The organism is Nocardioides jejuensis (assembly GCF_004337475.1).
In the GTDB taxonomy this organism is placed as follows: domain Bacteria; phylum Actinomycetota; class Actinomycetes; order Propionibacteriales; family Nocardioidaceae; genus Nocardioides; species Nocardioides jejuensis.
Genome location: NZ_SJZJ01000007.1, coordinates 1 through 112,908 on the forward strand (window position 1 = coordinate 1; position 112,908 = coordinate 112,908).

Below are 112,908 nucleotides of genomic sequence, written 5' to 3' on the forward strand. Positions count from 1 at the left end.
GGAGTCGTGGAGCCCGGAGTCGTGGAGCCCGGAGTCGTGGAGCCCGGAGTCGTGGAGCCCGGCTTGGGTGCCGTCGTCTGCTTCTGGCCGCCCAGCAGGTCACCAACGACCGGGAGCGTGGACAGCGGAAGGGAGCTGGATCCCGTCGCCGCCAGGCCCGGCTTGTCGCCAGCCGGTGCGGACGACGTGCCGCCGAGAACGCCGCCGAGGAGGTCGCCCACGACGGGGAGGCTCGAGGTAGGCGAGCTGGAGGTACCCGGCTTGGTGCCCGGGGTGGTGCTGCCCGGGGTGGTGCTGCCCGGGGTGGTGGAGCCCGGCGTCGACGTACCGCCGAGAACGCCGCCGAGAAGGTCGCCCACGACGGGGAGGCTCGAGGTAGGCGAGCTGGAGGTACCCGGCTTGGAGCCCGGAGTCGTGGAGCCCGGAGTCGTGGAGCCCGGAGTCGTGGAGCCCGGGGTGGTCGAGCCCGGGGTGGTCGAGCCGGGCGTGGTGCTGCCCGGCGTGGTGCTGCCCGGCGTGGTGCTGCCCGGAGTCGATGCCGTGCCGCCCAGGAGTCCACCGAGGACCGGAATGCCCGCGGTGGGCGAGGAGCCACCGAGGAGGCCGCCGACGACCGGGAGGCCCGAGGTCGGGGAGTCCGAACCGGGGGTGGTGGACCCCGGGGTGGTGGAGCCCGGCTGGGTGCCGGGCTGCGAGGGCTTCGACGACGTTCCGCCGAGGAGACCGGTGAGGCTGTCGAGCGGCGAACCGCTCCCACCGAGGAGGCCGCCGACGAGCGGGAGGCTCGAGGTCGGGGAGTCCGCACCGGGGGTGGTGCTGCCCGGGGTGGTCGGCGCGGGAGCAGAACCATCGCCAGGGTTGGACATCGTGCCGGGCAGGCCGCTGCCGGGCGCCACGTCCGACGTTCCTCCGAGGACGTCGGCGAGCAGCGGACCCACGGTGGGGATGCTCGAGGTCGGGAGGCTGTTGGCGACGTCAGCCGTCGGCAGCAGGCCGGCGGTCGGGAGACCGCTGGTCAGGGTGGTGCCGCCCGAGCCGGGCAGACCCGGGAGACCCAGTGACTGGAGCGTCTTGAGGTTGTCGGTGATCTTCAGGACGTTGAGCAGCTCTGTCGGGTCGCCACTCGAGAGCGGACCGAACGCCTGCTCGGCGAGCAGCTTGAACGCGTCGAAGTTGTTCGTCGCGTAGTTGAGGTACTCGTTGGTGTCGAGGAGCGTCTTGAAGCTCATCCGGTCGGTGATCTCGTCGACGGCCAGCGTGTTGTAGAGGTAGTCCGGCGACAGGATCTTCTGGGGGTTCGGGACATCGGGCATGATCCGCTTCGCGAACGCGATGACCTTCTCCGGCGTCGGGAGTCGGTCCAGGTTGACCGAGCCGGTCTTGATGTCGATCGGCAGACCCATGCCACCGCAGCCCGTCAGCATGGTCACGTAGTCCGTGCCGTGGCCGTCGACGTGCTTCGGGTTGAAGATCGGGATCCAGCCGAGCGGACCGCCGTAGATGTCGATGATCGGCATGTCGGAGTTACCGATCGCACCGCTCACGAGCGACAGCGGGAGGTTCTGGTACGCCGCGTCCGTGTGGTACGTCAGGAAGTGCTCGTTGGTGCCGAGGACCGGGATGCCGTCCTCGTTCTTCCACATGTGGTCGAGGAAGAAGTCGCACGCGTCGCCACCCTGCGGCGGGGCGCCCTCGGTGTGAGTCGGCCGCGGCACCGATGTCTGCACGGCCTCGCCGCCACCGAGAAGGCCGCCGGAGAAGATCTTCGGCGCGTTCGCGATGAAGGAACCGGCGACCGGAAGGTCGGAACCCGGGAGAGAGGTGCCGCCGAGGAGGCCCCCGGTGGCGCTGCCCGACGTGGACGTCGTGGACACCGTCGTCGTCGGCTTGGCGGACGTCGAGGTGGTCGACATCGTGGGAGTCGCGGAGGTCGACGTGGTCGACATCGTCGTCGAGGTGGACGCAGTGGCCGTCGGCGTGGGCGTCGGCATCGTGCCGCTGGCGGCGGCAGCGGTGGCGACACCGAGCGTTGCGGCGAGGACGACACCCGGCGTGATGAGGGCGCGGGCGGTCCGGCGGGCACGGGCGACCGAGAGGTCGTGGACGAACACGCTCGGGTCGTGGCTGGGCGTCAGAGAAGTGGCGAGACCGATGGGCTGCCAGGTGGAGCGAGGCTGCTGAGACATCTGGAGTTCTCCTGATTCAGGGAAGTTCGAAGGAATCGACTGCAGGGGTCGTTCGGGTACAGCTGTGTTCCTGCGAAGGCCGGCGTCACGGGTCCGGGATGGGTGGTCGACCATCCGCGTACGCCGCGGGGTACCGGCTGCCACGTCACTCAGAGGGCGTGGCTTCCTTGATCAATCAGGCGAGAAGGACGGGTCGGCGGACGGAGTGCCCGGCATCGGCCCGGTGGGCCCCTCGATCGGCTCGACGGCCTCGTCCTCGAACACCGGCTCGGACTCGTCGACGCGCACCAGCGTCTTGTCCAGGCTCGGGGCCGGGGCGGAGGAACCGCCGTTGCCGGTGGTGGAACCTGCGCCGGACATCGGGACCGCGAGGGAGGTCACGATGTCCGCGGCGGGCTGCGCCACGACGTGGGTGGGGGTGGCGTCCGGCGGAGGAACCGCGGGACCACCGAGGGTGGCGCCGCTCCCGAGGCGGTCGAGGTGACGCGCGGCCGGGACGTCGACCGTCGTACGCGTCGGGATCGTCGCGGAAGCGTCGGTAGCGGGCGCTCCGGGAGAGACCGGAGCCGCACCTGCCGACGGGCCGGCGCCGGGCGCGCTGATGACGATGGAGCCGATCGGGCCGGATACCGCGTGCAGCACCGGGGCGATGGCCTGCGTCGTGCGGCGGACCGCGGTGTCGACCGAGGCCGTCACGCTCGCGGTAGCCGCCACCACGTGATCGGTGGTCAGGTCGACCGCGCCGGCGGCCGTTTCGAGGAGACCGGCGACCGGCCGCGTCAGGGGCAGCCGCACGGTGAGGAGGGTGGCTGCGTCGGCGACGGTCTGAACGGTGGCATCGACCTGGTCGGTCACCGCAGTGATGGTCGGGGTGACGATGTCGCTGGTCGTCGGGATCCGCACGTCGAGGAGCGAGTCGCTGGACGCGGTGGCCTCGGCCGTGTCGCGTACGTCGTTCGCGATGGCGCTGACCGTGCCGAGCAGCTGCGCGGCCGGGAGGGTCGGCTGCGTCGCGTGCGTCGACGGTGCGGTGATCTTGGCCCCCACGAGCTTCGGCGTGGCTGCCGGCTTCGTTGCCGCCGGGGTTGCCGTCATGTGGGGGTGCGCGATCTTGTCCGCCTTCGCGCGGGGGTGGGTGACCTTGTCCACGGTCGAGAGCACCTGGCCGAGCAGCGGCACCGCGTGCGGACGCGCGTCGTGCCCACCAGCCCGGTGGTGCTCGGCGGCGGGTGCCGCCTGTGCGGTGCCGCCCAGGAGCAGGACAGCACCCCAGGCGAGACCGAGGAGAACGACGAGGCGCCAGCACGCGCGGGACATCGTCCCTGCGCGGCGCTGGGAGCGCACCTGACCGCGAAGCGCGGTCGCAGTGGCGTCGGCCATCGTCGAGTCTCCCGAGAGTTGGATACGCCGCTACGGCGTCGTGGGTCACGTCTTCCACCGCTTGCGCGGTGGTGCTGAACAAGTGCGTGCAGCGTGCGTCTGTGCCGGTGACCGCCGGTGCTCGGAATGCGACAGCTGTCGCCACCATTGGTCCTTGGAAAGTCAGGATCTCGGAATTCCTGAACTCCAATTGCCGCCAATCCTGCACCCGCGTTTGACCGGGTGTCCAGAGTCACGCAAGAAAATGTTTTGTTACTGCCGAGGAAAGGTCAGCGGACCAGTTCGGCGTCGAGAACCGGCAGCAGGCGATCCAGATCCGCCACCTGGCCAAGGCGTGCGAGCCAGTCCAACATCGTCGTCCGGTAGAGGACTCCGGACTCCACGAACGCCGGCTCGACGTACCCGGTCACCTCGAGGGCGATCACGCCGTGGAGCGATGCGCAGACGCGGGCGTGGAGCCAGTCGAAGGCTTCGGGCCAGTCGGCCGTGATGGCCAGCTCGGTGCCGACGGACGGGGGCACGGGAGGCAGCGCGAAGTCGTGCTGCTGCCACATCGCGTGCAGCAGCTGACCCAGGCACGTGTCGGAGAGCTCGCGGATGGGAGCGCCCTGGCTGCGCGGCCGGGCGAGCAGCATCCGGAACTCGTCGGGGCGGGCGAGCGCCGCGCGCCGGAGGGCCGTCCAGCCGGTGAGCCAGCGACCGGCGGCGTCCGGATCGATGAAGTCTGCCACGGAATTGCGCACGTCGGCTGCGAGAGCCTGGTCAATCGCGGCCGCGACGAGATCGCGCAATTCATCTAGATGCGCCACGTAGCGATAAAGACCGGCGGGGCTTGCGCCCATCTCTGCGGCAACCCCGCGAAGGGTGAGTGGCTGGCCTTCGGCGAGGAGCGTGCGCGCGGCCCTGACGATCTCGTCGTACGTCGCTGCGCGTCGCCGCGCCTGCCGCGTCGGATGTGCACCGCGGGTGCCCGTCGTCATCGCGATCCTCCTGCCCCGATGCAGTGGTTTCACGCTCAGGTGCGAACAGCGTTCGCACAATTCCCACGCCCTCGCGAGGGGAGATGCTCCCTCCGCGGGCGGTCCGGCATCCGAGTAGCCAGACCGCCCGCGTCGGTGCAACCCGGGCCAGGCCCGGGCGCGGTCAGACGTTATCCATCCGTGACCATCTGCTGCGAGGTGGAATTGTCCGTGTTCGGATTGGGGACCCGGTATGTCCGAAGAATTCTTCCGACTATTTCTGGCGGGTATTCGATTCAATGCCGAATGCGCGGGAATGTGAAAAGCGAAGGGGCTATTCGCCTTTTCCCACAGCAGTTGTCGGACCGCCCCGAACGCGGTTCCTTGGGGACGCCGCTTGGCCGCGTAGCGGCAGGGGTGCCGTGGTCGAGGTTCCCAGCGGCCGGATATCCGATCGGCGCGCGGCGAGGGCGTCGTTAGGCTTCGGTCATGACTGACGCGCCTGCTGCCACTGTTGACGCCCGGGGTCTCCTCGACGCGATCACGGGGCGCGAGGCGTGGGCGGCGATCCGGCTTCGCAACTCGGCGACGGTGACGCTCATCGGCGGCCCGCGGTCCGAGGTCGCCAGCATCCTCGACATCCCCCTCGAGACCGGTGCGCCGGCGGCGGGGCGCCGCTTCGACCGGCTCATCGCGATCCCGTTCCGCCAGGTCGCCGAGCGCGGCTTCGAGGCCCATGACGACGGCACGCCGCTGGTCGTGGTGACCATCGACAGCGAGAACGAGGTGCCGGTCGCCGACCTGCTGGCGGCGCTGCCCGACGTACCCGTGGAGTTCGAGGACCGGGGTGGCTTCGAGTCCACGGACGAGGACTACGCGAAGGTCGTCGAGACGATCATCCGCGACGAGATCGGCCAGGGCGAGGGCGCCAACCTCGTCGTTGGCCGCCACTTCCGTGCGCAGGTCGCGAACATGTCGACCGACGTCGCGCTCACCGTCTTCCGCCGCCTGCTCGAGCGCGAGCGCGGCGCCTACTGGACCTATGTCTTCTTCACCGGCGACCGGTTCCTCGTCGGCGCCTCGCCTGAGCGCCATGTCTCGGTCAACGGCGGCGACGTCCGGATGAACCCGATCTCCGGCACGTTCCGCATCCCGCGCGACGAGTCCGTCGACCGCAAGGCCGCCCTCCTCGAGTTCCTCAAGGACGAGAAGGAGATCTACGAGCTCTTCATGGTCGTGGACGAAGAGCTCAAGATGATGTGCGACATCTGCAACGAGGGTGGCCAGGTGCTCGGCCCGTTCCTCAAGCCGATGACCCACCTCGTCCACACCGAGTACCTGCTGGCCGGCCGCTCGACCCGCGACGTCCGCGAGATCCTCCGCGACACGATGTACGCCGCGACGGTCACCGGTTCCCCGGTCGAGAACGCCTGCCGCCTCATCAAGAAGTACGAGGCCGAGGGGCGCGAGTACTACGCGTCGGCGCTTGCGCTGATCGGCCGCGACGCCGCGGGCGAGGCCACGGTGGACAGCCCGATCATCATCCGCACCGCCGACGTCCGGGTCGACGGCCGGCTCAAGGTCACCGCGGGAGCCACCCTCGTGCGCGACTCCGACCCGGCGTACGAGGTCGCGGAGACGCACGCGAAGGCGGGCGGCATCCTGTCGGCGTTCGGTCTGGTGCCGGCGGCTCCTGCTGCGCCGGAGGGCTCGATCGCCTCGCTCGCGCAGGACGAGGACGTGCTCCTCGCGCTCGGCTCGCGCAACCAGCGGCTCTCGAAGTTCTGGCTCACCGACCAGGGCGGGTCCGCGCCGGACGTCGCCCTGCGCGGCAAGAAGGTCGCGATCCTCGACGGCGAGGACGACTTCGTCAACATGATCCGCCACGTCTTCGCGGTCATGGGGATGAGCTCGGACGTCGTCCAGCACGAGGACTACGCGGCCGGCTGCTTCGACGCCTACGACCTGGTGGTCATCGGCCCCGGCCCCGGCGACCCGCGCGACGGCGACCACCCGAAGATCGCGGCGTTCCGTGCGGCGACCGACGAGCTGATCGCCGCCGGCAAGCCGTTCCTGTCGATCTGCCTGGGCCACCAGACGCTCTGCGAGCGCCTCGGCATCGATCTGGCCTACAAGGACATCGTCTTCCAGGGCACGCAGTCGCCGGTGCCGTTCAACGGCCGCACCGAGCGGGTCGGCTTCTACAACACGTTCGTCGGACGGGTGGGGCTCGACGGCTCCGGGCTGCCTGACGGGGTGACCGCGGAGTTCGACCCGGAGACCGGCGACATCCATGTGGTCCGGGGTGCGACCTTCCGGGGCATCCAGTTCCATGCCGAGTCGATCCTCACGGAGCACGGTTTCGACCTGATCCACGAGCTCGTCGCCGACCTGCTGCTGGGCTGAGCGATGACTGCGCAGCGCGTCGTCCCTCGGGTGGTGCTGCTGGATCACCACGACTCCTACACGTGGAACCTCGCGCACCTGATCGCCTCGGTGACCGGTGAGCTGCCGGACGTCGTCGCGCACGACGCCGTGTCCGTGGCCGACCTCGACGACTACTCGCACCTGGTGCTGTCGCCCGGGCCCGGGTCGCCGCACAACCGGGCCTTCTTCTCGCTCGGCCGCGACCTGATCCTCGAGGACGACCGGCCGATCCTCGGCGTCTGCCTCGGGATGCAGGGTCTGGTCACGTCGTACGGCGGGCACGTGGGGCGGACGACGCCCGCCCATGGCGAGGTGGCTTCGGTGGTGCACGACGGTGCGCCCCTCTTCGCCGGTGTGCCAACACCGTTCGCGGCGGTCCGCTACCACTCGCTGGAGGCGCTCGAGATGCCCGACGAGCTCGAGGTCACCGCTGCCTGCCATGCGCATGACGGCTCCTCGATCGTCATGGCCGTCGCGCACCGGACGAAGCCGCAGGTCGGGGTGCAGTTCCACCCGGAGTCGATCCTGTCCGAGCACGGAGCGAACATCGTTCGCAACTTCCTGGAGCTGTCGTGACCAGCGCCGATGCGTACTTCCGCGAGGTCGCGGCCGCTCACGACCGGGTCTTCTGGCTCGACGGCGGCGGAGGCCGAGCCTGGTCCTCCCGCCGGTCGATGATCGGCTGGCTCGACGCCGACGACGTCTCGCTGACCTTCGATGCGGCGCACCGTGCGGTGACGCGGCACGTCGGCGACTCCTCGGAGGTCGTCGGCGAAGACATCTTCGAGGTCCTCGAGCGCGAGATCGCTGAGGGCCCCGACGACGCCCAGTGGGTCGGTTACTTCGGCTACGCCTGTCGTACCGACCTGCCCGCTCGTCCCGCCACCGGGGTCCCCGATGCGGTGTGGATGAGGACGACGAACCTCCGCACCTTCGACCACGAGGTCGACGCCGCCGCAGGCGGCGCAGGGAAGGAGGCGGAGCCGTGGTGGGACTGGCAGGCCGGAGCGAGGGACGAGCGTAGGCAGGGTAGGCCCGCCTCCTTCCCGGAGCCGGCTGTGGCGCCCCACGAGTACGTGGAGGCGTTTGCTGACGTGCAGGAGGCGCTGCACGCGGGCCTGACGTACGAGCTGAACCTGACCTATCGGGAGACCGTCGAGTCGGACGTCGACCCGGTGGCGGCGTACCTCCGGCTGCGCGCGCTCAACCCGGCGCCGTACGCGGGATATCTCCAGCACCGCGGCACGCACCTGCTGTCCAGTAGCCCGGAGCGCTATGCGTTGATCGACCGGCACCGGGTGCTCGAGACCAAGCCGATCAAGGGCACGACGCCGCGCGGTGCGACGGCGGAAGAGGATGAGCGGCTGCGTGAGCACCTCGCGACGGACCCGAAGTTCCGCGCGGAGAACCTGATGATCACCGACCTGCTGCGCAACGACGTCGGCATGGTCTGCGAAGCGGGTTCGGTCGAGGTGCCGGCGTTGATGGAGGTCGAGTCGTACCCCTCGGTCCACCAGCTCGTCTCGACGGTGCGCGGGCGCTTGCGCGAGGACGTGACCACGGTCGGGGCACTGCGTGAGCTCTTCCCGGCAGGCTCGATGACCGGTGCGCCGAAGCTGCAGACGATGCGCCTGACCGATGACATCGAGGAGACGCCGCGCGGCGTGTACGCCGGAGCGTTCGGCTGGATCGCGGCGGACGGCCGTGCCGACCTCGGCGTGGTGATCCGCAGCCTGGTCGCCACGCCGACGCACGACGCCTGGCGCTACGAGCTCGGCACCGGAGGCGGCATCACCGTGCAGTCCGACTGTGGCGAGGAGTACGCCGAGACGCGCTGGAAGGCCGAGCGACTGCTCCGCGTCCTCGACGTCCCGGTGGGGTAACGCGGTGTCCTCGTAGCCTCTGCGGTGCTGAAACCCCGCAGACGCTACGAGGACACCGCGTTACAGCGGGGCGGCCGGGTCAGTCCGGCGAGACCTTGCCCGGCACCCGCAGCGTGAGCATGGCGCCGCCGCCGGGTGCGCGGCCGGCCTCGACCCGACCGGAGTGCCGCACCGCGATCTGGTGCACGATCGACAGGCCCAGCCCTGAGCCGGGCATGCCGCGCGACTCGGGCGAGCGCCAGAAGCGGTCGAAGACGTGGGGCAGGTCCTCGTCGGAGATGCCGGGACCTTCGTCGACGACGCGCAGGACGCCGGCCGACAGCGTCACGGTGACGGTGCCGCCGGAGGGCGACCACTTCGCGGCGTTGTCGAGCAGGTTGAGGACGGCGCGTTCGAGCGCGGCCGCTTCGCCCGTGACCCACCACTGGTCGGTGTCGACCTCGAAGTGCACCTCGGGCGCACGTCGACGGACGCGGACGAGGGCGCGGGCGACGACCTCGGCGATGTCGACCGGCTCGACGACATGGGTGAGCGACTCCTCGCGGCCGAGCTCGACCAGGTCGCCGATGAGCGTCGTCAGCTCCTCGATCTGCGCCTGGACGTCGGCGAGCAGCTCTTTGCGCGCGTCCGGCGGAATCTCGAGTCCGCCGGAGGTGGCCTGCTCGAGCAGGTCGAGGTTGGTGCGCAGCGAGGTGAGCGGCGTACGCAGCTCGTGGCCGGCGTCGGCGACCAGCTGCCGCTGCCGGTCGCGCGAGGCGGCGAGCGCCGTCAGCATCTGGTTGAACGCCGTCGCGAGGCGCGCGATCTCGTCGTTGCTGCCGGGCGCCTCGATCGGGCGCAGGTCCTCGGTGCGCGCGATGTCTTCCGCGGCGCGGGTGAGTCGGCGTACGGGGCGGAGGCCGGAGCGGGCGACCGCCCATCCGGCGAGGCCGGCGCCGACGACGCCGGCGCCACCGAGCAGCAACATGACCAGACCGAGCCGCTTCAGCACGCGCTCCTGCGGGGCGAGCGACTGCACGATCACGATCGCGCGCCCGTTGTCGCCCTCCATCGGCCAGGTCACGGCGCGGTAGCGGGCGCCGTCCTGGGTGATCGTGCGGATCGCCTGGTCGCTGCGGCCGGCCGCGACGTCGATCTCCGGCGTGCCGAAGTTGGGGGAGCCCGCGCGGTCGGCAGACCAGACGAGGCCGTCCGAGGTGACCTCGAAGAGGCGGAAGTCGGAGGCGCCCAGCAGCCAGTTCGGCACGTTGTACGAGGTCCCGCCGACCTCGGATTCGCGGACGGTCGCCGCGACGGCCTTCGCGCGGTCGACGAGGGAGGCGTCCAGTGACGCCTGCGTCTGCAGACGGACCGTCATGAACGCGCCGAAGGCGACCAGCGCGATCGCGACGGCGACCGCCATCGTGGTCAGCATGGTGACGCGGCTGGCCAGGCTCCGGCGGTAGCGAGCCTTCACGGCCCCTCGCGCAGCACGTAGCCGACACCACGCACGGTGTGGATCAGCCGCTGCTCGCCCTCGGCCTCGGTCTTGCGACGCAGGTAGCCGACGTAGACCTCGAGCGAGTTGGCGGTCGTCGGGAAGTCATAGCCCCAGACCTCCTCGAGGATGAACGCCCGCTCCAGCACGCGACGCGGGCGGCGGAGGAACATCTCGAGCAGGGCGAACTCCGTGCGGGTCAGCTCCATCCGCCGGTCACCGCGGCGCACCTCGCGCGAGGCGAGCTCCATCGTCAGGTCCGCGAAGCCGAGGACCTCGTCGGTGTCCGTCTCGGCCGGCGCCACGCGGCGCAGAAGCGCGCGCAGCCGCGCGAGCAGCTCCTGCAGGGCGAACGGCTTGGTCAGGTAGTCGTCGGCGCCGGCGTCGAGGCCGTCGACACGATCACCGATCGCGTCGCGCGCCGTCAGCACCAGGATCGGCACGTCCTGACCGGCCGACCGCAGCGCCCGCGTCGCCTCGATGCCGTCGAGCCGCGGCATCATCACGTCCATGACGACGACGTCGGGCTTCACGGCGCCGATGCCGGCCAGCGCCTCGGCGCCGTCCGCCGCCATCGAGACCTTGTAGCCGTTGAACTCGAGGGACCGACGCAGCGACTCACGCACGGCACGGTCGTCGTCGACGACGAGCACGTGGGGCTTGGGAGCGGTCTGGCTGGACGGGGTGGGCACGCGCCAACAATGCCACCGGTGGCTTAACCGGCGCTGAGAAGTGCTGCGTGCCGGTCAGAGGAAGGTGTGGGCGATCCGTGCCGCGCGGTCGCCGTAGCCGCCGCCGAACATCGCCGCGTGCACGAGCAGCGGGAAGAGCTGGTGGATCCCGACGCGCTCCTCCCAGCCGTCCGCGAGCGGATACACCTCGTCGTACGCCGCGAGGACGCGCGGCAGCTGGGGGAGCCCGAAGAGCGCGAGCATCGCGAGGTCGCTCTCGCGGTGACCGCCGTGGGCGGCCGGGTCGACGAGCCAGGCGCGGCCGTCGAGCCCCCAGACGACGTTGCCGTTCCAGAGGTCGCCGTGGAGCAGCGCGGGCGGTTCCTCCGGCACGAGGTCGCCGAGTCGTCCCGCGACCGCGGCAACGACGGCCGCGTCGTCGGGATCGATGGCGCCGCGCTCCAGGGCACGGCGCAGGTAGGGCTGGACGCGGTGGCGGGCGTAGAACTCAGCCCACGAGTCAGCCGCCTGGTTGGGCAGCGGGAGCCGGCCGATCCAGCCGTCGGCCTCATCGCCGTACGCCGGACGGGGCTGCTGGTGCACGGCCGCGAGGTCGCGCCCGAGTCGCTCGGCGGCGTCGACGGTCGGGCGGCCGTGCTCGATCCAGGGCAGGACGAGACAGGCGTCGTCGACGGCGAGCGGCCGCGGGACCGGAGCTCCGGCATCGGCGAGCTGGGCCAGGCCGCGGGCCTCGCTGGCGAAGAAGCCCGCCGGCGGCGACGGCTGGGACTTGAGCAGGACGACGCGGCCGTCGGCGAGACGCAGGCGGGTGGCGGCGTTGATGTCGCCGCCGGCCACCGGTGCGGTCGAGACCACCGCCGTGCCGAGCAGCTGCTCGACGCGTCGTGCGATGGCCGACTGGCGCGTCATCGCTGGAGCGCCTCCACCAACCGGTCGGCGGTCCGCTCGATCATCTCGAGCACGTCGTCGAAGCCCTGCGGCCCGCCGTAGTACGGATCGGGGACGTCGCCCTCTCCCGCCGGATCGAAGGCCCGGAACATCAGCAGGCGCTCGGCCGGCACGCCGAGCGCAGCGAGCTCGCGGTGGTGCGAGGAGTCCATCGCCAGCACCAGGTCGTACGCCGCCGCGTGGGCGCCGCGGAACTGTTGCGCGCGGTGCCGGGTGGGGTCGTAACCGGCCGCAGTCAGCGTGGCCGCAGAGCGCTGGTCCATCGGTTCGCCGGTGTGCCAGCCGCCGGTGCCGAAGGAGTCGACGGTGACGTCAAGACCAGCGGCGGCGATCCGGTCGTTGAGCACGACGTCGGCGACGGGGGAGCGGCAGATGTTGCCGAGGCAGACCACCACGACCCGGTAGCCCGGGCCCGTCGCGGCGGGCAGCGCCGGCACGCTCACGAGCGGTCCTTGTCGTCGTCGACGATCGCCCGCGTGAACGAGCCGACGAGCGTGATGATCACGCTGCCGAAGAGCGCCGTCCAGAACCCCTCGACGTGGAAGCCGACGTCGAACTGCTCGGCCAGCCAGGAGGTGAGCAGCAGCATCAGGGCGTTGATGACGAGCAGGAAGAGCCCGATCGTCAGGATGATCACGGGGAACGAGAAGAACTTCACGACCGGCTCGACCAGCGTGGAGACCAAGCCGAGCAGCACCGCCGCGCCGAGCAGCGGCGGCAGCTGGTGCTGCCAGTCGGCACCCTCGACGCGGATGCCGTCGAAGAGCCAGGCCGCCACGGCGAGGCCGGCCATGGTGGAGGCGATCCAGATCAGGAGCTTCACGCCACCAGCGTAGGACCGGACGGAAAAGCCGCGCCCGCCCGGCGTACGACGAAACCCGGGAATCGACGCACCGAAAGCCGGGTCTGGACGCGCCGAAACCCGGGTCTCGACGTTCCAAGACCCGGGTTTCGATGGGTGATGCCTCACTCCTTCCGGCGGGAGAGGCCGAGCCGGAGACCGAGGGCCAGCAGCAGCCCGCTGATCGCGGCGATCGGTCCGAGGCCCGCAGGCGCGCCGGTCTGGGGCAGCTCGCCCTTGTGCGGGACCTTGCCCGGCTCGTGGTGGGTCTTCTCCGGCGGAGCCGTGACGGAGGCCCGGACGACCACTTCGTTGGAGACGAGGTGGTGCGGCTGGGTCTCGAGCGCCACCGCGGCGAGCGAGCTGAGGCGTCCTGCCGCGGCACCTCCGGCCGGCCGACCGAACGTCGGAGCGGTCTGCTCGATCGCCTCGTTCCAGTCGAGGAAGCCCTGGTTCCACAGTGTCGCGGTGTAGGTGTCGCCGGGCTGCAGGTTCAGGTCGGCCGGCTCCTCCGGGAACTGGACCTCCATGACCGCCGCGCCGCCCTCGGTGACGCCGTTGCCGGGCGTCAGGTCACCGACGTCGAAGGTCACGAGCTGCGTGACCGGGTCGACCGACACCGTGCAGGTCAGGCCGTCCTCGCACGTCGCGCTGTCGGGGACCAGTGTTCCCTTGACCGTCGAGGTGGTGTCCTCGGGGTTGTAGCCGGGGACGTAGTCGGTCACGCGGACGTCGTGGAAGTTCTTCGGTCCGGTCGCGCTGACCCGGACGACGTACCGCACGGTGTCGCCGAAGTCGACCACTCCGTCACTCGGCTCCCAGGCGCCGTTGTGGAACTCGAACTGCTGCTTCGCGACGATCGCCAGCTGGCCCTCGGCGAAGTCCGTCACCACGATCGGGGTCATGTCGCCACCGGCCACGAAGTTGGACTCGTCGACCTGGATGCCCATGACCGGGTGGTCCGGGAGGTCGTAGTTCGGCGGCGCCGAGGTCTCCACCAGGACGTAGCAGCCGTGCTGCAGGTCGTGGAAGAGGGCCTGGCCGAGCTCGCTGGTCGTCGCCGTGCCCAGGAGCTTGTCCTCGGACGGCACCGCCACCGGGTCACCGAACTGGCAGCCGCCCTCCGGGATCGCCCCGGCGTCGTACAGCTGGAACGTCGCGTCGGGGAGGACCTCATCGGACTCCAGGTCGCGCTTCTCGACGACCATCGTGGTCACCTGCGGGGTGTCCGTCGTCGTCTCGCACTCGCTGTTGTCGTCGATCCCGCCGGGCACGTCGCCCGGAGGCACGCACTCGCCACCTTCGTCAGGGACGGGCGTCGAGACGTTGTGCAGGCTGACGCCCCACGCCCCGGCGTTGATCTCGACGACGTACGACACCTCAGTGGTCGCACCGGGCTCGAGGCCGGTGATCGTCCAGGTGAACGTCGAGCCGTCGAAGTCGAGGGCCGCGTCCTTGCTCACCAGCGTCGCGTTCGCGAAGACCGAGGTCGCGTCGTCGGTGATGACCGTGTCGACCAAGGCGTGCTTCGTGTCGTTGTGGACGGTGAGCGTGTACTTCAGGTGCTCACCCGGCTCGGCCAGGTTGTCGCCGTCCCCGGGAGTGGCGAGCAGCTGCACGGCCTTGTCGAGCGTGTAGTGCGGCGTGAAGTGCTCGGTGTGACCGCAGTCCGCACCCATCGTCTCCTCGCAGGGCACCGGTCCCGGCGTCACGACGTTGTCGATCTCGGAGTTCCAGGCGTTCTCGCCGACCGTGACCGTGTAGGTCAGGTGCAGCGGGGTGTCGCCCAGCTCGTCGATGTGCCAGGTGATGACGCCGCCGCTGATGCTCGCGCCGTCGTCAGCCAGACCGCTGACCCAGCTGTCCTCGACCCCGGTGAGGGTGTCGGTGACGTTGAAGTCCTCGACCGGGACGCCGTTGCCCACCTTGGTCAGCGTGACGTCGTAGTCGATCTGCTCTCCGGGCGCGACCGTCGCTCCGCTTTCCGGGTCGGAGGTCTTGGAGACCATCCACTCGCTCGGGATCGCGTGGTTGACGATGGTGCAGGTGATGTCCTGAGCCAGGCCCACCGAGACCTCACCGGCGGTGACCGCAACGGCGTCGTCGGATCCGTCGACACAGCTCCAGCCGGCCTCGTCCTCCATGTACGTCGTCGGGCCGTCCTCGCTGAGGGCGTAGTCACCGACCTTGACGATCGAGGTGGCGGTGCCGGCACCGGTGACCGGTGCCTGCCCGGCGATGCCGTCCGGCGTCGCCGTCACGGTGAACGCCGAGGCCGGGGTCTCGTCGCCGGTGTTGCCCGGGTCGACGACCTTGACCAGCGTCAGCGTCGGCTGGATGGCCGTGTTGGTGATCTGGCAGTGGACCGTCTCGATCGCGGCGAGCTCGACGGTGCCGGACTCGCTCACGGGAACGGATCCGTCAGGACCGGTGCAGGACCAGGTGCCGGAGGTGTGGTTCGACGGGCCGTCCTCGTCGAGGGCGTACGTGCCCGCCTTCACCGCACCGTCCGCGTGGCCGTCGCCCTGGACCGTCGACTGGCCGTCGATGCCCTGCGGCGTACCGCTGAGGTGCCAGGCAGATGCGGCGGTGGTGTCACCGGTCGAGTTGTGGTCGACGATCTTGTCGAGGATCAGCCGTCCGGGGCTGTCGGAGTTGGTGAACGTACAGGTGACGTGCTCACCCGCAGGCACCTGGACCGACGTCGCGGGGTCGCCGCCACAGGTCAGGCTGTCGAGGTCATAGCCCGTCGGGCCACCGGTCTCCGAGAGGGCGAACGTCTCCTCCGGGTCGACGTAGATCGTCGTGCCCGCGGAGCCGGCCACGGCGTGGTCGCCGCTGTCGGGTCCGGTCGCGTGGAGGGTGAAGTCGCCGGCGACGGCGGTGCCGCCGTTCGGGTTCTCCACGACCTTCACGAGGGTCAGTTCGCCGGTCGCGTTGTGGACGGTGCAGGTGGCGGTGCGGCCCGCGGCGACGGAGACGTCGTCCCCGGCGAGCGAGGCGTACTGCGTGCAGTCCCACGGTCCGACCTGGACGTAGCGGCTGTCGGCGTCGTTCTCCGAGAGCGTGTACGCCGCGTCGGCCGTCACCGTGCCTGCCACCGGCGTGTTGCCGCTGGAGAAGGCGAGCGAGGAGCCGTCGACCCGCGTCGCGGAGAGGCTCCACGCGCTGGCGCTGGCGTCGCCGTTGTCGACGACCTTGACCAGGGTCAGGCCGGCGTCACAGGTGACCTCGTTGGTGACGGTGTAGTGGTTCGTGCCACCGAGGACGGTCGTCCCGAAGGGCAGGTCCTCGTTGGCGGAGGAGCCGTTGATCTCGACCACCGACGCGCCGGTCTCGCGGCACAGGCGGTTGCCGATCGTGACGTCCTCGTCGACCGACACCGGGGCTCCGCGGAGGAAGCCGCCGATCACGGTGTTCCAGTCCTGGTTGTCGCCGTTGACGGTCAGCTGCGCGCCGAGCTGCAGGTGCGCGGGCTGGGTGCCGTCGATCATCGGCTCGCCGCCGTTGACGACCCAGTACTTGTCGACCTCGACGGTCGCGGGGACCGCGACGTTCGTGATGGTGCAGGTGACGTGCTGGGCCAGCGCCAGGGTGACCGCGTCAGCGGTGACCGTGACCGGGTCCTGGTTCTGGTCGGTGCAGGACCAGCCGGCCTCGCTCGGGTCGTAGCCCACCGGGCCCGACTCGCTGAGGTCGTAGGTGCCGACCTTCACGGTGGCGTCGACCTGCGGGCCGGGGCCACTCACCGGGTCCTGACCGGCGATGCCGTCAGGCGTGGCGGTCAGCGTGAAGGCGCTCGGCTGGGTCAGGTCACCGGTGTCACCCGGGTCGACGATCTTGACGAGGGTCAGCTGCGGGGCGATCGCGGTGTTGGTGATCGTGCAGGTGACGTCGTCGTCCGGCGGGACGGTGACCTCGCCGGCGGTGACGGCTACGGCGCCTCCGGAGTCGGAGCAGCTCCAGGTGCCTGCGGTGTGCGTGGTCGGGCCGCTCTCGGAGAGGTCGTAGGCCCCGGCCTTCGTGGCGCCCGAGACGCCCGTCGTACCGCTGATGGTGGACTGTCCCGCGATGCCGTCCGGCGTCGCGGTCAGCGTCCAGGCCGTGGCGGGCGTGGTGTCACCGGTGCCGTTGTGGTCGACGACCTTGACCAGCGTGAGGCTGCCCGGGTTGTCGTGGTTGGTGAACGTGCAGGTGCGCGAGTCACCCGCAGGCACCTGCACGCTCGTGACCGGTCCGGCACCGCAGTCGATGCCGCTCAGGTCGTACCCGGACGGGCCACCGGTCTCCGACAGGTCGTACGACGCGCCGGCCGTGACGTTGAAGGAGTGGCCGGCCGTGGAGCCCGGGGTGGTCAGGTCGGCACCGCCGCCGGCGGGGGATGCGACGAGTGTGAAGTCGCCCGGTACGGCGGTGCCGCCGTTCGAGTTGTCCACGACCTTCTTGAGGATGAGCTCACCGGCGCAGGTGACCTCGTTGGTGATCGTGGCGTGGTTGGCCCCGCCCGCGAGCGCGACGCTGTCGGGCAGCGCGGCGTCGGTGGTGGTGCCGTTGACCTCAGTGACGTGACCGTGGGTCGTGCCGGCCCAGTCGCAGAGGTCGTTGCCGAAGGTGACGCTCTCGTTCAGCGACACGCTCGTGCCGTGCAGGTAGCCACCGAGGACGGTGTCCCAGGGCTTGTTGGTGCCGTCGACGGTGAGCTGGGCGCCGAGGCCGAGGTTCGCGGGCTCGCTGCCTTCCTGGACGGGCGTGCCGCCGTTGATCACCCAGTACTTGTCGACCTCGATGCTCGAGGTGCGGCTGTTGGTGAACGTGCAGGTCACGTGCTGGTCGTCGACGAGCGCCACGCTGGCCGAGGTGGCGGTCTTCTGGGCGGCCGCGTCACAGCTGATGTCGGTCAGGGTCCATCCGTCAGGAATGTTGAGCTCGCTGACGGTGGTGGTGCCGGGCGGCACGCGGTAGGTGATCGTGTTGGACAGCGTGGAGTCGGAGCCACCGTCGTCGTCGAGGTCGAACGTCGCGTCGAGGTTGTTCGGCGCCGTGATCCCGAAGTGGAAGTCCTGGGCCGCGTCGGGCTGGGCGTCCTTGACGATGGTGATCAGGCCAGCGTCGACGGCGGATGCCATCAGCTGGTTGTCGCGGCTACCGCCGTCACAGCCGAATGCTCCACCGGTGCTGACCAGCGAGAAGTGGTACGGCGCGCCGCTGATCGACCCGGCGCCGCTGTTGGGCCCGTAGTCGAGCTCCGAGGCCACGTGCCCGTCCCAGCGGAGCACCGCGGTGGGGTCGCTGGCATCGGTGATCGTGAAGGCGATCGTCACCGAGACGGTGTAGGTCGCGCCGGGGCTGTTGGTCGGCGCGGGGCCGTCGAAGTCAGCGGGGTCGGTCGAGCTCGACCACGAGACGCTGGCGCCGGCGCTGCCCTGGATGGCGAGGTGGTCGACGTAGTCGTAGGCGTACTTGCCGTTCTTGGTGCGGTCGAACGTGAAGCCGATCGTGTAGTTGCCCGGGACGAGGCCGCCCAGGTCGATCTTCTGCGGGACGAAGTCACCCTCGGCGTAGTCGCTCTTGGTGTCGTTGAGCGCGCCGTTGATCCAGGTGCCGCTCGCGTCTTCCTTGGTGTTCTGCGTGAAGTCCGTGACGCTGCAGTCAGGGGCCGGCAGCGGGTCGAGCTGCGGAGCAGCCTTCAACGTCGTCTTGGGGCCGCCGCTGCTGCCACCACCGTTGGTGTCGGGTGCCGTCGTGTCGGGTGCGGGATCGGTGGCCGGAGGTGTCGTGTCCGGTGCGGGCGACTCGGGCGCAGGTGCCTCCTGAGCCGCCGGGTCAGGGGCAGGCTCCTGGGCCGCCGACGTGTCCGCCGGCGGCTGGTCCGAGGCTGGATCCGGGGGCGGGTCCACCACCTCCGTCGACACGACCGACGTCGGCGTGGTGGCCGCGTCGTCGGCGTACGCCGGCGCGAGTGTCAGGAACGGCACTGTCAGGAACCCCATCGCCATGGCGAGGGTCGCCCGGAGCAGGCGTACGACGGGGCGCGCGGACGAGTGGTCCGCGCGCGGAGAGGTGGTGGTCACGATCTTCCCCCAAGAAGATGCAGGTCCACGGGCGCCCGAGCGGAGGTGTCCTGGGACGAAACTGCGGGCAACGAGGTGTCCTCGGTTGACGAGGACGGCAGCGGTGCCAGACGGGCCGATCCGAGAGGAGCCCCACGGCTCCCGGCGACGACGTGTCGGTGCTTCCGATCCTGTGTCGCCCACCCTCGGGATGCACTGGGGTCGACCCCCGGACCCTCCCGATGGTCGCGACCCCGGGGGACCCCAGTGCCCCACGGACGATGTTCGCCCTCGGGTCGTACCACCCATTCCGGATCAACCTGCGGAGTCGGACCCCGGCTGGGTACCGTTGCCCTGTGGCCTGGACCACAACCCCTGCTTCTGGCCACGACAGACCGCGGACGGCAATCCCGCCTGCGGCAGACCCGAGGGAGTCACCATGTCTGACCTGATCCAGCTGCTGACCACTGACGGAGTCCGGGTGGAGGACCCCGACGTCGCCTTCGCACCCGATGCAGCGCTGCTCGCCGAGCACGGCGACGAGGCCGGCGTGCTCCGCGCGATGTTGCGTGACATGACGCTCGTACGCCGCTTCGACAACGAGGCCACGGCACTCCAGCGCCACGGCGAGCTCGGCTTGTGGCCGCCCAGCCTCGGGCAGGAGGCGGCCCAGATCGGCGCCGGTCGGGCACTGGCCGCTCACGACTTCGTCTTCCCGTCCTATCGCGAGCACGGGGTGGCTTGGTGCCGTGGTGTGGAGCTGGTCGACCTGCTCGGCCTGTTCCGCGGCAGCGACCACGTCGGCTGGGACCCCGCCGAGAAGGGCTACGCCCCGGCGTCCATCGTCATCGGCGCCCACGCGCTGCACGCCGTCGGCTACGCGCTCGGCGTCCTCCACGACGGTGCCGTCGGCACGGGCGACGCCGCCCGCGACACGGCCGTCCTGGCCTGCTTCGGCGACGGTGCCACCTCGCAGGGCGACGTCAACGAGGCCATGGTCTTCGCGGCGTCGTACAACGTGCCGGTCGTCTTCTTCGTGCAGAACAACCACTGGGCGATCTCCGAGCCGCTCACCCGGCAGACCCGAATCCCCCTCGTGCAGCGTGCCTCCGGCTTCGGCTTCCCGGGCTACCGCGTCGACGGCAACGACGTCCTCGCGACGTACGCCGTCGTGCAGCGGGCTCTCGAGCACGCCCGATCCGGCCAGGGACCGGTGCTGGTCGAGGCCGTGACGTACCGGATGGGCGCACACACGACGACCGACGACCCGACCCGCTACCGCACCGACGACGAGCTCGAGGTCTGGCGGCGTCGTGACCCCATCGACCGGCTCGCAAAGCACCTGCGCGCGACGGGCGCCGCCGACGACGCGTGGTTTGCAGCGCTGGAGGCGGAGGTCGAGGCGTTCGGCACCGACGTCCGGACCCGTTGCCATGCCATGCCGGAGCCGTCGGCGCTGGCGTCGTTCGACGAGACCTACGTGGAGATCACGCCGACTCTCGCGGCCCAGCGGGCCGAGGTCGAGGCGCTGCTCGCGCTCGACGAGACCGCGGAGGTGGCGCGATGACCACGCTGACCCTGGCCAAGGCGCTCAACGCGGGGCTGCGCCGCGCGATGGAGGGCGACGACAAGGTGGTCCTCCTCGGCGAGGACATCGGTCGCCTTGGCGGTGTCTTCCGGATCACCGAGGGCCTGCAGAAGGACTTCGGCGAGCAGCGGGTGCTCGACACCCCGCTCGCGGAGTCGGGCATCGTCGGCACGGCGATCGGTCTGGCGCTGCGCGGCTACCGCCCCGTCGTGGAGATCCAGTTCGACGGCTTCGTGTATCCGGCGTACGACCAGATCGTCTGCCAGGTCGCCAAGATGCGCACCCGGTCGGGCGGTCAGTGGAAGCTGCCGATCGTCATCCGCATCCCGTACGGCGGTGGCATCGGCGCCGTCGAGCACCACAGCGAGTCGCCGGAGGCGCAGTTCGCACACACCCCGGGGCTCAAGGTGGTGACCTGCTCCAACCCGGTCGACGGCTACTGGATGCTCCAGCAGGCGATCGCCCACGACGACCCGGTGATCTTCCTCGAGCCCAAGCGGCTCTACCACTCGATGAAGGCCGAGCTGGATCCTGCTCTGGAGCCGGGTCCGCTCTTCGCCTCGCGCGTGGTCCGGTCGGGCACCGACGCGACGCTGATCGCCTACGGTCCGACCGTGCAGACGGCGCTCGCTGCTGCGGACCAGGCTGCCGAAGAGGGTCGTTCGCTCGAGGTCATCGACCTCCGCACGATCTCGCCGCTGGACCTGGCCCCCGTCGCCGCCTCCGTACGCCGCACCGGCCGCGCGATCGTCGTCCACGAGGCGCACGTGTCGTTCGGTGTGGGAGCCGAGGTCGCTGCCGCGATCACCGAGGAGTGCTTCCACTCGCTCGAGGCGCCGGTCCTGCGGGTCTGCGGCTACGACACCCCCTACCCGCTCTCGCGCGTCGAGCACGAGTGGCTGCCGACCGTCGACCGGGTGCTCGACGCCGTCGACCGGGCGGTGGCCTTCTGATGGCGGACTACCTGCTGCCCGACGTCGGCGAGGGCCTGACCGAGGCCGAGATCGTCGGCTGGCACGTCGCCGTGGGTGACACGGTCACGGTCAACCAGGTGCTGCTCGAGATCGAGACCGCCAAGTCGATCGTCGAGCTGCCGTCGCCGTACGCCGGCACGGTCGAGGAGCTGCTGGTCGAGGTCGGTCAGACCGTCACGGTGGGCACCCCGATCATCCGCATCGACGACCCGAACGCGCCCGCTGTCGAGGCGCCGCCGCGTCCGGAGGACGTCGCTGCCGAGGGACCGGAGACGCTCGTCGGCTACGGCCCGCGCGAGACGGTCTCCCGCCGTCGGCGCAGTGGCGCCGCCAGTGGATCGGTCCTCGCTCCCGGTCACCGCCCGCCGGTGGCGCCGCCCGCGCCGGCGGCCCGCCCCCTTGCCTCGCCGCCGGTGCGCCTGCGGGCGCGTGAGCTAGGCATCGACCTCAACCAGGTGCGACCCTCGCGCGCCGACGGGGTCATCTCGATGGCAGACCTCACCGCCGCCCCTGCCGCCACGGCGCCGGAGATGCCGCCGCTCAAGGACCGCGAGTACCGCGAGCCGGTCAAGGGCGTACGCCGGATGATGGCGCAGGCGATGGTCGAGTCGGCGTACTCCGCCCCGCATGTGACGCTCACCGTCGAGATCGACACGACCCACTCCGTCGACCTGGTCCGGAAGCTCCGTCAGGACCCGCGCTACGCCGGCATCCACTTCACCAGCCTCCTGCTGATGGCGCGCGCCTGCATCCTCGCGCTGCGCGACCACCCCGAGCTCAACGCGCGCTGGGATGGCGAGGCGATCACGTTCCGCCGCTACGTCAACCTGGGCATCGCGGCGGCGACGCCACGAGGTCTGATCGTCCCGAACCTCAAGGACGCTGCCGACCTCTCCGGCCCGGAGCTGGCGCGGGCGATCCAGCAGCTCACCGAGACCGCGCGCGACGGACGGGCCCAGCCGGCGGACCAGGCCGGTGGCACCTTCACCATCACCAACATCGGCGTCCTGAAGGTCGACTCGGGCACGCCGATCATCAACCCCGGAGAGTCCGCGATCCTGGCCGTCGGAGCGATCCGGCGGAAGCCCTGGGTGATCACGACGAAGGACGGCTCCGAGGCGATCGCAATCCGCGACGTCGTGACGTTCTCGCTCTCGGTGGACCACCGTTTCATCGACGGCGCGATCGCGTCGAAGTTCCTCGCGCAGATCGCGGCGTACTCCGAGGACCCGTCGGGGCTGGGCCTCTGAGGCTGCGAGCGGCGCAGCGTCAGAAGGCGTAGCGGGCGGCCCGGGCGGACGCCGAACCGGCGCCCTGCGCGTGCACGCGGGCCAGCTCCTCAGCCAGTACGCCGCCGAGCCGCGCGAGGAACGCGTCGCGCTCGTCTGCAGCATCAGGGAGCTCGGCAACGACGCGGTCGACGACGCCGCGCTCGGCGAGCCCGATGGCGAGCACCTGCTGCGCCGTCGCCATCTCGGCGGCGTGGTCGGTGTCACGATGGACGATCGCGGAGGCGCCCTCGGGAGGTAGCGGCGAGAGCCAGGCGTGCTGGGCGGCGACGATCCGGTCCGCCGGCAGGAACGCCAGCGCCGCGCCGCCGTTGCCTTCGCCGAGCATCAGGCTCAGCGTCGGCGCACCGCAGGTGACCAGGTCGCCGAGGCAGCGGGCGATCTCGCCCGCCATGGCGCCCTCCTCGGCGGCAGCCGACAGCTCACCACCCCGGGTGTCAATGACGGTGAGGACGGGGATCCGCAGCTCGGCGGCGAGCGCGAAGCCGCGCCGGGCGACCCGCAGAGCAGCCGGTCCGAGCTTGTGGCCCTCAGCCTCCGCAGCCCGGTCCTGGCCGACGACGATGCAGGGCTGGCCGCCGATGCGCGCCAGGGCGAGCAGCAGCGCCGCCGCGACCTCGCCGGACTGCGTGCCGGACAGCTCGACGACGTCCGTCGCCTCAGTTGCCAGCAGGTCGCGGACGCCGGGCCGGTCGGCCCGTCGGGTCCGGGTGATCGCGTCCCAGGTCTCCACGTCGAGTCCCGGGTTTTCGCCGGTTGAGTCCCGGGTTTCGCCGGAAGCAGGTGTTGGCGTCAGCGCGCGCAGCACCGTTGCGAGTCGCTCGCGCAGGTCCGCGGGAGCGACGACGCCGTCGATGACACCCACCTCGGCAAGGTGCTCCGCGACCTGTACGCCGGGAGGGAACTCCTCGCCGTACAGCGCGGAGTAGACGCGCGGACCGAGGAAGCCCGCGAGCGCGCCCGGCTCGGCGTACGTGATCTGACCGAGGGAGCCCCAGGTCGCCATGACGCCGCCGGTGGTCGGGTTGCGGAGGTAGGCGACGTACGGCAGACCTGCCGCACGGTGCGCGGCGAGCGCGGCGCCGATCCGCACCATCTGCACGAACGCCGGCGTGCCCTCCTGCATGCGCGTGCCGCCCGAGCAGGTCAGGCCGACCAGCGGAAGGCCTTCGGCGGTGGCGCGCTCGATGCCCGCCACGAGGCGGTCGGAGGCAGCGCGTCCGACCGAGCCCGCGAGGAAGGAGAACTCGCCCGCGATGACGGCGACGGGCATGCCGTCGAGGGTGCCGCGGCCGGTCAGGATCGACTCGTCGAGACCGGACTTCTGCTGGGCGCGCTCCAGCTCCTCGACGTACGCCGGGTCGAGACCGCCGCGTTCGGGCGCGGCGTCCCAGCTGGTCCAGGAGCCGTCGTCAAGGAGGTCGCTGATGAGGCCAGGCGCGGTGAGTCGGTCGGTCACGCGGGTCAGACTAGTTGCGGGGCGTGGTCGTGCCGTCGAGCCAGCGGGCCGCGGACGCGGTCATGTCGACACCGGTCTCCGTGCGCACCCACCGGAGGACCTCCGCCCGGGTGACGCTGCGGCCGGCGAACGCCTTCGGCAGCCCGCGCAGCACCTTCGCGAACTCCTCGTCGCCGATCTGCGTCCGCAGGCCCTGCCACATCAACGCGCTGCCGTAGTCGACGCTGGCCGGGCCGAAGTTGCCCGGGGCGAAGTGGCTGGGAGGGCCGGAGTGGCGACGGTTCAGCCCGTCGGCCTCGCGCCAGCTGGAGGTGATGTAGTCCCACGGGGTGTCCGTCTTCGCGACGCGCCAGTCGCCGTCGGCGACCAGCCAGGGGATGCCCTCGGCGATCCACAGGTCGTGCCAGTCGGCAGGCGTCACCTCGTTGCCCCACCACTGGTGGGCGAGCTGGTCGACGAGCGCGGCGGGGGAGCGGCTGTCGGCCGTCGTCGGCACGGTCAGGGTCTCCTGCGTGTCCGAGCCGGCCTCGCCCGGGATGACGACGGCACCGACCGTCGCGAAGGGGTAGGGACCGAGCTGCTTCTCCAGCCAGTCGACGAGTGAGGGCAGCACGGTCAGCGCGCTGGCCGAGACGTCGTCGCCGTCGTGCACCCAGGTCGTGATCGGCGTGCCCGAGCCGGTCTTCGCGGTGGTCGAGGTGTAGGGGCCGATCGCGACGGTCATCGCGGACGGCGCTGCCGGCGCGCTGCCGTGCCACGACGTCGTCGTCTGGCCACCGGAGGTGGACCGCGAGGCGAGCGCGCCGTTGGAGATTCCGACCCAGCCCTTCGGGACGCGCAGCGTCACGTCGTGGAACGCCTTGTCCGACGGGGTGTCGTTGACTGCCATCCAGGTGAAGGCGCCGTAGGGCTGCTGGATCGAGGTCACCTCGCCGTTGCTCGCGGAACTCCACCCGAGGTACGCCAGCGACCCGCGGTCCGTCGGGGCGTCAGCCGCCGCCGGGCTCCCGGAGTACTCCAGTCGCAGGACGGAGTCCACGCCCTTGTCGACCCGTGCGGTGAGGATCAGCTTGTCGGCCTCGTGGTCGTCGGGGACCGATGCCCCGTCGATCTCCGCCCGGTTGACGTGCAACCCGCTGCCGAAGTCGAGGACGACCCGCTTGAGGTTGGCGGTGGGTCGGAACGTGATCGTCTCGACGCCCGTGAGCTGCCGCTTGTCGGGATCCCACGTCACATCGACCGCGTAGTAGCGCGCGTCGATGCCGGCGTTGCCGAACTGCGGGTAGACGGTGTCCGGCCGGGGAGTCGAGGCGGCTGCGGCGAGGTCGGTCGGCGGACCGATCTGCACCTTCTTCGCGTCGTCCGAGCAGGCCGCGAGACCACTGCCGACGACGGTGACGGCCACGAGCGCGGCAGCGGTGCGGCGTACGACGGAAGTCCCCATGCGCACATCATGCGCCCGCGCACCGACAGCGGGTGGCAGAAATGCGCGACGCCCCGGCTGCCAGGGGCAACCGGGGCGTCGGGCTGGATCTCGATCGGGGCGCTCGCGCGCTCAGTCGATCACCGGATGGATCAGAAGGCGTCCTCGGACAGCTCCATGATGTCGAGCGTGGTCGCCTTGGCGATCTCCAGCTCGGCGGCGATCTTCGGCAGGACCTGCGCGGTGAAGAACTTCGCCGCGGCGACCTTGCCCTCGTAGAACGCCTTGTCCTTCTCCGAGGCACCGTTGGCCAGAGCGGCCAGCGCGACCTCGGCCTGGCGGACCAGCAGCCAGGCGCAGACGACGTCACCGAGCGCCATCAGGACGCGCGAGGTGTTCAGGCCGACCTTGTAGATCGACTTGATCTCGTTCATCGCGTTCATCAGGTCGTTGACCGTCAGGGTGACGAGCTCGCCGGCGGTGGCCAGGCCCTCGCCGAGCAGCTCGCGCTCGACCTTGAGCTCGGTCGAGCCGTTGTCGACGGTCGCCTGGATCTCGGCCTGGAGGTGGCCGAGGGCCGTGCCCTGGTCCTTGACGATCTTGCGGAAGAAGAAGTCCATGCCCTGGATCGCCGTGGTGCCCTCGTAGAGGGTGTCGATCTTGGCGTCACGGATGTACTGCTCGATCGGGTACTCCTGCAGGAAGCCGGAGCCACCGAGGGTCTGGAGCGACTCGGTGCCGAGCAGCGTCCAGGCCTTCTCCGAGCCGTAGCCCTTGACGATCGGGAGGAGCAGGTCGTTGATCTTCGCGGCCAGCTCGGCGTTCTCGCCACCGATGAGGACCTGGTCCTTCCAGTACGCCGTGTAGACGTACAGGGCGCGCATGGCCTCGGCGTACGACTTCTGCGTCATCAGCGAACGACGGACGTCGGGGTGGTGCGTGATGGTGACCTTGGGGGCGTTCTTGTCCGCGGCCTGCGAGAGGTCCGGACCCTGCACGCGCTGCTTGGCGTACTCGAGCGCGTTGAGGTAACCGGTGGACAGGGTGCCGATGGCCTTGGTGCCGACGAGCATGCGGGCGTTCTCGATGACGTCGAACATCTGGCGGATGCCGTCGTGGACCTCGCCGAGGAGGTAGCCGACGGCCGGCTCGCCGCCGCCGATCTGCGGGTCGCCGAAGGTGACCTCACACGTGTTGGAGGCCTTGATGCCCATCTTGTGCTCGACGTTGGTGACGTAGGCGCCGTTGCGGGCACCGAGCTCACCGGTCTCGAGGTCGAAGTGGTACTTCGAGACGAGGAAGAGCGAGAGGCCCTTCGTGCCCGGGCCACCGACGCCCTCGATGCCCTTCGGGCGAGCGAGGACGAGGTGCATGATGTTTTCCTGCAGGTCCGACTCGGCGCTGGTGATGAAGCGCTTCACGCCGGAGATGTTCCAGGTGCCGTCACCGTTGTCGGTGGCGAAGGTCTTGCCCGCGCCGACGTCGGAGCCCGCGTCGGGCTCGGTGAGGACCATGGTGGCGCCCCACTGCTTCTCGACCATGAGCTCGGCGATGCGGATGTCGCGCTGCACGCCGTTGGCGTTGTGGAAGACGACGGAGGCGAAGAACGGGCCCGCGGAGTACATGTACAGCGGAGCGTTGGCGCCGAGGATCATCTCGGCGGCCGACCAGACGACGGTCGCGGGAGCCGGCTGGCAGCCGATCTCCTCGGGCAGGCCGATGGCCCAGAAGCCCGACTCCATGTAGGCGTCGTAGGCCTTCTTGAACGCCGCCGGGACGGGGGCCGTGTTGGTGGCCGGGTCGAAGACCGGCGGGGTGCGGTCGGCCTCGATCAGCGAGTCGGCGATGTCCTCGCGCGAGATCCGCTCGATCTCCTTGAGGGTCTCGGTGGCGGTCTCCTGGTCGAATCCGGAGAACGCGGCAGCGTCCATGTAGTCCTGGATCTTGAAGACCTCGAACAGGTTGAACTCGATGTCGCGGAGGTTGCTCTTGAAGTGGCTCACTGATTCACCTTTGGGGTGCGTGGAGAGTGGGAAGATCGGCGCATTACTCGCCAGTAACAAAATGATGCAACGCCGTGTCACGCCGTGCAAGATCCCGGGCTGCATGATCTGGGCCACGCTGCGTTCCCACAAAGTCAAGCGATTGCTGCGACAATGCCGGCATGCGAGTCTCCGCCAAGTCCGATTACGCCCTGCGCGCGCTCATCGAGATCGCCTCGCGTGACGACGCGCGCCCGGTCAGCGCCGAGGAGCTGGGCCGCCTGCAGGAGATCCCGCACGGCTTCCTCCAGGCGATCCTCGCCGACATGCGCCGCGCCGACATCGTGGTGTCGCAGCGCGGCCAGTCCGGCGGGTGGCGCCTGGCGCGCGAGGCGTCGACGGTCACGATCGCCGACGTCATCCGCGCGGTCGACGGTCCGCTCGTCTCCGTCTACGGCCTGCGCCCCGAGGCGGTCACGTACAACGAGAAGGCCGACGTGCTCCAGCACGTCTGGATCGCCGCGCGCTCATCGCTGCGCGACGTCTTCGAGAAGGTCACCATCGCCTCCCTCGCCGGCCGCGAGCTGCCGGACGAGGTCACCCGCCGCACTGCCGACGAAGACGCCTGGCAGCCGCACTGATCTCGAAACGAGGCGCGCTCGCGCGTCGTTTTGCAGAGGGTGACGTGCGCGCCACCCCTCAGGACGTGCGGATCTCCTCGAGCTGCTCCTTGAGCGCGGAGCGCTTCTTCTTCAGCTTCACGATCCGCTTCTCCAGGTCGGCCTCGCGCGTGACCCGCGCAAGCTCGACCACGCGGGCCAGCAGCGACTCGAGGGTCTCGCCCTCCTCGAGCGTCAGCACGTGCAGCCGGCTCGGCTTCACCTGCGTGGCCCAGCCATCGATCAGGTCGTCGAGGCCAGCAGCGCCGCGGTCCGCGGTGATGACGACGTGGGTGCGGAACCCGCTCATCGCGTCGAGCAGCAGCGACCGCTGGTCCTCGTCGGCTCCGGCGTACGCGTCGCTGCCGAAGAGAACGGCAGCCTTGCGCTTCTCGGCCCGGCGTACGACGCGGGCGAAGCTGCCCTCGACGTCCTTGCGCCTGAGGCCCTCGTCCTTGTGGGTGCGCCGGACCTCGACGCCCGAGCGGTAGAGGTCGGCCTGCGTCACGTCCGGCGTGGTGAGCGCGGCGTCCGCGAGCAGCGTGCCCTCACGGAGCAGGACGTCGTGGAGCTCGTCGGCGTCGGGGATCGTGGGGCCGACGAGCAGGAAGGCGTGGTTCTTGGCCATGGGGCCAGCGTCGCACCGATCGGGGGCCGTGGGGTGAACGCCACGAAAACGGACACCGTGTCTGCGTGTGACCTGTCCCGCCCCGCGCTGATGCGGACCCGCCCTGCGAAAGGGGGACCCCCGACCTAGCATCCGGCTGCTCGTGCCTCGCAGCCTCCCGCCAGGCCCGCCACGGTCGGGGGTTCCCCCTTTCTCCGGGCAGGCCCGCAGGTCGCCGGGCGGCGCAGGGGTCAGAGCGCAGCGAGCCAGTCGACCAGGGGGCGCACCTTGCGCCAGTCCTCGCGGACCACGTCGAGCAGCTCGGCGGTGTGGATGACCGGCTCGAAGCCGAGCTGGCGGCCGGCGAAGAGCTGCTTGTGCCGCAGCAGCTCGATCCGCGGGTGCTCCTTGTCGTAGCCGCGGGGCGCGGTCTTCAGCGTCTCGCCGCCGATCTCGAAACCCTCCGCCTCGAGACCCTTGACGATCGAGGCGAGCCGCGCGCCCTTCTTCTCGTCGGCGACGGCCTCGCGGAACGCCGCCATCCGCTCGCTGCTCGCCTCGTAGAAGCCGGCGCCGGTGCGGACGCCGCGCGCCGAGACCTCGACGTACCAGCCGGTGGCCGCGGCGCTGCCGACGAAGGCTCCCTGTGCGGTCTTGTATGGCGTCTTGTCCTTCGCGAACCGCACGTCGCGGTATGGCCGGAAGACCTTCGCCGTGCCGAACTCCTGCTCCAGGGCAGAGGTCAGCGCCTTCATCGGCCCCTCGACGGACTCCTTGTAGACCGCCTTGTGCGCTTCCCAGAACGACTTGGTGTTGTCGACCTCGAGGTCGTCGTAGAAGTCGAGGGCCGCGGTCGGGAAGCCGGTGAAGGTCATGGGCAGATCATGCACCGGCGGTCAGGGGTGGCGCGCGCCGACTCCGGCGAGGATTGCGCGATACCCCTCGGCGTACGTCGGGAACGCGGGCGCCCAGCCCGTCGCGCGCAGCCGTGCGTTGGAGCAGGCGCGGTCGGCACCGCGGGCACTGGGCTTCTCGGCCTGCTGTGGCGTCGGGGCATCCATGGCACCGGCGAGCCGGCGGACCACCTCGCCGTACGGCGCGGGGGAGTCGTCGACGCCGAGGAAGATTCCCTGCGCGTCGGTCGTGGTCAGGTGCACGATCGCCGCGGCCGCATCGTCCCGGTGGATCCGCGCCGTACGCCGGTCGGGCGTCGGGATCGTGGCCGTCCCGGTCCGGACCAGGTCCAGCAGGCGGGTGCGACTGGGGCCGTAGATGCCTCCGAGCCGGAGCACGGTCGCGGTCGTGCCCGACCCCGCGAGCCGGGAGAGGAAGAGCTGCTCGGCCTCGAGCATGACCCGGCCGTTGAAAGCCGTCGGCTCCGTCGGGGACGTCTCGTCGACGTCGCCGGAGAGCGACCCGTAGACCGCGGTCGAGGAGACGAAGAGCGCGTGGCCCGGAGTCACACCGTCGCGATCCAGCGCGTCGAGGACGCGCGCCGTGCCGTCGACGTACGCCGACCGGTAGGCGTCCTCGTCGTGGCCGTCGGCGGCCAGGGCGATCACCAGGATCGTGGTGTCGGCCGGCACGGTCGGCGCGGCGACGCGCAGGTCGGCGGCAACCCCGTTGATCACCGAGGGAAGCTTGTCCGGGGAGCGGCGCCAGCCGGTGACGTGGTGACCGGCGGCGGCGTACCGGAGACCGGCCTCGGTGCCGAGGTCTCCGCAGCCAGCGATCAGGACAGACATGGAGCGGATGACGAGACTCGAACTCGCGACATCGACCTTGGGAAGGTCGCGCTCTACCAACTGAGCTACATCCGCGTGCCCCGCGAGCGGGACGGTCGGGAGCCTACTTGATCGGCTCCAGCGTGGGGCGCTTCGGGTCGATGCCGTCGCCGGACGACTTGCCGGTCAGGCGACGGCCGACCCACGGCACGGCGTGCTCGCGCACCCACACCGCGTTGGTGCGCAGGGCGGCGCGGGTTGTCGACACGTCGGGTGCGGTGATCGGCAGCGGCTCCAGCCCGTGCGGTACGCCGAGGGCGTCGAGCACGGAGATGGCCATCAGCTGGTGGCCGGCCGCGTTGAGGTGGAGGCGGTCGACGTCCATGATCTCGGAGACCTTCCAGCCGCGCATCCGCCACATGTCGACGAGGGTCGCGTCGTGCCGTTCGGCGATCTCGCGGGCGAACTCGTTGAAGATCGCCACGCGCCCGCGGATCAGCTTGAAGACCGGGTTGAGCCCGGGGTCGGCGATGGTGAACAGCACGATCCGCGCGCCGGTCGCCGTGAGCCGGCCGATGGCCTCGTCGTACGTCGCGGCGAGCGCGTCGATGTCGACCTGCGGGCGCAGGACGTCGTTGCCGCCGCCGTGGATCGTGACCAGGTCGGGGTGGAGGGCGAGCGCGGGCTCGAGCTGGTCCTCGAGGATCTTCGGGAGCTTGCGTCCGCGGATGGCGAGGTTGGCGTAGCCGAAGTCGTCGGACTGGGTCGCCAGCATCTCGGCGACGCGGTCCGCCCAGCCACGGAGGCCGTTGGGTCGCGTCGGGTCGACGTCGCCGACGCCTTCGGTGAACGAATCTCCCAAAGCGACGTACCGGTGGAAGGTCATGGGTTCATGATGCCGCCATGGGTCAACGGGGTGTGGGGCGCGGGGTCGGTCTGGTCGCGGTCGCTGGTGGACTGCTCGCGACGCTGGTGTTCGGCACGGTCGCCGGTGCGCCGCCCGAACGTCCCCGCGGCCCGGTCCACGTCGCGCCGCCGGAGACGCGTTCGCAGGCGGCCCTCTTCTCGTGCCCGGAGGAGCATCCGGTCTTCACGCGGCATGTCCCGCCGATCATGGATCGCGGTGTGCAGGAGGAGGCTGCTGCGTGGATGCGTGGCGCCACGGGCCCCGGATGGCGGCTCGTCTTCGCAGAGCCGACCCGCCTCGGCCTCCTCGGCTTCATCGACGGCGACCTCGCGGCGGCGCGTGCGTCGCTCGTGCCCCGTGGCGTCACCCACGTCTACCGCCGCGACATGGGGCCCGAGTTCGGGGACGGCAAGGACCGCAAGGCACTGGTCGAGCAGGGGCTCGGCTGGGCACTCGAGAAGCCGATGCACGACGTGCGGCATGCACTTCGCGGGCTGCCGGACGACGGTGACTTCGCGTACTGGCCCGAGGCCGGAGCGATCTTCGTGCAGTGGAAGGCTCCGCTGCCGAAGCAGGTTGCTGCCCTCGCGGGCACCAAGGTCGACGGAGCGGAGGTGATGGTGGAGGAGACGCCCTACTCATCGCGTGAGCTGGCCAGGGCCCAGGACCGGATCTTCGACAAGAGGTACGAGAAGCAGGTCGACGCGAGCTTCACGTTTGCGGGCACCTGCGGCGACCTGTCGGGCGTGGTGCTCGGCGTCGACCCGAAGACGCTCGGAGACCGGGCGCCCGAGCTCCAGGAGAAGCTCAGTGCGATCGCCGGAGTGCCGATCCACGTGATCCCCGAGGAGCCCCTGCAAGCGCTCTGACACTGCCCGCTCACCGGGCACCCCGCCGCGCCCGGCGGCGTACGACTAATCTGCGGTCATGCTGCTGTCAGACCGTGACATCCTCGCCGAGATCGACGCCGAGCGGATCAAGATCGAGCCGTACGACCCCGCGATGGTGCAGCCGTCGAGCATCGACTTCCGGCTGGACAAGTTCTTCCGGGTCTTCGACAACCACAAGTACCCCGCGATCGACCCCGCCGCCGACCAGTCGGACCTGACCCGCATGGTCGAGGTGGAGGGCGACGAGCCGTTCATCCTGCACCCGGGTGAGTTCGTGCTCGGCTCGACGTTCGAGGTCGTCACGCTGCCCGATGACCTCGCCGCGCGCGTCGAGGGCAAGTCGTCGCTCGGTCGCCTCGGTCTGCTGACGCACGCGACCGCTGGCTTCGTCGACCCGGGCTTCTCCGGTCACGTGACCCTTGAGCTCGCCAACGTCGCGACGCTGCCGATCAAGCTCTACCCGGGCATGAAGATCGGCCAGCTCTGCTTCTTCAAGCTCTCGTCGGCGGCGCTGCACCCTTACGGCTCGGAGAAGTACGGCTCGCGCTACCAGGGCCAGCGCGGTCCGACCGCGTCGCGCTCCTTCGCGAACTTCCACCGCACCGAGATCTGATCCGGATGCAGCGGCGAGGCCACCTGGTCGTCGCCGTGGTGGCGAGCGTCGCGCTCGTCCTGCAGTTCTGGCTGGTCTGGCAGGGCCACGCGGTGCTCGATGACGTCGACCCGCCGGGTCGCGGGGAGCGGGTGCTCCGGTTCTTCGGCTACTTCACGATCCTGTCGAACCTCCTCGTCGCCGGTGCGTCGTGGAGCATCGCGGCATCGTCCGACCCGCTCACCTCGCGGCTCGGGCGAGTCCTGTACGTCGACGCCGTGGTCGGCATCACGGTGACCGGGATCGTGCACTGGGTGCTGCTCCGACCGCTGCTGTCGCTGGATGGTGCGGACTGGTGGGCGGACAAGCTCCTGCACGTGGCGGTGCCGGTCCTCGCCGTCGCGGCGTGGCTCGTCGTCGGGCCGCGGGGTCGGGTCCGGGCTGCGGATGTGGGATGGGCGGTGGTGCCGCCGGTGGTCTGGCTCGGCTACACCCTGGCCCGCGGAGCAGTGACCGGCTTCTACCCCTACCCGTTCCTCAACGCCGACAACCACGGCTATCCCACCGTGCTCGCGACCTGTGTCGGGGTCGCCGCGCTGTTCCTGGCGCTTGCCTTCGGTGCATCCCGGCTCGACCGGGTCCTGGCCCGCCGGGTCAGCGCGCCTCGGTCCTGAACGCCGCCGGCGTCTGGCCGGCGCGCAGGCGGAACCACGCCCCGAAGTTCGAGGCGTCGTCGAAGCCGATGGTCTCGCCCACCCGGGCCACGCTCAGCTCGCTGTGCGCGAGCAGGCGGCGCGCCTCCAGCAGCACCCGCTCGTCGATCAGTTCCTTCGGCGACCGACCGGTCGCGGCCTTCGTGGCACGGGCCAGGGTCCGCGGCGACCAGCCCAGCCGGGCGGCGTACCAGGCGACGTCGTGGTGGCGCATGTGCTCGGACTCGAGCAGCTCGCGGAACGCCAGCCAGGGCTCGGATCCGCTCGGTGCGCCGGGACGCGTGCTGGCCTGTGCAGTGAGTCGCAGCAGCATCGCCGACAGCAGGTGCGTGAGGGCAGGTCCGCGCAGCTCGCGCGGGACGGTGTCGTCGTCGGCGAGCTCGGCGATCTCCTCCACGAGCGCGGGTACGCCGGCGGCCGCGGCGTCCGAGGGCGCCCACCAGCACGGCGCAGCGGGCGAGCTCGCCTGGACCAGCTCCGCGGTGACCGGATCGAGCAGGTCGGCGGGATAGATCAGCACCCACCCGTCGTACGCCGTGACATTGCCCCAGCGCTGCACCTGACCGGGCCTGACCCAGAGCACGGAGCCCGGCTCCAGAGGGTGGTCGGCGAAGTCGAGCATGTGCGTGCCGCGGCCGGACGTCGGGAGCAGGAGGAAGTGGAACTCGGGTCGCTGGACGTCGACGAATCCGTCCGGGCCGCCGCGCTCGAGCATCGAGGCGACCGTGGTGGCCTCCACCTCGCCGGCCTTGCCCTCGGGCGGGTGATAGCCGACGGCGGCGATGGGGGTGTGTCGCATATTCACCATCGTAGGTCGCGCAGCGACCGTGAATCCACGGTCGAATCCAGCAAGACTGGTGTCACTTCAAGGAACTGATCCACCAGCGCAAAGGACATCGACATGACCACCATCGCAATCTTCGGCGGCACCGGCTACGCGGGCGGCCACATCGCCCGCGAGGCGGAGGCCCGCGGCCACGCTGTCACCATCGTCTCCCGCTCCGCCGAGACGCCCGGCGCCATCCAGGGCTCGCTCGGCGACGAGGCGTTCGTCAAGCAGCTCGCTGCCGACCACGACCAGATCGTCGTCGCCACGCAGCCGGACGGCATCCTCGAGGCGCTCCCGGTCCTCCTCGGCGCCTCCCGTGACGGTGGCGCCCGGCTGAGCTTCGTCGGTGGCGCCGGCTCGACCCTCGTCGCCGAGGGTGGTCCGCAGCTCGTCGAGACCCCTGACTTCCCGGAGGAGTACAAGGGCGTCGCCCTCCAGCACGGTGCCGTGCTCGACGCGCTGCGCGCTGACGACAGTGACGCGGACTGGTTCTACGTCTCGCCCGCCGCGGTCTTCGGCGCCTGGGCCGAGGGCACGGCGACCGGCTCGTACCGCACCTCCGACGACGTGCTCCTGGTCGACGCCGCCGGTGAGTCGAAGATCGGTGGAGCCGACTACGCGAAGGCGTACGTCGACGAGATCGAGAACCGCGCGCACGTCAACAAGCGCTTCCAGGTCGCCTACTGATCCTGCTTAGGTTTGCCTAACTAAGGTTTACCTTACATACTGGTCGTGCCACTCCGGTCGGGCACTCACGGACCGCCTGCGCCACCAGGCACGCCCGACCGCTCCGGCGGCCGTCACCGCTCTTCCTCGTGTCGGTGACGGCCGCCGGACCCATTTCCAGGAGGGACGACCATGAGCCAGCTCGCCACCCATGCGCTTCCGATGATCCTCACCGAGGTCGAGGTGACCTCCGTCGAGCGGCTCTCGGCGTCGTTCGTCCGGGTCGAGCTGGCCTCCCCGGCCCTGGCCGACTTCGGTGTGGACGGGTCGCCGCTCTTCGACCAGCGGATCAAGCTCGTCTTCCCGAACGCCGCCGGCGAGCTGACGTCGTTCGAGGGCGCGGACGAGACGTGGCTGAGCACCTGGCTCCAGCGCCCCGTCGAGGAGCGCGGCCCGATGCGGACGTACACGGTGCGGGCGCTGACCGGATCAGGTGCCGCGACCCGCCTCGTCGTCGACATCGTGATCCACGAACCCCCGTGCGGCCCGGGATCGACCTGGGCCCGCGCTGCCCGGGTGGGAGACCGGCTCGTGCTGGTCGGCCCGCGTCGAGGGGCGGCGTTCGGCGGGATCGAGTTCGCCCCGCACGCTGCGATGACCGAGATGGTGCTGGTCGGCGACGAGACCGCTGTCCCGGCCATCGCCGCGATCCTCGCTGACCTGCCCGCGACGGCGGTCGGACGGGTCTTCCTCGAGGTCCCCCTGGCCGAGGACATCCAGGAGCTGGAGGCGCCCGCGGGGATGGTCGTCACCTGGCTGCCGCGCAACGGCGCCGCGCACGGGACCCGGATCCTGGCCGCGGCGGCCGAGCGGCTCGCCGTACGAGCTGCGGCGGAGCCTGCTGCCCTGACGCTGGCTGCCGAGGACGAGATCGACCCGGATCTGTGGGAGACCCCGGCCTACTCGTCCTCGGGGGAGTCGTTGGCGGGCGGAGCGGCGGCAGTGTTGCCGGGTGTCTACGCCTGGATCGCCGGGGAGTCCGCGATGGTCACCAGCCTGCGTCGCTACCTCGTCAACGAGATCGGGCTCGACCGCTCCCAGGTCGCCTTCATGGGCTACTGGCGCCGCGGCGTCGCGATGCGCTCCTGAGCCCGGTCATGCAGGACGCCGCCGCACCCGATCTCGGGGCGGCGGCGTCCGTGCGTGGTGGGCCGGGTCAGGCCTCGGCAGCGGCCTTGAGCTTGGCCAGGCCCTTGTCGAAGTCCTTGGCGATCGCCTTGTCGAAGAAGAGCTTGCCGAGGATGGCGAAGAGCAGCGGGCGCTCGCCGGACATCGCCCAGTCGACGCGCGTGCCGTCGCCCTCGGCGGTCAGCGTGAAGACGGTCTTGTTGCTCGCCTTGAAGGGCTTGAGGAACTCGAGGTCGATGTCGATCCGCTCCGGCGTCGACGCGGTGATCTCCATGGAGCCCTGGCCGACCTTGTTGTTGCCCACCCAGGCGTAGTGCGACCCGACGCCCTTGTCGGAGCCGGAGTAGGTGCGCTTGAGCTCGGGGTCGAGCTCCTCCCACGGCGACCACGCGGTCCAGTTGTGGAAGTCGTCGAGGTGGGTGTGGACCGCAGCGGGGGCGGCGTCGATCGTGATGCTGCGCGAGTTCTCGAAGTGAGGCATGGCGGCAAGGCTAGTCGCGTCCGCCGACAGGGCCGCTCGTACGGGTGTGGCTGTTGGGCCGCGCGTCCGCCGAAGTCTTCGCCGCGGTGAAGACTTCGGCGCCCCGTGGGCTGTGTGGCCGCCGAGATCTTCACCCGGGTGAGCACTTTGACCCGAAATGCACGACGGCCGCCCGGTCAGACCGAGCGGCCGTCGTGTCTAGCTGTTGCTCAGAGGTCGAACAGCGACGACGCTCCGTGGATGTCGGCGTCGGTGCGCGGCGTGTGCGTCGCACCGCTCGACTTCGGGGCCTCCGCGGGCGCGGCGGGCGCGGCCGGGGCCGGCTCCTCCGCAGCGGGGGCCTCGGCCGCGGGCTCCTCGACAACCGGCTCCTCAGCCGGAGCCGCGGGAGCGTCGTCGGCCTCGAAGATCGTCTCCGCAGCCTCGGCCGGAGCGGCCTCGGCGACGGGGGTCTCCTCGATGACCGGCTCGGCAGCCGGAGCGGCCTCGACCGGAGCGGCCGGAGCAGCGGCGGCGGGAGCCGCGGCGGCAGCCGGAGCGCCACCCTCGGGCCACGGGATGTCGAAGAGCGACGAAGCGCCGTGGATGTCGACATCAGTACGCGGCGCGGTCGCGGCACCCGAAGCGGCCGGGGCCGCAGCAGGGGCAGCGGCCGGGGCAGCAACAGGAGCCTCGACGACGGCCTCGGCCGCCGGCTCCGCCGCGGTCTCGGCGACCTCGGCAGGGGCCTCCTCGACCGGAGCAGCTGCAGCTTCCTCGGTCGCGGCCGGGGCGGCAGCGGCCGGGGCAGCCGGAGCGGCAGCCGGGATGTCGAAGAGCGAACCGCCAGCGCTGAGGTCCGCGGCCGGGGCGGCCGGAGCCGCCTCCGCCTTCGGGGCCTCGGCAACCGGAGCAGCCTCAGCCGGCGCGGCCGGGGCAGCAGCCGGCGTCGGTGCTACGTCGAAGAGCGAACCGCCAGCACCGAGGTCAGCGGCCGGAGCGGCCTCCGCCTTCGGAGCCTCGGCGGCCGGCGTCGGCGCGACGTCGAACAGCGAGCCGCCCGCGGCCGGAGCGGCCGGGGCCGCCTCTGCCGGAGCAGGCGTGTCGAACAGCGAACCGCCGGCAGCCGGAGCAGCCTCGGCTGGAGCCGGGGTGTCGAAGAGCGATCCACCCGCCGGGGCCGCCTCTGCCGGAGCAGCGTCGAACAGCGACGATCCACCCGCGGCCGGAGCGGCGGGAGCAGCCGGAGCGTCACCGAAGAGCGAGCCACCAGCAGCCGGCGCGGCCGGAGCGGCGGGGGCGTCACCGAACAGCGACGAGCCGCCGGCAGCCGGAGCAGCCGGGGCAGCCTCGGCCGGAGCAGCAGCGGCAGCAGGAGCAGCAGCCTCAGCCGGGGCGGCCTTCGCAGCCGGAGCGTCGACCGGAGCCTCGCCCGGCTTGTACTTCGTGGCGACCTCGCCCTTGACCGAAGCGAGCAGCATCTGCGCGACGTCGAGGACCTCGACCTCGGTGCGGGCCGTCTCGTCGGCCTGCATCTTGGTCAGGCCGTCGGCCAGCATGACGCGGCAGAAGGGGCAGCCGACGGCGATCTGGTCGGCACCGGTGCCGACGGCCTCTTCCGTGCGGTTGAGGTTGATGCGCGAGCCGATGGTCTCTTCCATCCACATGCGGGCACCACCGGCGCCACAGCAGAAGGACTTCTCCTGGGACCGCTCCATCTCCTTGTACTCCGCACCCGGAAGGATCTGCAGCAGGTCACGCGGCGGCGAGTAGACCTGGTTGTGACGACCCAGGAAGCAGGGGTCGTGGTACGTGATGGAGCGCTGGTGCGCACCCTCGCCGGTCTTGACCGGGGTCAGCTTGCCCTCGCGCACGAGGCGGTTGAGCAGCTGCGTGTGGTGCACGACCTCGAGCTCGATGCCCAGGTCCTTGTACTCGTTCTTCAGGGTGTTGAAGCAGTGCGCACAGGTCGAGACGACCTTCTTGACCTTGAACTCCTTGAAGGTCTCGATGTTCTGCTGCGCGAGACCCTGGAAGACGAACTCGTTGCCGGCACGACGAGCGGAGTCACCGGTGCAGGTCTCGCCGTTGCCCAGGACGCCGAACGACACGTCGGCCATGTGGAGCAGCTCGGCGACGGCACGCGTCGTCTTCTTGGCACGGTCCTCGTAGGCGCCGGCGCAGCCGACCCAGAAGAGCCACTCGACCTCGTCGAGCGACTCGATGTCGTCACCGACGACCTTGACGTCGAAGTCGAGACCCTGCGCCCAGTCCATGCGGGCGTTCGGGTTCATGTTCCACGGGTTGCCCTTGTTCTCCAGACCCTTGAAGAGTCCGTTGAGCTCGGCCGGGAAGTTGGACTCGACGAGCACCTGGTAGCGGCGCATGTCGACGAAGTGGTCGACGTGCTCGATGTCGACCGGGCACTGCTGGACGCAGGCGCCACAGTTGGTGCAGGACCACAGGGCGTCCTCGGAGATGACGAAGTCGCCACCCTCGGGGTTGTAGAACCAGTCCTGCGCGTCCTCGAGGTGGCCACCGTCGAGGTCGACCGAACCGACGAGCGAGCGCTCGGCAGCACCCTCGACGCCGGCAGCGACGTCGTACGCGTGCTGGCGCAGGCCCATCATCATGAGCTTCGGGGAGAGCGGCTTCTCGGTGTGCCACGCGGGGCACTGCGACTGGCAGCGGCCACACTCGGTACACGTCGTGAAGTCGAGGATGCCCTTCCACGAGAAGTCGTTGATCGAGCCGACGCCGAGCACCGAGTCCTCGTCGAGGTCGTCGATGTCGTCGAGCGTGATCGCCTTGCCGTTGGAGGTCAGCGGCTTGAGGCCACCGAGCGCCGTACCGCCGGAGGACTCACGCTTGAAGAAGATGTTGAACCACGCGGTGAAGCGGTGCCAGGCGACACCCATCGTGAGGTTCGAGGAGATGACGATCAGCCAGAGCATGGCCGAGGTGACCTTGAACATCGCGATCGCGAAGACCCACGCCTCGGCGCCGTCGTGCGACGTCGGGAAGAGGTGCGAGAAGTACTGCGAGAGCGGGAAGTGGAAGCCCGTCGCGTGCTCGGCGTGCTCGCCGCCCATGGCCTTGGCCATGTTGTACTCCGCGCCGCGGATGAAGAGGATCGCGGCCGACTCGAGGAAGACCATCGCCTCGACGAAGTACGCCTGCCACATCGTGGAGCCATAGAAGCGCGTCTTGCGCGAGGGGGTGTTGCTCGGGCGGTGCGTCAGGCGGTACGCGATCAGCGGGAGGATCGCGAGGGCGCCGAGGAGACCGATGAACTCCGAGAACCACTCGAAGCCGAAGAAGGTGCCGATGATCGGCCAGGCGAACGTCGGCGAGAAGAGCTGCACGACGCCCTGCATGACGGCGGTCGACAGCACCAGGAACGCCATGTAGGCGAACCAATGCAGGCCGCCGACCCACCAGATCTGGAACATGCGCGTGTGGAGGAAGGTCTCCTTCAGCATGTTCAGGCCGCGGGCGATCGGACGGTCCGTGCGGTTCAGCGCGGGCTGACCCTGACGGATCACCTTCAGCATCGCGCGCACGGCGCGGGTGGTGAGTGCAACCGCGACGACGGTGAACGAGAGGCTCACCACGACCGCGATGGTCTGCATCAAAGACATGGAGGGACGGCTCCTTGCGAGTCGGTTCTACCCATGGGTAGGGCTGGCCGCATCCTAGCCCGCGCAGTGCCCCCGTCTCGCGTGAGTGCGGTCGCTTAGGATACCCTTACCCGCAGGTCAGCGCCCCGGCCGTACGCCGAGCCAGCCGGCCGCGAGGCACGCCGCCGAGGCAAGTGCGGCGAACCACGGGTAGATCGCGTCGAGCCCCCAGGTCGTCGCAGCCCAGCCCGCACCGATCGTCGGGAACGCCATCGCCGAGTACGCCAGCAGGTAGTACGCCGACATGGTCTCGCCGCGGCGGTCGGCCGGGACGACGTTCGAGAGGTGGCGCAGGGAGCCGCCGAAGCTCAACCCGAAGGCGGCGCCGAGGATCGCCGACATCGCGAAGACGGCGTACGGGTTGTGGCTGATCAGGGCCGGGATGGTCAGCAGCAGGGAGACCGCCATGCCCAGGTCGCCGATGAGCGCCGAGCGACGCGCCTCGAGATCGGTGGCGGCCAGCTGTACGAGTGCGGCGGCCAGAGCCGAGACCGCGACGACGGCACCGCCGAAGACGAGGTTGTGGACGCCGGTCTTCTGGGCGGCGAGCGTGGGGAAGAGCGAGAGCAGCACGCCCAGCACGGACCAGGCAGCCATTACGCCGAGCGCCGCGAACCAGAAGTCGCCGCGGATCTCCGCCGGCACCGACGGCCGGGCGATCCGGAGCGAGCCCTGCGTGCGGTCGCTGTGCGTCTCGCGGAGCCCGAGCAGGCCGACGCCCATCGTGACGACGAGCGCGCCGATCACGACGAACGGCAGTCGGAGCGGGTGGGGGGCGTACTGCGCGAGCACGGACGAGGCGAGGATCGCGACGGTGATGCCGATGTTGAACGCCGCACCGCTGAGCTGACCGGTGCGCCGGCCGTGGTCGGGGCGAAGGTCCATCAGGGCGGCCGCGCCGGCGACGACGATCGAGCCGACCGCTGCGCCGTGCAGCATGCGGGCGATCAGCAGCATCCAGACGTTGCTCGCGAACAGGAAGATCGCCAGGCCGACGACCAGCGTCGCGGTGGCGGCGAGGAGCACCGGCTTGCGTCCGACGGCGTCGGAGATCGTGCCGGAGACGAGGACGGCACCCAGTGCCGCGAATGCGTAGACCGCGAAGATCACCGTCGTCGTGAGCGGCGTCAGGTGCCACTCCGACTGGTAGATGCCGTAGAGCGGGGCGGGCATGCCCGAGACGCCGAGCGCGATGCCGGTCAGGGTGAGGACCAGGGAGTACGCCCAGCGCTGCCCGGTGTGGGCGTCTGCATGGGTGCCGGACAACGCGTCGATGCCGGGTGTGGCTGCTGCGCTCGTCACCGCGTACCTGCTTCCGGTAGGTTCGATGTACGTCGAACCCCTACGCTACGCCTGGTTCGATGACCGTCAAACCCTTATTCGAGGTGACCCGCATGACACCGGAGCACGGACAGCCCGTGGCGCAGGAGGCCGACGTCGCCGTTCCTGTTGCCGGCATCCAGCAGCTGCTCGCAGCGCTGCAGGACCCGGTGCGCCTCGAGATGGTGCGTCGCCTCGTCGGCGCCGGTGGCGAGGCGCAGTGCAAGAACCTCTATGACGGCATCGGCAAGTCGACCGCCGCCCACCACTTCAAGATCCTGCGCGAGGCCGGGATCACCGAGCGGCTCACCGTCGACGGCACCATCCACCAGCGACTCCGGTCCGACGACGTCGCGCAGGCGGCACCGGGACTGCTCGATGCAGTCATCGGTGCCGCCCAACGCCAGGCGGAGTGAGCCTCAGGCCGTGCGGCGTACGCCCGTGACGACGCCGGCGGCGCTGAAGTCGACGGCCATCCGGGCCTCGGTGCCGCCGGTGCCGGTGGCGCAGGTCGTGTAGGTCCGGCCGAGCCGCTCGTACGGCTGGCCGACCGCGTCGAGCACCTGACGCGTGGTCATGCCGGTCGTGACGGCCGTACGGAAGTCGGCGACGGTCTTGCGCAGGGGCGCGTTGCGGCAGGAGTCCGGTGCGACACCGACGGCGCGCTCCCACATCTCCAGGTACGCCTCTGCGCCGCGGCTCATGTCCTCCTTGAAGCCGACGCCCTGGGCGCCCGCGACGTGCGAGGCATCCTCGATCCAGTCGGGGTAGAGGCCGTACTGCGCGACGCCGTCGGTGTTGATGTCCCACACGCGCTGGCCGCTGACGCCCTTGTCGATCGTCACGCCGCCGAGGCCGGTGAAGGGGTAGGTGACCGGGTTGGTCGCGTTCGCGCCCCGCGGGGAGCCCTGGGCGCCGAAGCCGTTCATGTCCGCGCCGTAGCCGAAGCCGAAGTAGTAGCGCGGGTCGGCCCAGCCGAGGTGCTGCTTCCACTTGTCGACGAAGCCCGGTGAGTCGCCGGCGTACGGCGTGATGAAGCCACCGAGCTTGTAGATCCGCGGGTAGGCGTCCGGCGTGGACCAGGAGTGGCTGGACAGGATGCCCGGGTGGCGCCCGTCGGCGGCGGCCTGCTCGTAGAGGTCGAGGGCGGCGTTGCGGCCGTTGACGCTCATGTGGTCGGGGTCGAAGAGGATCCCGTTGTCGATCATCTCGTTGAGCAGGCGCTTGCCGAGGTCGGTCAGGCCGCGGGCGTTGCAGTGCGGCCCGGGCGGGTACGCCGGCAGCGGCTGCGTCCCGGCGAGCCCGTAGAGCTGGCCGATGGCACCGAAGATCGCGTCCTGCTGCGGCAGGGCGCCGTCGGGAGCGGTCAGCGGACCCTGCAGCTTGTCGTGCTGGTCGGGGGCGTTGGTCGAGGGGCACGTCTTCATCTGCAGGAACGAGCCGGTGTTGATGAAGTTGCCGAGGTTGGTGATCGTGCCGGTCGTGCCGTCGTCGCCTGCGACGCCGGTCAGGGCGTTGTCGAACTTGTTGGTGATCTCCATCTGCCGCACGCCCATCGCCTTGACCTCCGCGAGGCCGGCGTCGAGCTGCGCCTGCGTGCAGGTCGACTTGCCGAGGTGCACGTTGCAGCCGAACGGCACCGACGTCTCGATGCCCATGATCACCGCGAGCTTGCCGCTGTTGATCACCTCGCGCGCCTGGAACGGATCGGTGACGATGCGGTACCACCCGCGACCCGGACCGCCGTACTGCGCGTCGATGTAGTCCTGCAGCTTCCACATGTCCTTCGCCTGGCGGCGGATGGACTGCATGTCGTTGCAGCTGTTCTTCTTCAGCGGGTAGAGCTCGCACAGGACGTTGTTCTCGACGAGCAGGTTCGTGTAGACGCGCAGGCCGCCGCGCCACGAGCGCTCGAGCCACTTCCAGTAGACGCCCTGGTGGGTCAGCGAGTGCGGGTTCGGCCAGTCCTTGAAGGTCGGCCAGCCGACCGGGTCGTGGCCCGTGCCCGGCGTACGGCCGGCGAGGAAGTCGTCGAGCACGGCGCCCTTGCCGTTGGCGACCTGGTGGTCGGGGCAGTCCACGAGCGCGTACGGCGCGCCGTAACGCGACCACGGCGGGCTGCAGATGACCCGTCCGCCGAGGAACTCGTGGCTCATCCCGTGCGTGTGCGGGTCGACGTAGCCGCGGACCTCCTGGAAGGAGCTGGTGCCGGCGAACGGGTCGCCGGTGACATCCGTGTCGACCTCCGGGTACGGCGTGCAGCCCGTCGTCGTCGCCAGCGCGAACGCCGACGCGGTGCCGAGGTTGAGGCCGTTGGTCGCCGTGCGGTGCAGCGCCTTGCCGTTGGCCAGCGTGAACGTGAAGGCGCCCGTGCTCGTGCGCTGGACGGTCCAGTCCGTCCACGTCGAGGGCTTGGCGACCGGGTTGACGGCGTTGAGCAGGTTGCCGCCGAGGAACTTCTTGTCCGGCGTCCACAGCAGATAGCTGCCGAGGTCGGTGGCCTGGAAGAGGTACTTCTTGCCGTTGAGCGTGTAGCAGCCGCCGGCCATCGCGTAGCGGTCCTCCGGCACGGCCAGGCGCGGGCGGCCGAGCGTTGCCGTGGTCAGCGTCGGGTCGGGCATGGCGCGCTCGGACTCGACGTACGCCTCGGACGCGGCGCGCTGCGCATCGGTGGTCGGGTCGGTGGCCGTCGCTGCCTCGGGGGAGCGGCTGAGCGCGTTCTTCACGGCCAGGTCGTTCTCGTTGTGCTCGGCCGCGGCCTGGAGCGCGAGGAGGGTGCCCGTCGTCGCGTGCATCGACCCGATCGGGTTACCGGGAGCGGCGGCGTCGCTGCCACCGCCGATGCCGCCGAGGGCAGCGGCGACGACGGTCGTCAGCGCGACGGCGCTGGCGACTCCGAGGCGAACGAGGCGTGGGTCGCGGCCCATGGGCACTCCTTGGCGTTGCAAATTGTGACGACGGTCATATTCGTCAACGTGCAGGGCCAGCAGTGGTAACGCGGTGATTCACAAAGCTTGGGACCGCGATTGACGCAACGACCACGAGCGCCACGACCAGGATTCCGCCACCGGCTGCCGCTGCCGCGGCACCGGTGAGCGCGGCCGCACCGCCGTGGACGACGTCCGCGATGCGCGGGCCGCCGGCGACGACGACCACGAAGACTCCCTGCAGGCGCCCGCGCATCTCGTCTGTCGCGGCGGTCTGCAGCATCGAGGTCCGGAACGCCGCGGACACGATGTCGGCCGCTCCGCCGATGGCCAGGAAGAGCGCCGCCACCCAGATCACGACGTGCGGCGACCAGGAGGCGAAGAGGCAGGCCACGCCGAAGCCGGTCATCGCGAGGCCCCACACGATGATCGCGGCCACCACCGCGACACCCTGGCGCGTGACGCGCGAGACCCAGCCGCTGAGAATGCCGCCGACGACCGCGCCGGCCGGGATCGCGGCGAACAGGAGCGCGAACGCGAAGCCGCCGCCGTCGTGCGGCCCCTCGAAGGCCTGGTCGGCGAGCTGGGGGAAGAGCGCCCGCGGCATGCCGAAGACCATCGCGATCAGATCGACGACGAACGACATCAGCAGCACCGGCTGTGTCGCCAGGTAGCCGAACCCGTCGATGACGCTGCGCAGGCCGGGGCTTCCGCTGACCCCCGCCACCGGCATCCGGGGGAAGGTGCTCACCGCCCAGAGCGGAGCGAGGAGGAACACGGCGTCGATCGCGTAGAGCCAGGCGTAACCGGTGAGGGGGAGCAGCACGCCCGCAAGGAGCGGCCCGGCGACCGCACCCGCGGTGAAGACGGTCATGCCGAGCGCGTTCGCGGCGGGCAGGAGCTCGTCGGGAAGCAGGCGCGGCAGGACTGCGCCGAGGGTCGGTGACGACACCGCGAAGAACGCCTGCTGGACCGCGAAGACGACGAGCAGCGACCACGGCCCCGCCGTACCGGTGGCGGAGAGGGCCCAGAAGAGCGCGCTCGTCGCCATCAGGCCGAGCGTCGTGACCTGCAGGATCGTGCGGCGGTCGAGGTGGTCGGCGAGCGCGCCGCCCCAGAGGCCGAAGACGACGAGCGGCACGAGGCCGAAGAGACCGGTCAGGCCGACGTACGCGCTGGAGCCGGTGAGTGCGTAGATCTGCGCCGGCACGGCGACGACGGTGAGCTGCGCGCCCACCATGCTGATCAGGTTGGCCGTGAAGAGCCTGCGGTACGCCGGCACGCGCAGCGGCCGGACGTCGGCCAGGATCCCCTTCACGCCAGCGGCCTCTCGCCGCGGACCGGCACCAGCGGGATCGCCGCCAGCGGGAAGAGGGCCGACAGTGCGAACGTCGCCGGGTGCCCGAGGTGCGTGATGCTCGCTCCAGCGATCGGTGCGCACAGCGCAGCGGTGAGGTACTGCGCCGTGTTCTGTACGCCGAGGGCGCGGCCGCTCCAGTAGGGCCCCGCCCGCTCCGCGGTCGCCGTGAAGGCGAGGCCGTTGTCGGCGACGGTGATCGTGGTGGCGGCGGCCAGGAGCAGGATGCTCACCGCCCAGCCGAGCCATGCGGTCAGGCCGAGCAGGGCCATCGACACGACCGCCGCGATCGCGATCCAGCGCATGGGCTGCATCCGCCCGCCCACGACATCGGAGAGCTGGCCGCTGGCGATCCGGCCGAGGGCGCCGGCGAGCTGGGTGGCTGCCACGAGCAGGCCGGCCTGGGCCGGTGCCCAGCCGCGGTCGTCGAGGAGCCAGACGAGTGCGTAGGTCCACACCAGGAACTGCGGCACCACCAGCAGGATGCTGGCGACGTGGATCCGCTGCAGGTAGCTGCTGCCGCGGTAGGGGTTGGCGGTGTGCTCGATCGCGCGCTCGGGGCGTGGGGGATCGAGCACGATGACGAGGACAGCTGCCGCTGCGGCCAGCGCGGCGATCGGCGAGACCGCCAGCGCGGCCGCGACGCCTTCGTGCGCGGATATGACCGGGATCGATACGGCGGCGATGCCGACGCCCGCGGGCTGGGCCATCTGCCGGATGCCCATCGCGAGGCCACGGCGTTCGGGCGGGAACCAGCCCACCACCACGCGTCCGCCCGCGCTCGACGTGCTCGCGGCGAACGCGCCTGCGAGGAAGAGCGTCGCGCCCAGGGCTGCGGTGCCGTCGACCAGGGTGGCGGCCACTCCGGCGAGTGCCGTGCCCCCGAGGCCGGCCAGCAGGACCGCGCGCTCGCCGACGCGGTCGACGGCCGCGCCCCAGAGCAGGAGCGTGCAGAGAACGCCGATCAGCGGCAGTGCCGCGACCGTGCCCGCCTGCGTGAGGCTGAGCCCGCGGTCGTGCACCAGCACCGGGATCAGGAACGCCGCGCCGTTGATCGCGACGCTCGCCGCGGCCTGCGCTGCGGTGCTGACGGCCAGCATCGCCCACCGCCGGCGCTCGCTCACCGTCCGCGCAGCGGAGGCGGTGACGGTGGACATGGCAACCATTCTCCGACGGCCGTCCACCGGTTTGTACGCCGGGTGGCTCGCTGTGCCGGTCAGTCAGGCGCTACCGATCAGTACGGCCCCTGCCAGCCCCGAAAAAGGGCGCTACTGATCGGTATCGCGCTTACGCCGGCGGGCGGCCGCTGGCGACGACGCGTGCGCGGCTCGTCCAGCCGCCGTCGAACTCGAGCACCGCGACGGCCGACGTCGGCAGCTCCACGCTGTCGCCGGTCAGCTCCGCGACGAGCTCCTCGAGCGCAGGGTTGTGGCCGACGAGGGCGACGGTCGTGGCCGCCTCGGGGAGCGCGTGGACGACGGCGACGAGGTCGCGTCCCCATGCGGCGTACACGCGGTCGTCGGTGCGGACCTCGGGAACGCTGTCGAGGGAGTCGGCGAGGATCTGCCAGGTCTGCTGCGCCCGGAGGGCGGGGGAGACGACGGCGAGGTCGATGACCGGGTGGCGCTCCGCGATCCACGCGGCCGACTCGGGCATCTGACGGAGTCCGCGCTTGGCCAGCGGCCGCTCGAGGTCGGGCTCGTCGCCGGCCCAGTCCGACTTCCCGTGTCGTACGACGATCAGCGTGCGCATGGCAGAAGCGTGCCACGCCGGTGCTGCTGGATCGAAGGCGCGCCCCCGTGCTGTGACGCCAGGTACGGCAGGTCCCCGAGGGCGACGCGCGCCACGCGGCGAGTCTTGCTCGACACGCCGTTGCGGGTCGGGCCGGCTGCCCGATCTGCCGTAGTTGGCGCCGCTGCCTTGAGTGGCACGAGCGGCGAACGACGTCCTCAGGAGACCTGAGAGACCGGCTTCGCTGCCTGAGCGAAGATCTCGGCCGGCGTGTCGAGGGAGCCCACGAAGGTGGCTTCGGCGTCCCCTAGTGCGGGGAACCGCACCTTGCCCGCGACGACGTCTCCGAAGAGCGTTGCCTGGAGTGCAGGCACGACGAGGCTGCGGCCGTCGCTGATCGTCTGATGATCAAGCACCACCAGGACGTCATCGAGCCCGGCGATGCTGTCCTTGAACTTGTCGATGTCGGTTGCGCCCGTCAGCCACAGCGCAACCTGCACGGGTGTGTTCGACGTGCCCGTCTGCTTCTCCACGTCGATCGTGACGACGACGTAGCCCCACATCATCTCGGGTTCGCGGAGGCCCACCTTGCGGGTGGGTCCGTCACCTCCGCCCTTTTGGCGGAACCCGTCGCCGTCATCGACCTTGATGACGTGCCCGAGCACAATCGCGTCGCTGATCGGGATGTACTTCCGCGACAGCCCGAGAAGGTGCATGCGGTTCGGAAGGGCGTCGGCAAGCGACCTCGCGCCGGGCAGGCTGCCACCGGGGTCGACGCGACCGGCCATCTGATCGAACGCGTAGGTGCCGGCCTGCTCAGCCTCCGGCGAGCGGGCCGAGCCGCATGCCGCGGTTGCCAGGGAGATGGTTGCCGCCAGCAGCACTCCGCCAACGATGGAGCGGTTGATGAGCCCCGCCTGGACGGTTCGCTTCCCTGCCGGCTGATCTGACGTCATGGCCATCTGACGCCCCCGCTCTCTGTCCGGTTCCAGCGTGCCTGTCACGTCTCTGCGCGCCACCGCCCCGCCCGGAAATGCAGTGAGGGGCCGGACCCTTGCGGATCCGGCCCCTCGACCTGTCGGGCTGACAGGATTTGAACCTGCGGCCTCTTCGTCCCGAACGAAGCGCGCTACCAAACTGCGCCACAGCCCGATCGCGAACCACTTGGGCTCACGAGCAGTGGAGCATACCGGGTCCGGAGCCGTGCCCTGAAATCGGGTCTCGGGTCAGCGTGCGACGAGCGTCAGGAGGGTCGTCTCGGGGCGGCAGGCGACGCGGAACCGGACGTACGGATTGGTGCCCAGCCCGGCGGAGACGTGCAGCCAGGAGGAGCCCGGGTCACCGGGCAGGGAGTCGGCGGGGTGGCGGTGCAGGCCCTTGGCACGAGCGGGTTCGAGGTCGCAGTTGGTCGTGAGCGCGCCATGCCAGGGCAGGCAGACCTGCCCGCCGTGCGTGTGGCCGGCGATGATCGCGTCATAGCCCTGGTCCGCGAAGCGATCCAGCGCCCGGAGGTACGGCGCGTGGACGACGCCGAGTCGCAGGTCGGCGTCGAGGGGTGCAGCGCCTACGGAGTCGAGCTCGTCGCGGGTGATGTGCGGGTCGTCGAGCCCGGCGAACGCGATCTCCTCGCCGTTGACCCGCAGGCGTCCGCCGCGGTTGGAGAGGTCGAGCCAGCCCGCGTCGGTGAAGCCCTCCACGAGCTCGCCCCACGGCAGCTGCGCGCGGTCGATGTGGCGGACGCCGTCGTCGGGCAGGAGGTACTTGAGCGGGTTGCGCATGCCGGGGTCGAAGTAGTCGTTGGAGCCGAGCACGAAGACACCGGGACGCTCCATCAGCGGCGCGAAGGCGTCGAGGGCGAACGGCACCGCCCGCATGTGCGAGAGGTTGTCGCCGGTGTTGATCACGAGGTCGGGATCGAGCGCGGCCAGCGAGCGGACGAAGTCACGCTTCCTGGTCTGCCCCGGCGTCAGGTGCATGTCGCTGACGTGGAGGACCCGCAGTGGAGCGTGATCTGGCGGGAGGACCGGGACTGTCACGCGCCGCACGGTGTAGGCCCGCGCTTCGCACGCTGCGTACGTCGCCAGGGCGGCGCCGGCGACCGTGCCTGCGGCCAGGACGCCGCCGGCGAGCCGGAAACCGCTGGGGGACATACGTCGAAGGCTGCCACAATGGCCCGCATGAGTGCTCTGAAGGACCAGCTCCGCGCCGACCTGACCACCGCGATGAAGGCGCGTGACAAGGAGACGTCCGGCACGCTCCGCATGATCATGACGTCCATCGGCGCTGCCGAGGTCGCCGGCAAGGACCGGGTCGAGCTCTCCGACGAGCAGGTCCTCGCGGTGCTGACGACCGAGGCCAAGAAGCGGCGCGAGGCCGCAGCGGCGTTCAACGAGGGTGGCCGCACCGAGATGGCCGAGAAGGAGCGCGCCGAGCTCGCCGTCATCGTGACCTACCTGCCCGAGCAGCTCACCGCCGAGCAGATCTCCGACATCGTCGCGAAGGCGATCGAGCAGACCGGTGCTGCCGCCGAGGGGCCGCGCGCGATGGGCAAGGTCATGGGCATCGTCCAGCCGCAGGTCAAGGGCCGCGCCGACGGCGGTGCCGTCGCCGCTGAGGTGAAGAAGCAGCTCGGCTGACGCGACCAACGAGACGACGAAGGGGCGCGGACCGCATGGTCCGCGCCCCTTCGTGCGTCACTGGCCGGGCTTGGGCTTGCCGCCGCCGGTGGGCTTGGTGGTCGGCGTGCCGCCGGCCTTCTTGGGCGGGCGGGTGTGCGTCGGCTTCGGCTTCACGTACGGCGTGCCATCGCTGATGTAGATCGTGATCAGGTCGCCGCTGCCGGTCGTGTTGCCGCTACCCGGGCTCGTGTACGCCACGGTGCCCTGCGGATAGCTCGAGTCGACCTGGCCTCCGGCGATGGAGACGTTGAAGCCCGCATCCTCGAGGGTCTTCTGCGCCTGGTCGGGGCTCATGCCGTAGACCGACGGGATCGGGATGAGCAGTCCCTTGATATCCGTGCTGGACGGGACCTGGAAGGTGAGATCGGGCAGCCACTGCTCGATGACACTCATCGCCGCGGTCCAGATCGGTCCGGTGGTGCTCGCACCCGAGCCGTTGCCGATGTAACGACCGCCGATGCTGTGGCCGTTGAGGCTTTGCGGGTGGCCCGCGTCGTTGACGCCCGCGATCATCGACGACATCGCCAGGTTCGGGGTGTAGCCGGTGAACCAGGTGGCCATGGATTCGTTCGTCGTGCCGGTCTTGCCAGCGGTCGGCTGGCCCACGTAGAGGCCGTTGGCCGTGCCGCCGGGCTTGAGGACGCCTTCCAGCACGTTGTTGACGGCGTCGGCGACAGCACTCGGCAGGACCTGCGAGCACTCCTTGGGGTACGTCTTCACGATGTTGTTGTTGGAGTCGCGGAGTGACGTGACGGGACGGGACTTGCAGTGCACGCCACGCGCGGCGAACGTTGCGTACGCCTCCGCGACCTGGAGCGGTGACGCCAGCGGCGCACCGAGGACGAAGCTCGGCTGGCGGTCGCGCACGGGAACACTCAGGCCGAGCTCATTGGCGAGCTTCCAGGGCTCGCAGACGCCCGTCTTCATCTCGAGCTGGATGTAGAAGGTGTTCACCGATGCTGCCGTGCCCGAGTAGACGTTGTACCGGCCTGGGTGCTCTCCCGTTGCGTTGCCCCACGTGTGCGTGCCGGTGAAGTTGCCGCGGTTGGGGCAGTTCGCGAAGTCAGCCAGGTTGGTCGTCAGGTTCTGCGGTGCGTTGAACGCCGTCGTCAGCGGGATGCCCTGACGGATGGCCGCCGCGAGAACGAATGCCTTGAACGTCGATCCGGGCTGGAAGCCGAGCGATCCACCCAGGTCCTTGGGCACCGAGTAGTTGATCATCGACTCGCCGCGTCCGGAGTCGAGACCCATCGGGCGCGACTGCGCCATCGCCCGCACGTCGCCGCTGCCAGGCACGACCAGAGCCGTCGCGCCGACGGCGTTGTCCGTCGGGTAGACGTAGCGCTGGACCGCCTCGTCGGCGGCGTCCTGGAAACGCGGGTCGAGGGTGGTCTTGATGGTGAGGCCGCCCGACTGCAGGAGAGCCTTGCGCTCCTCCGTCGTCGCGCCGAGGGCCGGGTCCTTCAGCAGGTAGTTGACGACGTAGTCGCAGAAGAACGGTGCCCGGCTGAACATGCAGCCGTTGCGGTTGGCCGTGATGTCGAGCCCGAGCGACTTCTTCGCCTCCGCCTTCGCCGTGCCGAGCGGGATGGCGTGCAGCTGGGCCATCCGCTCGAGCACGATGTTGCGACGGTCGAACGCCTTGTTCGGGTTCTTCGTCGGGTCGTAGCCGACCGGGTTCTTCACGAGACCGGCGAGCATCGCCGCCTGGCCGAGCGTCAGGCGCTTGGCGTCGGTGGAGAAGTAGTGGCGGGCCGCTGCCTGGATGCCGTAGACGCCGTCGCCGAAGTAGGCGAGGTTCAGGTAGCGCTCGAGGATCCAGTCCTTGCTGTGCTCCTCCTCGAAGGCGATCGCGTAGCGCAGCTCCTTGATCTTGCGGGCGACGCTCTGCTCGACGGCCGCCTTCTGCTCGGCCTTCGTCTTCGCCTGGGAGAGCAGGGTCAGCTTCACCATCTGCTGCGTGATCGATGAGCCGCCCTGGACGGTGCCGCCGGCGGCTGAGTTGGTGACGAGGGCGCGCAGCGTGCCCTTCAGGTCGATCGCTCCGTGCTGATAGAAGCGGTAGTCCTCGATCGAGATGATCGCCTCACGCATCACCGGCGCGACCTGGGTCAGCGGCACGTTGACACGGTTCTCGTCGTACAGGGTGGCGATGGGGGTGCCGTCCTTGGCGACGATCCGCGACGCCTGGGCAAGCGGCTTGGTCTCCAGGGACTCGGGCAGGCTGCTCATCGAGTCGGAGATGTCGCGCGCGGCGAAGCCGAGCACGCCGGCAAAGGGGATCGCGAGACCGGCGACGACGATGCCGAGGACGACCGAGACGAGCGCCATGACCCCGAGGTGCGCGAGCACCTGGTTGGGCGGAATGCGGTCATCATCCAGGGGGTGCTCAGTGGTGCCGGGCATGGCGTCAGCGTACGGGAGGCCGCTGCGAGCGCCCGGTGGACTAGTCCGAACTGACTACTCCGGTCTAGCCGTCTCGTGTCTGGTTAGGCCAACTGTCCAGATCTACGTTGCTTGTGGGGAAAGGCGCAGGGGCTCATCAGGGGGACCCCGGCTTCTCGGAACGGGGTCAGGTCATGTGGGTTGAGGACTGGTCGATGCAGGCAGGGTGTCGTGACACCCAGCCGGACACGCTCTTCGTGAAGGGCGCCGAGCAGAACAAGGCCAAGCAGGTCTGCGCCAGCTGCCTCGTCCGTTCGGAGTGCCTGGCCGAGGCCCTCGAGAACCGCATCGAGTGGGGCGTCTGGGGTGGCATGACCGAGCGTGAGCGCCGTGCGCTGCTCCGCAACAACCCCGGTGCTTCCTGGGGCGAGGTGCTCCGCGCCGCCAAGGCCGCCGACATCCGCGTCACCGTCTGACGCAAGCCCTCACTGGTCAGCGAGCAGTTGACCCACGCGACGGAGGCCGTCCAGGTCGTGCACGTCGCTCGCGAGCGCCGGGACGACGGCGGTCGCCACGCCCGGGTGTGCCGACGCGAAGCGTGAACGCAGCACTCGCTCGCGCTCGACGATCCGGACCCGGTCCGCGTGGAGGCGGAGCAGCCCGGCGGTGAGCTCGGAGACGTCGCCCGGCTGACCCGCGCGGAGCTTTTCGGCGGCGGCCATCGCGGCGTCCGCAGAGAGGTCGCCGGTCGGCATCGGGCTGGCCCGGTTGACGACGAGGCCGGCGAGCGGCATCCGGTCGCCGGTCAGCCGCTCGACGAAGTACGCCGCCTCGCGCAGCGCGTCCGGCTCCGGCGCCGCCACGACGAGGAACGCCGTCCCGCGGTGCTGCAGCAGGGCGTAGGTCTGCTGTGCGCGCTGGCGGAAGCCGCCGAAGAGCGTGTCGAAGGCGGTGACGAACATCTTCAGGTCGGTGAGGACCTGCGCGCCGATGATCTTGGTCAACGCATTGACGACGAGGGAGAAGCCGGCGCCCATCACCCGCGCAGGACCCTTCGCCGGAGCGAGGAGGAGCCGGATGAAGCGACCGTCGAGGAAGCTCGAGAGGCGCTCCGGGGCGTCGAGGAAGTCCAGCGCGTTCCGGGACGGCGGCGTGTCGACGACGATCAGGTCCCAGGTGCCCTGCTCCTGCGAGTCGCGGTGCAGCTGGCCGAGCTTCTCCATCGCCATGTACTCCTGCGTGCCCGCGAAGGAGCTCGACAGCGCGATGTAGAAGGGGTTCTCCAGGATCGCCTTCGCCTTCTCGGGCCCGGCCTGGGCGAGCACCACCTCGTCGAAGGTGCTCTTCATGTCGAGCATCATCGCGTCGAGCGAGCCGCTGCCGTCCACGCCGGGAACCGGACGCGGGGTGTTGTCCAGCTGCTCGATGCCCATCGACTGCGCGAGCCGGCGGGCGGGGTCGATGGTCAGCACGACGACCTTGCGCCCGAGCTCCGCTGCGCGCAGCGCGAGCGCGGCGGACGTCGTCGTCTTGCCGACGCCGCCGGACCCGCAGCACACGAGGATGTGGGTGGTCGGGTCGGTGATCAGCGCATCGATGTCCAGCGCGGCGGCGGTCGCCGGCGTACCGGGGGCGGTGGCGAGGGGGCCCATGCGGGCGGTGTCACGTGTCATCGGGGTCCCCGATCGATTGTCTGCGGGGGAGCGCAGCGGCGGAGCAGAGAATCGGGTGGGGTGATCATGCGAGTCCCTGCTCACGGAGGCTTCCGGCGAGTTCGTAGAGCGCGCCGAGGTCGAGCCCGCCTGCGATCCTGCCCAGCTCGTAGACCTTCGTGCCCATCTCGTTGACGAGGGCCCGCTGACTGTCCTCGAGCGCGCGGCGTTCGGCGTGGTCGCGGGCCTCGGCAAGCAGACCGCTGACGAGGCCTGCGCCGGGCGTGACGCCTGCGGAGGCGAGCTCCGTGGCGATGGCGGCATGGTCGACGGTGTCGTCGGTGATCGCCGTGAGGTCCTCGGCGTCGAGGTCGCGCGGCCGGACCAGGTTGACGATGACGCCACCCACCGGCAGGTCGGCGGCGTGCAGCTCGGCGATGCCGTCCGCGGTCTCCTGAACCGGCATCTCCTCCAGGACGGTGACCAGGTGCACGGCCGTCTGGGGCGAGCGGAAGAGCGTCATGACGGTGTCTGCCTGGGCCTTCACCGGGCCGACCTTGGCCAGGCCGGCAAGCTCACCGTTGACGTTGAGGAACTGCGTGATCCGGCCCGTCGGGGGAGCATCGAGCACGATCGCGTCGTAACCCAGGCGATCCTTCGACGAGGTGCCCTTGCGGCGCTGGGTCTTGGCGGCCTCGAAGACCTTGCCGGTCAGCAGCACGTCGCGTACGCCGGGGGCGATCGTCGTCGCGAACTCGATGACGCCGAAGCGGTCGAGCGCCTTCCCGGCGCGACCGAGCTTGTAGTACATCGAGAGGTATTCCAGGAACGCCGACTCCGCATCGATGTGCAGCGCGTGCACCTCGCCCGGCTGGCCGCCGTCCGGGCTGGGGAGGCCTGCGGCGATCCGGCGCTCCTCGTAGGGGAGCGGCGGCACGTCGAAGAGCTGGGCGATGCCCTGGCGGCCCTCGACCTCGCAGAGCAGGACCCGCTTGCCGGTGCTGGCCAATGCCAGCGCAAGGGCAGCGGCGACGGTCGACTTGCCCGTGCCGCCCTTGCCGGTCACGACGTGCAGTCGCACCCTGGGCCAGTCGGTCTTGCTCACGCGCTCGAGGTTAGCGGTCCGGGCGGACGCCGTGTCCATGGTTCGGAGCAACGTGGTGGGCGTCATGATGTCTCCGTGGACGCGCACTACCTCGACAAGGCCAACCCCGACGTGTACGCCGCCCTCCGGGCCACCGCGGACACCATCGCCGTCGCGGCACGTGAGGCAGGGTTGCCGAAGCTGCTGACCGAGCTGGTCAGCGTGCGGGTGTCCCAGATCAACGGGTGTGCGTACTGCCTCCACCTGCACACGAAGAAGCTGATGGCCGCGGGTGAGTCGGTGCAGCGCCTCGGCGTACTGACGGCCTGGCGGGAGACCGAGCTCTTCGACGAGACCGAGCGTGCGGCGCTGGAGATGGCGGAGGCGATCACGACGCTGCCGGCCCCCGAGGAGCGGATTGCGATCGAGTACCGGGTGCGTGAGGTGCTGAGCGACGCCGAGTTCGCGGCAATCTCGTGGGTCGCGATCTCGATGAACGCGATGAACCGCCTCTCGATCACCAGTCGTCACCCGGTGCGTCCGCCCCGCGCCTGACGCCGTGTCGGTCAGCCCCGATAGTGTCGGCGTCATGACCAAGTGGGAATACCAGGTGGCGCCCGTCCTCAACCACGTCGCGGGCCAGATCCTCAACAACTTCGGCCAGGACGGCTGGGAGCTCGTGACCATCACGGACAACGGCTCCGGCAACCTCGTCGGCTACTTCAAGCGCCCGATCGAGGCCTGATGTCCTCCGTCGAGGAGCGTCTGGCGGAGCTCGGGCTGACCGTCCCGGACGTCGTGCCGCCCGTTGCGGCGTACGTCCCGGCGGTGCGCTCCGGCAACCAGGTCTTCACGGCTGGCCAGCTCCCGATGCGCGACGGTGCGCTGATCGCCACGGGCAAGGTCGGCGACACCGTCCCGCCCGAGGTCGCGGCCGAGTGCGCCCGCCAGTGCGCTCTCAACGCGATCGCCGCGGTCAAGTCGGTCGTCGGCCTCGAGAAGGTCGTGCGGGTGGTCAAGGTCGTCGTCTTCGTCGCCTCGACCCCGGACTTCACCGGCCAGCCGGTCGTCGCCAACGGTGCCTCCGAGCTGCTCGCCGCCGCCTTCGGCGACGCGGGCATCCACGCACGGTCGGCCGTCGGCGTACCCGTGCTGCCGCTGGATGCACCGGTCGAGGTCGAGATCCTCGTCGAGATCGCGGACTGACCAGGCCGATGGAGCGCGTCCGGCCGCTCGCCTCCGACCAGGAGGCGCTCGCCCGCGCCCTTGCTGACGGCGACGGCACCGCCGTCGAGCCGCGGCCAGCCGCGACGGTGGTCGTCGTGCGCGACGGCGACGGCACGGCCGGCGGCGTCGAGACGTGGCTGCTGCACCGGCACCAGGGCATGGAGTTCGCCGCCGGGATGTACGTCTTCCCCGGCGGTGGCGTCGACCCTCGCGATGCGGAGCTCGCTCCCGAGCTGTGGGCAGGCCCGTCAGCGGCGGACTGGGCCGAGCGCCTCGACTGTCCGCCCGAGCAGGCCCGCGAGCTGGTCTGCGCCGCGGTGCGCGAGACCTTCGAGGAGACCGGGGTCCTGCTGGCCGGCACCCCGGATGCCGTCGTCACCGACACGACCAGTGCGGACTGGGAAGCCGACCGCGCAGCGCTCGAGTCGCACGCCCTCTCCCTGGCCGAGCTGCTCACGCGGCGCGGCCTCGTGCTGCGCACCGACCTGCTCGCCGGCATGTCGTGCTGGGTCACGCCGCCGATGCGTCCGCGGCGCTACCGGACCTGGTTCTTCGTCGCCCGGCTCCCCGAGGGTCAGGTCGCGCGGGACGTCTCCACCGAGTCCGACCACGTCGGCTGGCACTCGATGCGTGCCGCTCTCGGCGAGGTGGTCGCGGGGCGGATGACGATGCTCCCGCCGACGTACGCCACCCTCGCCGAGCTGTACGACGCGACGACGCCCGAGTCCGCGGTGAAGCTGGCCCGCGAGGTGCCCTGGCAGGTGGTCGAGCCGTACTTCGACGCCGACGCCGGTGGTCTCGTCGTGCCGGAGCACCTCAACGAGCTCGCCGAGCGGGTGGTCGCCCGGCTCCAGGCGGACACATGAACGCCGGCTGGGGCGGCGGCTCCTTCGGCACGCTCGGTGAGTGCGTGCTGGCGCCCAACGCCAACATGATGACCCTCGACGGCACCAACACGTGGGTGCTGCGCTCGCCGGGATCCGAGCAGTCGGTGGTGATCGACCCGGGGCCGTTGGATGCGGGTCACCTCGGCGCCGTCGCCGCGGTCGCAGGTGATGTGCGGGCCGTCCTGCTCACCCACCACCACGCCGACCACTCCGAGGCGGCTCGGGCCTTCGCGGAGCGCGTCGGGTGCGGCGTACGCGCGCTCGATCCGGCGTACCGGCTGGGGTCCGAGGGTCTGGCAGACGGCGATGTCGTCTCGGTCGGTGACCTCGAGATCAGGGTGGTCGGCACGCCGGGACACACCGCGGACTCGTTGAGCTTCTGGCTGCCGGAGGACGGCGCGGTGCTGACCGGCGACACCGTGCTGGGCCGTGGCACCACCGTCGTCGCCCACCCCGACGGCCAGCTCGGCGCCTACCTGGACTCACTCGACCGCCTGCACGCCCTGGCTGCTTCGCGCGAGCTGACGACCATCTGGCCGGGCCATGGTCCGGTCATCGACGACGCCCTGGGGGCGCTCGACTTCTACATCGCGCACCGCCGCGACCGGCTCGGCCAGGTCGAGCAGGCGCTGCTGACGCTCTCCGGTGAGTCGACGCTGACTGCTGCGCTGCGGCACCTCGATCTCGACCCGGGCTCCGGCGCGATGCTCACGCCGCAGCGCGTCGTCGAGCACGTCTACCGCGACGTCGACCCCGTGCTGTGGGGTGCTGCGGAGCTGAGCGTTCGCGCCCAGCTGGCCTACCTCGCCCGCTGAACCCGCGGCGGGTAGGGTCGGCCACGGAGTGCCGGGAAGTCTGGTCGGCCCGCCCGGCGTCGGGCGGCGTCATCCCACCGACCCCGAGGAGCCGCCGATGCCCCGACTGCCCCGCGTGTCCCGCCTTCGTTACCTGCCCGATCTGAGCTCCCGCGAGGGCCGTTCGGTCAGCGACTTCCTGCGTCAGGAGACCGTCGGCGGCGCGCTCGCGCTGCTCGCGGCCGTCGTGGCGGTGATCTGGGCGAACACCGCCTGGTCCTCGTCGTACGCCGACCTCCGGCACCTGCAGGTCGGCCCGCTCGACGTCGAGCAGTGGGCTGCCGACGGCGCCCTGACCCTGTTCTTCTTCGTGGCCGGGCTCGAGCTGAAGCGCGAGTTCGTCGTCGGATCGCTGGCACGCATGTCGGACGCGATCGTCCCGGTCGTCGCGGCCGCCTGCGGTGTCGCGCTGCCCGCGCTGATCTACACGGCCGTCAACCTCGCGAGTCCCGAGGGCCACCCGGGTGGATGGGCGATCCCGAGCGCCACCGACATCGCCTTCGCGCTGGCCGTGCTCGCCGTCGTCGGCTCGGGCCTGCCGCCGCAGCTGCGAGCGTTCCTGCTGACGCTCGCGGTGGTCGACGACCTGATCGTCATCGCGATCATCGCGCTCTTCTACAGCTCGTCGTTGCACCTCGCACCGCTCGCGCTGGCGGCCGCAGGCCTCACTGCCTGGTGGCTGCTCCAGCGGCTCCGGGTCGACCTCTGGCCGCTCCAGGTCGCGATCGCCCTCGGCACCTGGTGGGCGGTCCACGAGAGTGGCATCCACGCCACCATTGCCGGTGTCGCGCTCGGCCTCCTCACCCGCGTACGCCGCGACGAGGGCGAGGAGCACAGTCCCGCCGAGCGGCTCGAGCACCGGCTGCACCCGCTGTCGGCGGGCGTCGCGGTGCCGTTCTTCGCCCTGCTGTCGGCCGGCGTGGTGATCTCCGGCGGTGCCGACCTGGCCCGCGACCCGGTCGTGATCGGCGTCGTCCTCGGCCTGGTCGTCGGCAAGCCGCTCGGTGTCTTCGGCGGGTCGTGGCTGCTCTGCCGCCTTACCCGTGCGGAGATCGACGACGACGTCCGCTGGCGGGACGTGCTCGGCATCGCGGTGCTCGCCGGGGTGGGGTTCACGGTGTCCCTGCTGGTCTCCGACCTGTCGTTCGAGGGGCCCGAGCGTGAGGCTGCCAAGACGGCCGTGCTCGTGGCGTCGACGGTCGCGGCGCTGCTCGCCGCCGTACTGCTCGGGCGGAGGAGCCGCGCCCACCGGGCAACGGGTGTGTAGAGTCGCGAACCGACCCGCCCGACCGCACAGGAGACCTTGATCCCGTGGCTGAGAACCTCCAGGACGAGCCGACGATCGGCAAGCTCGTCGTCGACGCCCAGCGCGACATCTCGAAGCTGATCTCTGCCGAGATCCAGCTCGCGAAGGCCGAGCTCGCCGTCAGCGTCAAGGCCGGCGGCTTCGGCGTCGTCTTCTTCGCTGTGGCTGCCTTCATGGGGCTGATGGCGCTGATCATCTTCTCGGTGACCGCGGCGTACCTCATCAACTGGGACGGCAACGGCCTCTCGCTGAAGTGGTCGTTCCTCATCGTCACCGGCTTCTACCTGCTGGTCGCCGGCATCCTCGCCTTCCTCGGCATCCGCAGCGTCAAGAAGGTCAGTGGCCCGAAGCGCGCGATCGCGCAGGCCAAGCAGAACAAGAAGGCCTTCAAGAAGGCCTGACCCCGTCGTACGCCGCGAGCGCCCAAACTGTCAGTCTGACAGTTTGGGCGCTCGTGACATTTCCGAAGTGTCAGCGGGCGCGAAAGTGTCAGCCTGACAGTTTGGCAAGCACCCGCCAGCCGGCCGCCCGATCAGCTCGCGCAGCCGCCGGTGCTGACGGGGGTGGTGGCCGCGATGCCGCGGTCACGCGCCTCGGCGACTGCGCCCGGCGTCAGGGCGTAGCCGGTGTCGCGGTCGGAGACCGACGCGGCGAAGATGACGCCGACGACGTTGCCGGCGGTGTCGACGAGCGGGCCGCCGGAGTTGCCGGGACGGATCAGGCCACGCAGCGAGTAGACCTCGCGCAGCACCGATCCGTGCCCGTAGATGTCGGGGGAGCGCAGGCGCTGCTCGGCACGGACGCGCGCGGACTGCACGTTGTACGGGCCGTCGAGCGGGTAGCCCAGGATCGCGACCTTGTCGTTGGGCTTCACGCCGGCCTCGAAGTGCAGCGGCTGGATGCCGAGGTCGGGCACCGCGAGCACGGCGACGTCGACCTGCGGGTTGTAGTAGACGACCTGCGCGTCGACGGTGCGGTCACCGACGAGCACCTTCGGGTCGCTCACGCCCGCGACGACGTGGGCGTTGGTCATCAGCCGGTCCTCGCGGATCACGAACGCCGACCCCTCGACGCCGCGGCCACAGGAGTTGTTGCCGTGGACCTTGAGGACGGAGGCGCCGGCACGCTGCACGTCGGGGTCGCGGACGACCTGCGGGGACGGCGGGTCGACCGCCACGATCCGCTCGGGCGCGAACGGCTCGAGGTAGCGCGGGAAGAAGGTCGTGCCCACGACGTCGTTGAACGCCTGCAGTCCCTGGAAAGCCTGGTCCGGGAGCGCGCGGTCGACAGCAGCCAGCACCTTCGAGTCGCGTACGACGGGGGTCACCGGGCCGAGGCTGGAGCCGGAGATCGCGACACCGAGCGCCCAGGCGACCAGCAGGACAGCCGCCATCGAGAGGGCGGCACCGCCGACGGCGTCGAGCGCTCGCACCGGCTGCCAGTGGATCTTCGCGCGCACGCGGGCCCCGGCGTACTGCAGGAGGGCCTGGCCGATCGTGGCGCAGAGGATGACGATGAAGAGCGCGCCGAGCGAGACCCACAGGCCGGGCGACACGTCACCGAGCAGGTGCGGCGCTACCCAGATGCCGAGGAAGCCGCCCGCGAGCAGGCCCACCGTCGCGAACGCGCCGGTGATGAACCCCTGCCAGTAGCCGGACAGCGCGTACGCCGCCAGCAGGATCAGCAGGAGCCAGTCGAGGAAGTTCATCGGGGGCCTTCGGGGAACTCGGAATTCGGCACCGGATAGGCCGGAATCGGCCTGTCTTCGTTACCGCGTCCGACGATCATCCACTCCTCGACCGGCTGTTCGCGTCCTTCATCCCATGGGCGTGTCCAGCCGACGTGGTCGAACAGGCGCGACACCAGGCCTGCCGTGAAGCCCCAGAGAACGCCGCCGTCAGGCAGCAGGAAGCCCGGGCCGCGGAAGCCCAGCGGGTGCACCATCGTCACGCGGATCGCCGGATCGAGGAGTACGTCGATCGGCACCCGCAGCACGGCGTGCACCTCGTCGGGGGAGACGATCCGCACCGGCGACTCCTCGCGCCACCAGCCGAGGACGGTCGTGACGGCGAAGTTGCTCGGCGGCAGCCAGATCTCGGGCAGGGCGCCGAAGACGTCGACGCCCGACGGGTCGAGTCCGCACTCCTCCTCGGCCTCCCGTAGGGCCGCGGCAACCGGGCCGTCGTCCTCCGGGTCGAGGCTGCCGCCCGGGAAGGAGATCTGCCCGGGGTGCGACCGCATGGTGTGGGAGCGCTCGGTGAAGAGCAGGTCGGGACCCTGCGGCCCCTCGCCGAAGAGCATGAGGACGGCGGCCTCGCGCGGCGACGGGCCACCGTCGGGCGGGCTGAACCGCGTCAGGTCGCTCGCCTTGACGGTGTCGAGCGAGTCGACGATGTCCTCGAGCCAGGCGGGGAGGCTGTTCACGGGCTGTCCTCCGAGGTGCCGGCGGGGTCGGTCGTCGGGCTCTGCGTCGTCGGGCTTGGGGACATCGGCTTGAGGGCAGCGGCGCCGAGGTGCTCGGCGGCGAGCTGCCGCAGCTCGTCGATGGACTCGATCTCCAGGGCGCGCACGCGTCCGGTCTCGTTGCCGTCCTCGTCGTGCCACACGCTGAGCACGCCGTCGGCGTCGAGGAACGCCAGCGTCGGCAGCAGGCTCACCGGGAGGCCGCCCTTCTGGCGCACGGCGGTCTCGGTGTCGGCGAGCAGCGGGAAGTGGACGCCGCTCTTGCGGGCCAGGTCGAGGGCGGCAGCCGGGTTGACGTCGTTGTAGTCGATGCCGACGACGGCGACGCGGCCGGCGTACTCCTGGGCGAAGCGCTCGAAGATCGGCAGCTCGCGTCGGCACGGCCCGCACCAGCTCGCCCAGAACGTGATGACCATCGGGCCGCGGAGCTTCGCGAGGTCGACGGACGGACCGCCGCCGAGGCACGGGAGCGTGATGGCGGGCAGGCCGTGGCGCTGGACCTCCCCGGAGGCAGTCGGCTCGGTGCAGGTCGGGATGTGTGCCTGGGCCTTCGCCGCGCGGAGGGCGGGGGTGTCGACGTCGACGTGGAGCGTCGGCGCCGTGAGGGACGACGGGCCGCACGCGGTCATGCCGAGCGTCGTGAGTCCGGCGAACGCTGCGGCAACCCTGAACTTCGACTCACGACGTGTCATGCGCGTCCCTCCGTGCGGACCAGCTTCGCCGCCTCGGCGGGATCCGTCGGCCCTTCGCCGTACGCCGGGCACCAGCGCGCCACGGGGCACGCACCGCAGGCGGGCTTCCGGGCGTGGCAGATCCGGCGGCCGTGCCAGATGACGTGGTGGGAGAGCATCGTCCAGTCACGCTTGGGGAAGAGGTCGCCGATCGCGAACTCGACCTTCACCGGATCGGTCTCGTCGGTCCAGCCGAAGCGGCGGACCAGGCGCCCGAAATGCGTGTCGACGGTGATGCCCGGGACGTCGAACGCGTTGCCGAGCACCACGTTGGCGGTCTTGCGGCCCACACCGGGCAGGGTCACGAGGTCGTCGAGGCGGCCGGGGACCTGGCCGTCGTACCTCTCGACGAGCGCGGCGCTCAGCTTGAGCAGCGACTCGGTCTTGGCGCGGAAGAATCCGAGCGGACCGATGATCTCCTCGAGCTTCTCGCGCTCGGCCGCGGCCATCGCGGCCGGCGTCGGGTAGGCGCCGAAGAGCACCGGCCGGACCTTGTTGACGCGCTTGTCCGTGGTCTGAGCCGAGAGCACCGTGACCACGAGCAGCTGGAACGGATCGTCGAAGTTGAGCTCGCACTTCGCGTCGGGATAGGTGTCACCGAGGGTGCGATCGATCTTGCGGGCCCTGCGCACGAGCGCCGTGTCGGGACGCGAGTCCGGTCGGGCAGGAGAAGCAGGGGGCACGCCGACAGCCTACGGGTGCTGCCCTCGCGCGCGTGGCCCTCCGGGAACCGGTGCTGACTGGTGTGGTTTGATCCACATGTGACCGACCGCACGGTATTGTGCCGGGCGAGACTCGCCTGAGCCCTTCGTGGGCTGACCCGATGGAGGAAATGTGGACAACGACGTGCTGCGTCAGGCTCCGCTGTTCAGCGCTCTCGACGACGAGGCCGCTTCCGCTCTGCGTGCGTCGATGGCGGAGTCCCGCCTTCGCCGTGGCGAGATCCTCTTCCACGAGGGCGACTCGGGCGACAAGCTCTACATCGTCCTCGACGGCAAGGTGAAGCTCGGCCGCACCTCCTCGGACGGTCGTGAGAACCTCCTCGCCATCCTCGGCCCCGGCCAGATGTTCGGTGAGCTGTCGCTCTTCGACCCGGGCCCGCGCTCGGCCACGGTCACGACCGTCACCGACGCGTCGTTCGCCTCGCTGTCGCACGAGGACCTGCTCAAGTGGCTCGAGGGCCGCCCGCTGGTCGCCTACTCGCTGCTCGCGCAGCTCGCGACCCGCCTGCGCAAGGCCAACGACGTCGTCGCCGACCTGGTCTTCTCCGACGTCCCGGGCCGTGTCGCCAAGGCGCTGCTCGACCTCGCCGACCGCTTCGGCCGCACCGCCGACGACGGCGTCCACGTCCACCACGACCTCACGCAGGAGGAGCTCGCCCAGCTGGTCGGCGCTTCCCGCGAGACGGTCAACAAGGCGCTCGCCGACTTCGCGTCGCGCGGCTGGCTGCGTCTCGAGCCGCGCTCGGTCGTCATCATGGACCTCGAGCGTCTGGGCCGTCGCGCCCGCTGATTCGTTCGTACGACGGCCCCCATCCGCTCCGGGTGGGGGCCGTCGGCATTTTCTTTCGCCGGCGGTGACCCCCGCGGGCGTGGTCTGCTGCGTCTAGAGGTGTGAAAGGGGGTCCGATGCAGTCCGGAGAAGCAGCCTTCAACGACTTCGTCGCCGCGCGGACGGCGGCGCTGTCGCGCACGGCGTACCTGCTGACGGGGGACCACCACCTCGCCGAGGACCTGCTGCAGACCGCGCTGCTCCAGGCTGCGCGCCACTGGGAGCGGATCCACACGGCGCCCGAGGCGTACGTGCGCCGCGTCCTCTACAACCAGAACGTCTCGTGGTGGCGGCGCCGCAAGCTCCGCGAGACCACCCTCGGGACGTACGACGCAGCCGCGCCGGCGTCCTCGCCGGACCTGCGGCTGACCCTGGAGGAGGCGCTGGGCCGGCTGACCGCCAAGCAGCGGACGGTGCTGGTGCTGCGCTACTTCGAGGACCTGACCGAGGTGCAGGCCGCCGCCGCGCTGGGGATCTCCGCCGGCACCGTGAAGTCGATGACCCGCCAGGCCCTCGCGCGGCTGCGCGTCCTGGCCCCTGAACTGTCCGAGCTGATCGGAGCGACGCCATGACCGATGCCTTGCGTGAGGAGCTCGCCCGGATCGGCGACGGTGCGGCCCCGGTTGCCGTGTCGTCGGACGTGTGGGCGCGAGGTCGCCGAGCCCGCCGCCGGGACCGGCTCGCCGCCGGTGGTGCCGCGCTGTCGGTGCTGGTGGTGCTCGCCGGAGCAGGTCTGACGTTGCGCGGGAGCGGCAGCGACGTACCGCCAGTAGCGACTGGCGTCGAGGCTGTGCCGTCGGTGATCCACCCGGTGCCGGAGCGGCTGGGGTTCGGAGGCATTGACGCGGACGCCACCTGGAAACCGTCGATCGGGGAGTCGGATCTCGCCATCGGCCGTGCGTCGGTCGCCTTCGCCAGTGGCGGGTACCAGCCGCTGCCGGCCGTCATCACTGCAGCAGACGGTGCCTACCATCTGCTCCAGCTGCCGGGATGGATCGGCACAAGCCTGGCCGCGAACATGACCCCCGGGATGCCGCTGGCGCTCTCGCCGGATGGCCGCTCGCTCGCGTGGGGTTGGTACGACGCGTCGACGCGCGGCTCGGCGCAGGTCACGGCTGGCGTGCGGATCGTCGACCTCGAGACCGGGCGCATCCGCACGATTCGCCTGGAAGGCGCACGAGGCGTGGAGGTCGCGTCGTTGCAGTGGTCGCCGGACAGTCGCTGGCTGGTCTGGCAGGGCGCGGAGTTGAAGCGTTGGGAGGTCAACAACACGAGCTGGGGTCGCAACGTCGCCGGCCGTATCGCGCCCGGAGCCACCGTGAGCACGAGCATCGCGGTCAGTCGAGGCGGTGGTGAGCAGCTCGCGATCGACGACGAGGGGACCGTGGCGTGGGTGGCTGATGGCAGCTACCGCTTCAACCGCCTCGACCTGGCGGGCACATCTACGGGCCATATCGACGTTCTCGGTAACCGTCCGGTGGCCGCTGGTCGGTTCGGACCGGGTGCGTCGTTTGCCTTCGCAACCAATGAGTCGTCGAGCGTCGCCACGTTCTTCTACGAGGAGCCGCGGCGGACGCCGGACGACGATGGAACGCTGGCTTACAAAGACAACGCCGCGATGGTTCCCGTCGCCCCGACCACCCGTGACTTGCCGGATGACCGCTTCCCGGCTGACATCGAACCCATGGGCTGGATCGATCCGGACCACGTCGTCGAGCTCGTGACGCCCGTGCACCCGATCAGCGAAGCAGGCTGGACCGAGGGCGACAGCGAACTGGTGGTGATGTCGCTCGGCGACGGCGAGCAGCCGGCGTACGACGCGGTGGCGCATGTCGCGCAGGGTGAGGAGCACGATGGCCGGATCCGGGGCGTCACTGTCGCCGTCGACCTGATGACGCTGGACCACCCGACGCGCGACTTCCCGGCGCCGGAGTGGCCGTGGAGCGATGAGCGGAAGCTGGCGGTCTTCGGCGGCGCCGGTGTCGCCGTGGTGGCGGCGCTGGTCTTCGTCGTCAGCTACCGGCGAGGTCGTCGGCAGACGCCGTAGCTGACGCAACGGGTGGACTTCTCGTCACCTGCTGACGAGAAGTCCACCCGTTGATGGTGAAGCGTGGGCGCTCAGCGCAGGTCGGCCGGGACCTCGACGCCGAGGTCGTCGGCGATCGCGCGCAACGCCGTACGGGTGGCGTCGGAGAAGTGCGGCTGTGCGCGGCGTACGGCATCCCACTCGCCGAGCTTCGCCGCCGTCTCGACGACTCCCTGCAGGCGGTGGTGCGGCAGCATCTCGAGGATCCGGGCGACGCGGGCGGGGTCCTCGATGACCTGGCCCGTGCGGACCAGCGCCTCATCGGAGAGGACGCCGAGCGTGCGCTGGATCTGCGCGTCGGGGAGTACGCCGACGAAGTCGGCCATCGCGATGTACTCGCCGCGCTCGCCGAGGATCTGGCCGGCGTCGACGAGGAGCTGCGGCGGCAGCTTCTCGAGGATCGGCGTCACACGACGCGGATCGAGCTTCGGGGCAAGATCGGCGAGGAAGGTCAGCGGTACCCGGCTGGCCAGCGAGACCGCGGCGTCGGTCTCCATGACGCCCGCGACGCGGGCCGCGAGCTGCGGCGGGAACGCCATCGTCGCGATCTTGGCGGCAACCCCGCCCGGGACGATCTTCGTGGTCTTCGCGAGGCCGAGCAGGACGTCGCGGTTGGCGTCGAACAGCCGGTCCGTCAGCTTGTCGCGCAGCTCCTTCAGCGCGTCGTGCGACTGCCCCTCGAGGAACTCCAGCGCGTCCTCCGCGCAGCCGAGCAGGGATGCCAGACGGGTGAGCTCCACCCGTACCTCGGAGCTGGTCACAGGCCCACGACCTTCCGGACGGTGCCGCGCAGCGGGCGCGGGACGATCTCGAGGGCCTTGAGCAGCGAGGCCTCGAGCTCGGCGCCCTGCGTTGCCCGGGCGGTCTTGATCAGGTCGGCGAGCTGCTGGGTCTCGTCCTCGGTCAGGGTCAGGCCGGCCGGCGGCTTGGCACCCAGCTGGTGGGCCAGCGATGCTGCTGCGCTCATGTCTCTCCTTGGTACGCGACGGCTCCAGGAGAACTTAACGAGACACTGCGTCCGAAGTAATGAGACGTGCGTCTCGCAGGCCGCCAAAACGCGGGTCTGAACGCGTCGAAACCCGGGTTTCGATGCGTCAAAACCCGGGTTTCGGCGTGTGGAGGTCAGTCCTCGGTGGAGGTCTTCTGGCCCTCGGCGATCAGCGCCATCACGCCGGCATCGGCGAGCGTCGTCGTGTCCCCGACCGTGCGGTTCTCGGCGACGTCCTTCAGCAGGCGGCGCATGATCTTGCCCGAGCGGGTCTTCGGCAGCTCGGGCACGAGCATGATCGAGCGGGGCTTGGCGATCGCGCCGATCTCCTTCGCCACGTGGTTGCGCAGCTCCTGGACGAGCTCCTCCCCGGTCGCTCCGGCAGAAGCACCTTCACGGAGGATCACGTACGCCACGACGGCCTGGCCGGTGGTCTCGTCGGCAGCGCCGACGACCGCGGCCTCGGCAACCCGCGGGTGCGAGACGAGGGCGGACTCGATCTCGGTCGTGGAGAGGCGGTGGCCGGAGACGTTCATGACGTCGTCGACGCGGCCGAGCAGCCAGATCGCGCCGTCGTCGTCCTTCTTCGCGCCGTCGCCGGCGAAGTACCAGCCCTGCTCCTTGTACTTGGACCAGTAGGTGTCGACGAAGCGCTCGTCGTCGCCGAGCAGCGTGCGGAGCATGGAGGGCCACGGCTTGGTCAGGACCAGGTAGCCGCCCGAGCCGTTGGGCACCGGCACGCCGTCCTCGGAGACCACGTCGGCCCCGACGCCCGGGAGGGCGGTCATGGCGGAGCCCGGCTTGCCGGCGGTGACACCCGGGAGCGGCGAGATCATCATCATGCCGGTCTCGGTCTGCCACCAGGTGTCGACGATGGGGCAGCGGTCGCCGCCGATGACCTCGCGGTACCACATGTACGCCTCGGGGTTGATCGGCTCACCGACCGAGCCGAGCAGCCGCAGCGAGGACAGGTCGTACTCGTCGGGGATCGAGCGGCCCCACTTCATGAAGGTCCGGATCGCGGTGGGCGCCGTGTAGAAGAGCGTCACCTTGTAGTCCTGGATGATCTCCCACCAGCGGCCCTTGTGCGGGGTGTCCGGGGTGCCTTCGTAGAGCACCTGCGTCACGCCGTTCGCGAGCGGGCCGTAGACGATGTAGGAGTGGCCGGTGATCCACCCGACGTCGGCGGTGCACCAGTAGACATCCGTCTCCGGCTTGAGGTCGAAGACCGCGTGGTGCGTGTACGCCGTGCCGACGAGGTAGCCGGCGGTGGTGTGCAGGATGCCCTTCGGCTTGCCCGTCGTGCCGGAGGAGTACATGACGAAGAGCGGGTGCTCGGCGTCGAACGCCTGGGCCCGGTGGTCGGTTGAGGACTCGTCGACGACCTCGTGCCACCAGACGTCGACGTCGGTGTTCCACGCGACGTCCTGCCCCGTGCGGCGTACGACGAGGACGTTCTCGACGATGGCCGTGGTGGCGTTGTCGATCTTCTCGAGCGCTGCGTCGACGGCTGGCTTGAGGGCGGACGGCGCGCCGCGGCGGTAGCCGCCATCGGCGGTGATCACGAGCTTGGCGTTGCAGTCCTCGATGCGGGAGGCGAGCGCGTCGGCCGAGAAGCCGCCGAAGACCACCGTGTGGGTGGCGCCGACGCGGGCGCAGGCCAGCATCGCGACGACGGCCTCGGGGATCATCGGCATGTAGATCGCCACCCGGTCACCGGCCACGATGCCGAGCTCCTCGATCGCGTTGGCGGCGCGCGACACCTCGTCCTTGAGGTCGCTGTAGGTGATCGACCGGGTGTCGCCCGGCTCGCCGACGAAGTGGATCGCGACCTGGTCGCCGCGACCCGCGGCCACGTGCCGGTCGACGCAGTTGTGGGCGACGTTGAGCTTGCCGCCCACGAACCACTTGTAGAACGGCGCTGCCGTGTCGTCGAGGACCTGGGTGAAGGGCTCCGCCCAGTCCAGGCGGCCGGCCTGCTCGGCCCAGAAGCCCTCGTGGTCGGCGGCAGCGGCGGCGTACGCGTCGGCCTTCACGTTGGCGTCGGCCGCGAGATCGGCCGGCGGCGCGAACGTGCGGTTCTCGGTGAGCAGGTTGGACAGGGTCTCGTCGGACATCGTCGCTCCGGAGGTCATCGCGGGGGTTCTTCCTTTGTTGTGCAGCCTAGGGGCAGCTATGTCATGGGTCACAGGGGTGTGGTGTCGACGGCGGCGGCCTCGAGGGCGGCGTACTCCTCGTCGGTGAGGATCCGCGAGCGGATCAGGAACCGCACGCCGTGCGGCGCCTCGACCGAGAAGCCGGCGCCGCGGCCCTTCACCACGTCGATGGTCAGGTGGGTGTGCTTCCAGTACTCGAACTGGGATGTCGACATCCAGATGGGTACGGGGCGCTCGAGGCCGATGTCGAGATCACCGAGGTGCGTGTCGGAGGCGCCGAGCCGGAACTCGCCGTCCGGGTAGCACATGGGAGCGGAGCCGTCGCAGCATCCGCCGGACTGGTGGAACATCAGCGGGCCGTGCTCGACGGTGAGGCGACGGAGGAGCTCCGCCGCCTCACCGGTCACCGCGACGCGATCGGGCATCAGAAGAAGCCGAGGGCGTCGGGGGAGTACGACACGAGCAGGTTCTTCGTCTGCTGGTAGTGGTCGAGCATCATCTTGTGGGTCTCGCGGCCGATGCCCGACTGCTTGTAGCCACCGAACGCCGCCCCGGCCGGGTAGAGGTGGTAGCAGTTCGTCCAGACGCGGCCGGCCTGGATCTCGCGACCCGCGCGGTAGGCCTGCGAGCCCTCGCGGGACCAGACACCGGCGCCGAGGCCGTAGAGCGTGTCGTTGGCGGTCTCGAGCGCCTCGGTCTCGTCGCCGAACTTCGCGACCGACACAACCGGCCCGAAGATCTCCTCCTGGAAGATCCGCATCTTGTTGTGGCCCTCGAAGATCGTCGGCTTCACGTAGTAGCCGCCCGCGAGGTCGCCCTCGAGGATGTTGCGCTCGCCTCCGGTGAGCACCTTCGCGCCCTCGGCCTTGCCGATCTCGATGTAGGACAGGATCTTCTCGAGCTGGTCCTCGGAGGCCTGCGCGCCGATCATCGTGGTGGTGTCGAGCGGGTTGCCCTGGATGATCTTCTCGACACGCACCACGGCGTCGGACAGGAACTCGTCGTAGATCGACTCCTGGATGAGCGCGCGCGACGGGCAGGTGCAGACCTCACCCTGGTTGAGGGCGAAGAGCGCGAAGCCCTCCTGGGCCTTGTCGTAGAACGCGTCCTTCTCGGTGGCGACGGACTCGAAGAAGAGGTTCGGCGACTTGCCGCCCAGCTCGAGGGTGACCGGGATGATGTTCTCCGCGGCGTACTGCATGATCAGGCGACCGGTCGTGGTCTCGCCCGTGAAGGCCACCTTCGCGACGCGGCTCGACGTGGCGAGCGGCTTGCCCGCCTCGACGCCGAAGCCGTTGACGACGTTGAGTACGCCGGCGGGCAGCAGGTCGCCGACGAGCTCCATCACCTTGAGGATGGACCACGGGGTCTGCTCGGCCGGCTTGAGGACGACGCAGTTGCCGGCGGCGAGGGCCGGCGCGAGCTTCCACGCTGCCATCAGGATCGGGAAGTTCCACGGGATGATCTGGCCGACGACGCCGAGCGGCTCGTGGAAGTGATAGGCGACGGTGTTCTCGTCGAGCTCGCCCGCCGTGCCCTCCTGGGCGCGCAGGACGCTGGCGAAGTAGCGGAAGTGGTCGACCGTCAGCGGGATGTCCGCGGCGAGCGTCTCGCGGACCGGCTTGCCGTTGTCGTATGACTCGGCGACGGCGATCGCCTCGAGGTTCGCCTCGAGACGGTCGGCGATCTTGTTGAGCAGGTTCGCGCGCTCGGTCGCGGACGTCTTCTTCCATACCGGGAACGCCGCGTGCGCGGCGTCGAGGGCCGCCTCGATGTCATCGGCGGTGCCGCGGGCGATCTCGGTGAAGGGCTTGCCGTTGACCGGCGAGATGTTCTCGAAGTACTGACCCTGGATCGGGTCCACCCACTCGCCGCCGATGTAGTGGCCGTAGCGGGCCTGGACGGAGACGAGGGAGTCCGGCTGGCCCGGGGCTGCGTAGATGGTCATCTGGGTGCTCCTGTGTGTGAGACGGGACGTCGTCTGTGACGCCCTTCACACGCTAGGAATCGCTACGTTGCAACGACGTTGCTGCCTTCTGGCCCACGTCCGCGTGGCGGGTCAGAGCCCGAGCTCGCGGTCGAGACGGCCGATCTGTCCGTCGATCAGCGCCCGCATCGGCGACGTCGCCTCAACCGCATCACGCAGCGCGACCCACATGCCGTAGTCGTCCGCGCCCCACGAGGCGCGGGTCCACGCCCACATCAGGTCCGGTACGCCGGAGCGCAGCAATGCCGTGCGCAGGCTCGACTCCAGACTCTCCCGCAGACGTACGACGCCGGGCGCCGTCGAGCGCGGCAGCAGCGGTCCGCGGTAGCCCCGCACAGCGCCCGCGAGATCGCCGGCGGCCAGCAACGCCTCGGTGCCGAGCCAGTCGCCGGTGATGCCCGCGGCGAGTCGGTAGGGACGCGAAAGCAACAGTTCTTCACCCAGCAGGTGGCGCAGCCGGTTCATCTCTGCCCGCAGTGTCGAGGTGCCGGCGTCGTCCTCGTAGAGCAGTACGGCGAGCTCGTCGCCGGAGAGGCCGCGCGGGGCGGAGGCGAGCAGCAGCAGGATCTCGCTGTGCCGCGGCGAGAGGCGCAGGTTGGCCTGGCGCCCGGCGCCATCGGCAACTGCGAGCAGGGTCTCCGAGCGGCCCAGTGACTCGATCACCAGATGGGTGCCGGGACGCCGCGGCGTGGGCACCTGACGGGTGAGCTGCTCGCGGGCGAGCTCGGCCTCCGCCATCCGCGCTGCCGCGCGCACCATCGCCATCGTCTGCGGCACGACGATCGCGTCACCGCCGGTGATGTCGAGGACGCCAAGGAGACGCGTCGAGCCGGGGTCGTGGATCGGCGTCGCTGCACAGCTCCACTGCTGCACCGAGTGCCGGAAGTGCTCGGCGCGCACGATGCTCGTGGGCTGTCCGAGGCGGAGCGCCAGGCCAGGGGCGTTGGTGCCGGCGAGCCGCTCGTCCCAGTTGCTGCCCTCGACGAACCCGATCTGCTCGGCCTTGCGCAGCACCTGCGGGGTGCCGCAGACCCAGAGCAGCTGACCCACCTCGTCGGAGACGGCCATGATCGCGTCGCAGTCGCGCGCCGCCTGACCGAGGACGTCGTCGAGGAGCGGAAAGACGCGTGCGAGCGGGTGCGCTTCGCGGGCGTCACGCAGCTCGTCGTCGGGCAGCGTGATCGGCGCGGCGACCTCGTCGGCTGGCACCCCCGCGGCCGCCGACCGGTGCCACGAGTCCGCCACCTCGGCACGCATGCCCGTGTCCACGTCGCCAGTGTCGCACCGGAGACGTTGCAACGACGTTGCAATGCGTTACCGGAGGCGCGACCGGAGGCGCGACCGGGAGGTCAGCGGAAGTCGATCAACAGACCGTCGTCATCGTCGTGCTCGCCGGCGGGCTGCGCCGGATCGGCCTCGCCGTCGGCGCCGTCGCGGGGCGGTACTGACCACGGGTGCTCGATCACGCCCGCGCGGAAGCAGTGCGCGATCTGCGGGAGCTGCATGCCGTCGGGGCCGCGGCCGTAGTCGTCGTAGAGCGCGCGGACGTCGTCGAGCAGCCGCTCCTTCGCGGCCGCGTCCATCGTCGCGACCCGCGGGTCGAGGAGGGCCAGCGCACAGAGCCCGTCGCGGTGGACGGTGGTCCAGTGGCGGAAGCTGTCGGCGTCGACGAAGCCGAACTTCGTGGACTGCACGATCGAGTCCGGCGTCTCCGGGGCCGCGGTCTCGTCGCCGAGCAGGCGGGCGAACTTCCGCACCCACGGGATCTTCGTGTCGAGGGTCTCGATGACCACGGCGACGTGGCCGCCGGGACGCAGGACGCGGGAGAACTCCGTGAGCGCCGCCTCCTCGTCGTACGTGTGGAAGTTGCGGGCGACGACGACGTCGACGGAGGCGTCGAGGTTGGGCAGGCGCTCCGCGGTCGCCGCCGACGTGCGTACGCCGGGGTGCAGCTCGGCCAGCCGCTCGACCGCGGCCGCCGAGGAGTCGGTGGCGTGGACGTCGTGTCCCAGCGCGACGAGCTGGCCGGTGAGTGCGCCGTCGCCGGCGCCGATCTCGAGCACGGACTTCTGGTCGGTGCCGACCAGCCAGGCCACAGCCGCCACGGGGTACGTCGTCTCGCTCACCTCGACGAGGTTACTAGGCTCTGCGCTTGTGACCATGGATCCTCTTGCCTCGCTGGCCAGCCTCGAGGGCGTTCCGTCCGCCTTTGCGTCGAGTCGTGACGGCGTCGACGCGCTGCTGCGTGACCGGGGTCTCCGCAAGACGTCGCCGGAGCTGACGGGCGAGTCGCTGCTGCGCGGCGCCTGGGCCTCTGCGGTGCTCGAGGGATCGACGTCGTCCATGGACCAGGTGCGCGCCGGCGAGGGCGACGAGATCGCCGCCTCGGCTGTGCGGGTCTCGACCGAGCTGCTCTCGCTCGTGCCGGTCCTGAAGCGTTCGCCGCTGCAGGCCTTCGCCCGGATCCACGCGCTGGCCGGCCTCGGCTCCGTGCACGCAGAGGACCTCGGGCGCCCCCGGTCGGCCGAGGCTGCGGCAGGCCTGCAGACGCTGGCCGCCCGTCTGCTCGCTCCGACCACGGCGCCCGCGATGCTCGTCGCGGCGATCGTCCACGCGGACCTCGCCACGGCCACGCCGTTCGCGTCGCACAACGGCATCGTCGCGCGTGCCGCCGAGCGCCTCGTCCTCGTCGCCCGCGGCGTCGACGAGAAGTCGCTGCTCGTGCCCGAGGAGGGTCACCGCTTCTTCCAGGCGGAGTACGAGTCGAACCTCCGCGCCTACGCGCACGCCTCCGGTGTCTCCGGCGTCCATGCGTGGCTGCTGTACGCCGCCGAGGCCTACGCCAAGGCAGCCGAGGCCTCCCCGGTCAAGGCGAAGTAAGCCGCCGTATCGAGCGGACATGCGAGCGGCACCGGTGCTCAAAGAGTTCCGGTGCCGCCGCTGACACGTGATGCGCGTTGGTTACCAAGCGTGCACTCTCAATTGCTGCCTCGGCTCTTTGGCCGCTCGGTCAGCGCCCTGTTAGGAAGGGTGAATCGCCGCGTGGGTGCCAGGCTCACGTGCTGCTGTGAAGTTCTCGTGCTCCATGTGTACGCCGCAAAGCGAGGCACTTCAAGCCTTGATCTTTGGCCGGTGGAGGCGCATGCTCCGCGCCCGCGCGACGGTGCTCAGACGGTGCGGTTGCGGCGGTGGCTGAGGACGATCGCGCTGCCCACGGCGACGGCTCCGCCGACGGCGAGCGCGGCCAGGGTGGGCTTGGCGGGCGGCAGGTTCATCCGGCGCTGGAGCGCGACCGGCTTGGTGAAGACGAGGACCGGCCAGCCGTTCTTGACCGCGAGCTTGCGGAGGTCCTTGTCGGGGTTGACCGCATAGCCGTGGCCGACCGCGCTGAGCATCGGAGCGTCGGTGATCGAGTCGCTGTAGGCGTAGCACTGGGCCAGGTCGTAGCCGCGCTGCTCGGCGAGCTCGCGGATCGCGGCAGCCTTGGTCTCGGCGTACGCGTAGTACTCGATCTGGCCGGTGTAGGCGCCGTCGACGACCTCGAGGCGCGTCGCCACGACGTCGTCCGCACCGAGCATCGCGCCGATGGGTCCGACCATCTCGACACCGGAGGTGGAGACGATGATGACGTCGCGCCCGGCCGCGTGGTGCTCCTCGATGAGGGAGACCGCCTCGTCGTAGACCATCGGGTCGACGATGTTGTGGAGGGTCTCGGCGACGATCTCGTTGACCGTGGAGACCTGCCAGCCCTTGACCAGCTCGGACATGAAGGCCCGCAGCTTCTCCATCTGGTCGTGGTCCGCGCCGCCGACGACGTACATGAACTGCGCGTAGGCGCCGCGCAGCATCACGCGCCGGGAGATCAGCCCGCCAGCCTGGAACTTGCGGTTGAACGCAAGAGCGCTCGACTTGGCGAGGATCGTCTTGTCGAGGTCGAAGAAGGCTGCCTGGCGGCGCCCCATGGCGGACATGTCATCGAGTCTAGGTGGCACGCCGAGGCCTTTGGGGAGATTTGCTTGCCGGTGGAGGGCTGTGGGCTCAGTCGACGGTGGCGCCCGGCGCGATCGCGGCCCGGTGTTCATCCACAGATCGCCCGCCCGACGCTTCCTCCCCAGCCCGTACGCCGCCGGGCGCAGGTCGCGCCCGGCAGGGCGAGGGTCGAGTGCATGGAGATGCCCCTGATCGTGACGCGCGACCCGTCCCTGACCGATGAGCTGCTGCGGTTGGCTGCCGCGGCAGGGGTCTCGCCGGAGGTCGCGTCCGATCCCGGCGCCGCCGTGCGGGCATGGCGGACCGCCGCGCTGGTGCTGGTCGGCGTCGACGTGGCCGGTGAGCTGGCAGGGCTCGGGCCACCGCGGCGCGACGGCGTTCACCTCGTCGGGTGTGACGGGGTGCCCGACCGGGCCTTCCGCCATGCGCTCGCCCTCGGGGCCGCGCACGTCGTCGAGCTGCCCGCGTCCGGCCCGTGGCTGCTCGACGTGCTCTCCGACGCACACGACGGGCGCCGCGCCGCGGCGACGACGGTGGCAGTTGTGGGCGGTTCCGGTGGGGCAGGCGCGACGACGCTCGCGTGCGCGCTCGGTCTGGTCGCGGGAGCGCGAGGTCCGGCCTGCCTTCTCGACGTCGATCCCGTGGGCCCGGGAGCGGACCGGGTGCTGGGCTTCGACCGGCTCGACGGTGCGCGATGGGGTGCCCTGGAGCAGACGACGGGTCGGCTCGGGTCGCAGTCGTTGCGCGACGCGCTGCCCCGCCGGGGCGGTCTTGGCGTCCTCACGTGGGCTGCAGGCACGCGCGCAGCACCGCAGGCGTTCGCTGTCCGCGAGGCCCTCGCGGCAGCGGCGCGAGGGCATGACGTGGTGGTGGCGGACCTTCCGCGGACGGGCGCGCTCACGGCTGACGTCGCCGGTCGTGTCGATGCGGTCCTGGTCGTAGCCCGGCCCACTCTTCCCGGTCTGGCCGCGACGGCTCGTGTCGTCGCCGGTCTCGGCGCGGGCAGGGTGGGCGTGGTCGTGCGTGGGAGCTCCGAGTCGCGCGCTGTCGCACAGGTCGTGGGTGCGCCCGTCGTGGCCACCATGGCTGACCAACGCGGTCTCGACGAGGCGGTGGACCTGGGCCGCGGGCCGGTCTGGACGCAGCGAGGTGTCCTGGCACGCACGGCGCGCCAGGCCCTCGCGTGGTGTGCGGCGGGCTGACGTGGTCGCGGTCGAGCTGGTCGATGAGGTGAGGTCTCGCCTGGCGCGCGCGGGACTTGCCGTCACTCCCCACGCGGTCGCGGAGGCCTTGCGGGCGGCGGGTCGTCCGGTCGGCGATGCAACGGTCCTCGCGGTCCACGGGGTGCTGCGTGCCGAGTCCGTGGGCCTGGGGCCACTCGAGCCGTTGCTTGCCTCGTCCGGGGTGACCGACATCCTCGTCAACGGTCCGCGTGAGATCTGGCTGGACCGGGGTGGCGGTCTGGAGCGTGCAGACCCTTCGGTGGGCTTCGCTGACGAATCGGCGGTGCGGCGCTTCGCCCAGAGGCTCGCGGCCGCGGGAGGCAGGCGTCTCGACGACGCGTCGCCGACGGTCGATGTGCGACTGCCCGACGGCGTGCGGTGCCATGCCGTGCTGGCGCCCGTGTCGCGACCCGGCACCCTGGTGTCGCTGCGCGTGCCGCATCGGATGGGCCTGGGTCTGGAGGATCTCGTCGACCGTGAGGCCCTGACCGCTGCCGGGCTCGCGCTCGTGCGCCGCCTGCTTGCTGCCCGCGTCGCGTTCCTGATCACCGGGGGCACGGGCACCGGCAAGACGACGCTTCTCGGAGCCATGCTGGCGGACGTCGACCCGGCGGAGCGGCTGGTCGTCGTCGAGGACTCCGCCGAGCTGCAGCCCTCGCACCCGCACGTCGTCGCACTCGAAGCACGGCCGGCCAACCTGGAGGGTGCCGGGGAGGTGCCGTTGCGTGCTCTGGTGCGGCAGGCGTTGCGGATGCGCCCCGACCGCCTCGTCGTCGGCGAGGTGCGCGGGGGAGAGGTGGTCGACCTGCTTGCGGCTCTCAACACCGGTCACGACGGCGGCTGCGGCACCCTCCACGCCAACTCCGTCGCAGACGTCCCCTCGCGCATCGAGGCGCTGGCGCTCGCCGCCGGTCTGGGGCGCGAGGCCACCCACAGCCAGCTCGCCTCAGCCGTCGGCGCCGTCCTCCACCTCACGCGAACGCCGCACCGTCGGCTCGTCGAGGTCGGCGTACCGGTGCGGGACCCGTCGGGCCTGGTGCGGATGGAGGCAGCGATCCGTTTCGACGAGGACGGTGTGGCGCGGGAAGGGCCGGCTGCCGACCTGCTCGCCGCGAGGGTGCGATGACCAGCTCGGTCGTGTGGGCCGTCGTGGCGACCATCGCCGGTGCTGGTGCGGCCGCCCTGGCGTGGCCCGCCTCGCCGGGCCTCAACGGTCGGGGGCGCCGGGCAGGAGTCGCGCGGCGCGCGCTGGCCGCTCTGGTGGCGGGTGTGTCGCTGGCGGTCGGTGCCGGTCTAGGACTCGACGACGTCGCATCCGCTGTAGGGGCCGCCTCCGGGTGGGTGGGGCCGGTCGTGCTCGGTGTGGCCGTGCTGGCCGCCGGCTCCTGGCTGCGCAAGCGGTCCGGAGCCCGCCGGCAGGTGGCGCGTCGGGGCGCCGAGGTGCTCGAGCTCTGTGACGACCTGGCCGGTGACCTCGAGGCTGGCGCCTCGCCCGGGGTCGCTCTGCACCGGGCAGCTGTTCGGTGGCCCGGGTTCGCCGGTCCGGCCAGCGCACATGCTCTTGGAGGCTCCGTTCCTGATGCATGGCGCGAGCTCGCCCGGCTTCCCGGCGCCGCCGACCTGCGGGCGGTTGCCGCTGCCTGGCAGGTCGCTGAGCGCACGGGTGCGGGTCTTGCTGATGCGCTGGCAGCCGTGGGGGCTGGTCTGCGGGACCAGCAGCGGACCCGCCGACTGGTCGCATCGGAGCTGGCCTCCGCCCGCGCCACCGCCCGCCTGATGGCCGCGCTCCCGCTGTTGACGCTCGCGGTCGGCTCGGGAGCAGGGGACCCGATCGGCTTCCTGGTCGGCACCCCCGTCGGGCTGGCCTGTGCGGCGGCGGGACTGGGTCTCGGGTTCGTCGGGGTGGCCTGGATCGAGGCGATCGCCACCGGGCTCGAGGAGGACGCCCGATGACCGGCTGGTCGCTGGTGGCCCTCATCTCGGCCGTCTGCGCCGGTGCGCTCGCGGGCCCCACCTCGTCCGCGCGACGGCTCGCTCGTCTCGAGCAGGATCCGGCCGCGCTGGGCGGGCACGCGCGTGACGAGGGGGTGCTCCGGCGCGGTCGGCCCGTGCTCGCGCTGCTCGCCGGAGCCGCCGGAGTCACCCTCGTGCACGGGGTCGTCGGCCTGGCGCTCGCCGTCATCGCGCCCGTCGTGGTGTGGGTGGTGTGCACGCGCGCCGAGCCGCCCGGCGTACGTCGTGAGCGTGAGGCCGTACGTCGCGGGCTGCCGCACGTCACCCGTCTGCTGGCGGTGGTCCTGGCGGGCGGTCAGTCGGTGCCGACTGCGCTGGGTGTCGTCGCCGATGCGTTGCCGGGCCCCGCCTCGGCGCCGCTCGCTCGCGCCCGATCGTCGCTCGCGGTCGGCGTTCCGACGGAGGCGGTGTGGGCGGATCTCGCGGCGACTCCCGGGCTGGAGCCCCTCGGCCGTGCACTGCAGCGGGCGTCGGAGAGCGGCGCGCGCGTGGCCGAGGTGGTCGCGCGGCTGGCGACTCGACTGTCCGATGAGGAGCGCGCCGCGGTGGAGGATCGGGCCCGCACCGTCGGCATTCGTGCCGCCGTGCCGTTGGGCCTGTGCCTCCTCCCGGCGTTCCTGCTGCTCGGCATCGTCCCCGTGGTCGCGGGTGCGCTCGATGCGCTGCAGTGGTGACCCCTTTCCTTCCACAGCGGCGGAGGCCGTCGCCCTGTGCACCGGCTGCCGTCGCTCTCGCGCGACCGGTCGCCCTTCGCGCCACGGTGAAGGTCGAGGGGCGACCGACGCCCCTCCGAGCGAAGGAGACGACATGACGACGAGGCGCGACGAGCAGGGCATCACCACGGCGGAGTATGCGGTCGGCACAGCCGCCGGCGCCGGACTGGCGGGGGTGCTCTACCAGCTGGTGACCGGTGGCTTCGGTGACCAGATGCTGCGGATGCTGTTCGACCACGTGCTCGGCCTGTTGGGCATCGGATGAGAGCGCGGCGGGGCGAGCACGGGGCAGTGACGGCCGAGGCGGCGCTGGTGCTCCCGGTCCTTGCCGCGGTCGCGCTGGCGCTCGTCTGGATGCTCGGGCTGGGCGTCGCCCAGATGCGGGTCACCGACGCTGCCCGGGAGGCCGCCCGGGCGATCGCGCGCGGTGATCCGGTGGCCGACGCGGAGGACGCGGCGCACGTCGCAGCGCCGGGTGCCACCGTGCAGGTCGACGGCGGCGGTCATCGGGTGCGGGTGACGGTCATCGACGAGGTGCGACCGCCGGGCGACCTGCTCGGTCACCTCGGCGCGGCCCGGGTTCATGCAACCGCAGAGGCCCTCGTCGAAGGCGTTGGCAGTGAGTGACCGCTCTGACCGCGGCACGGCGACGGTCGCGGTGGTGAGCTTCGTCGGCGTGGTCCTCGTGGTCGCACTGGCTGGCGCGACCATTCTCGGTGCGGCTGTCGCACACCGGAGGGCGCAGGCCGCTGCCGACCTGGCCGCGCTCTCCGGGGCGACGACCCGTCAGCAGGGAGGAGACGCCTGCCGGGCAGCCGCCGACGTCGCCCGAGCCAACGGCGCGGTGCTGGACGTCTGCCGCGAGGTCGCGGACGACCTGCAGGTGACGGTGTCCGTGGCGCTGCCGCATGCCGTGCCTGGCCTTGGCCACGTCAGCGCGCGGGCACGGGCCGGGCCGTCGTGACCCCGTCAGACGGCGTGCGCGAGCAGGGCATCGAGGAGCCGCACGGCCCCCGCCTTGTCGAGCGGGTTGTTCTGGTTGCCGCACTTCGGCGACTGCACGCACGACGGGCATCCATCCGTGCATGCGCAGCCGACGATGGCCTCGCGGGTCGCGGAGAGCCAGTCGCGGGCGACGGCGTACCCCCGCTCGGAGAAGCCGGCGCCGCCGGGGTGTCCGTCGTGCACGAAGACCGTGAGCATCCCGGTGTCCGGGTGCAGGGCGGTCGAGACGCCGCCGATATCCCAGCGGTCGCAGGTTGCGAAGAGGGGGAGCAGGCCGATCGAGGCGTGTTCGGCGGCGTGGGCTGCGCCGGGCAGGTCGCCCGGCTCGAGGCCTGCGCCCTCCCAGACGTGCTGCGGCACCGTCCACCAGACCGAGCCGGTGTGCAGGCTCCGGGCCGGCAGGTCGAGCGGCTCCTCGCCTATCACCTCGCCCGACGGCTGGCGCCGCCGGAGGTAGGAGACGACCTGGTGCGACACGGCGACCGAGCCGAACGTGAGCCGGCAGTCACCCCACATCACGTGCTCGCGCTCGGAGAGGATCCGGATGTCGGTGACCTCCCGGGCGCTCGTGGAGTAGTCGGGGTCGGCGCGTTCCATGAAGGCCACGTGGCCCTCCAGATCGAGCTGCTCGACCAGCCAGGTCTCGCCGCGGTGCACGTAGACGGCTCCGGGGTGTGCGGTGCCGTGGGCCGACCCGGCGTCGACCGTGCCGACCACACGACCGCTCGACGCCTCGATCAGCTGCACCGCAGAGCCGCCCGCCGAGCGCAGGTCCGCGAGGTCACTGGCCCTGCGGTGGTCGGTCCAGAACCAGCCGGCCTCGCGGCGGCGCAGCATGCCGGCCGCGGTGAGCGCATCGACGGCTTCGCGGGCGGTGGGTCCGAAGAGCGGCAGGTCGCGCAGCGTCAGCGGCTGCTCCTCGGCGGCCGCGCACAGGTGGGGCCCGAGCACGTAGGGGTTCGACGGGTCGAAGACGCTGGCCTCGACCGGTCGGCCGAGCAGCGCCTCCGGGTGCTGCACGAGGTAGGTGTCGAGCGGGTCGTCGCGGGCAACCAGGACAGCCAGGGCATCACCGCCGCTCCGGCCGGCCCGGCCCACCTGCTGCCACAGGGCGGCACGCGTGCCCGGGAAGCCGGCGAGCAGCACGGCATCGAGGCCGCTCACGTCGATGCCGAGCTCGAGCGCGTTGGTCGCCGCGAGGCCCAGCAGGTCGCCGCGTCGCAACGCCGACTCGATCTCGCGCCGCTCCTCGGGCAGGTAGCCACCCCGGTACGCCGCGACCCGGCGCGGCAGCGACGGATCGACCTCGGCGAGGTGGTCGGCGGTCGTCCGGGCGACCTGCTCGGCTCCGCGCCGCGAGCGGATGAAGGCGAGCGTCCGCACCCCTTCGATGACCAGGTCGGTGAGCAGGTCCGCGCACTCGGAGCTGGCGGCGCGGCGCACGGGAGCACCGTTCTCGCCCTCGTGGGAGGTGAACGGCGGCTCCCAGAGGCCGAGCGTCACGCGCCCACGCGGCGAGCAGTCTTCGGTCACCGGCACTGCCTCGACTCCGGTCAGCCTCAACGCGAGCGCTTCGGGATCCGCCACCGTGGCACTGGCCAGGATGAACGTCGGCGAGGCGCCGTACAGCGCGCAGATCCTGCGGAGCCGGCGCAGGACGTGGGAGACATGGGCCCCGAAGACGCCGCGGTAGTGGTGGCACTCGTCGATCACGACGTACTGCAGGCCGCGGAAGAAGCGGGCCCAGCGTTCATGACCGGGCAGCAGGGAGTGGTGGAGCATGTCGGGGTTGGTGAGCAGCAGCTCGCCGCGGTCGCGGGCCCAGTCGCGCTGCTCGCGCGAGCTGTCACCGTCGTGCGTCGTCGCCCAGACGCCCGCGGCGAGGTCGAGGATCGAGGCGAGCTGGTCCTGGGCGAGCGCCTTGGTCGGGGCGAGATAGAGCGCGGTCGCACCACGCTGACCCTGCGGTCCGCGCGCACCGAGGATCGCGCTCAGCGCCGGCAGCTGGTAGGCGAGCGACTTGCCCGAGGCCGTGCCCGTCGCGAGCACGACGTGACGCCCCGCCCAAGCAGCGGAGGCGGCCTCGGCCTGGTGCTTCCACGGTGTCGCGACACCGCGCCGGGTGAACCCCGCGACGACGTCCGGATGTGCCCACGTCGGCCACTCCGCCCGAACGCCGATGCGCGGCGGCAGCACCTCGACGTGGGCCAGCCGGTCAGCCCGGGTCGGGGTCGCCAGCCGGTCGAGGAGCGCGGCGGCGTCCACGCCGGGGCCGCCCGCCGGCTCACGCTGCATCGACGTCACCCGCGAAGTTTCCCAGCCACCGCCGACACACACATGGTTTGATTACGTGCGTGGACCTGGACCTCTCTGCTCGTGATCTCGAGGGCGTGTCGGTCGTCGCTGTCAACGGCGAGATCGACGTCTACACCGCACCCCGCCTGCGTGACCGGATCACCGACCTCGTCGGGTCGGGCACGTACCGCATCGTGATCGACCTCGAGGGTGTCGAGTTCCTCGACTCCACCGGCCTCGGCGTGCTCGTCGGCGGCCTGAAGAAGGTCCGCGCGCACAACGGTTCACTGCAGCTCGTGTGCACCCAGGAGCGCCTGCTCAAGATCTTCCGGATCACGGGCCTGGCCAAGGTCTTCGCCATTCACGAGGACGTCGCTTCCGCGGTTGCCGCTGCCTGAGGCCGCTCAGCCCGCACCCTCGACGCGTGACTGATCCCGTGCCACTCTGAGACGGCACACGGGGGACCCCGGAAAAACAGAGGTGTGGCATGCGTGCTGCAGACATCGAACTGACCGGATCCGATCTGACGCTGGTGCTCGGCGTCGGGGCGGTAGCGCTCGTCGCCCTGATCATGGCCGCCGTGTTCCGACGGCAGGTGCTCGCCGCCGAGGAGGGCACCGCGATGATGCGCGAGATCGCGCAGGCGGTGCAGGAGGGGGCGGACGCCTACCTCCGGCGGCAGTTCAAGACCCTCGCCGGGTTCGCCGCGATCGCGTTCCTGCTGCTGCTCGCCCTGCCGGCCGACGACCTGTCGGTGCGGCTCGGCCGGTCGGCGTTCTTCCTCGTGGGTGCGGCGTTCTCGGCCACCATCGGCTACCTCGGCATGTGGCTCGCGGTCCGCGCCAACGTGCGGGTGGCCGCTGCCGCGGACGCACCCGACGGCGCCGGCCGGGAGCCGGCGATGAATATCGCCTTCCGCACAGGTGCCTTCGTCGGCATGGCGACGGTCGGTCTGGGCCTGCTCGGCGCCAGCCTCGTCGTCCTCCTGTACGCCGGCCAGGCGCCGCACGTCCTCGAGGGCTTCGGCTTCGGGGCGGCGCTGCTGGCGATGTTCATGCGTGTCGGCGGCGGCATCTTCACCAAGGCCGCCGACGTCGGAGCCGACCTGGTCGGCAAGGTCGAGCAGGGCATCCCGGAGGACGATCCGCGCAACGCCGCGACGATCGCGGACAACGTGGGCGACAACGTCGGTGACTGCGCCGGCATGGCCGCCGACCTCTTCGAGTCGTACGCCGTCACCCTGGTCGCCGCGCTCATCCTCGGGTCCGCTGCGTTCGGCGTGCAGGGGCTGGTCTTCCCGCTCCTGGTGCCCGCCGTGGGTGCCGTGACCGCTGTCGTCGGCATCTTCCTCTGCCGGCCGCGGGCCGGTGAGAACGGCCTGCGCACGATCAACCGTGCCTTCTACATCTCGGCCGCGGTCGCGGCGGTCGCCTGCAGCGGCGTCGCGTTCGCCTACCTCCCGCGCACGATCGGCGGGCTCCACGGTGGCCTCAACAGCGCGACCGCCGGTGCCGCCCAGGAGCTCGATGCCCTCACCGGCAACAACCCCGGTGCCATCAACCCGGCGCTGGTGGCGGCCTCCGCGGTGCTGATCGGCATCGTGCTGGCCGCCGTGATCCTCGCGCTCACCGGCTGGTTCACCGGCACGGAGCACGAGCCCGTGCGGGGCGTGGCGCGCACCAGCGTCACGGGCGCCGCGACGGTGATCCTCAGCGGCCTGAGCGTCGGTTTCGAGTCGGCGGTCTACACGACGCTGGTGATCGGGGCGGCGGTCTTTGGCGCCTTCGCGCTCGGCTCGGGGAGCCTGAGCGTGGCGCTCTTCGCGGTCGCCCTCACCGGCTGCGGACTGCTCACCACCGTCGGTGTCATCGTCGCGATGGACACCTTCGGGCCGGTCTCCGACAACGCCCAGGGCATCGCCGAGATGTCGGGCGACGTGCACGAGTCGGGGGCGCAGGTCCTCACGGAGCTCGACGCGGTCGGCAACACCACGAAGGCGATCACCAAGGGCATAGCCATCGCCACGGCAGTCCTGGCGGCGAGTGCGCTGTTCGGTTCCTACATCGGGTCGGTCATCGACGAGCTGCAGGCCAGCGGGGCCACCAAGGCGCCCACGTTCGCGGTCTTCAGCCCGGACGTGCTGGTCGGTCTGCTCATCGGAGTCAGTGTCGTCTTCCTCTTCGCGGGCCTGGCCATCAATGCGGTCGGGCGCGCGGCGGGGGCGGTCGTCATGGAGGTCCGCAAGCAGTTCGCGGAGGACCCGGGGATCATGGCCGGCACCAGCCGTCCGGCGTACGGGCGCGTGGTCGACATCGTCACCCGCGACTCGCTCCGCGAGCTGGTGACGCCCGGCGTGCTGGCTGTCCTCGCACCTGTGGTCGTCGGCTTCGGCCTCGGGGTCGGTCCGCTCGCGGGGTTCCTCGCCGGTGCGATCGGCGCGGGCACCCTGATGGCCGTCTTCCTCGCGAACGCCGGCGGCGCCTGGGACAACGCCAAGAAGCTCGTCGAGGACGGTCACCACGGAGGCAAGGGCTCTGACGCCCATGCGGCGACGGTCATCGGCGACACGGTCGGCGACCCGTTCAAGGACACCGCGGGCCCGGCGATCAACCCCTTGATCAAGGTGATGAACCTCGTCAGCCTCCTGATCGTCGGCGCCGTCGTCAGCATGACCCTTGGCAAGGACGCGAACCGTCCGCTCTCGCTGGTCATCGCCGGCGTGGCGCTGGCGATCATCGTCACCGCGGTGGTCGTGAGCAAGCGGCGTACCAGCCACCTGCACGACAAGGTCGAGGTGCCCGACAGCCCGGCCGGCATGAAGCCCCCGGCGCAGCCGGAGCGGCCCGGTGCCCACGAGCCGCCGCACTCGCGGCGGGGCCTGGTCCGCCACTGACCCGCCTGCTGTAACGCGGTGTCCTCGTCGCCGCCGCGGGGTTGCAACCCCGCAGTCGCGACGAGAACACCGCGTTACAGCAATACCGGGGCCGTGTGCCCCATCGTCCGTCGGGGATGATGGGGGCGTGACCGATCGCTCGCCCCTCGCCTCCCCGCTTCCGGTAGCTCTCCGCGACGCCCTCGCCGCCGCCGACTACACGTACGACGGAGTGGCCGGCCTGCTCGGTCCGATCGCGCACAACGCCCTGTCGCGCAACGAGACCGCGCCGGGCCTGCGGCGTACCACCGGCGGCACGCCGCTCGAGACGCTGACCCGCCTCTTCCTCCTGCAGGCGACCGTCCCGGTCGACGAGGCCGAGAAGGCGCTGCCCGACCTGGTCGACCGGCTCTGCGTCGAGGGCATCCTGGAGCGCAGCCTCTCCGAGGTCGCTGCACGGATCGACGTCCGCCCGTATGGGGCCCACCTCGACGAGGACAGCGACCGGGACTTCTGGGTCGTCTCCGACCTGACGCCTGGCCTCGACGGCACCCCCAACAAGGTCGGTGCCAACCACGTCCTCGGCATCTCGTCCGCCTCGACGAGCCTGGCCCAGCTGACCCTGCGTCACCCGGTCCAGGCAGCCCTCGACCTCGGCACCGGCTGCGGCGTTCAGGCGCTGCACCTTGCCGGCCACGCCGACCGGGTCGTCGCGACCGACGTCAACAAGCGGGCACTGTGGATCGCGGAGTTCAACGCGGTCCTCAACGAGACCCCCAACGTGCAGGTCCTCGACGGGTCGTTCTTCGAGCCGGTCGCGGGAGACACGTTCGACCTGATCGCCACCAACCCGCCGTTCGTCATCTCCCCGGCGACGGGGGAGCGTCTGGTCTACCGCGACTCCGGCCTGCCCGGTGACCGCGTCGTCGAGGACATCGTCCGCAAGGCGCCGGAGCTGCTCAACGACGGCGGCTGGTGCCAGATCCTCGCCAACTGGGTCATCCGCGAGGACACCCCGTGGGATGAGCGCCTCGCGAGCTGGCTCGACGGCAGCTGCGATGCGTTCATCGTGCAGCGCGAGGTGCTCGACCCGGCCAGCTACGTCGAGCTCTGGCTCAAGGACGCCGGCCTGCAGTCAGCAACTGACTACCTGCACCGCTACGACACCTGGCTGGCCTGGTTCGAGCAGCAGGGCATCGAGGCAGTGGGCTTCGGCTGGATCAACCTCCGCAAGCGCCCCGCCGCTGCCACCGGCGAGCCGACGTACCGCCTCGAGGAGTGGCCGTACGACGTCGAGCAGCCGATCGCGCCGGCCATCGGTGCCTGGGGCGAGGCCGTGGACGCGCTCTCGACGCTCGAGGGCGACGCGCTCTTCGCGGCGCGACTTCAGACCCGCGAGGACGTCCAGCAGGAGACCCTCGGCGCCCCTGGTGCGGAGGACCCGCACACGGTCGTCCTGCGCCAGCAGCGTGGTTTCCGCCGCGCCCGGAAGGCCGACACGGTCGAGGCCGCGCTGGTCGGTGCCTGTGACGGCGAGCTGTCGGTCGGGCAGATCCTGGACGCCCTCGCGCAGCTGCTCGAGGCGGACCCCGCCGAGACCCGTGCCGGATATGCGGAGAAGGTCCGCGAGCTCGTTGCCGAGGGGTTCCTCGAGCTGGCCTGACCACAGGCCAGCGGTGCGGATCACCTCACATCCGCACTGGACGCCATGAATCGTGCGGCTACAGTGAGCGGCCGTGAGCACCCTCCGATGAGCGCGGGGTGCCACGAACGCAGCAGGGAGAGCAGAGCGCGTGGGACACAAGCTGGTCATCGTCGAGTCCCCGGCCAAGGCCCGCACCATCGGTGGGTACCTCGGTCCGGGCTATGTCGTCGAGTCCTCGATCGGCCACATCCGCGACCTCCCCAACAACGCTGCGGAGATCCCCGCGAAGATCAAGGACAAGCCGTGGGGACGCCTCGGCATCGACGTCGACGGCGAGTTCACGCCGTACTACGTGGTGCCGCGCGACAAGAAGTCCCACATGACGAAGCTCAAGTCGCTGCTGAAGGACGCCGACGAGCTCTTCCTCGCCACCGATGAGGACCGCGAGGGTGAGGCCATCGCGTGGCACCTCCTCGAGGAGCTGAAGCCGAAGAAGGGCGTCCCGGTCCACCGGATGGTCTTCCACGAGATCACCAAGTCGGCGATCATCGCCGCGGTCGAGAACCCGCGCGACATCAACCACGACCTGGTCGAGGCGCAGGAAACCCGCCGCATCCTCGACCGCCTCTACGGCTACGAGGTCTCCCCGGTCCTCTGGCGCAAGGTCCAGAGCGGTCTCTCCGCCGGCCGTGTGCAGTCCGTCGCGACCCGCCTCGTGGTGGACCGCGAGAAGGAGCGGATGGCGTTCAAGGTCGCCTCCTACTGGGACCTCGAGGGCACCTTTGACGCCGGCGCCGACCACGACCAGCGGATGTTCCCCGCCAAGATCCACTCGATCGACGGCGCCCGCATTGCCCGCGGTTCCGACTTCGACACGACCGCGCAGCTCACCGCTGCCGCGACCCGGGCCGGCGTCGCGCACCTCGACCGCAAGGCCGCCGAGGCGCTCGTCGACGGACTCCGTGACACCTCCTACGCAGTCCGCTCCGTCGAGTCGAAGCCCTACAAGCGCTCGCCGTACGCGCCGTTCCGCACGACGACGCTGCAGCAGGAGGCCAGCCGCAAGCTCGGCATGACCGCGCAGGTCGCGATGAGCGTGGCGCAGCGCCTCTACGAGGGCGGCTACATCACCTACATGCGTACCGACTCCACGACGCTGAGCGACTCCGCCATCGGCGCGGCCCGCGAGCAGGTCCGTGAGCTCTACGGCGCCGAGTACCTCCCCGACCGCCCCCGCGTCTATGCCTCCAAGGTCAAGAACGCGCAGGAGGCGCACGAGGCGATCCGCCCCGCCGGTGAGCACTTCCGTACGCCGGCCCAGACGGGTCTGTCCGGCGACCAGTTCCGCCTCTACGAGCTGATCTGGATGCGCACCGTCGCGTCGCAGATGAAGGACGCGGTCGGCAACACGGTCTCCGTCCGCCTCGGCGGCACGGCGGCCGACGGCCGCGACGTCGTCTTCTCCGCGTCCGGTCGCACGATCACCTTCCACGGCTTCCTCAAGGCGTACGTCGAGGGCACCGACAACGACGCGACCAAGGATGACGCCGAGGCACGCCTGCCCCAGCTCGCCGAGGGCGCGGCAGTCTCCGCTGCGAGCCTCAGCGCCGCCGGCCACGAGACGAAGCCGCCGTCGCGCTTCACCGAGGCGACGCTGATCAAGGAGCTCGAGGACCGCGAGATCGGTCGCCCGTCGACGTACGCCTCGATCATCAGCACGATCATCAACCGCGGGTACGTCTACAAGAAGGGCACGGCCCTGGTGCCGGCCTGGATCGCGTTCTCCGTCGTCCGGCTGCTCGAGGACCACTTCACGCGCCTGATCGACTACGACTTCACCGCCTCGCTCGAGGAGGTGCTCGACGGCATCGCCCGGGGCGAGCGCAACAAGCTCGTCGAGCTGCGCGAGTTCTACTTCGGCTCCGACGCGAAGGTCGGCGTCAAGCCGCTGGTCGACGGCCTCGGCGACATCGACGCCAAGGCGCTCGCGACGTTCCCCGTGGGTGATCCCGCGGACGGCATCGTCCTCCGCGTCGGCCGCTACGGCCCCTACATCGAAGGCCCGGAGGGTGACGCGGACGGTGCCCCGACCCGTGCCAACGTCCCCGACGACCTGCCGCCGGACGAGCTGACCGCCGCCAAGGCGCGCGAGCTCTTCGCCAACCCGGCCGGTGCCGAGATCGAGCTCGGCGTCCACCCGGACACCGGTCTCCAGGTCGTCGCGAAGAACGGCCGCTTCGGTCCGTACGTCACCGAGGTCCTGCACGAGGACGCGCCCAAGACCGGCAAGAACGCCGTCAAGCCGCGCACCGGCTCGCTCTTCAAGGACATGTCGCTCGACACGATCAACCTGGAGCAGGCCATCCAGCTGCTCAGCCTCCCGCGGGTCGTCGGCGTCGACGCCGCCGGCGAGGAGATCACCGCGCAGAACGGTCGCTACGGCCCGTACCTGAAGAAGGGCACGGACTCCCGCACGATCGCCTCCGAGGCGCAGCTGCTCACGATCACGCTCGACGAGGCGCTGGCGATCTACGCCCAGCCCAAGCAGCGCGGCCGCGGCGCCGCCACCCCTCCGCTCAAGGAGCTCGGCCCCGACCCGGTCTCCGGCCAGCCGGTCGTCATCAAGTCGGGTCGCTTCGGTGACTACGTGACCGACGGCGAGTACAACGCCACGCTGCGCAAGGACGACACCATCGAGGCGATGACGATCGAGCGCGCGGCCGAGCTGCTCGCCGAGCGTCGCGCCAAGGGCCCGGCCAAGAAGGCGGCGAAGAAGACCGCCAAGAAGGCCCCGGCCAAGAAGGCGACCGCGAAGAAGGCTGCCGCCAAGAAGACGACGGCGAAGAAGACGACCGCCAAGAAGGCCGCTGCCAAGAAGGCGTGAAACGACGCCGTAGCGCTTCCCGGGAATCGGGCTGCTCCGGAGGCATGATGCTCGCATGAGCATCCAGGAGCAGCTCGACCCCGCGGCGGCGGACGAGGTCGTTGCCAGCGGCGAGACCCTGCGCGACCTGCCGGTGGTCGAGAGGGCGCGGTCCGTCGTGAGCGCGCCGGTGGTTCCGGCACCCGGCCGGATCGCCCGCGGTGCCAAGGCCACCGGGCGTGGCCTGCTGACGCTCGCCCTCTTCCTTGTCGGCATCGCTGCCGGATTCGGCGCGGGCTGGGGCTACGGCCCGTACCTGAAGGAGGACGCGGTCGGGCGCACCGACCTCCTCCCGTCGTACGCCGCGTGGCCGGTGCTCTGGTGGGGCCTGCTGGCCAGCATCCCTGTGGCACTCGGCCTGGCGTTCTGGAAGCGGATCCGCCCGATTGCGTTCGGCTACGTCCTCGCGCTGCCCTGGCAGCTGGTGCTCAGCCTCGGTTATGCGTTGTACACGTTCGGCACGTGGGGATACTCGCCTACGCCGTGATCCTCACGCCTGCTGCTGCCGGATCGTCATGCTCCGCAGCGGTCCCCCGAGGACTGCGCTGATCCAGCAGAGGTTGAAGGCGCCCGCCGAGAGCGGCACGACGCTCCACGCCATGAGGGCGATGCCGAGGCCGCTGTCGCGCAGCAGGAAGCCGACGACCAGGAACGTCGTCCCCGCCGTCAGCCGGAAGCCACGGCCGGTGGGGGAGTTGACCCACCGGCTGAAGCCGGTGCAGTTGAAGCGCTCGGCGAGCGAGGGGCAGGTGAGCGTCGTGGACATGGAGGCTCAGCTGCCTTCGGAGACTTCGTAGATCTTGTCGGCGACGAGGCCGTGCGCCTCGCGGTGGACGGTGATGGCGGCGTCGGCGTCGGGCGCCTCGACCAGGCAGAAGACCTTGCGGCTGGCCTCGTCGACCCAGTAGCTGCGGTACGTGACGCCGTACTGGTCCTGGATGGCGACGTCAGCGGCGTGGGCGTTGGCGACGTCGGCGGCGGTGGCGCCTTCGGGAAGTTCCTCGTGGACGTCCATGAAGAGAGGCATCGGATTTCTCCTTCGGTGAAGTGGGCGGGGTGACACACTCACTGTCATGCCGTCTGCGCTCCACGGCCATGACCGGGACGCCGCCGCTGATGACCGTTCGCCCGGGGCACCCGGGCCGGATCTGGCGACTGCGCTGGGACGCCTGCGCCTGGAGGGCGCAATCTTCCTCCGGGGTGTCTACAGCGAGGCCTGGGCCTACGAGTCGGTCCCGGGTGCGGACGCACGCGCGCTGCTCGCCCCAGGCGCGCCACGGATGCTCCTCTTCCATCTCGTCGTCCACGGCCGGACCTGGGTCGAGGTCGACGGCGAGGAGCGCCTGTACGCCGGGGCGGGCGACGTCATCGTCCTGCCGTACGGCGACACGCACCGCATGGGTGGCTCTGCTGCAGCGCCCTGCACCCCGTTGCGGACGTTGCTGGATCCGCCGCCCTGGGAGGCCATGCCCGTGGTGCGGCACGGGGGCGGAGGCGCCGCGACGGAGCTGGTGTGCGGCTACCTGGCCTGCGACGACGTGCTCTTCGACCCGCAGTTCGGTGCGCTACCGCGGGTCTTCGTGGTCCAGCCTCCGGAGGGCCCGGCACGCGACTGGGTGCGGGCCGGCATCGACTACGCCCTGGCCCAGACGTCGATGGCCGAGGATCACCTCGAGGGCCCGGTCGGCATCCCGCAGGCCCTGCTGGTGGAGGTGCTGACCCTCCACCTCGCGTCGGCCCCGGCGTCGCAGCGTGGCCTGCTCGCGGGTCTGCGTGACCCGGTGACGGGTCCGGCGCTGGCAGCGATCCACCGCTCGCCGGCCGAACGCTGGACGGTCGAGGCGCTGGCCCGCGAAGCTGCCGTCTCGACAACCGTGCTCGACGAGCGCTTCCGGTCGGTGCTCGGCGTGGCTCCGATCCGCTACCTCGCCGACTGGCGCATGCACGTCGCCGGCGACCTGCTCCGTGACTCGGACCTGCCCGTCGTCGCCGTCGCGCGCCGCGTGGGCTACGAAGCCGAGGAGGCGTTCAGCCGCGCCTTCAAGCGGGCGCGCGGCGAGGCGCCGAGCGTGTGGCGTACCCACCGCGGCACCTGGGTGCCGACCCCGCGCGGCCCGCTGTAACGCGGTGTTCTCGTAGCGACTGCGGGGTTGCAGCGGCGCGGCTGCTACGACAGCCCCGCGGTGGGTGCGTTGGTCGAGCGCACGCGCCGCGGCTTCTGTCCACAGCATCGGCGCCACCGCCAGCAGCTCACGGCAGAACTGGTCACGCTGACGTGCATGTACGCCGACATCCGCGCCCTCATGGCCCAGCAACACGGACTCATCGCACGACGGCAGGCAGTGAGCCGCGGGCTGCCTCCCGGTGACGTCGACAGGCTGGTTCGCACGGGGGCGTGGGTTGCCGTGCGGCGGGGTGTCTATGCCGAAGCGGCGCTCTGGTCGGAGCTGGACCCGCGGCGCGGTCGTCCGTTGCTGGTCGCACGGGCCGTCACCTTGAGCGCGCACAAGCCCCATGTGTGGAGTCACGACACGGCCGGGCACGCGTGGGGGTTGGCGATGCTGGATCCGGCAACCTCCCTGACGCACGTGACGCGCCGTGATGTTCGTGGCGATCGCACCGACTCGGGAGTGAAGCATCACGGTGCGGCGTTCGATCCGGGACAGGTGGTGCAGGTCGATGGAGCCAGAGTGCTCGACCTGGCGCGGACTGCCGTCGACATCGGCCGCGAGCACGGCTTCGCCCACGGACTGGTCGCGTGCGACAGCGCGCTGGCTGCAGGCGCAACCCGCGCCGAGCTGGTGTCGGCACTCGCCACCATGGCGTGCTGGTCGGGCACGGTTGCCGCACGCGCCGCAGTGGAGATTGCCGATGCCGATGCTGATGGTCCAGGAGAATCGCTCACCCGCGGGCTGTTGATCCGAGCCGGCGAGCCCGAGGTCGAGACCCAATTCGGTCTCCGACGGGACGGCCGGACCGTCTGGTGCGACCTTCGGGTCCGGCGGCACATCATCGAGTTCGACGGCCGCGTGAAGTACCGCTCGATCTCCAACGGAGGGGTGTCGGGTGATCCCGAGGTGGCCCTCTGGGAGGAGAAGAAAAGGCAGGACTTCGTCCAGTCGTTCCGCCTCGGAGTGTCGCGGGTGACGTGGGCGCATGTGCAGCCGGATACGTGGCGCGCGACGGGGGAGCGTCTGGTTCGGGAGATCGCTGCAACCGATCGTCTCTTTGGTGGTGACATCGCCGACCTGTCGCCGTTCATCCTGCCCAAGTCGGCACGCCGGCGGGCCGCCTGAACCCGACCGCGGGTTTGTCGCCGCGGGTGCGGGGCTGCAACACCGCGACCGCGGCGAGAACACCGCGTTACAGCCGGCGGGGCCGCGGACGGATCGGCCCACGTCGGCGCCCCCACCTAAGGTGTACGACGTGACTGCCGGCGTCTTCTCACCCACGGGCCTCTTCGTCTGCTTCGAGGGCGGCGAGGGCGGCGGCAAGTCGACCCAGTCGGGCCTGCTGCGCGACTGGCTCGAGACCGAGGGCCACACGGTCGTCCTCACCCGGCAGCCCGGTGGCACCACCGTCGGGCAGCGGGTCCGCGAGATCGTGCTGAGCCCGGAGACGGGCGAGCTGAGCAACCGCACCGAGGTCCTCCTCTACGCCGCCGACAAGGCCGAGCACGTCGACACCGTCGTCCTCCCGGCGCTGGCCCGGGGCGAGGTCGTCATCACTGACCGCTACGTCGACTCCGCCCTCGCCTACCAGGGCGCGGGGCGCACCGAGGCGGTCGCTGAGGTCGAGCAGGTCAACCGCTGGGCGACCCGTGACCTGCGGCCGCACCTGACCGTCGTCCTCGATCTGGAGCCGCAGGCGGGGCTGGGGCGGTTCGAGGAGCGCGACCGGATCGAGGGGGAATCGCTGGAGTTCCACCAGCGGGTGCGCCAGGCGTTCCTCGACATGGCCGCGGCCGACCCCGAGCACTACCTCGTTCTCGACGCGCGCGACACGATCGAGTCGATCCACGGGCAGATCCGCTCCCGCGTCGCCAGCGTGCTGGCCCTTCGCGCCGGTCAGTTCAGCGCATGAGCACCGCCACCGTCCACGGCGTCTGGGACACCCTCGTCGGCCAGCGGCCCGCCATCGCGGCGCTCGACCGCGCCGCGAAGGGGCAGGGCATGAGCCACGCCTGGCTCTTCACCGGCCCGCCGGGGTCGGGCCGCTCCAACGCGGCGATCGCATTCGCTGCCGCGCTCGAGTGCGAGCAGGGCGGGTGCGGCGTCTGCCACGCCTGCCACACGGTCCTCGCCGGCAGCCACGCCGACGTCTCCGTCGTTCGCACGGAGAAGCTCTCGATCGGCGTCGACGAGGTGCGCGACATCGTGCGCCGCAGCGGGCTGAGCCCCGTCGGCAAGCGCTGGCAGATCCTGATCATCGAGGACGCGGACCGCCTGACCGAGCAGGCCTGCAACGCGTTGCTCAAGGCGATCGAGGAGCCGACGCCGCGCACGGTCTGGATGTTGTGTGCGCCGACCGTCGAGGACGTCCTGACGACGATCCGTTCCCGGTGTCGCCTGGTCACCCTGAGCACTCCGGCGCCCGCCGATGTCGCGGCGTTCCTGGTCCGCAGCATGGGGGTGCCCGACTCCCTCGCCGAGTACGCCGCCCGGCACAGCCAGGGCCACATCGGCCGGGCGCGGGCACTCGCCGCTGACGAGGACGTCCGCAACCGGCGGCGCGAGATCGTCTCCATCCCGACACGGGTCACGAGCCTCGGCGCCTGCATGCAGGCGGCCGACCGGCTGCACGCGGCGGCGAAGGCTGAAGCCGACGCGATCACGAGCGAGCTGGACCAGCGCGAGAAGGTCGACCTCGACGCGGCGTACGGCGTGGTGGAGCGCGGTCGCCGCCCCCGCGAGTACGCGCCCGCGCTCGCCGCACTCGACCGCAGCCAGAAGACGCGCGCCAAGCGCCGGATCCTCGACGTCGTCGACCGCTGCCTGATGGACCTGGTCAGCGTCTACCGCGACTCGATCGCGCTCGGCACGGGCTCGGGGGCGCAGCTGGTCAACGAGGAGCTGCGGCCCGACCTCGAGCGACTGGTCCAGGTGAGCAGTCCCGAGCAGGACCTGCGCCGGATTGATGCGATCTTCGCGGCGCGTGAGCAGATGCTCGAGTTCAACGTGCCGGCGCAGCTCGCCCTGGAGTCGATGATGGTGGCGCTGCGGCTGCCGGAGGGAGACCGGTCGTGAAGCGGGCGCTTCCGGTCCTGCTGGTCGTCCTGGGCCTCCTCTTCCCGGTGATCCTGGCCGTCGTGGTCCTGTCCAACGAGCGGCACGACGACCGCCCGGACGCCTCGGTCGGCACGCTGCCGCCGCGCCCCGAGCAGAAGGGCTCCCGCACGGTTCCCCGCCCTGCGCTGAAGCGCTTCTATCACCAGCAGCTCGACTGGTCGCCGTGCCGGACCGGGGGCGACCAGTGCGCCACGCTCCAGGTGCCGCTCGAGTACAGCAAGCCGCGCGGCCGCACGATCGGTATCGCGGTGCTGCTCAACCCGGCCGACCAGTCCCCGGCCAAGGCCCGTGACCTCGTGGTCAACCCGGGCGGCCCGGGCGCGGCGGGCACGGACCTCGCAGCGACCGACTCGCCGTTCATGAAGTTCCCGGACACGCTCTACGAGCACTTCAACTTCGTCGGGTTCGACCCGCGGGGCACGGGCGCCAGTGATCCGGTCGACTGCTTGAGTGACAGCGAGCTCGACGACTACACCGCCGGCGATCCTGATCCGGACTCGCCCGCCGAGGTGGAAGCCCTGGTCCGGGCGTCGGACCGCTTCGGCGCCGGCTGCCAGGAGCGCTCGGGCGAGCTCTTCCGCCATGTCGGGACGCACGACGCCGCCCGCGACATCGACGTCCTGCGTGCTGCCCTCGGCGATGCGAAGCTCGACTACCTCGGCGTCTCCTACGGCACCAAGCTCGGCGCAACGTACGCCGACCTCTTCCCGAAGCGCGTCGGCCGGATGGTGCTCGACGGCGCCGATCCGCCGCAGTCCGCCCTGGAGATGGGCCTGCTCCAGGCGCACGGCTTCCAGGTCGCCCTCGATGCGTACGTCGACAACTGTGTGAAGCAGGGTGACTGCTACCTGGGATCGTCCCGCGAGGCGGCCCTCACGCGGGTCCGCACCTTCCTCGACGACGTCGACGCGAAGCCGCTGAAGGTCGGCTCACGTGAGCTGACGGAGGGTCCCGCGTTCTACGGGATCATCTATCCGCTCTACAGCAGGGACCTCTGGAGCTATCTCGATGTCGCCCTCAAGGCGGCCCTCCACGGCGACGGCAGCACGCTGCTGCGCTTCGCTGATCTGTACAACGGCCGCAAGTCGGGCGGCGGCTACACGGACAACAGCGCCGAGGCGATCCAGGTGATCAGCTGCGACGACGACCCGAGCTCGGTGCCCCCGGCGAAGATCCCTGCCCTCTTCGGACGGTTCGAGGAGCAGTCGCCGACGTTCGGCCGGATCTTTGCCTGGGGCCAGCTCGGCTGCCGCTCGCTCGGTCCCGGCAAGGGCGCGCCGAAGCCCGACTGGCACCTGGATGCGAAGGGCGCGGCGCCGATCGTGGTCGTCGGCACGACACGTGACCCCGCCACTCCGCTGGCCTGGGCCCGGGCGATGGCGTCCCAGCTCGACTCGGGGGTCCTGATCACGCGCGACGGTGACGGCCACGGCGGCTTCGGCCGCGGCAACACCTGTGTCGACCACGCGGTCGAGGGCTACCTGATCGACGGCACTGTCCCCCGGGACAATCTTTCTTGTTGACGCAGATGAGGGTGCGAATCCCGTAACGCTGTCGGCATCTGCGGTGCTCTACCCTGCATCCATGCCGCATTTGCGAATCAAGGACGCCGCCGCCCATCTGGGAGTCAGCGACGACACCGTGCGCCGCTGGGTCGACCGCGGTCTGCTCGAGGCCCGCGTCGACGACGCCGGGCGCAAGGTCGTCGATGGCTACGAGGTGGCGATGGTCGCGCGCGACCATGCCCAGCAGCCGGGGGTGCCGGGCATGAGCTCGGCGCGCAACCGTTTCGTCGGGCTGGTCACCGACATCACCCTCGACACGGTCATGGCCCAGGTCGAGCTGCAGTGCGGTCCGTTCCGCGTGGTCTCGCTGATGAGCAGCGAAGCGGTACGGGACCTCGGCCTCGAGCGGGGCTCGCTCGCGGTCGCTTCCATCAAGTCGACGAACGTCGTCATCGAGGCCCACGAAGGAATGGCATGAACACGCACCCCACAGAACCGCTCGCTGCGCTCGCGCTTCCGCGGGGACCCCGCACAAGCCTCCGCTCCATCACCGCCATCGCTGCCACCACCTTGCTTGCCGGCAGCCTCGCCGCCTGCGGCAGCGACACGAAGAAGGACGAGAGCACGACGCTCACCGTCTACGCGGCCTCGTCGCTCAAGACGGTCTTCGAGCAGCTCGCCACCGAGTTCGAGGCCGACCACAAGGGCGTGAAGCTGAGCTTCAACTTCGCCGGCTCCTCCGACCTCGTGGCGCAGATCCAGCAGGGCGCGCCGGCCGACGTCTTCGCCTCGGCCGACACCAAGAACATGCAGAAGCTGATCGGTACGGCTCTCGCGCCGGCCGCCTTCGCCACGAACACCCTCGAGATCGCGGTCCCCACGGACAACCCCGCACACGTGCGCACGCTCGCGGACCTGACCACGAAGGGCGTCCAGCTGGTCACCTGCGCCCCCGAGGTGCCGTGCGGCGCGGCCGCTGCGACGGTCGAGACCAATGCGAAGCTCGACTGGAAGCCGGTCAGCGAGGAGCAGTCGGTGGCCGACGTGCTCGGCAAGGTCGAGGCGGGCGACGCCGATGCGGGTCTGGTCTACGTCACCGACGTGAAGGCGGCCGGTGACAAGGTCGTCGGCATCGAGATCCCCGGCAAGGTCAATGCCGTGAACACCTACCCGATCGCCGCACTGGACGGATCGAAGAACGCCGATCTCGCCGCCGCGTGGGTCGCGCTGGTCACGGGCGCCGAGGGCCAGAAGGTGCTCGCGGCTGCTGGCTTCGGCAAGGCCTGAGCATGCGCACGGGCGAGCCGTCGGTGCCGCGGTGGGCGTGGGTGCCCGCCGCGGCCGGCGGCCTGCTCGTGCTGCTGCCGCTGGTCGCGCTGCTGGCCAAGGTGCCGTGGAGCGATTTCGGCGGCCTGGTCACGAGCGAATCGGCGCGCGTCGCGCTGTGGCTGAGCCTGCGGACCGCCGCTGCCAGCACGCTCCTCTGTCTCCTCCTTGGTACGCCGATGGCGCTGGTGCTCGCGCGCTCCAGCTTCCGCGGCCTCGGGCTGCTGCGGGCCGGCGTGCTCGTCCCGCTGGTCCTGCCGCCCGTGGTCGGCGGTATCGCGCTGCTGGCGACGTTCGGCCGGCGCGGTCTGATGGGTCACGCGCTCGAGGTGGCCGGGGTGCAGGTGGCGTTCTCCACGATCGCGGTGGTCCTGGCGCAGACCTTCGTGGCGCTGCCGTTCCTGGTGACCAGCCTCGAAGGGGCCCTGCGCACCGCCGGTCGGCGTTACGAGTCGGTCGCTGCAAGCCTGGGCGCGCGCCCCACACGGGTCCTCTTCCGGGTGACGCTCCCGCTGGTCCTGCCGGGACTGGTCTCGGGCGCCGTGCTCGCCTTTGCGCGCGCGCTGGGTGAGTTCGGGGCGACGATCACGTTCGCCGGGTCGCTCCAGGGGGTCACCCGCACCCTGCCGCTGGAGATCTACCTGCAGCGCGAGGTCGACCCGGATGCTGCGGTGGCGCTGTCGGTGCTGCTGATGGCGGTGGCGGTCGTGATCATCGTCGTCGCCCGTCGTGACCGGAGCGCCTGGTGAGCGGCGCGTTGCAGGTCGAGCTCGACGTCGCGGATCGCGACGTGCGGCTCGCGCTGCGGATCGAGCCGGGGGAGACGGTGGCGCTCCTTGGTCCCAATGGCGCGGGCAAGTCGACCCTCCTCGGCGTCGTTGCGGGCGCCCTGCGCGACGGTGCGTCGCGGGTGGCGCTGGGGGACCGTTCCCTCGCCGACGGCACCACCTGGGTGGCGCCGTACGACAGGGGCATCGGGCTGCTCGCCCAGGATGCGCTGCTCTTCCCGCATCTCTCCGTGGCGGCCAACGTCGCCTTCGGTCCGCAGGCCCACGGGGTGCGCCGCGCCGAGGCGCGCCGCCTCGCGGAGGCATGGCTCGAGCGCGTCGGCTGCACCGACCTGCGGCGCCGCAAGCCGGGCCAGCTCTCCGGCGGCCAGGCGCAACGGGTCGCCATCGCCCGCGCGCTCGCCGCCGATCCGGCGGTCCTCCTGCTCGACGAGCCCATGGCTGCGCTCGACGTCGACGCGCGGCCGGCACTGCGTCAGCTGTTGCGCGAGGTGCTGCGCGACCGCACGGCCGTGATCGCGACCCACGACGTGCTCGATGCGCTGCTCCTGGCTGACCGCGTGGTCGTGCTCGAAGGCGGTCGTGTCGTGGAGGACGGCCCGACCACCGAGGTCCTCGCGCGGCCACGGTCCGCGTTCGCTGCGCGGGTCGCCGGCCTCAACCTGGTCGCGGGGCAGTGGGCCTCCGGCGTACTCGTGGGGGAGCGGAGTGTCTCCGGCTCGGCCCACGACGGGCTCGTCGACGGCGACGACGCCGTGGCGGCGTTCCGGCCCTCCGCAGTCTCGGTGTACGCCGAGGCGCCGGCGGGTTCGCCGCGTAACGCCTGGCCGGTGACGGTCACCGCCATCGAGCCGTCCGCTGACCAGATCCGCGTGCTTGCCGGTCGTCTGAGCGCACTGGTCACCCCGCAGGCGGCTGCCGAGCTGCGACTCGCGCCGGGCAGCGAGGTGGTCTTCGTCGTGAAGGCGAACGAGGTGGAGATCTACCCGCGCTGAGGACGCGGGCGGTCAGGCGCGCGTGCCGCGGACGACACCCGTGACCAGCGCCTGCACCGTCGAGGCGAGCCGCTCGACGTCGACCTGCTCCGGCGTCGACACCAGCAGGCGGCCGAAGTCTTCCGCGGTGGCGATCAGCGCACGGGCCAGGATGGCGGGGTCGGCCTTCTCGGCGGGGATGTAGGTCGCGATGAGCGAGGCCACCTGCGCGCGCAGGGCTGCCCGCGCCCGCTCGATGCGGGCGGTCAGCGCGGCGGGGGCCGAGCCGTCGCCGGCCAGGATCAGTCGCCACGTGACCGGCTCCCGGCGGACGGCGTCGGCCCAGGCCTTGGTGATCCGGGCGGCGAGCGTCGAGGGGTCGCCGAAGATCATGAACGGCAGCACCGAGGTGAGCTGGCCCATCGCCTTGCCCTCCTCGCGGTCGAGCAACGACTCCAGCAGCGCGGGCAGTGTCTCGAACGCTCCGTAGAGGACCGGCTTGGTCACGCCGGCCTCGGCAGCGATGGCCTGGGCCGTCAGTGCGCCGTAGCCGTCGCGCGCCACGACACGCAGCGCAGCGTCGAGCAGCTCGGTGCGTCGCTGCTCGACGGGCATGCGCGCGGCATACGGCCGGCGCTTGCGCTTCTCCTCGTGGCTGCTCATCGGAGGGAGGGTAGCGTGTTCATGATTACTACTCTATGGTAGTAATCATGAACACCGAACCTGCCACCCGGGCGGCCGACGCCCCCGACGTCGTCAGCGGGCCGGCGACGACCCTGCTGATGCTCGCGATCGTGGCCTACGTGGTCATCGGGATCCTCTGGATGGACGCCACCGGCGCCGAGCCCACGAGCACGCTGACGATCCTCAGCATCTTCCAGTTCCTGTGGGCGATCCTGTTCTGGCCGCTCCACCTGATCGGCATCGGCTGATGGCGCTCAATCCGGTCGGCGACATCCTCAAGAACGCCAACCGGACGCTGCGCAGCGCCGACGACATGCTCGGCCAGGTCGGCCAGACCCTTGTCTCCGTCGACGGCCGGCTCGTCGACGTCCACGGCCTGCTCGGCAATGTCGAGGGCCTCCTGGGTCGCACCGAGCAGACGCTGCTGAAGGTGCAGGGCCTGCTCGAGGTGCTCGAGGAGCGCATGGTGCTGCTCGATGAACTGCCGGCGATGCAGGTCCAGCTCTCCGAGATCCACGCGGCAGTCGGCGGCGCCTGACGCTCCGGCCTGACCTGGCAGTGGGTCAGCGCTCAGAGACCGCGCTGGCGCCCGGCAGCGATGACCCGGTACAGGTTGACCATGCGGGTGACCAGCAGGTCCACCGTGCTCGCAGTGGGTGCCTCGTCGCCGAGATCGCGCACCCAGTGCGCGATGACGTCGAACAGACCGCCGATCAGCCCGATGGCGACGCCGTCGTCCTCCGGCCGGGACGGGTTGCCGAACTGTGCCCAGAGCCCCTCGACGAAGGCGGCCGCCGTCTGGCGGTTGGCTCGTCGCTGGAGCTCCGCCTCCGGAGTGATCGCGCTGCCCGCCCCGAAGGTCACCTGGGCGAACCGGACGTCGTCGACGAACGCGTGCGCGAAAGCCGAGAGGATCCGCGGGGCCAGCTCCTCCTCGCTGCCGCCCTCGGTCGCGACCTGGGCGAGCTCGCCGAAGACCCGGTCGGAGATGCTCCGCAGCAGCGCCTCGTAGAGCTCGTCGCGACTCGCGAAGGTCTCGTAGAACGCCTTCGTGCCGACGTACGCGTGCTGGCAGAGCTGCTCGATCGAGGTCTTGGCGAAACCCTGCTGGGGGAAGAGATCGAGCCCTGCGTCGAGCAGCGCCTGGCGTCGCGACGCCTTCCGCTGCTCGGCATCGAGGCCGCGGATGATCCGGGGGCGCGGGGCGGTGGTCATGACAGGGCGAAGGCTACCCCGGCGATGGGGGTCTGCTCGTGGAGCCGGGGCAGCCTTCGGTCAGGGGGTCAGCCGTAGAACGGCATGGGGATGCACTGCACGGGCTGGGCGTTGGCCGGGTCCAGGGCGTTCTTCACGAGGGCGAAGACATTGGGGTCGGTGGCCTGGCCGACGTGCCCGGAGAAGTCGCTCGAGCAGACGTCCTGGAGCACGATGTTGGTGACGTTCGGCGCCGGAGCGAGGATGCCGCTGGTGTAGGGCGTCACGACGGTGTCGTACTGGCTGACGATCGAGGTGTACGTCGGGCCGGCAACAGTCACGCCGCCGGCGTTCAGGTCGGTGATGAAGCTGGAGTTCGGCGCGTACTCGTTGCACGCGATGCAGCCGCCGGCGTCGAGGATCGACCGGAAGCCGGTGAGGTCGGCGAGGGTCTGCAGGCCGTTGAGGCTGGTGCCCTGGAAGTTCGAGCCAAAGCCGACGAAGCGGTTGACGACCGCGCCGCCGCCCAGGAACTTCAGGTAGTAAGCCGGGACGGTGGTGCCCTCGGAGTGGCCCACGATGTCGACCTTGGGCGCGCCCGTGGTGGTGCGGACCTTGGTGACGAAGTCCCGCAGCTCGCCGGCGCTGGTGCGCATCGAGGCGAGTCCGCCGGAGTAGGAGCCGTAGTACGTCGTGCCGTACGTCTTGTGGAAGACGCAGTAACCGGCCTGCTGCAGCTGCGGTGCGAGCAGCGCGAAGTTGGTGTCCGAGTTGGTCCCCATGCCGTGCCAGAGGATCACGGGATCGGGGTGGGCAACCGACGGCTTGCACGACCAGTCGTTGACGCCGGACGACGTCGCGGCCTGGGCGGCGGGGGCTGTCAGGCCGGCAGTGGCGACCAGGCCGACGGTGACCAGAAGGCGGGCGAAAAGCTTCATCGAATCTCCTTGTGTGACGGGGGCCACTCATGAAAACACGATGACTTGTTAGAAACAAGACATCTTTTCCAAAGTTGTTCACGGCCGCCTGTGTCGGCGCGCTTCTCCCGCGAGGCCCATCTCCGTACGCTCGTCGCATGCGCATGCTGCTTCTCGGGACCCTCCTCGTTTTCGCCCTGTCGGCCTGCGGTGCCGACACGGGCGACACGGCGTCCTCCGCCGGTCCGACTGCCGCAGGCAGCAGCGCGTCGCCCGACAACGCCCTGGCCAAGGCGGCCGAAGAGCTCGCGAAGTCGGCCACGGACATCCCGACCGACATCCCGCCCCCGCCGGAGGTCCCGAGCGAGGAGCCGGCCCTGACGATCACCGCCGAGCCCAGCAAGTACGTCATCCCGACGCCGATCGACGAGACCTCCGACGACTGCTCGACGATCTGGCGGCCCGGCAAGACCCTGCCCTCGCCGTACGACGGATGCATGGACAACTCCGGCCTCGTTGCTGCCGAGGGGCATGCGCGCAGCGGAGCGGTCTACTACGACTACCAGGGGCTCTGCGCTCGGGAGGGCGCCGCGATCCGCGCCTGCTGAGCAGAAATGCACGAAGCCCCGTCCGGTGGACGGGGCTTCGTCGTGGAGCCACCTGTCAGATTCGAACTGACGACCTGCTCATTACGAGACCGTCCGGAGCCTTAAGTTGAGCGGAAGGCGCCGGCCTTCGGCGTGCGTGTGATGCGCTGGCTCCCGGGGTCTGGGGTGCGCCGGGGGTGCATGAAATCGAGGTCGGGTACGCCGCGGAGGGTGAGGCTTCGGGGCGGCCCCGGAGGTGTCGCACGTCGTCTTCCGCGGTGGTGATCTGAGCGGACCGTGACCGCTGGGGCGAAGTGGTCTGAGCTGGCGCCTGGTCTCCGTCGTCACCAGCCCTGAGGGGTGGGGTGCGCGGAGGGACCGGGCGCCAGCCCGCATGCCCGGAGCGCGGGGCCCCGCCCCGCGGCGCGCCGCAGGCGCGCCCTTGACCAAGGAGAGGAAGTTCTTAACCGCCCGCACTCCGAGTCGCGGACTCCGAGTAAGACACGGCTCGTGTGCTGCCTGACTCCGCTTGACAGGTGGTATGCCGGCGCAGTCCGATTCGTTGCTGGTGCGAGGCGGGTGCCCGCCATCACGAGCGTTGCAGGCCGGCGCGACGGCCCCGCTCCGCCTCTGGAAGCTTGAGCCGGCAACACCAAGTGTCGCTCACTCTTGATATTCCGTCACGTGCATCCCATGGCACATGCAATTATGTCGCGTCTTTCCCGTCGGGCCCGTCGTCGGCGGGTCCTTACTTATGTGACGAATCGGATGTACTGACTTGAGAACAACATTGGCGAGGATCGCCACTGCTCTGCTGGCTTTCGCTGCTTTGGTATTGGTTGGAGTCTCCGCGCGTCCCGCGGAGGCGCTGGCGTCTGCAGGCGGCGGATTCCGGCCTATCACCGCCTTCCGGCTGGCCTACACGTCGGACGGTACAGGCGGATACTCGACCCCAATCGGCGCAGGTGTCACCCGCTCGTACCAGATCCTTGGGAAGGGAGGAATCCCCACCAGCGACGTGTCGGCCGTCGTTGTTGACGTCGCTGTCTTCGATGCGACGGCCGACTCGGGCATCCGGGTATGGAACTACGACGCCTCGATGCCCTCGGCCACGATGCTGCGGTTTGGCCCTTCGATGGACCGCAGTAACACCGTCATCGTCCCGGTGGGGCCTTCCGGCAAGATCTCGATGTGGAACCAGAGTGGCGCCGCCAAGTACAACATTGATGTCCAGGGCTACTTCACGTCTACGTCGGACAGTTCCACGACGGGTGGCTTTACGCCCGTGGCGCCGTTTGTTCGAGTGGTCGATTCGGGGCAGCTCGGCATTAGCGACACGAACCTTGTGGCGAACAAGGACTACGACGTCCAGGTGACCGGTGGTCAGATTCCTTCGACCGCCACCGCAGTGTTCGCCAATGTCAAGGTGGGCGGCGGCGGAGGTGCCGACGGCGGCCTGAGGCTAGGCCCTGGCGGTACCGATATTTCCACCCTGCCTGCCGCTGTGAACTTCCAGGGGTCCGGTTGGACCGACTCAGGAGTCACGATCAAGCTTTCGTCGACCGGAAAGCTTCGCGTCCGCAACGCGACGGTAGGTGCATCCCCGTACATCTACATCGACGTCGAAGGCTATTTCGAGGGCAGCGGGACTGGAGGGGGTGGATTCAAGCCGCTGGCGCAGGGCCTGATTTCGGACACGATCATCCCCGCAGGGCAGAAGCTATTCATTAGTCCTGAGGGCATGGGCGGCCTACCGACGGACGGTTCGCTCGGTACGATCGCCGGAACGGTGACTGTCCTCAACTGGGGTGGCGCTGGCGGCGTGAGTGTGTCGCCTACTGCAGATCAGGCGATCAGCAGCACGAACCTGTCCTGGAACGGCACGATGTCGCCCTCGGCGGGCATTTCGACGACCGCACTTATCGGCACCGATCCTGACGGTACGCGCTTTGAGATCTCCAACTCGAGCCCTGATTCAGTGCTTGTTCGCATTGCAGCCCAGGGCTACTTCGTTCGGGACGGATTCGTGGACCCGCCGGCACCCGAGGCCTCCGAGGCAGGCAATGTGGATCCCTCCCATGGTGTCCCTGCATCGACCACGGTTGACTTGCCTGCCGACCAGGAGTGCATCGACTCAACCGACTACGCCGGAGACAAGTCGGACCCCGACTATCAGCAGTTCGTGCGCGACGAGTGCACGTACACGGTCGACACATCCGCGACCTCGACGCTGACTAACGATTTCACACCGTCGGAAGCTCGGCTCACCGCGCGCGATGGCACGTCTCTGGCCTACGCGTCTCGGAACCACCCAGTGGCCGCGGTTGTCTACGCCCAGTCGACCCACGGTAAGACCAACACGTGGAAGGTCGAGCACGAGGTGAAGGCCTACTATGACGCGGATGGACGCGTCTGGTCAGACAAGACCATGTACGGCAAGCGGGGATACCACAATTGTGGCGAGGTGTACTCGTACGGCGCCTCGATCTCGACCGTGCGCTGCGATGAGGTCTATCGCGACGACCTCTACAGCCAGTGGGGACATCCGATCTCGGAGTACTACAAGTTCAAGCGGTCCTTGTTCTTCAAGGGATTCCCCATGAGCCGAGTCGATATGATCCACGTGAACTGCTATCCGTCCGGCGAGTGCTACTCGCACAAGGATTGAGGGATCACGATGTCTGCCGTGACCAATAGGCGCGCACCCGGGCTGCTGACCGTTGCCCTCTGGGGCCTAGGGATCTTGGCCGGGTCGATGCTGCCAGGCGGGGGACTTGCCGTTGCAGCGGTGTCGGTCGTAACCACCTTTCGATCGGCTCCGCTCAAGGTCCGGTTGGCCCTGCTTGCGGTCGGTGTGCTGACTGCATTCCTCCAGGTCAGCATCCTGCTGCCCGCATCGGCACCCACCCTTACTCGCATCCAGTAGCTAGTCGGTCGCGCACGAGAGGCCCCCGCCAAAAGGTGGGGGCCTCTGGTGTCTCGGTCCGTCGGATGTTGGTCTGGCGCTCAGCCGCTGGGCGGGGGCAATGGGGGCAAGGCGATCAGGCGATGCTGCCGATATTGGCTACGACCTCGTCGACGAGGTCGTGCGCGCGGGCAAGTTCGCGGGGTCCGCCGTGTTCGGCCAGATCGGCCGCGAGTAGGAGGCGGCTCAGGCGCAGTGGGCGCTCGGGAGCAACGTGGAGGATCACGTTGGGCCGCTCCCCGGGTCGCGGTTCCTCGAGCCAGTGTCGTGCGATCAGCGGTTCGACGTCGTGGCTGGCGACGTACCCCTCGACGAGCGACATGTCCTCTATGGAGCTCTGCTCCACCGACAGTCCCGAGAGCAGGATAAGCGGATCCTCGCGAAGGCCGCCTAGGTCTGCCGGCGCGGCCGAGAGCTGGAGCCGGTCGCCGCGCCAGCTGAGCCAGGCGAAGAGGTCCGCATGGTCACGGTTGGCGAGCGCGCGTCGAATGCGTGCCGAAGCGCGCCAGCGGGAGGAGGCGCTGATCCGTTCGGCGCGCTCGCGCAGTGGCTCTGCCTCGCGGGATGCCGGGTCGTCGACGACCGGGTCGACGTCGAGCTCGAGCAGGCTTGCCCAGACCGACCGGGGGTCGACGGGTCGGCCGCGCTGTGGGCGAGGCGCAGGCCCGGCGGGGAGGTCGACCAGCCAGCGGCCGCCGATCTTCTCGGCGCGGATCTGGCCGGCGTCGATGCGCTGGCGTACGCGGCCCTCGGAGACGCCGAGGCGTTCAGCTGCCTGTCGTACCGAGAGCTGAGCCATATTCATAATGCTAACGCTTTCGTTAGGTTTATGAAATTGCCGACGGGGGACGCCTGCCAGGCCGATCGGGCGGTTATCCACAGGCAGATCGATCAGACGCGTCCGGTCACGATCGGTACTGGTTGGCGCTGGTTGTTGCTTAACGATGCTTGCTGCTGTTTCAAACCGTCTCGCTGTGTTGCTACACGGGCGAGGACCCCCGCAAGAGATTCGGGGGTGCGCTGTAGCGCTAAGCGCAGGCTGGGTGCACGGTATTGGCGCATTCCCGGCAACCCGACTCGGAGGGTGGTGGCACGCGATGGGCGTTGGATCTCGCAGTGACGTGATCTCCCTGCTGCCTCGACTGCTGCCCGATGCGTTACCCGGCCTGGGCGGCGAACCGCTCCCCGACGTCCCGGCACTGAGCGGGGCCGAGCAGGACCGGTTCCTCGAGCAGCTCCGCTCCCAGTCGGTCGGTGACTTCGCCGATGCGCTGGCCAAGGTCGGTGGCTGCTCCCACCCGGTCCGGCTCGTCGGCTCCTCGATGCGGGTCGACGCCGCTACCGGCGAGGTCGTCGCGTCGTTTGCGAGCAAGGATCAGGAGCTCGGGGTCGTCTACATCCCGTGCGGCAACCGTCGTACGTCGAAGTGCCCCGCGTGCGCGTGGGTCTACGCCGGCGACACCTACTGGCTGATCAAGACCGGCATCTGCGGCGGCCGCACCGTCCCGGACCGGGTGGCTGAGAACCCGATGGTCTTCGCGACCTTCACCGCCCCCTCCTTCGGCGCAGTCCATGGCCGGCGCGACGCCGGGGCCTGCCGACCCCGCCGCGGTGAGTGCGAGCACGGCCGACCGCTCGGCTGCCACCGTCACCACGCCGAGGACGACGAACTCCTCGGGCAGCCGCTGTGCCGCGACTGCTACGACTACACCTCGCACCTGATCTGGCAGTGGCACGCCGGGGAGCTGTGGCAGCGGTTCAACATGGCCATCAAGCGCGCCGTCGCCAAGCACCTCGGGGTCGCTGGCTCGAAGGTCACCAAGCACGCCTGCGTGCAGTACGGCAAGGTCGCCGAGCTCCAGGCCCGCGGCGCGATCCACTTCCACGCACTGATCCGCCTCGACGGCCCCAAGACCACCCGCGGCTACGAGCCCGCCCCGGCCGGCATTGACGCCGCCGGCCTCGGTGAGCTGATCAAGGAAGCCGCAGCCTCGGTCCGGCTCGAGGTGCCCGGCGCAACACCCGACGACGTCCGCCGCGTCCTCGCCTTCGGCGCCCAGATCGATGTCCGCACCGTCCACCCCGGCAACCGCGAGGACGACCCCGACGGACCGCTCACCGCAAACCAGGTCGCGAAGTACGTCGCCAAATACGCCTCCAAGGCAGCCTCCGACGACGCCAAGAACAACGACCACTTCCAGCGCCTCCGCGCCACCGCCTACGCGCTCGCCGAGCGGACCCGCGACGCCGCAGAAGAGTGGCGCGCCCAAGGCGAGACGCCGCCGCGCTACGGCGAGATGTCGCGGTGGGCGCATGAGCTCGGCTACCACGGCCACTTCGCCAGCAAGTCCCACGTCTGGGGCCTCACCCGCACCCAACTCCGCCGTGCGCGGCAGCGGGTCCGGATCCTCGAGGAGCAGGCCCGCCGAACCGGCGAAGTGCTGGACCTCGCCGCCCGGGAGGCCGAGCTCTACGCCAAGGAAGCCGTCGAGGACGAGACGACCGTCGTGATCGCCGAGTGGCAGTACGCCGGCACGGGCTGGGCCAACGATGCCCAAACCACCCTTGCCATCGCCTCCGCGGCCGCCGCCCGTGAGTACGCCCGCGAGGAAGCAGCGGAACGCAGGACCACCCACAACAACTCGGAGAAGGGAACACGGTGATGAAGAAGCCAGAAGGAAGCGCAGAAGGCCTGACGTTCATGCTGACCACCAGCGAGGTGGCCAAGCGGCTGCAGGTCTCGCCGTCGACGCTGTCGCGCTGGCGGGCAACCGGCATCGGACCGAAGGTCTACTGGATCAGCCAGGGCTCGCCCCGCTACCGCGAGGACGACGTGATGGCGTGGCTCGAGGGATTGTCGGTGTGACCGTCCGCAAGACCCCCAACGGCCGCTGGCGGGGGCAGGTCAAGGTCGGCCGCACCCAGGTCGCCTCGCGCACCTTCGACACCCGGCGCGAAGCCGTGTCGTGGGTGATGCGGGAGCGGGCAGCGATCGCCGGGGGAGTGGACCCACGGGCCGGCAGGCAACGGGTCCGCGACCTGCTCCCGGAGTGGCTCGAGGTCCGCAAGGCGTCGGTCTCCGCGCGCACCTATCGCTCGGACAAGGACCTGGTCCGGCTGGTGCCGGTGGCGATCGGTGCCATGTACGTCTCTGCGATCACCGATCGCGAGGTGCAGCGGGCGCTGGTCGCGCTCTCGCAACGCGGCCTCGCGGAGTCCTCGGTCGAGCGGTTCCGTGCGTCGCTGTCGGCGTTCTTCGGCTGGTGCGTCCGCGAGCGGATCATCCTCACCAATCCGGTCACGCGGACGAAGGTGCCACGGCAGACCCGCCCGACGGTGGAGATGTACCCGTTCTCGGAGGACGAGCTCGAGGAGGTCGTCGCAGCCGTCGCTGAGCGCAACGTGCAGCTCTCTCGCGTGGTGCTTGTCGCGGGATGGACCGGACTGCGCTGGTCGGAGCTGCGCGCGATCCGGGTGCGCGACTTCATCCGGGTGCCGCTGCCGTTGCTCGTTGTCGAACGGGCCGCGCCGGAAGGAGTCGGGGTGAAACAGACCAAGGGGCGGCGGGTCCGCCGTGTCCCGGTCGCCGACCGGATCCTGTCGATCGTTGAGGCGTTCTCCATGGAGAAGGGGCCGAACGACCTGCTCTTCACCACCGATGCCGGTGCCCAGCTGCACGCCACCCCGTTCCGGCGTACCACGAACTGGCCCGTCACCGGACAGGGCCGACGCGTCCACGACCTGCGGCACACCGCGGCATGCCTGTGGCTCAACAAGGGCGTCGATCCGGCGACCGTCCAGGCGTGGATGGGGCACGCCTCGATCGGCACGACGAACATCTACATCCGCCACCTCGGCACCGGTGCTGACCGGGCAGGACTCGACCGTCTGAATGCCGATTCCAGGGGGCTGGGGTGCGCCGGGGGTGCGTCAGAGGTCCGGGGGTCCGAATGACAAGCGAAAACCCCGCCCGGTTCGCAGGAGTTCCTGCAGGTGGGGCGGGGTTCTCGATCTGGAGCCACCTGTCAGATTCGAACTGACGACCTGCTCATTACGAGTGAGCTGCTCTACCAGCTGAGCTAAGGCGGCCCGTGCCCGAAGGCAACGCGGAGAAGTATACGGATGGCGCGGCCGCGTGGCGAAACGGGGGCTACGCTCGCGGACGTGCACCCCGTCGTACGCCGTCAGATCACCCGCTCCGCGACCGTCGCCGTCCTCCTCGGCACGGCCGTGCTGGCCGGCTGCGGAGACGAGAAGCCCCAGGCTGTCGTCAGCCCGAGCCCTGCCGACATGAAGCCGACCGTCACGGTCGAGCTCGCGCGCGGCATCTACAAGGAGAACGACCCGGGCGGGGAGCAGAAGCCGCTCGTCAGCACCTCCGACGCGAAGTGCATCGGCACGGACCTGATGACGAAGTTCAGCGTCCAGGACCTGATGAACGTCGGCGTCCTCGACAACACCTACGTCTACGCCAACGCGCCCATGTCGGCGCCGGTGGACGTGGCAGAGAAGTGGATCGCCTCGTTCGACGCGTGCCTCGACCTCGACGCCTACATGCTCGGCGTGACCCGCGCGGGCGTCCAGACGGTCGCGCCGAAGTACGGCAAGAGCGACGCCGACTGGGCGAAGGTCGCGACGTGCGTCGGCAAGGCCGACCCGGCCGCCGCGCACGACGTCATGCTCAGCCAGCTCACGGCGAAACTGACCGACAACGCCGCGACGAAGTCGTTCATCGACTGCGTGAAGATCGCCTACCCGGACGTGTCCTTCTAGTTCACCTCGTCCTCGTGCCCGAGCTTCGCTCGGGCCTCCTCCTTCGCTCGCGGCCCGGACGAGCAAGCTCGCCGGTCGCTCGCTCAGTCGTCGTCGAAGTGCGGGTCGGCGAGGAGGTACTGGGCGATCAGCCCGTCGTGGGAGCGGTCGTGGTGCCGGATCGGCTCCGGTGCCATGCGCCCCTCGGCCATGTCCCAGAACAGGTCGACGCGCAGCGCCACCTTCCGGGCCAGTCGGCCGCCGACGCCCTGGTGGGGGACGTACGGGTGCGGACGCGTGGGAGCGTGGAGCTCGGCCTTGTAGAGCCGCTCGCTCCAGTCGGGGTCGCCGTCACGGCGGTGCTGGTCGAGGTCGCGGCTGAGGGCTTCCTCGAGCTCCCGGATCGCGGCCAGCTCGGTGCGGGTGTCGTCCCAGACCGAGGACCACGTCCGCCCGATCGCGTACGTCGAGCCGTACAGGCGCGCCTTCACCTGCGCCATCGCTGCCTCGAGCCGACGCGCCTGGCGGACCAGCTCGTGCCCGCGCTCGGCGCCGTCGGGGAGTCGCTTGCGGGCCGCGGGCACCAGGACGCCGACGGCAGCGTTGACGTGCCGACTCGCACTGGCGAGGAACGTGTCGGTCACCGGGTAGCGCGACCGCGGATCGTTGCGCTCCGGGTCGGTCGAGGCGGCCTGTTCGAGTCGAGCAGCCAGGACGTCGTGGGTAGCGCGTGCACCTGCCGTGAGTGTGTCCACGAGAACCATCTCCACTGATTGGCGGGGAGAGCTCGTGCGGTCGGGCCCGCCCTCGTCTTCCAGTCTGCTCCTGGGGTGGGCAGGCCTCAAGACCGATGTCCGGAGTGTCCGACGGGGTTGTCGGAGCGCGGCGATAGCCTGTGCCGACACCGCCTGAAGGAGCCTCCATGCCCCGCCTTGACCGCCGTCTCGCCGTCAGCACCGCCGCCGTCCTCACGGCTGCCAGCCTCGCGCTGTCGGGCTGCAACCTGGTCGGCAAGGAGAAGAGCCCGCAGGGCACGAGTGGCACGCCGGTGGCGAGCGAGGCTGCCGTGCCCGGCTCGACCGTCACGCTGGTGACCCACGGCGACTTCGCGCTGCCGGCCGCGCTGCTGAAGAAGTTCGAGACCGACACGGGCCTCAAGCTCAAGGTCGACAAGATCGAGGACGGCCTGCCCAACCAGCTCGCGCTCACCAAGGACCACCCGCTCGGCGACGTGGCCTACGGAGTCGACAACGGCGCGGCGGCGTTCGACCTGCAGCAGGGGGTCTTCGCCGACTACGAGGCGGAGCTTCCCGACGGCGCGTCCCACTACCGGCTCAAGGGCGCCGCGGACAAGGACTGGCTGACTCCTGTCGACCACGGCGCGGTCTGCGTCAACGTCGACCTGC

General features: G+C 70.5%; 104 protein-coding genes, 3 tRNA genes and 1 pseudogene (1 of these 108 only partly in view). 56 read left to right on the forward strand and 52 right to left on the reverse strand.

Features of this window, described 5'->3' with window-relative positions; all coding sequences use genetic code 11:
• From EPD65_RS16530 to EPD65_RS05900, 3 genes and pseudogenes are all read right to left on the reverse strand, one after another.
• Positions 1-2,186, reverse strand: a pseudogene (locus tag EPD65_RS16530) (hypothetical protein); the annotation flags it as partial.
• Positions 2,187-2,357: 171 nt separating this feature from the next.
• Entirely contained in the window at positions 2,358-3,566 is a 1,209-nt protein-coding gene (locus EPD65_RS05895) for a hypothetical protein (RefSeq protein ID WP_131582241.1), read from the reverse strand.
• A 269-nt stretch (positions 3,567-3,835) separates the two neighbouring features.
• Complete coding sequence (locus tag EPD65_RS05900) at positions 3,836-4,546, reverse strand: TetR/AcrR family transcriptional regulator (protein ID WP_131582242.1); 711 nt, start codon at positions 4,544-4,546, stop codon at positions 3,836-3,838.
• A gap of 468 nt (positions 4,547-5,014) precedes the next feature.
• On the opposite strand from EPD65_RS05900, the gene EPD65_RS05905 reads away from it, so the two are divergent.
• Genes EPD65_RS05905 through EPD65_RS05915 form a run of 3 tightly spaced genes read left to right on the forward strand, consistent with a single transcriptional unit; the run spans position 5,015 to position 8,835 of the window.
• On the forward strand, positions 5,015-6,931 hold the full coding sequence (locus EPD65_RS05905) for an anthranilate synthase family protein (RefSeq protein WP_131582243.1): 1,917 nt from the start codon (positions 5,015-5,017) through the stop codon (positions 6,929-6,931).
• Positions 6,932-6,934: 3 nt separating this feature from the next.
• Entirely contained in the window at positions 6,935-7,528 is a 594-nt protein-coding gene (locus EPD65_RS05910; RefSeq protein WP_131582244.1) for an anthranilate synthase component II, read from the forward strand.
• Positions 7,525-8,835, forward strand: a complete 1,311-nt coding sequence (locus EPD65_RS05915; RefSeq protein ID WP_243640465.1) for an anthranilate synthase component I family protein — start codon at positions 7,525-7,527, stop codon at positions 8,833-8,835. The genes EPD65_RS05910 and EPD65_RS05915 overlap by 4 nt, the downstream gene beginning before the upstream one ends.
• 79 nt (positions 8,836-8,914) lie before the next feature.
• Here the strand turns inward: EPD65_RS05915 and EPD65_RS05920 are convergent, their stop codons facing one another.
• From EPD65_RS05920 to EPD65_RS05945, 6 genes are all read right to left on the reverse strand, one after another.
• Positions 8,915-10,291 (reverse strand): sensor histidine kinase, encoded by a 1,377-nt coding sequence (locus EPD65_RS05920; protein ID WP_243640466.1) that lies wholly within the window; start codon positions 10,289-10,291, stop codon positions 8,915-8,917.
• Positions 10,288-11,004 carry a response regulator transcription factor gene (locus EPD65_RS05925; protein WP_279387555.1) on the reverse strand — a complete coding sequence of 239 codons (717 nt, stop codon included), beginning with the start codon at positions 11,002-11,004 and terminating at the stop codon, positions 10,288-10,290. The genes EPD65_RS05920 and EPD65_RS05925 overlap by 4 nt, the downstream gene beginning before the upstream one ends.
• Positions 11,005-11,058: 54 nt before the next feature.
• Positions 11,059-11,913 carry a fructosamine kinase family protein gene (locus EPD65_RS05930; RefSeq protein ID WP_131582245.1) on the reverse strand — a complete coding sequence of 285 codons (855 nt, stop codon included), beginning with the start codon at positions 11,911-11,913 and terminating at the stop codon, positions 11,059-11,061.
• Positions 11,910-12,395: a low molecular weight protein-tyrosine-phosphatase gene (locus tag EPD65_RS05935; protein WP_131582246.1), complete on the reverse strand. Its 486-nt coding sequence runs from the start codon at positions 12,393-12,395 to the stop codon at positions 11,910-11,912. Before EPD65_RS05935 ends, EPD65_RS05930 begins: the two co-directional genes overlap by 4 nt.
• The gene (locus tag EPD65_RS05940; protein WP_243640467.1) at positions 12,392-12,775 is read right to left on the reverse strand and encodes a phage holin family protein; all 384 of its coding nucleotides are present in this window, start codon (positions 12,773-12,775) and stop codon (positions 12,392-12,394) included. The genes EPD65_RS05935 and EPD65_RS05940 overlap by 4 nt, the downstream gene beginning before the upstream one ends.
• A 143-nt stretch (positions 12,776-12,918) precedes the next feature.
• Positions 12,919-18,864: a prealbumin-like fold domain-containing protein gene (locus tag EPD65_RS05945; protein ID WP_131582247.1), complete on the reverse strand. Its 5,946-nt coding sequence runs from the start codon at positions 18,862-18,864 to the stop codon at positions 12,919-12,921.
• Between the two features lie 418 nt (positions 18,865-19,282).
• Here EPD65_RS05945 and pdhA point away from each other — a divergent pair, with 418 nt between their 5' ends.
• The 3 genes from pdhA to EPD65_RS05960 are packed head-to-tail and all read left to right on the forward strand — an operon-like array spanning position 19,283 to position 22,655.
• The gene (gene pdhA, locus EPD65_RS05950) at positions 19,283-20,410 is read left to right on the forward strand and encodes a pyruvate dehydrogenase (acetyl-transferring) E1 component subunit alpha (RefSeq protein ID WP_131582248.1); all 1,128 of its coding nucleotides are present in this window, start codon (positions 19,283-19,285) and stop codon (positions 20,408-20,410) included.
• A complete protein-coding gene (locus EPD65_RS05955; RefSeq protein WP_131582249.1) occupies positions 20,407-21,384 on the forward strand; it encodes an alpha-ketoacid dehydrogenase subunit beta in 978 nt (325 codons plus the stop codon). The genes pdhA and EPD65_RS05955 overlap by 4 nt, the downstream gene beginning before the upstream one ends.
• On the forward strand, positions 21,384-22,655 hold the full coding sequence (locus EPD65_RS05960) for a dihydrolipoamide acetyltransferase family protein (RefSeq protein ID WP_131582250.1): 1,272 nt from the start codon (positions 21,384-21,386) through the stop codon (positions 22,653-22,655). Before EPD65_RS05955 ends, EPD65_RS05960 begins: the two co-directional genes overlap by 1 nt.
• A gap of 19 nt (positions 22,656-22,674) precedes the next feature.
• Here EPD65_RS05960 and EPD65_RS05965 read toward each other — a convergent pair whose 3' ends face one another.
• The 3 genes from EPD65_RS05965 to EPD65_RS05975 form a co-directional block, all read right to left on the reverse strand.
• Positions 22,675-24,153 (reverse strand): carboxyl transferase domain-containing protein, encoded by a 1,479-nt coding sequence (locus tag EPD65_RS05965; protein WP_131582251.1) that lies wholly within the window; start codon positions 24,151-24,153, stop codon positions 22,675-22,677.
• A gap of 10 nt (positions 24,154-24,163) precedes the next feature.
• Positions 24,164-25,597: a M1 family aminopeptidase gene (locus EPD65_RS05970; RefSeq protein ID WP_131582252.1), complete on the reverse strand. Its 1,434-nt coding sequence runs from the start codon at positions 25,595-25,597 to the stop codon at positions 24,164-24,166.
• 131 nt (positions 25,598-25,728) lie between these two features.
• On the reverse strand, positions 25,729-27,579 hold the full coding sequence (locus EPD65_RS05975) for an acyl-CoA dehydrogenase (protein ID WP_131582253.1): 1,851 nt from the start codon (positions 27,577-27,579) through the stop codon (positions 25,729-25,731).
• Between the two features lie 161 nt (positions 27,580-27,740).
• Between EPD65_RS05975 and EPD65_RS05980 the strand changes: the two genes are divergently transcribed.
• Entirely contained in the window at positions 27,741-28,199 is a 459-nt protein-coding gene (locus EPD65_RS05980) for an RrF2 family transcriptional regulator (protein ID WP_131582254.1), read from the forward strand.
• Between the two features lie 58 nt (positions 28,200-28,257).
• Here the strand turns inward: EPD65_RS05980 and EPD65_RS05985 are convergent, their stop codons facing one another.
• The 5 genes from EPD65_RS05985 to EPD65_RS06005 all read right to left on the reverse strand — a co-directional run bounded on the left by EPD65_RS05985 (position 28,258) and on the right by EPD65_RS06005 (position 31,434).
• A complete protein-coding gene (locus EPD65_RS05985; protein ID WP_131582255.1) occupies positions 28,258-28,845 on the reverse strand; it encodes a hypothetical protein in 588 nt (195 codons plus the stop codon).
• A gap of 230 nt (positions 28,846-29,075) precedes the next feature.
• Positions 29,076-29,699 carry a DUF2461 domain-containing protein gene (locus tag EPD65_RS05990; RefSeq protein ID WP_131582256.1) on the reverse strand — a complete coding sequence of 208 codons (624 nt, stop codon included), beginning with the start codon at positions 29,697-29,699 and terminating at the stop codon, positions 29,076-29,078.
• A 21-nt stretch (positions 29,700-29,720) separates the two neighbouring features.
• Positions 29,721-30,569 carry an NAD-dependent epimerase/dehydratase family protein gene (locus EPD65_RS05995; protein WP_131582257.1) on the reverse strand — a complete coding sequence of 283 codons (849 nt, stop codon included), beginning with the start codon at positions 30,567-30,569 and terminating at the stop codon, positions 29,721-29,723.
• Positions 30,569-30,644 (reverse strand) — tRNA-Gly (locus EPD65_RS06000). The genes EPD65_RS05995 and EPD65_RS06000 overlap by 1 nt, the downstream gene beginning before the upstream one ends.
• Positions 30,645-30,672: 28 nt before the next feature.
• Positions 30,673-31,434 carry an SGNH/GDSL hydrolase family protein gene (locus tag EPD65_RS06005; protein ID WP_131582258.1) on the reverse strand — a complete coding sequence of 254 codons (762 nt, stop codon included), beginning with the start codon at positions 31,432-31,434 and terminating at the stop codon, positions 30,673-30,675.
• Between the two features lie 17 nt (positions 31,435-31,451).
• Between EPD65_RS06005 and EPD65_RS06010 the strand changes: the two genes are divergently transcribed.
• The 3 genes from EPD65_RS06010 to EPD65_RS06020 are packed head-to-tail and all read left to right on the forward strand — an operon-like array spanning position 31,452 to position 33,611.
• A complete protein-coding gene (locus EPD65_RS06010; RefSeq protein ID WP_131582259.1) occupies positions 31,452-32,324 on the forward strand; it encodes a hypothetical protein in 873 nt (290 codons plus the stop codon).
• Positions 32,325-32,382: 58 nt separating this feature from the next.
• Positions 32,383-32,958 (forward strand): dCTP deaminase, encoded by a 576-nt coding sequence (gene dcd, locus EPD65_RS06015; RefSeq protein ID WP_131582260.1) that lies wholly within the window; start codon positions 32,383-32,385, stop codon positions 32,956-32,958.
• A 5-nt stretch (positions 32,959-32,963) separates the two neighbouring features.
• Positions 32,964-33,611: a Pr6Pr family membrane protein gene (locus tag EPD65_RS06020; RefSeq protein WP_131582261.1), complete on the forward strand. Its 648-nt coding sequence runs from the start codon at positions 32,964-32,966 to the stop codon at positions 33,609-33,611.
• Here the strand turns inward: EPD65_RS06020 and EPD65_RS06025 are convergent.
• Entirely contained in the window at positions 33,592-34,449 is an 858-nt protein-coding gene (locus EPD65_RS06025; RefSeq protein WP_131582262.1) for a helix-turn-helix domain-containing protein, read from the reverse strand. The genes EPD65_RS06020 and EPD65_RS06025 overlap by 20 nt on opposite strands.
• A 102-nt stretch (positions 34,450-34,551) precedes the next feature.
• Between EPD65_RS06025 and EPD65_RS06030 the strand changes: the two genes are divergently transcribed.
• Positions 34,552-35,166, forward strand: a complete 615-nt coding sequence (locus EPD65_RS06030) for an NAD(P)-dependent oxidoreductase (RefSeq protein WP_131582263.1) — start codon at positions 34,552-34,554, stop codon at positions 35,164-35,166.
• Positions 35,167-35,337: 171 nt separating this feature from the next.
• A complete protein-coding gene (locus tag EPD65_RS06035) occupies positions 35,338-36,294 on the forward strand; it encodes a siderophore-interacting protein (protein WP_243640468.1) in 957 nt (318 codons plus the stop codon).
• A gap of 67 nt (positions 36,295-36,361) precedes the next feature.
• Here EPD65_RS06035 and EPD65_RS06040 read toward each other — a convergent pair whose 3' ends face one another.
• From EPD65_RS06040 to EPD65_RS06050, 3 genes are all read right to left on the reverse strand, one after another.
• Positions 36,362-36,814 carry an SRPBCC family protein gene (locus EPD65_RS06040; protein WP_131582264.1) on the reverse strand — a complete coding sequence of 151 codons (453 nt, stop codon included), beginning with the start codon at positions 36,812-36,814 and terminating at the stop codon, positions 36,362-36,364.
• Positions 36,815-37,023: 209 nt separating this feature from the next.
• Positions 37,024-40,434, reverse strand: a complete 3,411-nt coding sequence (locus EPD65_RS06045) for a (Fe-S)-binding protein (protein WP_243640469.1) — start codon at positions 40,432-40,434, stop codon at positions 37,024-37,026.
• A gap of 117 nt (positions 40,435-40,551) precedes the next feature.
• A complete protein-coding gene (locus EPD65_RS06050; RefSeq protein WP_243640470.1) occupies positions 40,552-41,775 on the reverse strand; it encodes an MFS transporter in 1,224 nt (407 codons plus the stop codon).
• Positions 41,776-41,867: 92 nt separating this feature from the next.
• Here EPD65_RS06050 and EPD65_RS06055 point away from each other — a divergent pair, with 92 nt between their 5' ends.
• The gene (locus tag EPD65_RS06055; RefSeq protein ID WP_131582265.1) at positions 41,868-42,209 is read left to right on the forward strand and encodes an ArsR/SmtB family transcription factor; all 342 of its coding nucleotides are present in this window, start codon (positions 41,868-41,870) and stop codon (positions 42,207-42,209) included.
• Positions 42,210-42,212: 3 nt separating this feature from the next.
• Here EPD65_RS06055 and EPD65_RS06060 read toward each other — a convergent pair whose 3' ends face one another.
• The 7 genes from EPD65_RS06060 to EPD65_RS06090 all read right to left on the reverse strand — a co-directional run bounded on the left by EPD65_RS06060 (position 42,213) and on the right by EPD65_RS06090 (position 49,958).
• On the reverse strand, positions 42,213-44,720 hold the full coding sequence (locus EPD65_RS06060; RefSeq protein WP_131582266.1) for a peptidase: 2,508 nt from the start codon (positions 44,718-44,720) through the stop codon (positions 42,213-42,215).
• A 43-nt stretch (positions 44,721-44,763) separates the two neighbouring features.
• Positions 44,764-46,038 (reverse strand): MFS transporter, encoded by a 1,275-nt coding sequence (locus EPD65_RS06065; protein ID WP_243640471.1) that lies wholly within the window; start codon positions 46,036-46,038, stop codon positions 44,764-44,766.
• A complete protein-coding gene (locus EPD65_RS16535; RefSeq protein WP_243640472.1) occupies positions 46,035-47,234 on the reverse strand; it encodes an MFS transporter in 1,200 nt (399 codons plus the stop codon). The genes EPD65_RS06065 and EPD65_RS16535 overlap by 4 nt, the downstream gene beginning before the upstream one ends.
• Positions 47,235-47,364: 130 nt before the next feature.
• On the reverse strand, positions 47,365-47,829 hold the full coding sequence (locus EPD65_RS06075; protein ID WP_131582269.1) for a SixA phosphatase family protein: 465 nt from the start codon (positions 47,827-47,829) through the stop codon (positions 47,365-47,367).
• 197 nt (positions 47,830-48,026) lie between these two features.
• A complete protein-coding gene (locus EPD65_RS06080; protein WP_131582270.1) occupies positions 48,027-48,812 on the reverse strand; it encodes a hypothetical protein in 786 nt (261 codons plus the stop codon).
• Positions 48,813-48,886: 74 nt separating this feature from the next.
• Positions 48,887-48,960 (reverse strand) — tRNA-Pro (locus EPD65_RS06085).
• A gap of 74 nt (positions 48,961-49,034) precedes the next feature.
• Positions 49,035-49,958 carry a metallophosphoesterase gene (locus EPD65_RS06090; protein ID WP_131582271.1) on the reverse strand — a complete coding sequence of 308 codons (924 nt, stop codon included), beginning with the start codon at positions 49,956-49,958 and terminating at the stop codon, positions 49,035-49,037.
• A gap of 27 nt (positions 49,959-49,985) precedes the next feature.
• Here EPD65_RS06090 and EPD65_RS06095 point away from each other — a divergent pair, with 27 nt between their 5' ends.
• Positions 49,986-50,444, forward strand: coding sequence for a GatB/YqeY domain-containing protein (locus tag EPD65_RS06095; protein WP_131582272.1), 459 nt, complete (start codon positions 49,986-49,988; stop codon positions 50,442-50,444).
• A 57-nt stretch (positions 50,445-50,501) separates the two neighbouring features.
• Here the strand turns inward: EPD65_RS06095 and EPD65_RS06100 are convergent, their stop codons facing one another.
• Positions 50,502-52,892: a penicillin-binding protein gene (locus EPD65_RS06100; RefSeq protein WP_131582273.1), complete on the reverse strand. Its 2,391-nt coding sequence runs from the start codon at positions 52,890-52,892 to the stop codon at positions 50,502-50,504.
• A 173-nt stretch (positions 52,893-53,065) separates the two neighbouring features.
• On the opposite strand from EPD65_RS06100, the gene EPD65_RS06105 reads away from it, so the two are divergent.
• Entirely contained in the window at positions 53,066-53,347 is a 282-nt protein-coding gene (locus tag EPD65_RS06105) for a WhiB family transcriptional regulator (RefSeq protein ID WP_131582274.1), read from the forward strand.
• 9 nt (positions 53,348-53,356) lie between these two features.
• On the opposite strand, the gene bagB is transcribed toward EPD65_RS06105, so the two are convergent.
• Together bagB and bagA are read right to left on the reverse strand one after the other, a co-directional pair.
• Positions 53,357-54,523, reverse strand: coding sequence for an ArsA family ATPase (gene bagB / locus EPD65_RS06110; protein ID WP_243640481.1), 1,167 nt, complete (start codon positions 54,521-54,523; stop codon positions 53,357-53,359).
• Positions 54,524-54,608: 85 nt separating this feature from the next.
• Positions 54,609-55,694: an ATPase BagA gene (gene bagA, locus EPD65_RS06115; protein WP_481354323.1), complete on the reverse strand. Its 1,086-nt coding sequence runs from the start codon at positions 55,692-55,694 to the stop codon at positions 54,609-54,611.
• A gap of 9 nt (positions 55,695-55,703) precedes the next feature.
• Here bagA and EPD65_RS06120 point away from each other — a divergent pair, with 9 nt between their 5' ends.
• From EPD65_RS06120 to EPD65_RS06150, 7 genes are all read left to right on the forward strand, one after another.
• The gene (locus EPD65_RS06120; protein ID WP_131582276.1) at positions 55,704-56,162 is read left to right on the forward strand and encodes a carboxymuconolactone decarboxylase family protein; all 459 of its coding nucleotides are present in this window, start codon (positions 55,704-55,706) and stop codon (positions 56,160-56,162) included.
• Between the two features lie 34 nt (positions 56,163-56,196).
• Positions 56,197-56,352, forward strand: coding sequence for a Sp36 family protein (gene sp36, locus EPD65_RS06125; protein ID WP_131582277.1), 156 nt, complete (start codon positions 56,197-56,199; stop codon positions 56,350-56,352).
• A complete protein-coding gene (locus EPD65_RS06130; protein WP_131582278.1) occupies positions 56,352-56,813 on the forward strand; it encodes a RidA family protein in 462 nt (153 codons plus the stop codon). Before sp36 ends, EPD65_RS06130 begins: the two co-directional genes overlap by 1 nt.
• An 8-nt stretch (positions 56,814-56,821) precedes the next feature.
• Complete coding sequence (locus EPD65_RS06135; RefSeq protein WP_131582279.1) at positions 56,822-57,700, forward strand: NUDIX hydrolase; 879 nt, start codon at positions 56,822-56,824, stop codon at positions 57,698-57,700.
• Entirely contained in the window at positions 57,697-58,536 is an 840-nt protein-coding gene (locus EPD65_RS06140) for an MBL fold metallo-hydrolase (RefSeq protein ID WP_131582280.1), read from the forward strand. The genes EPD65_RS06135 and EPD65_RS06140 overlap by 4 nt, the downstream gene beginning before the upstream one ends.
• A 97-nt stretch (positions 58,537-58,633) precedes the next feature.
• Complete coding sequence (gene nhaA / locus EPD65_RS06145; RefSeq protein WP_131582281.1) at positions 58,634-59,842, forward strand: Na+/H+ antiporter NhaA; 1,209 nt, start codon at positions 58,634-58,636, stop codon at positions 59,840-59,842.
• A gap of 44 nt (positions 59,843-59,886) precedes the next feature.
• Positions 59,887-60,282, forward strand: a complete 396-nt coding sequence (locus EPD65_RS06150) for a phage holin family protein (RefSeq protein WP_131582282.1) — start codon at positions 59,887-59,889, stop codon at positions 60,280-60,282.
• A 131-nt stretch (positions 60,283-60,413) separates the two neighbouring features.
• On the opposite strand, the gene EPD65_RS06155 is transcribed toward EPD65_RS06150, so the two are convergent.
• The 4 genes from EPD65_RS06155 to nth are packed head-to-tail and all read right to left on the reverse strand — an operon-like array spanning position 60,414 to position 63,758.
• Complete coding sequence (locus EPD65_RS06155) at positions 60,414-61,589, reverse strand: MarP family serine protease (RefSeq protein WP_131582283.1); 1,176 nt, start codon at positions 61,587-61,589, stop codon at positions 60,414-60,416.
• A complete protein-coding gene (locus tag EPD65_RS06160) occupies positions 61,586-62,305 on the reverse strand; it encodes an NUDIX hydrolase (RefSeq protein ID WP_165872905.1) in 720 nt (239 codons plus the stop codon). The genes EPD65_RS06155 and EPD65_RS06160 overlap by 4 nt, the downstream gene beginning before the upstream one ends.
• Positions 62,302-63,036 (reverse strand): TlpA family protein disulfide reductase, encoded by a 735-nt coding sequence (locus EPD65_RS06165; RefSeq protein ID WP_131582284.1) that lies wholly within the window; start codon positions 63,034-63,036, stop codon positions 62,302-62,304. The genes EPD65_RS06160 and EPD65_RS06165 overlap by 4 nt, the downstream gene beginning before the upstream one ends.
• A complete protein-coding gene (nth, locus tag EPD65_RS06170) occupies positions 63,033-63,758 on the reverse strand; it encodes an endonuclease III (RefSeq protein WP_131582285.1) in 726 nt (241 codons plus the stop codon). The genes EPD65_RS06165 and nth overlap by 4 nt, the downstream gene beginning before the upstream one ends.
• Positions 63,759-63,909: 151 nt before the next feature.
• Here nth and EPD65_RS06175 point away from each other — a divergent pair, with 151 nt between their 5' ends.
• The 3 genes from EPD65_RS06175 to EPD65_RS06185 all read left to right on the forward strand — a co-directional run bounded on the left by EPD65_RS06175 (position 63,910) and on the right by EPD65_RS06185 (position 66,673).
• Positions 63,910-64,587, forward strand: a complete 678-nt coding sequence (locus EPD65_RS06175) for a Crp/Fnr family transcriptional regulator (RefSeq protein ID WP_131582286.1) — start codon at positions 63,910-63,912, stop codon at positions 64,585-64,587.
• A gap of 116 nt (positions 64,588-64,703) precedes the next feature.
• Positions 64,704-65,198, forward strand: a complete 495-nt coding sequence (locus EPD65_RS06180; protein ID WP_131582287.1) for a SigE family RNA polymerase sigma factor — start codon at positions 64,704-64,706, stop codon at positions 65,196-65,198.
• 8 nt (positions 65,199-65,206) lie between these two features.
• The gene (locus tag EPD65_RS06185; RefSeq protein ID WP_131582288.1) at positions 65,207-66,673 is read left to right on the forward strand and encodes a lactonase family protein; all 1,467 of its coding nucleotides are present in this window, start codon (positions 65,207-65,209) and stop codon (positions 66,671-66,673) included.
• 71 nt (positions 66,674-66,744) lie between these two features.
• On the opposite strand, the gene EPD65_RS06190 is transcribed toward EPD65_RS06185, so the two are convergent.
• From EPD65_RS06190 to EPD65_RS06220, 7 genes are all read right to left on the reverse strand, one after another.
• Positions 66,745-67,473, reverse strand: a complete 729-nt coding sequence (locus EPD65_RS06190) for a hypothetical protein (RefSeq protein ID WP_131582289.1) — start codon at positions 67,471-67,473, stop codon at positions 66,745-66,747.
• Positions 67,470-67,679, reverse strand: a complete 210-nt coding sequence (locus EPD65_RS06195) for a hypothetical protein (protein ID WP_131582290.1) — start codon at positions 67,677-67,679, stop codon at positions 67,470-67,472. The genes EPD65_RS06190 and EPD65_RS06195 overlap by 4 nt, the downstream gene beginning before the upstream one ends.
• A 155-nt stretch (positions 67,680-67,834) precedes the next feature.
• The gene (gene acs / locus EPD65_RS06200) at positions 67,835-69,835 is read right to left on the reverse strand and encodes an acetate--CoA ligase (RefSeq protein WP_424450367.1); all 2,001 of its coding nucleotides are present in this window, start codon (positions 69,833-69,835) and stop codon (positions 67,835-67,837) included.
• Positions 69,836-69,885: 50 nt separating this feature from the next.
• Positions 69,886-70,281, reverse strand: coding sequence for a DUF779 domain-containing protein (locus tag EPD65_RS06205; RefSeq protein WP_131582291.1), 396 nt, complete (start codon positions 70,279-70,281; stop codon positions 69,886-69,888).
• Positions 70,281-71,804 (reverse strand): acetaldehyde dehydrogenase ExaC, encoded by a 1,524-nt coding sequence (gene exaC / locus EPD65_RS06210; RefSeq protein WP_131582292.1) that lies wholly within the window; start codon positions 71,802-71,804, stop codon positions 70,281-70,283. Before exaC ends, EPD65_RS06205 begins: the two co-directional genes overlap by 1 nt.
• Positions 71,805-71,915: 111 nt before the next feature.
• Complete coding sequence (locus EPD65_RS06215) at positions 71,916-73,112, reverse strand: helix-turn-helix domain-containing protein (RefSeq protein ID WP_243640474.1); 1,197 nt, start codon at positions 73,110-73,112, stop codon at positions 71,916-71,918.
• A gap of 80 nt (positions 73,113-73,192) precedes the next feature.
• Positions 73,193-73,969, reverse strand: coding sequence for a class I SAM-dependent methyltransferase (locus EPD65_RS06220; protein WP_165872906.1), 777 nt, complete (start codon positions 73,967-73,969; stop codon positions 73,193-73,195).
• Between the two features lie 34 nt (positions 73,970-74,003).
• On the opposite strand from EPD65_RS06220, the gene EPD65_RS06225 reads away from it, so the two are divergent.
• Positions 74,004-74,723 (forward strand): Fic family protein, encoded by a 720-nt coding sequence (locus EPD65_RS06225; protein WP_243640475.1) that lies wholly within the window; start codon positions 74,004-74,006, stop codon positions 74,721-74,723.
• Positions 74,724-75,010: 287 nt separating this feature from the next.
• Here EPD65_RS06225 and EPD65_RS06230 read toward each other — a convergent pair whose 3' ends face one another.
• Complete coding sequence (locus tag EPD65_RS06230; RefSeq protein WP_131582295.1) at positions 75,011-75,814, reverse strand: HAD family hydrolase; 804 nt, start codon at positions 75,812-75,814, stop codon at positions 75,011-75,013.
• Between the two features lie 195 nt (positions 75,815-76,009).
• On the opposite strand from EPD65_RS06230, the gene ssd reads away from it, so the two are divergent.
• The 7 genes from ssd (at position 76,010) to EPD65_RS06265 (ending at position 80,746) form a co-directional block, all read left to right on the forward strand.
• A complete protein-coding gene (gene ssd / locus EPD65_RS06235) occupies positions 76,010-77,035 on the forward strand; it encodes a septum site-determining protein Ssd (protein WP_131582296.1) in 1,026 nt (341 codons plus the stop codon).
• Position 77,036: 1 nt separating this feature from the next.
• Positions 77,037-78,182 carry a TadA family conjugal transfer-associated ATPase gene (locus tag EPD65_RS06240; protein WP_131582297.1) on the forward strand — a complete coding sequence of 382 codons (1,146 nt, stop codon included), beginning with the start codon at positions 77,037-77,039 and terminating at the stop codon, positions 78,180-78,182.
• Complete coding sequence (locus tag EPD65_RS06245; protein WP_131582298.1) at positions 78,179-79,009, forward strand: type II secretion system F family protein; 831 nt, start codon at positions 78,179-78,181, stop codon at positions 79,007-79,009. The genes EPD65_RS06240 and EPD65_RS06245 overlap by 4 nt, the downstream gene beginning before the upstream one ends.
• Positions 79,006-79,743 carry a type II secretion system F family protein gene (locus EPD65_RS06250; RefSeq protein ID WP_131582299.1) on the forward strand — a complete coding sequence of 246 codons (738 nt, stop codon included), beginning with the start codon at positions 79,006-79,008 and terminating at the stop codon, positions 79,741-79,743. The genes EPD65_RS06245 and EPD65_RS06250 overlap by 4 nt, the downstream gene beginning before the upstream one ends.
• A gap of 133 nt (positions 79,744-79,876) precedes the next feature.
• Entirely contained in the window at positions 79,877-80,047 is a 171-nt protein-coding gene (locus EPD65_RS06255) for a DUF4244 domain-containing protein (protein WP_131582300.1), read from the forward strand.
• 26 nt (positions 80,048-80,073) lie between these two features.
• Positions 80,074-80,409 (forward strand): TadE family type IV pilus minor pilin, encoded by a 336-nt coding sequence (locus EPD65_RS06260; RefSeq protein WP_243640476.1) that lies wholly within the window; start codon positions 80,074-80,076, stop codon positions 80,407-80,409.
• Positions 80,402-80,746, forward strand: coding sequence for an Rv3654c family TadE-like protein (locus tag EPD65_RS06265; protein WP_165872907.1), 345 nt, complete (start codon positions 80,402-80,404; stop codon positions 80,744-80,746). Before EPD65_RS06260 ends, EPD65_RS06265 begins: the two co-directional genes overlap by 8 nt.
• Positions 80,747-80,751: 5 nt before the next feature.
• Here the strand turns inward: EPD65_RS06265 and EPD65_RS06270 are convergent, their stop codons facing one another.
• On the reverse strand, positions 80,752-83,082 hold the full coding sequence (locus EPD65_RS06270) for a DEAD/DEAH box helicase (protein ID WP_131582383.1): 2,331 nt from the start codon (positions 83,080-83,082) through the stop codon (positions 80,752-80,754).
• Positions 83,083-83,141: 59 nt separating this feature from the next.
• Between EPD65_RS06270 and EPD65_RS06275 the strand changes: the two genes are divergently transcribed.
• The 5 genes from EPD65_RS06275 to EPD65_RS06295 all read left to right on the forward strand — a co-directional run bounded on the left by EPD65_RS06275 (position 83,142) and on the right by EPD65_RS06295 (position 91,009).
• Entirely contained in the window at positions 83,142-83,480 is a 339-nt protein-coding gene (locus tag EPD65_RS06275; protein ID WP_131582303.1) for an STAS domain-containing protein, read from the forward strand.
• A gap of 89 nt (positions 83,481-83,569) precedes the next feature.
• Positions 83,570-85,975, forward strand: coding sequence for a sodium-translocating pyrophosphatase (locus EPD65_RS06280; RefSeq protein WP_131582304.1), 2,406 nt, complete (start codon positions 83,570-83,572; stop codon positions 85,973-85,975).
• Positions 85,976-86,102: 127 nt separating this feature from the next.
• Entirely contained in the window at positions 86,103-87,617 is a 1,515-nt protein-coding gene (locus EPD65_RS06285; RefSeq protein WP_131582305.1) for a DUF7059 domain-containing protein, read from the forward strand.
• Between the two features lie 130 nt (positions 87,618-87,747).
• Positions 87,748-90,483: a type I DNA topoisomerase gene (gene topA, locus EPD65_RS06290; protein ID WP_131582306.1), complete on the forward strand. Its 2,736-nt coding sequence runs from the start codon at positions 87,748-87,750 to the stop codon at positions 90,481-90,483.
• A gap of 55 nt (positions 90,484-90,538) precedes the next feature.
• Positions 90,539-91,009 carry a hypothetical protein gene (locus EPD65_RS06295; RefSeq protein WP_131582307.1) on the forward strand — a complete coding sequence of 157 codons (471 nt, stop codon included), beginning with the start codon at positions 90,539-90,541 and terminating at the stop codon, positions 91,007-91,009.
• A 3-nt stretch (positions 91,010-91,012) separates the two neighbouring features.
• Here EPD65_RS06295 and EPD65_RS06300 read toward each other — a convergent pair whose 3' ends face one another.
• Complete coding sequence (locus tag EPD65_RS06300) at positions 91,013-91,288, reverse strand: DUF2892 domain-containing protein (RefSeq protein ID WP_131582308.1); 276 nt, start codon at positions 91,286-91,288, stop codon at positions 91,013-91,015.
• 6 nt (positions 91,289-91,294) lie between these two features.
• Positions 91,295-91,549, reverse strand: a complete 255-nt coding sequence (locus EPD65_RS06305) for a DUF4242 domain-containing protein (RefSeq protein ID WP_131582309.1) — start codon at positions 91,547-91,549, stop codon at positions 91,295-91,297.
• 46 nt (positions 91,550-91,595) lie between these two features.
• Here EPD65_RS06305 and EPD65_RS06310 point away from each other — a divergent pair, with 46 nt between their 5' ends.
• The 9 genes from EPD65_RS06310 to EPD65_RS16550 all read left to right on the forward strand — a co-directional run bounded on the left by EPD65_RS06310 (position 91,596) and on the right by EPD65_RS16550 (position 100,424).
• Complete coding sequence (locus tag EPD65_RS06310) at positions 91,596-92,645, forward strand: AraC family transcriptional regulator (RefSeq protein WP_131582310.1); 1,050 nt, start codon at positions 91,596-91,598, stop codon at positions 92,643-92,645.
• A 156-nt stretch (positions 92,646-92,801) separates the two neighbouring features.
• Positions 92,802-93,818, forward strand: a complete 1,017-nt coding sequence (locus EPD65_RS16540; protein WP_131582311.1) for a type IV toxin-antitoxin system AbiEi family antitoxin domain-containing protein — start codon at positions 92,802-92,804, stop codon at positions 93,816-93,818.
• Positions 93,819-93,948: 130 nt separating this feature from the next.
• On the forward strand, positions 93,949-94,605 hold the full coding sequence (gene tmk / locus EPD65_RS06320) for a dTMP kinase (protein ID WP_243640477.1): 657 nt from the start codon (positions 93,949-93,951) through the stop codon (positions 94,603-94,605).
• Entirely contained in the window at positions 94,602-95,768 is a 1,167-nt protein-coding gene (locus EPD65_RS06325; RefSeq protein ID WP_131582313.1) for a DNA polymerase III subunit delta', read from the forward strand. Before tmk ends, EPD65_RS06325 begins: the two co-directional genes overlap by 4 nt.
• Positions 95,765-97,333: an alpha/beta hydrolase gene (locus EPD65_RS06330; protein ID WP_131582314.1), complete on the forward strand. Its 1,569-nt coding sequence runs from the start codon at positions 95,765-95,767 to the stop codon at positions 97,331-97,333. Before EPD65_RS06325 ends, EPD65_RS06330 begins: the two co-directional genes overlap by 4 nt.
• A 61-nt stretch (positions 97,334-97,394) precedes the next feature.
• Positions 97,395-97,793 (forward strand): TOBE domain-containing protein, encoded by a 399-nt coding sequence (locus EPD65_RS06335; protein WP_131582315.1) that lies wholly within the window; start codon positions 97,395-97,397, stop codon positions 97,791-97,793.
• On the forward strand, positions 97,790-98,602 hold the full coding sequence (gene modA / locus EPD65_RS06340) for a molybdate ABC transporter substrate-binding protein (protein WP_131582316.1): 813 nt from the start codon (positions 97,790-97,792) through the stop codon (positions 98,600-98,602). The genes EPD65_RS06335 and modA overlap by 4 nt, the downstream gene beginning before the upstream one ends.
• Positions 98,603-98,604: 2 nt before the next feature.
• On the forward strand, positions 98,605-99,390 hold the full coding sequence (locus EPD65_RS16545) for an ABC transporter permease (RefSeq protein ID WP_131582317.1): 786 nt from the start codon (positions 98,605-98,607) through the stop codon (positions 99,388-99,390).
• Positions 99,387-100,424 carry a sulfate/molybdate ABC transporter ATP-binding protein gene (locus EPD65_RS16550; RefSeq protein ID WP_131582318.1) on the forward strand — a complete coding sequence of 346 codons (1,038 nt, stop codon included), beginning with the start codon at positions 99,387-99,389 and terminating at the stop codon, positions 100,422-100,424. Before EPD65_RS16545 ends, EPD65_RS16550 begins: the two co-directional genes overlap by 4 nt.
• A gap of 12 nt (positions 100,425-100,436) precedes the next feature.
• Here EPD65_RS16550 and EPD65_RS06355 read toward each other — a convergent pair whose 3' ends face one another.
• A complete protein-coding gene (locus EPD65_RS06355; RefSeq protein WP_131582319.1) occupies positions 100,437-101,066 on the reverse strand; it encodes a TetR/AcrR family transcriptional regulator in 630 nt (209 codons plus the stop codon).
• Positions 101,067-101,113: 47 nt separating this feature from the next.
• Between EPD65_RS06355 and EPD65_RS06360 the strand changes: the two genes are divergently transcribed.
• Together EPD65_RS06360 and EPD65_RS06365 are read left to right on the forward strand one after the other, a co-directional pair.
• Positions 101,114-101,335, forward strand: coding sequence for a hypothetical protein (locus EPD65_RS06360; RefSeq protein ID WP_131582320.1), 222 nt, complete (start codon positions 101,114-101,116; stop codon positions 101,333-101,335).
• A complete protein-coding gene (locus tag EPD65_RS06365) occupies positions 101,335-101,625 on the forward strand; it encodes a hypothetical protein (protein WP_131582321.1) in 291 nt (96 codons plus the stop codon). Before EPD65_RS06360 ends, EPD65_RS06365 begins: the two co-directional genes overlap by 1 nt.
• Before the next feature lie 32 nt (positions 101,626-101,657).
• On the opposite strand, the gene EPD65_RS06370 is transcribed toward EPD65_RS06365, so the two are convergent.
• Together EPD65_RS06370 and EPD65_RS06375 are read right to left on the reverse strand one after the other, a co-directional pair.
• On the reverse strand, positions 101,658-102,302 hold the full coding sequence (locus EPD65_RS06370) for a TetR/AcrR family transcriptional regulator (protein WP_131582322.1): 645 nt from the start codon (positions 102,300-102,302) through the stop codon (positions 101,658-101,660).
• Positions 102,303-102,370: 68 nt separating this feature from the next.
• Positions 102,371-103,219 (reverse strand): esterase/lipase family protein, encoded by an 849-nt coding sequence (locus EPD65_RS06375; protein WP_131582323.1) that lies wholly within the window; start codon positions 103,217-103,219, stop codon positions 102,371-102,373.
• Between the two features lie 137 nt (positions 103,220-103,356).
• Between EPD65_RS06375 and EPD65_RS06380 the strand changes: the two genes are divergently transcribed.
• The gene (locus EPD65_RS06380; protein ID WP_131582324.1) at positions 103,357-103,806 is read left to right on the forward strand and encodes a hypothetical protein; all 450 of its coding nucleotides are present in this window, start codon (positions 103,357-103,359) and stop codon (positions 103,804-103,806) included.
• A gap of 769 nt (positions 103,807-104,575) precedes the next feature.
• Entirely contained in the window at positions 104,576-106,453 is a 1,878-nt protein-coding gene (locus EPD65_RS06385) for a hypothetical protein (RefSeq protein ID WP_131582325.1), read from the forward strand.
• Between the two features lie 373 nt (positions 106,454-106,826).
• Here the strand turns inward: EPD65_RS06385 and EPD65_RS06390 are convergent, their stop codons facing one another.
• On the reverse strand, positions 106,827-107,549 hold the full coding sequence (locus tag EPD65_RS06390; RefSeq protein ID WP_165872908.1) for a helix-turn-helix domain-containing protein: 723 nt from the start codon (positions 107,547-107,549) through the stop codon (positions 106,827-106,829).
• Between the two features lie 322 nt (positions 107,550-107,871).
• Between EPD65_RS06390 and EPD65_RS06395 the strand changes: the two genes are divergently transcribed.
• The 3 genes from EPD65_RS06395 to EPD65_RS06405 are packed head-to-tail and all read left to right on the forward strand — an operon-like array spanning position 107,872 to position 110,704.
• On the forward strand, positions 107,872-109,413 hold the full coding sequence (locus EPD65_RS06395; protein WP_131582327.1) for a replication initiator: 1,542 nt from the start codon (positions 107,872-107,874) through the stop codon (positions 109,411-109,413).
• Complete coding sequence (locus tag EPD65_RS06400) at positions 109,413-109,616, forward strand: helix-turn-helix transcriptional regulator (RefSeq protein WP_243640478.1); 204 nt, start codon at positions 109,413-109,415, stop codon at positions 109,614-109,616. The genes EPD65_RS06395 and EPD65_RS06400 overlap by 1 nt, the downstream gene beginning before the upstream one ends.
• A complete protein-coding gene (locus EPD65_RS06405; protein WP_131582329.1) occupies positions 109,613-110,704 on the forward strand; it encodes a tyrosine-type recombinase/integrase in 1,092 nt (363 codons plus the stop codon). Before EPD65_RS06400 ends, EPD65_RS06405 begins: the two co-directional genes overlap by 4 nt.
• 59 nt (positions 110,705-110,763) lie before the next feature.
• Here EPD65_RS06405 and EPD65_RS06410 read toward each other — a convergent pair.
• Positions 110,764-110,839, reverse strand: a tRNA-Thr gene (locus tag EPD65_RS06410).
• A gap of 75 nt (positions 110,840-110,914) precedes the next feature.
• On the opposite strand from EPD65_RS06410, the gene EPD65_RS06415 reads away from it, so the two are divergent.
• On the forward strand, positions 110,915-111,523 hold the full coding sequence (locus tag EPD65_RS06415) for a hypothetical protein (RefSeq protein WP_131582331.1): 609 nt from the start codon (positions 110,915-110,917) through the stop codon (positions 111,521-111,523).
• Positions 111,524-111,606: 83 nt separating this feature from the next.
• Here EPD65_RS06415 and EPD65_RS06420 read toward each other — a convergent pair whose 3' ends face one another.
• On the reverse strand, positions 111,607-112,257 hold the full coding sequence (locus EPD65_RS06420; protein WP_131582333.1) for a hypothetical protein: 651 nt from the start codon (positions 112,255-112,257) through the stop codon (positions 111,607-111,609).
• Between the two features lie 167 nt (positions 112,258-112,424).
• Here EPD65_RS06420 and EPD65_RS06425 point away from each other — a divergent pair, with 167 nt between their 5' ends.
• Positions 112,425-112,908: the start of a thiamine ABC transporter substrate-binding protein gene (locus EPD65_RS06425; protein ID WP_131582335.1), read on the forward strand. Its footprint extends 620 nt past the window's final position; only the first 484 of its 1,104 coding nucleotides appear in the window; it begins with the start codon at positions 112,425-112,427; the stop codon falls past the right edge of the window.

What these genes read in the sequence shown, in the direction of transcription:
- EPD65_RS05895 (WP_131582241.1), bottom strand. Translation starts at nt 3,566, where the DNA reads ATGGCCGACGCCACTGCGACCGCGCTTCGCGGTCAGGTGCGCTCCCAG.
- EPD65_RS05900 (WP_131582242.1), bottom strand. Translation starts at nt 4,546, where the DNA reads ATGACGACGGGCACCCGCGGTGCACATCCGACGCGGCAGGCGCGGCGA.
- EPD65_RS05905 (WP_131582243.1), top strand. Translation starts at nt 5,015, where the DNA reads ATGACTGACGCGCCTGCTGCCACTGTTGACGCCCGGGGTCTCCTCGAC.
- EPD65_RS05910 (WP_131582244.1), top strand. Translation starts at nt 6,935, where the DNA reads ATGACTGCGCAGCGCGTCGTCCCTCGGGTGGTGCTGCTGGATCACCAC.
- EPD65_RS05930 (WP_131582245.1), bottom strand. Translation starts at nt 11,913, where the DNA reads ATGACGCGCCAGTCGGCCATCGCACGACGCGTCGAGCAGCTGCTCGGC.
- pdhA (WP_131582248.1), top strand. Translation starts at nt 19,283, where the DNA reads ATGTCTGACCTGATCCAGCTGCTGACCACTGACGGAGTCCGGGTGGAG.
- EPD65_RS05955 (WP_131582249.1), top strand. Translation starts at nt 20,407, where the DNA reads ATGACCACGCTGACCCTGGCCAAGGCGCTCAACGCGGGGCTGCGCCGC.
- EPD65_RS05960 (WP_131582250.1), top strand. Translation starts at nt 21,384, where the DNA reads ATGGCGGACTACCTGCTGCCCGACGTCGGCGAGGGCCTGACCGAGGCC.
- EPD65_RS05970 (WP_131582252.1), bottom strand. Translation starts at nt 25,597, where the DNA reads ATGGGGACTTCCGTCGTACGCCGCACCGCTGCCGCGCTCGTGGCCGTC.
- EPD65_RS05980 (WP_131582254.1), top strand. Translation starts at nt 27,741, where the DNA reads ATGCGAGTCTCCGCCAAGTCCGATTACGCCCTGCGCGCGCTCATCGAG.
- EPD65_RS05985 (WP_131582255.1), bottom strand. Translation starts at nt 28,845, where the DNA reads ATGGCCAAGAACCACGCCTTCCTGCTCGTCGGCCCCACGATCCCCGAC.
- EPD65_RS05990 (WP_131582256.1), bottom strand. Translation starts at nt 29,699, where the DNA reads ATGACCTTCACCGGCTTCCCGACCGCGGCCCTCGACTTCTACGACGAC.
- EPD65_RS05995 (WP_131582257.1), bottom strand. Translation starts at nt 30,569, where the DNA reads ATGTCTGTCCTGATCGCTGGCTGCGGAGACCTCGGCACCGAGGCCGGT.
- EPD65_RS06005 (WP_131582258.1), bottom strand. Translation starts at nt 31,434, where the DNA reads ATGACCTTCCACCGGTACGTCGCTTTGGGAGATTCGTTCACCGAAGGC.
- EPD65_RS06010 (WP_131582259.1), top strand. Translation starts at nt 31,452, where the DNA reads ATGGGTCAACGGGGTGTGGGGCGCGGGGTCGGTCTGGTCGCGGTCGCT.
- dcd (WP_131582260.1), top strand. Translation starts at nt 32,383, where the DNA reads ATGCTGCTGTCAGACCGTGACATCCTCGCCGAGATCGACGCCGAGCGG.
- EPD65_RS06020 (WP_131582261.1), top strand. Translation starts at nt 32,964, where the DNA reads ATGCAGCGGCGAGGCCACCTGGTCGTCGCCGTGGTGGCGAGCGTCGCG.
- EPD65_RS06025 (WP_131582262.1), bottom strand. Translation starts at nt 34,449, where the DNA reads ATGCGACACACCCCCATCGCCGCCGTCGGCTATCACCCGCCCGAGGGC.
- EPD65_RS06030 (WP_131582263.1), top strand. Translation starts at nt 34,552, where the DNA reads ATGACCACCATCGCAATCTTCGGCGGCACCGGCTACGCGGGCGGCCAC.
- EPD65_RS06035 (WP_243640468.1), top strand. Translation starts at nt 35,338, where the DNA reads ATGAGCCAGCTCGCCACCCATGCGCTTCCGATGATCCTCACCGAGGTC.
- EPD65_RS06040 (WP_131582264.1), bottom strand. Translation starts at nt 36,814, where the DNA reads ATGCCTCACTTCGAGAACTCGCGCAGCATCACGATCGACGCCGCCCCC.
- EPD65_RS06045 (WP_243640469.1), bottom strand. Translation starts at nt 40,434, where the DNA reads ATGTCTTTGATGCAGACCATCGCGGTCGTGGTGAGCCTCTCGTTCACC.
- EPD65_RS06055 (WP_131582265.1), top strand. Translation starts at nt 41,868, where the DNA reads ATGACACCGGAGCACGGACAGCCCGTGGCGCAGGAGGCCGACGTCGCC.
- EPD65_RS06060 (WP_131582266.1), bottom strand. Translation starts at nt 44,720, where the DNA reads ATGGGCCGCGACCCACGCCTCGTTCGCCTCGGAGTCGCCAGCGCCGTC.
- EPD65_RS16535 (WP_243640472.1), bottom strand. Translation starts at nt 47,234, where the DNA reads ATGTCCACCGTCACCGCCTCCGCTGCGCGGACGGTGAGCGAGCGCCGG.
- EPD65_RS06075 (WP_131582269.1), bottom strand. Translation starts at nt 47,829, where the DNA reads ATGCGCACGCTGATCGTCGTACGACACGGGAAGTCGGACTGGGCCGGC.
- EPD65_RS06090 (WP_131582271.1), bottom strand. Translation starts at nt 49,958, where the DNA reads ATGTCCCCCAGCGGTTTCCGGCTCGCCGGCGGCGTCCTGGCCGCAGGC.
- EPD65_RS06095 (WP_131582272.1), top strand. Translation starts at nt 49,986, where the DNA reads ATGAGTGCTCTGAAGGACCAGCTCCGCGCCGACCTGACCACCGCGATG.
- EPD65_RS06100 (WP_131582273.1), bottom strand. Translation starts at nt 52,892, where the DNA reads ATGCCCGGCACCACTGAGCACCCCCTGGATGATGACCGCATTCCGCCC.
- EPD65_RS06105 (WP_131582274.1), top strand. Translation starts at nt 53,066, where the DNA reads ATGTGGGTTGAGGACTGGTCGATGCAGGCAGGGTGTCGTGACACCCAG.
- bagB (WP_243640481.1), bottom strand. Translation starts at nt 54,523, where the DNA reads ATGGGCCCCCTCGCCACCGCCCCCGGTACGCCGGCGACCGCCGCCGCG.
- bagA (WP_481354323.1), bottom strand. Translation starts at nt 55,694, where the DNA reads ATGACGCCCACCACGTTGCTCCGAACCATGGACACGGCGTCCGCCCGG.
- sp36 (WP_131582277.1), top strand. Translation starts at nt 56,197, where the DNA reads ATGACCAAGTGGGAATACCAGGTGGCGCCCGTCCTCAACCACGTCGCG.
- EPD65_RS06130 (WP_131582278.1), top strand. Translation starts at nt 56,352, where the DNA reads ATGTCCTCCGTCGAGGAGCGTCTGGCGGAGCTCGGGCTGACCGTCCCG.
- EPD65_RS06135 (WP_131582279.1), top strand. Translation starts at nt 56,822, where the DNA reads ATGGAGCGCGTCCGGCCGCTCGCCTCCGACCAGGAGGCGCTCGCCCGC.
- EPD65_RS06140 (WP_131582280.1), top strand. Translation starts at nt 57,697, where the DNA reads ATGAACGCCGGCTGGGGCGGCGGCTCCTTCGGCACGCTCGGTGAGTGC.
- nhaA (WP_131582281.1), top strand. Translation starts at nt 58,634, where the DNA reads ATGCCCCGACTGCCCCGCGTGTCCCGCCTTCGTTACCTGCCCGATCTG.
- EPD65_RS06155 (WP_131582283.1), bottom strand. Translation starts at nt 61,589, where the DNA reads ATGAACTTCCTCGACTGGCTCCTGCTGATCCTGCTGGCGGCGTACGCG.
- EPD65_RS06165 (WP_131582284.1), bottom strand. Translation starts at nt 63,036, where the DNA reads ATGACACGTCGTGAGTCGAAGTTCAGGGTTGCCGCAGCGTTCGCCGGA.
- EPD65_RS06180 (WP_131582287.1), top strand. Translation starts at nt 64,704, where the DNA reads ATGCAGTCCGGAGAAGCAGCCTTCAACGACTTCGTCGCCGCGCGGACG.
- EPD65_RS06195 (WP_131582290.1), bottom strand. Translation starts at nt 67,679, where the DNA reads ATGAGCGCAGCAGCATCGCTGGCCCACCAGCTGGGTGCCAAGCCGCCG.
- acs (WP_424450367.1), bottom strand. Translation starts at nt 69,835, where the DNA reads ATGACCTCCGGAGCGACGATGTCCGACGAGACCCTGTCCAACCTGCTC.
- EPD65_RS06205 (WP_131582291.1), bottom strand. Translation starts at nt 70,281, where the DNA reads ATGCCCGATCGCGTCGCGGTGACCGGTGAGGCGGCGGAGCTCCTCCGT.
- exaC (WP_131582292.1), bottom strand. Translation starts at nt 71,804, where the DNA reads ATGACCATCTACGCAGCCCCGGGCCAGCCGGACTCCCTCGTCTCCGTC.
- EPD65_RS06225 (WP_243640475.1), top strand. Translation starts at nt 74,004, where the DNA reads ATGGATCCTCTTGCCTCGCTGGCCAGCCTCGAGGGCGTTCCGTCCGCC.
- EPD65_RS06230 (WP_131582295.1), bottom strand. Translation starts at nt 75,814, where the DNA reads ATGTCCGCCATGGGGCGCCGCCAGGCAGCCTTCTTCGACCTCGACAAG.
- ssd (WP_131582296.1), top strand. Translation starts at nt 76,010, where the DNA reads ATGGAGATGCCCCTGATCGTGACGCGCGACCCGTCCCTGACCGATGAG.
- EPD65_RS06245 (WP_131582298.1), top strand. Translation starts at nt 78,179, where the DNA reads ATGACCAGCTCGGTCGTGTGGGCCGTCGTGGCGACCATCGCCGGTGCT.
- EPD65_RS06250 (WP_131582299.1), top strand. Translation starts at nt 79,006, where the DNA reads ATGACCGGCTGGTCGCTGGTGGCCCTCATCTCGGCCGTCTGCGCCGGT.
- EPD65_RS06255 (WP_131582300.1), top strand. Translation starts at nt 79,877, where the DNA reads ATGACGACGAGGCGCGACGAGCAGGGCATCACCACGGCGGAGTATGCG.
- EPD65_RS06270 (WP_131582383.1), bottom strand. Translation starts at nt 83,082, where the DNA reads ATGCAGCGTGAGCCGGCGGGCGGCCCCGGCGTGGACGCCGCCGCGCTC.
- EPD65_RS06280 (WP_131582304.1), top strand. Translation starts at nt 83,570, where the DNA reads ATGCGTGCTGCAGACATCGAACTGACCGGATCCGATCTGACGCTGGTG.
- EPD65_RS06295 (WP_131582307.1), top strand. Translation starts at nt 90,539, where the DNA reads ATGAGCATCCAGGAGCAGCTCGACCCCGCGGCGGCGGACGAGGTCGTT.
- EPD65_RS06300 (WP_131582308.1), bottom strand. Translation starts at nt 91,288, where the DNA reads ATGTCCACGACGCTCACCTGCCCCTCGCTCGCCGAGCGCTTCAACTGC.
- EPD65_RS06305 (WP_131582309.1), bottom strand. Translation starts at nt 91,549, where the DNA reads ATGCCTCTCTTCATGGACGTCCACGAGGAACTTCCCGAAGGCGCCACC.
- EPD65_RS06310 (WP_131582310.1), top strand. Translation starts at nt 91,596, where the DNA reads ATGCCGTCTGCGCTCCACGGCCATGACCGGGACGCCGCCGCTGATGAC.
- EPD65_RS16540 (WP_131582311.1), top strand. Translation starts at nt 92,802, where the DNA reads ATGTACGCCGACATCCGCGCCCTCATGGCCCAGCAACACGGACTCATC.
- EPD65_RS06325 (WP_131582313.1), top strand. Translation starts at nt 94,602, where the DNA reads ATGAGCACCGCCACCGTCCACGGCGTCTGGGACACCCTCGTCGGCCAG.
- EPD65_RS06335 (WP_131582315.1), top strand. Translation starts at nt 97,395, where the DNA reads ATGCCGCATTTGCGAATCAAGGACGCCGCCGCCCATCTGGGAGTCAGC.
- modA (WP_131582316.1), top strand. Translation starts at nt 97,790, where the DNA reads ATGAACACGCACCCCACAGAACCGCTCGCTGCGCTCGCGCTTCCGCGG.
- EPD65_RS16545 (WP_131582317.1), top strand. Translation starts at nt 98,605, where the DNA reads ATGCGCACGGGCGAGCCGTCGGTGCCGCGGTGGGCGTGGGTGCCCGCC.
- EPD65_RS06355 (WP_131582319.1), bottom strand. Translation starts at nt 101,066, where the DNA reads ATGAGCAGCCACGAGGAGAAGCGCAAGCGCCGGCCGTATGCCGCGCGC.
- EPD65_RS06360 (WP_131582320.1), top strand. Translation starts at nt 101,114, where the DNA reads ATGAACACCGAACCTGCCACCCGGGCGGCCGACGCCCCCGACGTCGTC.
- EPD65_RS06365 (WP_131582321.1), top strand. Translation starts at nt 101,335, where the DNA reads ATGGCGCTCAATCCGGTCGGCGACATCCTCAAGAACGCCAACCGGACG.
- EPD65_RS06370 (WP_131582322.1), bottom strand. Translation starts at nt 102,302, where the DNA reads ATGACCACCGCCCCGCGCCCCCGGATCATCCGCGGCCTCGATGCCGAG.
- EPD65_RS06375 (WP_131582323.1), bottom strand. Translation starts at nt 103,219, where the DNA reads ATGAAGCTTTTCGCCCGCCTTCTGGTCACCGTCGGCCTGGTCGCCACT.
- EPD65_RS06380 (WP_131582324.1), top strand. Translation starts at nt 103,357, where the DNA reads ATGCGCATGCTGCTTCTCGGGACCCTCCTCGTTTTCGCCCTGTCGGCC.
- EPD65_RS06390 (WP_165872908.1), bottom strand. Translation starts at nt 107,549, where the DNA reads ATGGCTCAGCTCTCGGTACGACAGGCAGCTGAACGCCTCGGCGTCTCC.
- EPD65_RS06400 (WP_243640478.1), top strand. Translation starts at nt 109,413, where the DNA reads ATGAAGAAGCCAGAAGGAAGCGCAGAAGGCCTGACGTTCATGCTGACC.